We start from the raw sequence: 115,343 nt of genomic DNA, 5'->3' as shown, positions 1-115,343 counted from the left end.
TTTTTCCATTTAAACTGGCTGTTGTTACTTGTGCATGAGCAGCGGTAACAAACAACATTACAATACTAAATAAAAATAGTAAACGTGATTTCATTTTCTGTTGTTTTTGTTTGGTACAAAGCAACAACAGTGATGTTAAACTAATGTTAATTAAAAATTAATTATGCCATCAAAATTAACACAGAATAAATGTTTTGTAAATATTTGGCAAACAAAATCTTAACACCCGACCGGGCGACTTAAAATGTGGCTATATGAAGAGCTAAAGCTACTTTTGAAAGATGAAGATTTCATGAAGATTGAATTTCTCTAAAAGTATCAAAGCCATATCTCGGTTTTAATAGCTTTGTGCGTTGCACTTAAACAAAAAAAGCCGAAACTAACATGTTTCGGCTTTAAATGTAGGTCACTTGCTCACTATTAAATCGCATTAGTCATTTTTATTTCTAATCCTAATTCAGTGAGATTTTATAATTCTAAAAATATGATTTTTATTTAATTTGATAAATGATTGAAAATAGATATTTGTCTTAATATTTGATAATCTAAAGTCAGACGTTGACTCCCTTACTTATATAACCCCTAAGTTCTTAGACCACAATATTAACCTATAGTAGCAGCAATATCAATACTAAAACTATATTTAAGTTCTTATTCCTTCACAAATTATAAGACTAATTTTATAAGTTATAAATCAATAAGGCATACATCAATCATAACGAAATATTACTTGTCTAAAGTTCGAAATTATTTTTTTTAATACTATTAAACTAAATTTATGGTAGGCTTAACTGTTTTTATTATGGTTACTGGTTGGGAACCATTGCTAGGTGTTACTAAAATGGTATAGCGGATTCGGATTCCATCAAGATCGCTAGCATTGTAGTAGGTTGTTCCCATAGTATAATCCTGACGATGCTGAACCTTAAACTGGATCGAAGTTTTGGTTCCGGTGCTCGTATTGCTGCCATATGCATAAATTTCATCTCCGATGATTTCTTTTCCATAATTTTCTGGCAAGCCATATGCTGGATCAGTTCTATCCAAAAATCGCTCTATCGTCGTTTTTTCGGAAGGAGGGCCATTGCTTTCATATCTTTGTTTGTATGGAACAAGCACATCGATCCTGGTAACTCTGACTGTTGTCCCATCACTTGTAACCTCTGGATTTGTTGGTAGCTGATACCCGATGAGTAATCCATGATGTAACGCTATACTATAATCATAGATATACTTTGGATTTGTACTAGAAGATCCAGATTCATTAGTTATTATCCTTTGATTTGATACAAATAATTCTGGGGCTAATGAAATATCTACTACACCTAAGACTTTGTTATAGCTAGGGACGTATCCTGGCGTATTGGCATTTGCAGATCCTGGCATAGCCAAGGTTGTACTTACGATACCACTATTATTAGTTATCGATCCCGTTAAATTGGTCTCCACTTTCAATTTTAGATCTACGACCTGTGGACTAGTAGCACTGCCGCCTAATATTGCACTGAAAAACCCTTTTACCGCACCTGACAACCCTCCTTTCACGCCATCTTCTATAGCTTTTGTTAAATCCGTTCCAAATAATTTTGATTTAGGTAATTTTAGCTTACCTATAGCTTTAAAACCAGCAACATGTATAGCCGTGTTTCCTAAATTTCCCAATAGGCTACCCAAATTGAAACCTCCGGGAGTTGCTGTACCTACAGTACCATTCAAGGTTCCGTTAGAAACTCCATTTAGGACAATTTGTGATAAATTTGTTGAAGATACATTCCAAACGAAATTTAAATTCTCATGATTCGAATTCACAATAGTTGGATCGTACGCTACTTCATATTGACACGCATACCAAGCGCCAGTTGATAAGATTTGATAATTTTGGATCTTAGTTACTGATTTTTGAACATTTTCAGGATCAATAATTTCTTTAGAAAAATTCATTATTGAAGATGGAAATTCTCCAGAGATCCCTAATCCATCACTGAAATAAGAGGATGCGTAAGGGCTTCCCGGAGGTAGATAAAGGTAAAAACGTATTATTCCTCTATACTTATTATAAAGTGCGAAAAAATTAGGTGAGGTCAATTGTGTCGGACTAAAAGTATTGTACACCAGATTCCAACCGTCGGCTTTTTTAAAATCGAAAGCGATCTCATCTGGAAATAACTGATTACTTCCAGATGCCCATGGCACCAGAATAGGGCTTGAGCCGGAAGGAGTTGGCATATAATCGGCAGTTTCCCAGTCAAAGACATGAGTTGGGATAACTGCCATTTTATTTGGTATTTTCAGGTCGGCAGATGCTAAGATGGGGCTAACTTCTTTTTTACAACCGAAAATAAAGGTTGCAACTCCTAAAACAACAACCATTGCAATTTTGAGCGTTTTGATTTTTAAATTTTTCATATCTCAATAATAATGGTGGCATATTAAATCACTGTAAACACATAATTAATAATACATTAATTAAGATTTAAACTTACTTTTAAATAAATATATAAAACAAAAAAGCCAGATATCGCTATCTGGCTCTTCTGAAATTGAATTACTAATTTTTAGTATACATTAGTTTGAGGTGTGAAATTGGCCCAGCCTGCAGTCCAGTCTGAAGTTCCAAATGCACCACGGTGACTCACCACATCAAAACCAGTTAAACCTGTAAAACTTGCACCAGCTAAAAGTATCGATCCAGTATTCAATGTGAATTTTGGTGTAGCACCTAAATCAAAAATACTACCATCAATACCTAAATCTTCCCATTTGGCGTAAGTCTCGTTTCCAAATGAAGTTGTTTTGAACCAAACATCAATGGTTTGAGCACCAACATTACCTGTTGATTTAGTTTCAACTCCGATTGGATTAGGGAACGTTGTAGTTCCGCCAGTTCCATAGCCATTTGCACCCCAACCGTCTACACCAGCAAGAACATTGTTTTTCAATACCAATTCGCCAGCTGCTGCATTAGCCAAAGTTGTCGAGCCATCAATAAATAATCCATTAGGATAGGCCGTGAAAACCGAATTATAAATTTTAATTTTATTATTTCTTCTCAAATGCATTGCATTTTGAAATTGAGTTGAAATTGTTTTAGTTCTGTCTTTCTTTGGACCGATGATGGTTACGTTCGAAAACTGTGGAGAAGTAAAAGGTGCTACGCTAGAACCAGTTCCATCATTATCCACTTCAAAACCATTAGATCCTGATTGATCGGCAGAATTTGCATCACGGATACCCACAGCGAACTGTACAGTACCGCGGAAACCAAAATCTACATCAAAATCATCATCAAGACCACGATATGCAATTAAGTGCTTTACATTAACAGTTCCACCGAACCACTCAAAAGCATCATCTAAACCATACGAACACTGCACATAATCAATCACCGTTCCAGAGCCAACAGAACCCATTGTTAAAGAGTTTACCTCTTGGTTTGGATTAATTGGTGTACCCGCATAATCAATTCTAACATATTTTAAAATACCAGAATTATCTGCATCATTAGTACCACCATGCCAGCCTTCATAAGCACCTTCAAGTTCGGCTTCTCCTCCAGATTGATTGTTAGTTGCTTTTCCACATAATACAACGCCACCCCAATCACCTGGTTCGCGTAAACCCGCAGCACGCTCAGATGTAAAAATAATCGGCTGAGTAGCGGTACCTTCAGCAATTAATTTGTTACCTCTTTGTACCACTAAAGTACCTTTAGTTTCCCTATCACCAATAATCACGGTACCAGCCTCAATCGTTAAGGTAACCCCCTCTACAGCAGCTAAGGCAGCTTTGTTTTTAGGGTCTCTTCCTACTCTTACAAAACCGTTAAGTCTGTAAATGTTATCCTTGGTCCATTTTGTGTTAGTTGTAATACTGCCGGCGGCCACTTCAACTATTGGTTTCGTAAATCCTGTAGCTGGATTAGGTGTAGTTCCACCCCCTGTGCCTGAATTGTATCCGGCTTCATTATATTCAATAACAGTTGTTTTTTTACATGAACTAAAAATTAATGTTCCTGCCAAAACAAATGCCATTGTTTTAAGTGCGTTAGTACCAAATTTTGGCTTGTAAAGCTTTTTCATATTCATTTTTTTGTTTTTATGTCTTTTTAAATATTTGTTAAAATAGTTTGTATGAAAGTGTTAATCCGAATTGACGACCACTTTTGTACTGTGCCGTAACCTGATCCACTAATTGATCAAAATTTCCATCTTGATTTCCGTCCTGCATCAAAGTAAAGTTTTGATTCAGCAAATCATTAAAGTTTGCTTTTAATGAAAGTTTGTTAGTGAAATTTTTAGTTACTACTAAATCAATCACATTTCTAGGCATCTCATAGATATCCCTAATCAAATCCGTACCTACAAATGCAATGCGTTTACCGGCTACATTATAAAGAAGGTTAACCTGAAATTTAGACTTGATATTATTGTAGAATAAAGCCGCATTAAGAATATATGGAGACTGACCCTGCATTGGACGGTTATTGGATTGTCCGATTGCACTTGCATCATCGAACATTACTTTACTATTAATGTACGAGGCATTTAATAGTAATGTGATATCATTCAGAAATTTGCTTTCACTTAAACCTGCTAATGATTTGCGCATTTCTAGCTCTACCCCAACATTTCTTACTTTTTGAGCATTATTAAAATTAAAAGACTGCGCATTAGAACCAGGTATTGCAGTCATTTCAATTGCATCCTTAAACTTTTTATAAAACCCCGAAATGCTGATTAACTCGCCTGAAGATGGATAGAATTCATATTTTAAATCATAATTATCAATTTTCGCAGTTTTTAAGTTAGGGTTACCAGCAACATTAAAATTTTGATCAAAATCATAAAAGGAGAAAGGAGCAATCTCTCTGAATTCAGGTCTGTTTAATGTTTTACCATAGGCCAGTCTAAATAATGATTTTTCATTTAAATTAAACTGTAAATTGGCCGAAGGCAATACTCTGGTAATATCGTTATTTACATTAACAGGACCATCAGCATCAAAACTATTTAGCTTTTGGATATTATTTTCAACCCTTGCACCCGCTACAATGGTTAGCTTATCTTTGTATGGCAAAATAAAATTGGCATACCCAGCGAAAAGTTTATTAGAAGCATCATAGTTATCGTAAGGATTGGATTTTTCATCCAGTCTTATTCCTGTAGTCGTATTTATATTTTTCCAATCGAAAAGTTCCTCTATAGTTCCTTTCAATAAAGACTGATCAAAATTTAAAGAGTTTGCCCTTACATAACCTATATTCCTGGAAGAAAATGTTCTTTGTTTATCCTCATAATAACCTCCAACCTTTACCGATGGCTTAAAACCTTCAGATTTTGGAGCAAGCGCCTGTTCTACATTAAATGCACCTGTTTTAATGTCTTCATTCATTTTAGAATAAAATCTTCCTAAAAATTCAGGTTGAGCACCACCCGTTGGTACGAAAATATTAAATGTACCATCTCCGTTAGCCAATGTTCTGTAACGTGAATAATCTGGCTGATCTCTAAAAGATTTACTATAACCAGCTACCCAATCAAATTTTGTATGTTCATCATTAAATTTATGTGTTCCGGATAATTGTCCGGAGTAAATTCCACGGTATAAAACATTAGATGCAAAATTTGCATACTCTTGTTGTTTTTCAGCGCCCATTCTACTTACATATTGAGATGTACTCAATTGATTATATAAGTTTTTAAACTCGAATGTATTGTTGTTATCTAATTTAAATGCCCAGTTATGAACCACACCTAAACGTACATTATAAGTATATTGATCATCATTATATCTGTAGTTTTCTTCAGCAATTTTTGAAACTGGATCATAAACCTCATAATTACCTCTAAAAACCGCATTATTTGTTTTACTATTGCTGTAAGTTATCGCGGTAATATTACCCAGTAGTTTGTTATTGATATTGAATCGTTTACTTCCATAAATATTCAGTTTCTGATCTAGATTAGCCGTATTTACATCTGGCACCCAATTGTTCCTAAGGGCATGACCGGCTGCATTTAATTTACTGGAATTAACACTGTTTAGGTTTGAAGGAAAATTTACAGGCAGATCATTATCTCCTGTATTGAAGCCCGTAAAATATAAACTTCCCGTATTGGTTCTCTTAAAATCCTTAAAAGTTGCATTCTGACGGTAACTTGTACCATAATCAATGGTTAATCGGTCATCATCAGGAATACTCTTGAGGAAAACTTTTACAACACCTCCCGCAAAATCAGCTGGAATATCTGCAGAAGGGCTTTTATAAACCAATACACGATCGATTTGATTACTTGGAATTAAATCAAAAGAGAAGGATCTGACGTCTGTTTCCAAACTCGGTGCAGTTACGTTATTTAGTTGCACATTATTATATCGCTCAGCTAACCCTCGAATATTAATGAAACGATTATCAACAATGGTAATACCAGGAACACGTTTTACAACTTGTGCGGCATCAGTATCTCCAGATCTTTGAATGGTTTGTGACGATACACCATTTGCTATAGACTGAGATTTTTTTAATTCTGCTAATAACGATACTTCAGTACCCGTTTTTCTGGCGCCTGTAATCACAACATCATTAAGTGTTGATTGATCGTCCTCCATTACTACATCAACTGTCGTTGTTTTTCCAGGAGTAACTTTTACATTTGGAATGATTTGTTTCTTAAAAGAAATAAATGAAAAACTTATTCTGTATATACCAGGTTTTACAGTATTTAAAGTATAATTTCCTTCTGCATCACTGGTTGTACCGATCGATGTCCCTTCTATTAAAACTGATAACCCAACTAAGGTTTGACCCGTAGTTTTATCCGTTATTTTTCCAGAAATTTTTCCTGTCTGCGCATACGAGAGTATGCTGATCGTTAAAGCGAACACAGTAAGTGCCGCTCTTTTAAAAGAGTTTAGTAAGTCCAATTTGCCTTTATTTGATAAGGGCAAAGCTATTACCACAGTGTTAACTACAGGTTAGGTGTTAATTAACATTCCTTTACCTTAAGGTTAATTAGAAGTTAACGATTTTAAGTTACTACTAATAACGAATCCCTGTTTTCTTGCATATAAAGTGTAATAGCCAGATCGGACCTATTAACAAAAACTTAACATCATCCAAAAAAGATGGTTTCTTGCCTTCAATTTTATGCCCGATAAACTGCCCAATCCAGGCTGCAATAAAAATGGTGGAGTAAATAACATAAGCAGTCCCACTTCCTAAACCTACTGCCTGTTCTATCTTTACAATAATATAGCTCATTAAACCAATTACCCAGATCATCATAAAAAACAACACCGGTGAAAGGGTAAAATAATAATATAAACTGAAAGCCAACAGAAAAGAAGCCCAGTTGAAAAAGCCATTATAACTACCTAGAAAACCAATGTAAGGAAAAGGAATTTGCCAAACCAGGCCAAGTAAACTAAACACAATTAAAGGAACACAAATCCAGTGCACCAGTTTATTGGTTGGATTTTGATGGCTTTCGGCATATTTGTCAAAAAGGACATCAACAGGGCGCTTGGGTTCTATGTTTACAGTTGACTTACTCATGTTGTAAAATTATAAAAAAATGGCGGGGTAACGTAAGTTTTAACCACAGATTTGCACGGATAGACACAGATGTGATCAGCAACCTTTCATATAATGAATCGGTAAACAGAGAATGTTAAAAATCAATTGCCACGGAGTCGCGGAAGACGCAGAAACTATTCCTATTCCTTGCATGCTGTGTTTCCGTGGCAAACTAATAAGTGGTAATAAAATCAACTCTAAAAAAGCTACCAAAAAAATCAAATTGCTTTACACAATCTGTGGAATCCCTCAATCCGTATAATCATCCGCTTTAGCGTATCTGTATAATCAACCACTTTAGTGTGATAATACTTAGGCGCGTCGCCGAGAGGTTAAGCGCAAAAAAAAAGCGATGAACATTGCCATCGCTTTATATAATCTATGTAATCCTTTAATCTATGTAATCAACCACTTTAGTGTAAAATCTGCTCAATCATTTTAGTTATTTCGCAAACGCCACCGAACGTGTTTCACGAATTACGGTAACCTTAATCTGACCAGGATAAGTCATCTCTGTTTGAATACGGGTCGAAATATCTGCAGCCAATAATTCTGCCTGTGCATCTGTAATTCTTTCGCTTTCTACAATTACACGCAGTTCTCTACCAGCCTGGATAGCAAAAGTTTTCTCTACACCCGGGTAAGATAGTGCCAGTTCTTCCAAATCTTTTAAACGCTTAATGTAGCTCTCTACTACCTCTCTACGTGCACCCGGACGGGCACCTGAAATGGCATCACAAGCTTGAATAATCGGCGAAATCATCGAAGTCATCTCGATTTCATCGTGGTGGGCACCAATGGCATTACAAATTTCAGGATGCTCCTTATATTTTTCAGCCAATTGCATTCCTAAAATCGCGTGAGGCAATTCAGGATTATCATCAGGTACCTTACCAATATCATGTAACAAACCAGCACGTTTAGCCATTTTTGCGTTTAAACCCAATTCTGCCGCCATTGTTGCACAGAAATTAGCCACTTCACGAGAGTGATGTAACAGGTTCTGACCATAAGAAGAACGGTAACGCATGCGTCCAACCATACGAATCAGTTCAGGGTGTAAACCATGAATCCCTAAATCAATTACCGTACGCTCACCGATCTCTACAATCTCATCTTCAATTTGCTTTTTGGTTTTCGCTACAATCTCTTCAATACGGGCTGGGTGAATACGACCATCTGTAACCAAACGATGTAAAGCCAAACGGGCAATTTCCCTTCTTACCGGGTCAAAACCAGATAAAATAATCGCTTCCGGTGTATCATCAACAATAATCTCGATACCGGTAGCAGCCTCTAAAGCACGGATATTTCTACCCTCTCTACCAATTACACGACCTTTAATTTCATCACTTTCTATATGGAAAATAGAAACCGAATTTTCAATCGCCGCTTCAGTAGCCGTACGTTGAATGGTTTGAATCACCACCTTTTTAGCCTCTTTACTGGCTGTTAATTTCGCTTCATCAACAATATCCTTAATCTGGATCATGGCTTGTGTACGTGCCACTTCCTTTAAATTATCTACTAATTGATTTTTTGCTTCTTCGGCAGATAGACCCGCAATGGTTTCCAACTGCGTTAAATGCTGATTTTTTAATACTTCAACTTCCTCTTGTTTCTTAAGGGCTAATTCAGTTTGTTTTTCAAGATTTGCTTTCTGCTTATCCAGTTCCTGCTCTTTTTTGTTGAAGTTTTCCATACGCTGATTAACAGATTGTTCTTTCTGTTTCATCGTATTTTCGCGTTGGTTAATGGTATTATTTTTAGCATTTACCTCCTGCTCATGCTCTGCTTTCAATTGCAAAAATTTCTCTTTTGCTTCTAAAAGTTTATTCTTTTTTAAGATTTCTGCATTATTCTCTGCATCTTTTAAAATCTTTTTAACCTTGTTTTGAGCGGCAACTTCCTGCCCTTTAAGCAAGTTGCGTAGTAAGAACCTTCCTACCGCTATACCGATACCTAAGCCTGCTATTAAGGCAAATATGTATCCTAGAATTTCCGTTATCTCCATTTTGTTTTTTAAGTAAAAAAAAACCGCAACTAATTTTTAAAGTCTCATTATTTTAAACCTCAACTAAGCATAATTGGGATTTAAGCCATTTTCAGGTGCCGAAGCAGATGAAATACGCCCTCTTAACCCCATAGATATTGAAGTGTTAAGTTTTATAAATTTTGAAACTCAAAAACTAGCCGCGGCTATGTCTTTATGCTAATTATAGAAATTCGTCATCCTGATCCGATAGCCATCGGATTTATTTCAAGATCTTGTTATAAAGGCGCTGAAACGAGTTCAGCGTGACGAATCGCCAAAGAACGATCCTTTATTTTTTGAAAAAATCATTGAGTAAAACATCCAATTCTTCAACTTTATCAGCAACAGCAGTATCCTGGCTTTGTACCTTGTTTTCTGTCCTTAGTACGGCCGTTGCATAATGCAGTACAGCCATAGAAAGTAGATCCTGCTTATCTCTAACCGCATAATTATCCTGATAATCCTTTATGCGCTCATTGATCATTTTAGCTGCCCGTCTCACAATTTCTTCCTCTTCAGTATTTACCTTTAATGGATAGATACGGTCGGAAATGGTTATTTTAATCGAGATTTCTCCCATTTGTTAGCTTAGTTTCTGATTTCTACGCATCATTTATTTTTTAAGCAATGCGATACTTTTATCAATCTCCCGCACAAAATCGTTAATTTTTTGTTTAATGTCAAGTGATTTTTCACTTGTACCTTCTATACTTTTAGCCAGTTTAGTTACTCTTAATTTTTCTTCAAGATCTGTACGCTGTGCTTTCGAAGTATCAACGGCAACTTTTAACGATTGATTTTCAAGCTTTAATAAATCATTTTCTTCTTGCAAAGCATGACATAACTCTATTAAACGAGCTGTTTTTTGTAATACCTTATCTAATTGATCTGCAACAGAAGCCATGAATTTATTTCTAAAAATACGAATTTATATTTTATTTCCTAATTTCTGCACCTGCTTGCTGCGTTAAATTCGCAATGAGCTTCTGCATAGTACTTTCTATTTGCTTATCCGTTAAGGTTTGCTCTTCATCCTGTAAGGTAAAATTTAAAGCATATGACTTCTTACCTTCTGGCAATTTATCGCCAACATACACATCAAAAACCCCCACTTCCTTAATCAGCTTTTTATCCGTTTTAAAAGCAATGCCTTTTAATGTATCAAATGTTACAGACTGATCAATTAACAGTGATAAGTCTCTGCGCACCTGCGGATATTTCGAAAGCTCCTTATTTACGATTTTATTTTTCCTTACAATATCTAAAATTGCAGCCCAGTCAAAATCAGCATAAAAAACCTCTGCATGAACATCTGCCACCTTACGATCTGGTTTACTTGCCGCACCAAAACTCACAATCACTTTATCTCCACGGAAATATTTAATTCCATAAGCAAAGTGTTCATCATTTAAAGTATCGGTTTGATAGCTGGAAATCCCTAAACGCGATATAATCGCATCTACAGCGGCCTTCAAATTGTAAAATGAAACTGATTTAGCATTTTGATTCCATTGCTCGCCTTGTTTTGCACCAGAAATTAACATAAATAACCTCGGGCGCTCCACATACTTTTGATTTGTTGTTGATTGTTTTTCATCTGTAATCAAGCTATCAGAAGCGGCGGTCTTATTATTTTTCTGTTCGCTTCTGATGGTTTCATTAATCAAATGATACGTTTTACCAAACTCATAAAACTTAACATCGCCACTTTTCCGGTTCTGATTGTAGGCAACACTTTCCAAAGCCGGCATTAACATATGCTGACGCATCACATTTAAATCACTACTTAAAGGATTTAAAATAAATACGGCTTCATCCAGATTTTTAGAATAGGCAGATTTAGTTAATGAATTACACATAATTTCCGCATAACCATTAGCGGTTAACAAATCTGCAATTACATTTTGTGTATTTTCTTTCTCAGGCTTAACACTGTATGAGAGTGATGCATTTACCTTTGATGGAATTTCAATATTGTTATACCCATAAATACGCAATACCTCTTCAGTAATGTCACATTCGCGAGTCACATCCACTTTGAATGAAGGAACCCTTAAAGCCAAAGTATCATCAGAAGTACTGGTAGCTGTAATGCCTAAAGCCGTAAGAATATGCTTAATTTCTGCCGAAGGAATATTTGCGCCAATTAATTTATTGATATTGGTATAGCTTACTTCAAATTCAAACGGACGAATGTGATTTGGATAAATATCAGAAACGGATGACGATATTTCGCCTCCCGCTATTTCTTTTATTAAAATGGCTGCATATTTCAATGCAGTAACCGTAATTTCAGGATCAGTACCTCTTTCAAAACGGAAAGAAGCATCAGTTTTTAAACCATGTCGCTTTGCGGTTTTACGTACGGAAACCGAATTGAAATAGGCACTTTCTAAGAAGATATTTTTAGTGTTGGCATCAACACCCGAAGTTTTCCCGCCAAACACACCGGCAATACACATAGGCGCTTCAGCATTGCAAATCATCAAATCATCTGCACTCAACTTCCTGGTTACATCATCAAGTGTTATAAATTCGGTTCCCTCGGCTACTTTCTTTACAACTACCTTGCCACCAGCAATTTTATCCGCATCGAAAGCATGTAAAGGCTGACCTAAACCATGTAAAACATAGTTGGTAATATCAACCACATTATTAATCGGACGAAGGCCAATTACTTTCAGTTTATCTTTTAACCAATCAGGAGATTCTGTAACCGTAACGCCAGATAGGGTTACACTACTATAACGCGGACAAGCATCCAAATCTTCTACTTCAACGGGAATAACTAAATTTTCGTTATCGGTTTTAAAGGTAGATAGGTCTGGCATTTCATACTCACTTCTAAAATAAGCGGCCAGATCTCTGGCTACACCTAAATGAGAAGCTGCATCAGCACGGTTTGGTGTTAAACCAATCTCGAAAACAAAATCATCATCCATCTTAAAATGATCTTTAGCACGGATTCCGATTTCAGTATCTTCAGCCAGGATCATAATACCATCGTGAGATTTGCCTAAACCAATTTCATCTTCGGCGCAGATCATTCCTTGCGAAACCTCTCCCCTGATTTTTGATTCCTTGATTTTAAAAGGTTCACCTTCCAAAGGATACACGGTAGTGCCAACAGTCGCCACAACTACTTTTTGTCCGGCGCCAACATTTGGTGCTCCACAAACTATCTGAAGATTTTCTTTCCCACCTACGTTCACAGTAGTTACACGTAAACGATCAGCGTTAGGATGTTGTACACAGGTTAAAACCTCACCAATAACCAACCCCTCTAATCCACCTATTACAGGCTGAATTTTATCTACACTTTCTACCTCCAGGCCTATATCAGTCAGGATTAAGGAAAGCGCTTGTGGTGTCTGATCTATTTGAACGAATTGTTTTAACCAGTTATATGATATTTTCATTTTTCGAGTATCAAGTATTAAGTATCAGGAATCAAAACAACTCTTGATACGTTAATTTCATAAAACGCAAAGATATTATTAAAAGCTTAAAGCAGAAAACTAAACCAGAAATCTTAATACAATAAGTACTAAATTCTAATCAAGCTGTTGGCAACTCAACAACCGTGGTTTCCGTCATCCCGACTGAAGCGCAGTCCCGAAGTTTCGGGAGAGAGATCCTTGAACCAAGCAAACTCTGCACTCGTCATCTCGACTGAAGCGCAGCGAAACAGAGAGATCATTGAACCAAGCAAACTGTGCCTTCGTCATCCCGACTGAAGCGCAGCGAAACAGAGAGATCCTAGAACCAAGCAAACTGTGCCTTCGTCATCTCGACTGAAGCGCAGCGAAACAGAGAGATCATTGAACCAAGCAAACCTTGTACTCGTCATCTCGACTGAAGCGCAGCGAAACAGAGAGATCCTTGAACCAAGCAAACTGTGCCTTCGTCATCCCGACTGAAGCGCAGTCCCGAAGTTTCGGGAGAGAGATCCTTGAACCAAACAAACCACCAACTTTAAAAGATTCCTCCACTGCGGTCGGACGATCATGGAATAAGATTAGTAACAAACAAACCCTAGTTCCTAATATTCAAATTAGATAAAATTACCGCACAGGCGCCCACACCGATAACCACCATAATCACTGAGATAATAATGAGTTTTAATCCTGATTTTACAGATTCATTTTTTGCTGACTTGATAATCACCTGAACAACACCAGCAATAAACAGAATAACAACGCTAATCCAATAGATGATGATAAGTCCCATTTTAAGAGTTTGCTAACATTAATGCACAGGCACCCCCACCAATCACAACCAAAATAATGGAGGCAATCAGCATTTGAACACCTAGTTTTACAGGCTGATTGTTTGATGATTTTACAATAATGGTAATGATCCCAGCAATGAACAAACCTACAATGGCAAGTCCATAAAGAAAAAACAAAACTACAATCATATTAATTTATATTTAATTTTTCCCTGATGGCATCAATCTTATGGTCACGATAAAAAATATTCATCGTTTCGAAAGGCACCATCTTATATTGATCACTCACAATATGAACACAGGATTTCTTCACCGCCCGGACATCAAAATCAAGAGGATCCATAAAGTTCATAATAATGATGCGAAACAGATTATCATAACTCAAATTATCTGATTTTACCCGGGGCAAACAACACATCAGTTCACCAAAAGTATCTTCAGCACAATCTACAGAAACACCCGTGCTAAATAAATTAAGCATATGTTCTTTCAATTTCTCATCATGCTCAAAAACAATGGTATTTTTAGAATTGTTCAGCAAATCTTCGGGATTAATCAAATGCGTCATTGGAATCACCTCATCACCTATTTTTAAAGCATAAGCCATACAAAGCGCATCCGGATTACAAGGCACCGGAATTAAATCCTGCGGAGTAAACGTTGGGTATTGCTCATAAATTTTGCGCCTCACCTCAGTTAAGGTAATTCTTCCTTGCTGGTCATTGTAATCATCATTCCTACCGGCAACCTGCGTAGGCTGAAAAGTTACCCCACGAACACAACGTTGCTTCAAAGCATAATCCAGGATATCACCAATTTCATGATCATTTAAACCATTTTGTAAAGTCACCACTAATGTAGTAGACACATTGAATTGATTCAGGTGCTCAATTGCTTTCTTTCTAACTTCAGTTAAATCCTCGCCCCTCATTTTAGTTAATACCTCCGGACTAAAACTATCGAATTGGAGATAAATTTCGAAATCAGGCATATAAGAAGCCAGTTTCTCTACGAAATTAATGTCTTTTGCAATCCTGATACCATTGGTGTTCACCATCAAATGTTTGATCGGTTTGGTTTTAGCCAGATCAAGTATTTTGAAAAATTCAGGATGAACGGTAGGCTCACCGCCAGAAAGTTGAACCACATCAGGCTCACCCTCATTCGCCACCACCACATCCATCATGCGCTCAATTTCAGTTAACGTCCTGTGCCTTCCATAATTGGGCGATGACATGGCATAACAAGTAGGGCAAGCTAAATTACAGCGATCCGTCACTTCAATAACAGTCAGGCAAGAATGCTGTTCATGATCGGTACAAAGGCCACAATCATACGGGCAACCGTAATGCACTTTAGTATTAAACTTCAGCGGCATTTCTGATTGCTTATTGTAATTGCGGATTTGCTTATAATACTCCACATCATCCGCAATCATCACTTTACTATCGCCATGCGTTCTGCAGTTTTTCAACATAAAAACCTTGGCATCCTGAAAAACAATTTTTGCATCGCAAAGCTGGAGGCATTCCGGACAAAGACTCTTGGTATAATCGTAATAAATATAATCTCTCGTATTGGCCATATCCCTTTAAGTGAAAATAGTTTTTGTAATCCTGATGATGAATTTATAATAATACGCAAAAATTAATATTGCCGACCAATGAATGCTGCTTAAATTTAAAAATAAAGGTTGATAAGGCTTAATAAATTCAATTAAAAATCGAAACAGAAAATACAGCACCATAAATAATTTAAAGCGATCACCATTAATCAGGTTTTTATTTTTAAGAGCCCTGAAAAGGAAAAAGAGCAGGATCAAATAAAGCATTTCGTACAGCATAATCGGATGCCTCATGATGCCATCACCCAAATCCATTCCTGTAAATAAAGCAGTTGGAACCCCATAAGTGGGCTCATCTATACCCATAGAGAAACAACCAATGCGACCAATAAATAAAGCAACCAAAATTGGAACAACATATATATCGCCTGATGCAATGTTTACGCCAATCATCTTCTTAATGATCTCTACGCCGAATAAGCCACCCAATAAGCCGCCCACAATGGTTTTACTTTGATAAATAAACGAAAAACTCAAATGATTTAAAACCGCCGGAGTTTCCAAAACCGCAACCACACGAGAGCCAATAAGCGCACCAAGCATAGCCCCAAGCATAATCCATAACCGATTCTCATCTGAAATTGGATCTGTAATCCCTTTTTTTAAAAAGTAATAAACCCGAACACCTATGATAAAAGCCAGGGTTTCAAAAATGTAATGGTAATGATATTGGTTACCAAACAGCTCAAATTGAAACGGAAACGGGCTGCTAGATGTAGATATCATAGCTACTAAAACCAAAGCCGCGCAAAAACAGGTAGATGATCAGAAAAATATCGTTTGTCTTTACTATCACTTAATACGGCAAACTTTTGGACTTTAAAACCTTTATTTACAAAAATATAGTCAATTTTATCTTTAAGGTCACTATTAAAATTAAAATCATTAAAGGTACCAGTAGGGCCATAAGCAGGTTCCTGACTGATTTCTTTAGCATCGCTTAAGAATGATTTAATAGTACTGATGGCTTCAGTCTCCGGCGTAACATTTAAGTCGCCCGTAAAAACCACAGGTAAGGTGGGTGCAATTTGCTGTATTTTTTGTTTGATCAGTTTAGCCGATTCAATTCTGGCTTTAACACCTCTATGATCATAGTGCGCATTAAAAACTAAAAATTCCTTTTTATTTAATCGATCATATAACCTTACCCAGCTACATACCCTGTTAAGCGCGGCATCCCAACCTTTTGAAGGCACATCAGGTGTTTCAGAAAGCCAGAAAGTTCCGCCATCCTTTTTTACAAAACGATCTTTATCAAAATATACTGCAGAGAATTCACCTTTACGCTTACCATCTTCACGCCCTACCCCCACTACATCAAAATTCGTTTTCTTTAATAACGCATCAAACTGTTCAGGCAGCGCCTCTTGCACACACAGTATATCAGCATCATGAAATTTTACTAAGGCTTTCACATCCTGCTCACGGTTTGGCCATGCATTTATCCCATCATCCGGATTATTGTATCGGATGTTGTAGGATATGATATTAACAGGCATTCCATTTTGCTGTGCAAAGGCCATTGTGGAGAGCAATACTAAAGAGAACAAGATTTTAAAAGTTTTCATGACATTTTTAATTTGCCAATATTACTCATTTAGTGTTAAATGAATTTTAAGTATTAAAGTTGTTATATTCCGCTATCAAAAAAACCTTCTTCATCAGCACTTAAAACTAGATCAGATCTTCGTCCTTATAACTATAATAACTACTCCTCGCAAATATAATATGATCAACAACATAAAGCCCCAACAATATCCCTGAAGCCACTAAATCTCTGGTCAGTTTATTATCGCTTTCACTGGGCTTCAAATTTCCGGAAGGGTGATTATGCGCTAAAACAATATTTGCGGCATTACGTTCAAGCGCTACTTTAAAAATAATTTTTGGATCGGCAACTGTTCCGGCCTGCCCGCCTTTACTAATGAGATGCCTTCCAATAATATGGTTAGAACGGTTAAGCAACAGTATCCAGAATTCTTCATGATTGAGATCCGCAAAAGTGTTGTACAAATAACGGTGCACATCACTTGAAGCAGTGACCTGTACAATTTGTTCTTCTTGCACTTCCTTTCTGCGGAGGCCAAGTTCTAAAGCAGCAATAATGGTGATGGCTTTAGCTTCGCCAATCCCCTTAAACCTGGAAAGATCCTGAATAGATGCCTGCCCTATTTTGGTTAAGTTATTTTCATAGAAGGATAAAATCCTTTTACTTAAGTCTACGGCGGTTTCATTTTTGCTTCCTGAACCAATCAGGATGGCAATTAATTCGGCATCAGTTAAATGCCTGCGCCCATGATGCAATAGTTTTTCTCTCGGGCGATCTTCCTCTGCCCAAAGTTTAATACCCAGTTTCTGATCGTAATTCTCCATTTTTTTCGACAAAAAAAAGGCATCCCAACGTTTGGTTGGGATGCCTGATACTAATATCGTAAAAAAAGTGGATTATGCTAAACCGTTAACGAATTTCGTTAATTTTGATTTATTGTTAGCCGCTTTGTTTTTGTGAATAATGTTCTTTTTTGCTAAACGATCTAACATAGAGATTACTTTAGGCAATAAATCTGATGCAGATTTTTTATCTTCTGCAGCACGTAACCTTTTAATAAAAGTACGTGTAGTTTTTGCCTGATATCTGTTACGTAAACGTTTTGTTGCGTTTGCTCTAATTCTCTTTAATGAAGATTTATGATTTGCCATTTCTATTTAGCCTTTATTTTTCTTAATCGTTTCCTTTAATTCGGGTTGCAAATATAGAGTTTATCTTTTTAAAACGCAAAAGAATTTTAAATTTTTATCCGCTAAAATCTGATCTCAATTCCGAACTGCGAAAATACGATAAATTTATTCATTCACAACACTTTAACGATAGAGAATAAAATTTAATTTGAATACATAAAACATAGGTAAAAATACTATTTTTGAGGAAAACACATTCTGAGTGAAAAAACGAATAGCCATCTTTGCATCCGGTTCTGGCTCTAATGCCCAAAAGCTAATGGAGCATTTTAAACGCAGTAACGACATTGAAATTTCATTGGTGCTCACCAATAACGCTGACGCTTATGTATTGCAAAGAGCTGATAATTTTGAAATCCCAAGCCATATCTTCGATAAAAACGAGTTTTATAAAACAGACGAAGTAATTGATCTGCTGAAAAACCTTGATATCGATTTTGTTGTACTCGCTGGTTTCCTTTGGCTAATTCCTAAAAACTTAATTGCCGCCTACCCGGGAAGAATAGTCAACATTCACCCCGCTATTTTACCAAAATTTGGTGGCAAAGGCATGTATGGAGACTACGTACACAATGCGGTAATTGCAGCTGGCGAAACTGAAGGAGGTATTACCATCCATTATGTTGATGAACATTATGATGAAGGTGAGTACATTTACCAGGCAAAGTATAAAATTGATCGGGGAGATAACTTAGAAATGGTTAAATTTAAAGGCCAGCAATTAGAACACCAGCATTATCCTAGAATTGTGGAAGGATTAGTTAAGAAGATAAAAAAATAGATCTCTAGTGATGATAATGCACAGACACCAATAGCAGTATTTCCGTATTGATTGAGGAAAGGAACCATGCTTACCTCCTTTATGTTGTTTCAGAATAAGATAAAGGTATGCTTCCGGCAGGCAAATTCTACCCCATTTAATGTACCAATGCCCGCTTCTCTTAAACATAAAAATAATATCATCAGTTTTTAGGCTCAAATGACCACACCCTGTAATATGTCCCATGCGATCTGCTTCCTGCTATCCGGCCTGGCAAATGGCTTTAACATTGCAAACATCTTTTACAAGCAACCTAAAACACCATCAGACAAAATGATTAAATCAGACCTTACCTGATCATCACCTTTTTACCACTCTTTGCAGAAGCCTTAGCTGCTTCTAAAATTTTAACCACAATTAAATTGTTCTCCAAAGAAGATAAATCATTTTCAGGTATGATTTCTTTTCTCAATACCGCAGCCAGGTAGCCCAAACTAGAGGCATAAGCCGGTGTAAGTGCTTTTGCTTTATAAATCTTATAATCGGAATTGCCGTTTTCTTTTAAACGCAACTGCTGTTCATTAACAGCCTGTAGGTAACCTGTTTTCCCGAATACTTCCATATCTTTAATACTAAAAGGCCAGTTCCACGAAGCTTCAATGATGCCAGTCGCATCCGCGTACTCCAGCAAAATCGTGGCATCATCATCCACTTTCGGGTAAACGTCCGGTTTAATTTGATGCGTAATAGCCGACACGGCTATTGGCGCCTTGCCATTCATCAGCCAGGTCATTAAATTAGCACCATAACAGCCAAAATCGGTCAGTGCCCCAGCCCCGTTTTTAGCCGGATCAGTCAGCCAGCTTAAAAATTCTTTGCTCACCCCAATTTCCTTTGGTCCCTGGTGCCCGTCGTGTACAATCATCTTCCGCACCTCACCTATTAAATTTTGCGCCTTTATATTCAGGTAAGCTTCCTGATTACTCGGATACCAGGTGGTCTCATAATTCGTAAGCAAATGGATATGATGCTTTTTCGCCAGCTGAACCATTTTCTCTGCATCTTTAACCGTTGTGGCCAGGGGTTTTTCTACCATGACAGCAATCCCCAGGGGCGCAGCCGCCTCCACCACAGCCAAATGATCGCTGATGGCATTATAAGCCAGCACAGCATCTGGTTTACGTTTTTGCAATAAAGCAGGCAGGTTAGGATAAAATAAGCTATCCGCCAGTTGATAACGCTGCTTAAAACGCTGTATTAAATCCGGATTACTTTCTGCAATGCCGATGATGTTCACCTCACCCTTCTGGTAGCTATTCATAATCAGGTAAATGTGATCATGATTCAGTCCCGCCACAGCAACATTCAATTTTACCTGCTGCGCCATTGATCCAAAACAAATCGTAAATGTGGCAAATAGTGCAAATGCTGATTTCCAAAAGGACTTATGGCTCATTGTTAAACGTTTTAGGGGGTTTAATTAAGGTACACCAAGGTAAAAATTAATTCAAAAGAACCTTCACGCGCATAAGAATATTACAAATTTAGCAACACGTAGCAAAGAGACGGGGAAAACCGTATACATATAGGCCATAAAATTAGCTGCATCCGCGAATTGCGTGGCATAAAACAGGAAGCACACGCGACCGAACTCAGGATTAGCCAACAGGCCATTAGCAAACTAGAGCAATGAAATTCAAGATAGCACCTAGAGAAAATAGCAAAAGTTTTGGGATTAACAGCATTAAATAAATGGCAAAGTAATTTCTTGTAAATACAGTTCTCTATACATGGTAGACTTTCTGGCTTTGCCTTTTAGCAGTTGATCAGAGGATTCAGCTGGTTCTTCAAAAACATCTTCACTTTCTAAACCATCTTTTTCAGCAACCGCTGGTAAATTTGAAGGATAAATAAGATAAGCAGGGATCAACGAATTATCATTGATGTATAGCTCTTTGTATACTTTATTTAACCTGGTATATCCAGACAACTGCCGGGCATCCTCCATACTCGGGTTGCCGTATGCATATCTGGGCTTATATTTTGTATCTACTACAGCTTTAAAGCCGTTAGCATTAATAATAAAATCTAGTTCTTGTTGATGGTACTTTTGATGATAAACTACAGCATTATCATCTTTAAACTTCGCTCTTAATTTCTTAAATACATAAAGTTCAAATAATTTGCTCATATCTATCCAAAATGGTGGATGCATACAAGTAGCTTGTTTAGCATTTCTCGCAATATTATAATCGTGTAATGCAAGTATCTGATTACCAAACTGTATGGCTAAATTGTACTGTTTATAAAAAGGGTTATTCTCTTGATATTTCAATTTACTAAATGCTCGTGTGCCTACTTGCTGAAAACCAGCTTGACAAAAATCCCATAGTTCTTCTAAATTTAGTCTAATACTTCCTTTTGTGTCAAAATAATCAAAATGATGAGGCAATATACTTAACACATACTTCAAAAATTGATTAGCTTCGGTATCGAAACCAAATTCTTGATACTGGCAAATGGTTTGGATTAACCTATTTTTAAGGACATTCTCTTTAATCTGTCTCCCAACCAAAATTTTACCCTTAACCCTGCCAGAAAGATTTTCTGTTTTGGGATAATAAGATTTCTTTAGCCCTTTTTTTAATAACAACTTGACGGTTACCAAAAACTGTGCAATTAAAAATGGTGTTAGTTCTGGGGAAAGCTCATTTTCTATTTCAATCCACGGATCATCAAACTTAACCAATACCAAGCCTTCCAAATGATCAAAATTTTCTGGCTCTTTTAATGCTTCTAAAAGCATTTTAATATAGTTTAGTTGATGATTTTCATTATTGAGCTTCGGTTGGATATAAACAGGTAGTTTAAGTTTTGAAAATCTATCTAAGCCGATGTAGTAGGACGATGTAATCGAACATTGATGCTCTTCGTTTTCTTTACTCAGTTTTAAGGAAACGCAAGCGTATTGTTTTTCTATATCGAAAAAAATAGCATCCATTTTATCTTCCAATGCATAATAGCTTTCCCAATTGGATAATTGGGAAAGCGTATTGATGTGGTTGCGATTATAGTACTCGAAATGTTCAGAAATCTTAAGCATTAGTTTTCGATTAAGCTAGATTCCTGATTACTTCTCTCGCTGCTTCTTTTAAAATTCCATCCTTGATATATTCTTCTAAAATAGGTTTTATTTCATATTTTAACCTCACCCCCATATCTCCACCTTCTTCAGATTTATCTATAAAATACGAATGCCCAAGCTGCACTTCACTTTTGTTAAAATCTGATGTAATATGATCATCAAACAGCGAAGCGACCTTGTTAAACAAGATACTATCAAATTTAATATCCGGCTCTTTACTTAAATCTTTAGGCAGTACATCCACGAAGGCAAACCTTCGTCTAATAGCGTAGTCTATATGACCTACAGAACGATCAGCAGTATTCATAGTTCCGATGATATACAAATTTTTGGGCAGCCTTAATTCGTTTGTGCCACTATCATCATCAACATGTTCTTTCAAAGTGTACATACTTCGAACGGTAGTATGCTTTGCTTTATCCTTATCAAATCGATATTCCAACGCAAATATTAATTCTCCAAGAACTGCGGACAAGTTAGCTCTATTTATTTCGTCTAAAATTAAAACATAGTTTGAATTAGGATTATCAAGGGCTTTTTGGGCAAAAATTGATAGCACCTTATTTTCTACAATAAATTCAATTTGATTCTGATTATTGCTCTTAGAAACAATACCTCTCACAAAATCTTCATACGTGTATGATGGATGAAACTGCACAATTTCAAACTCCCCTTTTGAAACAACTTCGTCTTTTTGTAGTTCAATATCACCTTTCATATCGTAGGTGCTGAATAAGAAATTCATAAATTCCACATTGCTAATTTCAGAACCTAATTTTTTCTTTTTTTCTAAAAAAATCTCTTGAAGTTTTTTGTTTTTATCAACAAAATTTAACCCAGTATGATCGAAGCCCAATAATTTTAATGCATTATTTATACATGTTTCGTTAGAGATAGGAAAATATAATTCTGGATAATAGCTATTGAGTATTTTTAACATCAATCCCTTTCCTAAGTATTTGCTTACCTCTAAGAGATTTTGATTATTTGCAACATTAAAAAGTTGCTCTGCTAATTTTTCCATTGCTACCTCATCGTCCTCAATATCCTTAACAAAACCGCTTTTAACGTAAGATTGACTTTCCTTTTTCCAGTAAATTAAAAATTTACCTGCAAAACCAGCATATTGGCCATAACCATAGAGAACATACTCAAGCCACCAACAAAAACTATCATTAGTGCCCATACCAAAAGCATATTCTTCAAGCGTAATTTTATTAAGATTCTCTTTTTTAAACTTCTCCTGAAATGCTTCGAGCAATCCATTCAGTTCTTCCCTTTTAGACAAAACAGTTTCCAAAGAAGAATCAAAATGCTTGATATAGTCTTCTATAACCTGTTTAGGGCTTCCAAGGTTTTTAGGAGCTATCAAACTTTCTGCAATCTCACCAGCCAATTTTGTTTTACCAGTTCCGGGAGGCCCCTGCAATACGATTTGTTTTTTATATTTTAAAAGCGCTACTATTTCTTGATTCATTTTAGTGTTTATAATCTTTGAAAAACTATCTATCGCATTTTTTGCATAATCACCATGGGCTATATGAAATTGTTTGCCCTGCCCCCCATAACTACCGAAATTAACTTTAGGATAATCTTCTTGAAGAAAAATATTTCCCAATTTTAGGCATTTCACATCGTCAAATTCATTTGAAAGATTTACAGATACTTCAGAAAGATCTGCCAAACCAACAACATCTGCTAAAGCGATGATGGTACTGCCTTTAGTAATAATCAAAATATCGTTTGTCTTTGTAGAAAGTACATAGTTTTCAACTTCAAAACCAACAAATGCAATTTTAAACTTTTTAAAGTGTTGAAATACATCTACCCCTCCCCAATTTGTCCCAACTCTATATACTTTTTTATCTTTCATAATTTATATCGGTTACATTTAGAATAGAACTCAACCTCTCCTAATCTTTAAATTGCATTAGAAAAACATCACTAATTTCAAACTCATTTCTCACGTCATCCTCAAAAAAAGTAAACTTAACATCCACTTTTATTGGGTTATCGAATTTATTGGACTTAAAAGTAGAAATGCCTCCAGAAACAGGAATGTCGTCAAACCAGTTGATGTTTTCAATAGATCTTAAAAGCGGGTTTATAAAATAAATATTATAATTATCGACCTTATTATAACTACAGTAAATGAGTGTAGCATTATGTTGTATGGACAATTTTTCTTTTTCGTTTTTTATGGCTTCTAAATCTGTTTTTAAAAGATCAAAATCTGCTACTTGATTTTTATCAGCTGGAGCAATTTCAAAAATTAGCTCATAATTTTCATCCTTTGAAAAGAAAATTGACGCAGATTTTATTCTAAATTTTTTCATAACAATTTAATTTATTCAGTTTTTCCATTATAACTTACCTCTTCTTCCGCAACCATTCCCAATTCTCATTCTACTATTTCATAAGCATCTTCTACCGTAACCTGCCCATTCATTAACATAGGCAATAACCAATCTCTTAAAGCTGTAAGTTCTTGGTTTTGCTTAAGATTTGAATTTTTATTCTAACACTTCGTCAATTATCTGACGAATTTTTTTGTTGTTCAATTGTGTTTTGAATTCCACCTTATAGCCATCTATCGTTAATTGATTGAAGAACTCTCTCGCACAATCTATTTTTGCTTTCTCAATACCTCTTAATGTAGATTCGTTTTCGACATCTTTAGTTTCGACAATAACATTCAATATCTTCTCTCCATTATCTTTTTTGATGACATACATAAAGTCTGGACTATATGACTGCCCAGTTATGGTAGGTACCGAAATACTACTTCTTGGTATTTTACCGTAAACAATAATTTCATTAATACCATCTACTAAAATATTATCTTTTTCCAAGGGCGAATCATAAGCGTAAACATCATATAAATACTTTTCAACAGGTTCACCTTCTATAAATTTTGTACCGATTAAACCTTGAGTAATCTCCGCTTTGGGGGAACCATCTTTATACGTTAATGCCGTAGCTTTACTTCCTAAGTTGGCTTTTGAATAACTAAATCTTCCTGATAATTTTTCTATTTTCCAATCTGTAAATAGCTTCACGAAATTGGTTATACTTTGCTCATTAATTCGTTCTGTGTTGATTTTATTTGTTTTAGAATATTCTGATACAACCTCATGAATCAGTTGTATGGATAAATTGGTTTGTCTGTTAATACGTTTCAAAAACTCACCATAAGCTACTGGGCGATTAATTTTAAATTGCACACCTGTATCTTCTCTTAAAATGGCATTTGTACCTTTTGTGTCTAATTCCGATCGACTACTTTGAATGTAGGTATCAGCAAAAACACCTTGTTTAAATAAAGCTAGAAGCTCTATAAATAAATAGTTTTCATGCTCTACTTTCTCGTAATGTAAAATATACTTGCCGTTAATGGCTTCCCAAAGGGTTTTCATCTCATCAAAAACGCCTTTACGAATCTTTATTTTGCGTTCTTGTTTTTTGTTACGATCTTCTACTTTGCCAGATTGTAAACCAACAGTGAATGCAGGATACTCTGCAAAGAACTGCTCTGCATTTTGCGCAACGATATTTTTATCCATATCAATATAGTCGCTCATCAATAACTTTTTGAACAAATCATTCTTAGTAATGCTTAGTTCTTTGGCAACAATTTCTAGTTTTTCGTCAGAAAGCACAAAACCTTTTGGCAAGTCTGCATTAATCTCATTCACCAGTTTATCTGCAAAATCAGCTTCGGTAAAATCGATAATGTAATTAAGTTTGAATGCTTCATTGGAGATACGATTACCAAATTCATCTACTGGCAAACGCAAACCTCTGCCTACTTCTTGTAGTTTGCTATTGTCACTACCACTACTTCTTAGTTTGGTAATAGTAAATACATTGGGGTTATCCCAACCTTCTTTCAACGTCCATTTTGAGAAAAGAAAACGACGGGTATTCATAACGCCATTGACATCTTTTATACTTAATAGTTTCTTTTTCTCATATAATATTTCTTGTACCTCTTCTGCAATAGCATCATCTGCACTGCTATTGTCCTGCGAAAAGTAACCTGCATGGGTAGCTTCTACATCTACTTTAGATGCTAATAAATAGGCTTTATAGTCTGCTTCTTGCTTACTAAGTATTGGCAATATGCGATCTATCTTCTCTAATAGTAAACGTTCAAACATTTCTTTAAGATAAGGTTGCTTATCTTGCTTATCATTAACACGGTAAGAATAGATGTCGTCTATGAAAAATAGTGCTAATGTTTTGATTTTATTGTTACGGCTAAAGTTAGTACGCTCAGTTTCGAAATGTCTTTCTAGTGCCAACTGCAACATCGATTCTTGATATGAAGATGAATATATATCTGTATTGAACTCTTCACCCTGTGATTTTATTTGTCCATTAGATAATTCTATGGTATTGCTTGTAATAGCATCTATAAGCACACCTTCTAGCTCAGGTGCAATCATACCCAAGCTATCGCCTTTATGCAATTCAAAGATTTTGTTAGTTTCGTCTTTTTGTATCAACGTAAATTTAGCCGAAGTTTTGCTTACTATATTGGTTATTTTTACCTTGTCTTGCTTTTTGGTTAAGGGCTCAAAGTGCTCTTTAGCAATTCCTTTTATCAGGTTTTGGTTGAACGATTCAAACGCACTTAGGTCATATAACAAGTTAGTAAAGTCTTTCTTCTTGATTTTGCTTTTACCCTTACCTATTTCTATCTCTGGAAAAGTGGCTCCAAAACGAATAACTGTCTGCGGTTGTACTTCGTTTTCGATAAATTGATAGGCTTTTTGTGTTCTATTAAAACGATGTGGTTCGTCAATAATAACGAATGGCTTGGTTGCTTTAATACCTTCTATAGGTTTATAAAAACCTTCTACCCCATAATCATACATATCTGTGAGTAACTTAGATGTACCACCTAATAATGACATATTGGTAAGCAACACGTATATTTTATTAGTGCTTTGGCTACTTCCTGCGATGAACTCACGCACCACACTAGGAAAATAGTTCTTCCCTTTCTTTTTCTTAGTCGCCTCCAATACTAATACATCTAATTCGGCATTGTATCCGCATTGATCTTTGAAATGGCGCTTAGTATAGGCATCCTGCATAAACTGTTTAGCTCCTGCCTTGATAGCAAGTGTAGGCACAACAACAATAAATTTGTTGATGCCATAGCGCTTGTGCAATTCATACATTGCGGTTGTGTACACATAGGTTTTACCTGTGCCCGTCTCCATTTTTACATCTAAGTTCAGATATTTACCTACCTCGTTGTTGGCACTGTAATCAATAGAAACCCCATTTTCTTTCTGCACTTTAGCTATTTGTGCCATCAATTCATGGCGATCTAATTCCAAAATCGGGTTTTGATAATATAAGACGTTGGCTTTTATCAGCTTTTCGTGAAATACATTGGCTATGGCATTGTATCCTTTTTCTTGATGGGGCAACCCATTTTTAAGTATCAATTCCATGGTTTAGTATCTCACAATGTAGTTTATCTTTAGATTTTTTTCGCTATCGTTGAGGATACGAAGATTCTTATCTATCATTTCGCTAATGCTCCAATCGGGAAAACTATATCCAAATATCACAACATTTTCAGGATTAAACGCACCATTGGTATCATAATACGAAAGCAATGCTTTCATACTCTCAAGTGTAAAACTAGGGTCTATTAAATAAATGTGTTTTTGGAAATAATAAGCTGTGTACCCTGCTAAATCTATTATTTGGGCAGTTACAGTCAAACCATACCCATCTGCGTTCAACCATGTAGCCAATATAGCAGATTTACCAAAATCGTCTAGTATGGTTTTGTCGGCCAATAAGCCTGCCTTGTCAAAAGTTTCTAATCTGTCGAGCGTATTTTTATTGGGCTCTACTAAGGTGTAATGTTTAAAGCCTAAATCTTTTGGCATTACCTCTCTCTCAAACAAATCTTCTGTCTTGCCTTTCTTCTTTTCAATTTGTTTGGCCTTTATCGTAATAGCAGCACGCTTGATCCTCTCTATTCCAATATAATCTAAAGTTGTAGGTAAATTGTTATCTTTCAAGAACTCGTATGCAATCTTTTGAGAAGCATCATCTTCACGCAATACTTCAGGTAACTGAACTGCTATGAACTTGCGGTTACCACCATCTTCTTGATTCAATTGCATAATGGCATGGGCTGTCGTTGCAGAACCTGAGAAGAAGTCAATAATTAAGTCATTAAAATCTGTCGCAATTGAAATGATTCTTTTTATTAGGTCTACCGGCTTAGTAAAGTCAAATACTTTTTTGCCATCAAATAATGATCTTAAATCTCTAGCTGCTTTTTTGTTTCCATCCAAATCATCCCATAAAGGTGAAGGCCGTTTTGTTCTTCCTTCTAAATAATATTTGATATAAGGCCACCAAATATCTGTCCCATCCTTTTTTGCTTTTTTCCATATGATAAAATTTTCCTCAACTAACCTTTCGTAACGCTTCTTCTCAATCCTCCAGCAACTTTCATAACCACCTGGGCCAGCTGGAAACAATTCTTTTCCATCAGGATCGGTAATTGCATAATACATATTAGGTCTATCTTCTCTCCTGTCATTGCTTCCCGTTTTCCTCATCTGATCATAAGCATACTTACCTCTGTCATCCTCATTTTCAAATCTTTTAAGATCGTGTTCTGTTAGTTCAATGCCATTCAACTCCAAATTCGGATTTCTTGAGTACACTAATAAATAATCAAAAGAACTTCCCAAACCACCACTATCCTGTCCAGTCGTCTGACCTGTTGTACGCGCAATGCAACCTAAAAAATTTTCTTCTCCAAAAACATCGTCGCATAATAATTTCAGATTGGCTTGTTCATTATCATCAATCGAGATAAAAATAACACCATTATCTGTCAATATATCTCTTGCTAATAGCAAACGACTATACATAAATAGCAACCATGCCGAATGAGATGCTGATCCACGATTAGTGAGTTCTAATATTCTGCTGGCTTCCTCTTCGGTAACATTCAACTTTTCTTGTAAACTATCTAGGGTGTAATTGAAGTTATCTTGATATACAAAACCATCAGAGCCCGTATTATAAGGCGGATCAATATAGATGCATTTGATGCTGTTTTGATAGGACTTTAGTAAGTGTTTTAACCCATCCAGATTATCACCTGAGATGTAAATATTCTCACTATTGAAGTTTTCTGGTAAGTTATTGTGTACCTCTTCGGGTTTTATTATTGTAGTAGTATCGGTACTTGCTAAAAGTTTAGCGTAGCTTTTGCCAAGGAACTTAAGCTCATACCCTTCATGGACTATATTTGCTTGGTCTTTGACCTCTCCTAGAAAACGAGCAATATCAAACGAACCATCGACATTGAAACAAGTGGGAAAATGCTCTTTAAGAAGAGCCATTTGCCTGCTATTGAAGTTAATACCCTCATTTTGATTTAGTATATCCTGTATCATTACTTAGTAGAATTCAAAAGTTCTTTAATATCAATATTTAGTAATTCTGCAATTTGAAGCATAGTTTCAACTGGCGGCTGTACCTCATTTGTACACCATCGAGAAATGGTAGTTTCATTTTTGTTTAATTCAACTGCTAACCATTTATTGGTTTTACCTTGTTCAGCCAAAACAGCTTTCAGCCTATTTATTGCTTTATTACTCATATTAATCTGCATTATATGTCAATAAATCTACATCTTATAATTTGTAGATTAAAACTCTATTTTATTTATTAATGAAACTCAGTAATTTAAAAAACCAATACGTTCCTGTCATCTAATTTTTTGCATTTAACTTCCTATAAAAAACATAATAGCCAAAAGTGGAGGAATAATAATCAAGAAATAGTAGACAAAAAACGTGAAGGCATTATAATTAACCCAAATCTTCCAAACATCTATTTTAGTCAATTTGTGATAACTAGCTTTAGTCGCTTTAAAACGTTCAATGTCGATGTGTTGATGGTTATCGTATTTTTCTAAAATACGTTGGTACTTTGCAGCAGCTTCTTTCGTATATGTTTCTTTTTCTTGTAAAGTAGCATTTGGATTCAAAGTTTTGAAAATACGCAGTTCATTGTATAATTCTGAAAGCTCTAGCCCACAAGCATGAAACTCTTTAGCTTTCACATTAAAATCTTTTGCATTTTCAATTTGTCCGAAAACTAAAGCGAGAATGGATAAGCAAGTAATTGAATAAGCGATTACGTTCTCATTACCCAATTGTGTATTATAAACGTTGTAAACAGAAAGTAACCCTACCGCAATTAGATATACTGAAATTAGGCTATTACATAAACCTGACAACTTGGAAAGCCTTACTAACCTACTGTGCGCATGAAATCGGGAGCCCTTTGTTGACCAAATTTTGTAACTAAGTTCTTCTAGAAATGTTTTATTCAGATAATCAAGGTAATTATTCATTTAGATATGTATTGATTTTAAGTTTGTAGTCATTCTTTTTCGAATAAATGGTTTTTATTCAAAGGCTCTGAAGTTTTAAATACCAAAGTTCATTTTCTATAAACTTATTTTTCATTGAAATCGAATGAAGCTTAAATGAATGAATTATATCTAAAAATTTTTATCACTCAAATTGAAAATAGACAGCAAAAAATAGAAGTTTGCATATTCCTGAAAGGAATCTGAGAATTATGAGATATCATTACTGCGTTAATTTATTATTGAGATGTACCAAATGTTGTAATAATTATTCAGGATTCCAATTTATTATCACCAGATAAATAAAGCACAACAACCGTCCGGCTGCTGCGCTTTTAAAATTACATCCCGATTAAGTAGTATGGCACGACAAGGAACACCAATAACATCCATTAATCCGATTTAAAAAAGGATATTTTCTCTTGGCCTCATCAACTGCCGGCGTGCAAGAACTAAATGTTCCTAACTCATCATAATTTTGTTTAGGATAATAATCGCAATCGTCCTTGTGAACCTCATAATCTCCATTAGATTGCTGGTTCAAATTTAATCGGTAACTGGCCATAAGATTTGTTTTTAAATTTAATTGTACCAAACCTATTTAATGCGATACACAATTTTATACGGTTAACCGTAAACATAAAAAGAATGGCTTAAATGTATGATTCAGACCACCAACTCAACCCTCCTCCACCACCCAGCTTAACTTATCCACCTGCTCCACTACCTCCTTTTCCACTTGAGGTTGCCCTACAAAATCGACCATTACACCATCCTTTACATGCAAGGCGTGAATAATTTTACCCGCATAATAACGCCGGTCGCCAGAGCGGGTGGCACCAGAAAAGAAGGAAATGCCCATGGCGAAGATTAAAGCCTTATCACCCTGATGATTCAGGCTTAAGGATAAGACTGTTTTCGGAAAGTGGCTATTGCTTAAAGGTATCACCAAGTCATTCACTTCAATAATGTCGTAACCGCCCTGAACATCCAGATCGAAATGAAAGCCCATGACCTGCAATCGCGCTTCAGTAGCCTTAGGATGCGGTTTCAGGAGCGATTTTATTTCGCCCTTAGGCAGAATAAGTTGTACTAATCCATCAGGTTCAATGCGCAGATCAGATTCGTTCAGCCATAAAGTTCCGAGGGCTTTGCTGCTGTTAAATTCGAAACCCTTAAGCAAAGTGATGTCACCATCAATCAATTTTTTATCACCTGCCTGTTCGGCTGGGATGGTTTTAAAGATTTCGATAAAACGTTTGTTCAGGCGATTGAGGAGATCGCCATAAGCATAAAGCCTGACTAGCGGGGCAAATGCTTTTCGGATATAAGCCGCATTTCTGCTGGCCAATCCAAAATCGCGACTGCTTTTTTTGCTCGCTTCAGTTTGCTTTTTGTGGGCAGCTTTTTGTCTGACAACATCTGTATTTCCAAGTTTGTAAAAAACAAGATCGCCCAGTTGCCCATTAATTTTGATAATTCCATTCTGGCTAGCCATAATTTTAGTATATTAGGTTAAACAAAAGGGATGATCACCCAATTTAATCAATCTCTGATTAAAAATCCAAAAAATATTATTCCAAACCCCACCTTTACGCCACATTTACCCCACGTTTTAGCCACCTTCCGGCCAGGTTTGCTTCTACCCTGCTGTGCACTTACTGGCCTGCTGCTTTGGAATTGATTTAGTAAAATTAAGGCTTAGATGAAGATCGGCTATGTCCGAAATTTGAATCGCTTTAGATTAGCGAGTTAAGGATAGCTAAATAAAAGGTAAAGAGAAACATAGCTTAGGGTTATTTTGATGTATAGCTGTGTCGGTATTAGGGTAAGGAAATGGTATAGGAGGCAAAATACAAAACGCCCGGATAGATTAGCCACTCATGCCTTAAAGTTTCTGCCTGCACGGGGTCCGATAGCTATCTGATGACGATCGTATTATATAGCAAGCACCTTAAACCCCTATCCGCCTATCGGCACCTTTCCCCTGAAAGGGAAAGGGCGAGAGAAAATAAATCTCACTACAATACCATCGTCATCTCGACCGCAGCGGAGAGATCTTTGTACCATAATAATATTCAAACCCCTGTCAGCCTATCAGAACCTTTCCACTGAAAGGGAAAGAGCTAAAAGAAAAATTAATGCATTATGCAATATGCTCACTGCTCACCGGCCTGGGAAATGATGGAAGGAGAAAACGTTTAAAGCTTCAACCACAAACTTTCACTCCCCCACAATCCAAGGCAGCGCACCCTTTCCGACCTTTCGTCGGAACTTGTGCTGCCGCTATAAAAGCTTTAACGAATTTATCCGACATCAGTTCCAAGCCTTGATTTTTGGTTACCTTTTTATCAAGAAAAAGGTAAGAGCCCCTCGGTGGCGGCGAACCGAGGCAAGACCCAGCGAAAGGCAATTTCTAATTAGTAAGTAAACATAAACATCTGCTCCATGCTATCTCCACCCTGCCCACCGGCCTGGGAAATGATGGAAGGAGAAAACGTTTAAAGCTTCGGCCACAAACTTTCATAACCAACAACCCAAGGCAGCGCACCCTTTCCGACCTTTCGTCGGAACTTGTGCTGCCGCTATAAAAGCTTGAACGAATTTATCCGACATCAGATCCAAGCCTTGATATTATTCATAAGTTATTTATGTTTTTATAGGTATTCATGAGCTCGCAGAAAAGCTCGGTTTTGTTACTTTTTTGATCAAGCAAAAAAGTAAGAGCCCCTCGGTGGCGGCGAAGTTGTACCGATTTCACATCGGTACCGAAGCAAGACTGAGCCATGTGCAAAAATCTCTCCGCTACGGTCGAGATGACGGCCTAGTGTGCCCCTCAAAGTTCCAAAAACATATCTCTTCGGATGCTTGTCTCTGCTCCATGCAATCTGCATCATGCTATACGGCCTCGGAAATGATGGAAGGAGAAAACGTTTAAAGCTTCCTCCACAAACTTTCATACCCAACAACCCAAGGCAGCGCACCCTTTCCGACCTTTCGTCGGAACTTGTGCTGCCGCTATAAAAGCTTTAACGAATTTATCCGACATCAGGTCCAAGCCTTGATATTATTCATAAGTTATTTATGTTTTTATAGGTATTCATGAGCTCGCAGAAAAGCTCGGTTTTGTTACTTTTTTGATCAAGCAAAAAAGTAAGAGCCCCTCGGTGGCGGCGAAGTTGTACCGATTTCACATCGGTACCGAAGCAAGTCTGAGCGAAGGGCAAACCTATTTTATTTCACAATAATAGCGAAAGCATTAAGATTCCCGCCTGCGCAGAATCCGATAGCTATCCGATCACGATCGTATTACATAGCAAGCGCCTTAAACCCCTATCCGCCTATCGGCACCTTTCCCCTGAAAGGGAAAGGGCGAGAGAAAATTAAATCTCACGACAATACCATCGTCATCTCGACCGCAGTGGAGAGATCTTTGTACCATAATAATATTCAAACCCCTGTCCGCCTATCGGCACCTTTCCCCTGAAAGGGAAAGGGCGAGAGAAAATAAATCTCACTACAATACCATCGTCATCTCGACCGCAGCGGAGAGATCTTTGCACTTTGTTACACTTTAATCTAAATATAAAGCATTCTGAACAACGCTATTAGTAGTAAGGGGGTCTCAGCGAGACGCCAATAACAGTTGTTATATTAAAATCAGGCATTTAGCAACAAGTTTCGCAGATTTTGCTGTTTCACTATGCAATAATCTAAAGGACGAACCATTCGCATATTTTTCCCTCTCCAACATAACAAAAAAACCATCCTCTTTTACTACCTTTGCGGCTCAAAATTTACAGTAGAATGAGTCAGTCCATTAAAATTAAAAACGCTTTAATTTCAGTATATTATAAGGATGGTTTAGAACCATTGGTAAAATTATTGGCCGCTCAGGGCGTTCAGTTATTCTCTACCGGCGGAACAGAGCAATTTATTAAAGATTTAAATTTACCCGTTACAGCAGTTGAAGATTTAACAGGATACCCATCAATTTTAGGTGGACGTGTTAAAACCTTGCATCCAAAAGTTTTTGGTGGAATTTTAAACCGCAGAGCGTTAGCGGGCGATCAGGAACAAATTGCAGCATACGAAATCCCTGAAATTGACCTGGTAATTGTTGACCTTTACCCATTCGAAGAAACTGTAAAAGCGGGCGGAACACCCGAAGAAATTATTGAAAAAATTGACATCGGCGGTATTTCACTCATCCGTGCAGCTGCGAAAAACTTCAATGACGTAGTGATTATCGCTTCCAAAAACGATTACCCAACTTTACAAGCACAACTCGAAGAACAAAATGGTGAAACCACTTTAGCCCAACGTAAATCTTTCGCTAAAACCGCTTTCCATACCTCATCTCACTACGATACTGCCATCTTCAACTATTTTAATCAAGAAGAGCCTCTTGATGTTTTTAAACAAAGCGTAATTGAAGCTAAAACTTTGCGTTATGGCGAAAACCCACATCAAGGTGCCGTATTTTATGGGAACCTTGACGCCATGTTTACCAAATTAAATGGAAAAGAACTCTCCTATAATAACCTGGTAGATGTTGATGCAGCTGTAGCCTTAATTGATGAATTCGAAGATCCAACTTTCGCCATCTTGAAACATACCAATGCTTGCGGTATTGCCTCTCGCCCAACGGTAAAACAAGCTTGGCTGGATGCATTGGCTTGCGATCCGGTTTCTGCTTTTGGTGGTGTTTTAATTACCAATGTGGAAGTAGATTTAGCTACCGCAGAAGAAATTAACAACTTATTTTTCGAAGTATTAATTGCACCTGCTTACCAGCCAGAAGCGGTAGAATTGTTTAGCAAAAAGAAAAACCGCGTTATTTTAAAACGTAACGAAGTTGAATTGAGTAAAAAACAATTCAAAACATTATTAAACGGCGTAATTGAACAAGATAAAGATTTAATTATCGAAGGTCCGGAACAAATGACAACTGTTACCGACAAAGCACCAACAGCACAAGAATTAAAAGACTTATATTTCGCCAATAAAATTGTAAAGCATACCAAATCCAACACCATTGTTTTGGTGAAAGATGACGTATTAATTGCAAGCGGTGTTGGTCAAACCTCACGCGTAGATGCTTTAAGACAAGCGATTGATAAAGCTGCTTCATTCGGATTCAGCGTGAAGGGCTGTGCAATGGCATCTGATGCCTTCTTCCCTTTCCCTGATTGTGTAGAGATTGCTGCTGAGGCCGGAATTACTGCTGTTTTACAACCAGGTGGCTCTATAAAAGATGCAGATTCTGTAGCAAAAGCAAATGAAAAAGGCATTGCAATGGTAACTACAGGCGTTAGACACTTTAAACACTAGTTTAAGCAGAAAAGCGAAAAGACAAAAGCCTAAAGCACATTATCCACAGCTTTAAGCTTTGAGCTTTAATCTTTCAGCTTGTTGCTAAAGAAAATAAAACTTAAAACAATAAAAAAGCTATTTTTACATTAGGAATAGTATAGATTTGATAAATTAAGAAATTAAAACTCATACATGGGATTATTCAATTGGTTTACGCAGGAAGTTGCCATCGATTTAGGTACTGCGAATACCCTAATTATACATAATGATAAAGTTGTTGTAGATGAACCATCTATAGTTGCTTTTGATCGCACAACAAACAAAGTCATTGCTATCGGCCGTCAGGCGATGCAAATGGAGGGAAAAACCCACGATAACATCAAGACAGTACGCCCCTTAAAAGACGGTGTTATTGCTGATTTCAACGCTGCTGAAGCCATGATTAAAGGCATGATTCGCATGTTGAATGGTGGTAAAGGCTGGATGTTTCCTTCCTTAAGGATGGTAATCTGTATCCCATCAGGAATCACTGAAGTAGAAAAACGTGCAGTACGTGATTCTGCTGAGATTGCCGGAGCAAAAGAAGTTTATCTTATTCACGAACCCATGGCTGCTGCCGTAGGGATTGGAATCGACGTAGAAGAACCAATGGGCAACATGATCATCGATATCGGTGGTGGTACTACTGAAATTGCGGTGATTGCCTTATCAGGTATCGTTTGTGATCAGTCTATCCGTGTGGCAGGAGATAACTTCGATTCAGATATCGTAAATTATATCCGCCGCCAGCATAACATCATGATTGGTGACCGTACCGCAGAAAAAATTAAAATTGAAGTGGGTGCAGCATTACCAGAGTTACAGGATGCGCCAGCTGATTTCGCTGTTCAAGGTCGTGATTTAATGACGGGTGTTCCAAAACAAATCACTGTTTCTTATACTGAAATTGCACATTGTTTAGATAAATCGATCTCTAAAATTGAAGAAGCCATTTTAAAAGCATTAGAGATTACACCTCCAGAGCTTTCTGCAGATATTTACCAAACGGGTATTTATTTAACAGGTGGCGGTGCGTTATTGAGAGGCTTAGATAAACGAGTTGCAGCAAAAACAAAATTACCAGTACACGTTGCCGAAGATCCACTTCGTGCAGTAGTTCGTGGTACAGGTATTGCGTTGAAAAACATTGGCGGATATAAATTCTTAATGCAATAAGCGCAGTTACGAATGTAGATTTTAGATTGACGATTGATGAATAGCGAGACGTTAAAAATTAGAACCAAAGCATATTCTATATCAATAGGAAAATTAATAATTTCTTTACCGTACAACGTTTTAAATAAAAATTATTCAAATCAACTGGTTCGATGCTCAAGTTCTGTAGGTGCCAATTATAGGGCAGCATGCAGAGCTAAATCAACTGCTGATTTTTTGAATAAATTAAAAATTGTAGAAGAAGAATTAGATGAATCGATGTTTTTTCTTGAGTTGTTGGAAGAATTTAACCCTGATTTAAAAGCAGAGATACTTAAAAACTGGAAAGAAGGAAATGAATTACTTTCAATTATAGTTTCTTCCATTATTACTATCAGAAAAAACGAACAAAATCGTAAAACATCTTAAATCTGAATTGGAAACTATGCCGGCAATCTTAAATCGTAAATCTAAACCCGTAAATTAGCATGCGTAACCTTTGGATTTTTGTCAGCAGATACAACGCATTTTTTTTGTTTATTATTTTTTCCCTTATCGGGATTTACCTCACCGTAAAAAATAATGCCTATCAAAGGAGTGTAACCCTGAATTCTTCAAATGAAGTTATTGGAACGGCTTACGAAAGACTAAATATTTTTAAAAGATATTTAAACCTGGGCATGGTTAACGATAGTTTAGCCGCTGAAAATGCTAAACTTAAGAGTCAGCTACTGGCTTTAAACACCATTGATACGGCTAAAGACGTTAAAGTAATTGATACCTTAACCGATCAGCAATATACCTATCTGGCAGCCAAAGTGGTTAAAAATTCAGTTACCCTGCGTAATAACATCATGACCATCAATAAAGGGAGTTTAGATGGAATTCGAAACGGGATGGCCGTAATTGCCCCTCAACGGGGTGTAGTAGGATTAATCAGAGATGTTTCCGAGCACCTGGCAACCATTCAGTCTCTTTTACATAAAGACACCCGGATCAGTGTAAGTTTAAAGAAAAATCATGCGCTCGGCTCTTTGGTTTGGGGCGATGGCAATTTCGACATCAGAAAAGCATTTATTAAAGAAGTACCCAATCACATTAAAATGTATGTGGGCGATTCAGTCGTAACATCAGGATACGGCTCCTTCCCTGCCGGCATTTTTGTAGGAAAAATTATTAAACCTAACGTAGCCACCAATGATAATTTCTTATCAGGAGAATTAAATCTGGTGACTGATTTTAGTACTTTACAATACGTTTACGTGATCAAAGACAAAAAGGCTGAAGAACAAAAAGCTCTAGAAAGTTTAGTGAAACCGAATGAATAGCAGAATCATAATCGTAAATATTATCAGGTGGTGTATCCTGCTTTTTGTTCAGATTTTTCTGCTCAAGAATATGGGTTTTTACGACCTTTCCACGCCATTTATTTATATCCTATTCCTCCTGCTTTTACCATTTGGTATACCAAACATTTTGCTGTATTTACTGGCTTTTGGAACAGGTTTAACACTCGATGCTTTTTATGATACCATGGGGGTACATGCTACAGCCTGTGTTGTACTAGCCTTTGTCAGGATTTCTTTTATTTCCATAAGTTTAAACCGAGACGCAATTGACGACCCGGAACCATCGTTAAGTTACATGGGTTTCCAGTGGTTTTCACTTTATGCTTTTCTTTGTGTGATTGCGCACCATTTGGTGCTGTTCTTTTTAGAAACATTTAGGTTATCAGAAATTGGTTATACCTTAATGAGATGCGGCTTAAGTTGTATCTTTACACTGCTTATTATTTTATTGGTAGAGTTTATATTCTATAAAAGAACGTCGCGCTAATGGATCAATTATTTAACCGAAAATATATCATTCAAGGATTATTTATTGTAATCGCCCTGATTCTATTGGGGAAATTATTTTATATCCAGGTGGTGAGCGATAAATACTTCCTTTCTGCAGAAAGCAACGTTTTACGGAAAATTTATAAATATCCCGCACGTGGTGCTATTTTAGATCGAAACATGAAAGTGATCGTTCAAAATGAGCCCGTATACGATTTGATGGTAACCCCAAGCGAGGTTAAACCCTTTGATACCCTCGCACTCGCACAGGCACTGGAAATTTCTGTAGCAGACGTACGTAAGAAATTAAAAAAAGCCAAAGCACAATCTGCTTATCAGGCTACTTTTTTTGACCGTCAGATTTCAGTACAATCCTATGCCCGTCTTCAGGAAATTATGTATAGGTTCCCTGGTTTTAGAACGCAGGACAGAACCATAAGGCATTACCCAGATAGTATTGCCGGACAACTTTTTGGATACGTTAAAGAGGTAAGTCCAGATGACATTGAAAAATCGGAAGGCTATTATAAACCAGGTGATTTTATTGGCAAAAGTGGACTAGAGCGCTCATATGAAGATTTCTTACGTGGAGAAAAGGGTGTGATCAATATGCTCTACGATGCCAAAAATATTGCACAAGGAAGTTATTCTGCTGGTAAATATGATATAAATGCCGTTTCTGGTGATCGCTTAATCTCTTCTCTGGATATTAGAATTCAACGGCTTGGTGAAGAACTCATGAAAAATAAAGTGGGTGCTATTGTCGCGATAGAGCCTTCAACAGGTGAAATTCTTGCTTTTGTAAGCAGCCCGGGTTATGATCCGAATCAACTTGTTGGAAAAGACTGGGGTAAAAACTACATGGGTTTATTGGCTAATCCTTATCGGCCACAAATTGTGCGCCCGATTGCAGGGCAATATTCACCCGGATCATCATTTAAACCTGTAGACGCTTTAGTGGCCTTGCAAGATGGCGCTATTGATCCAAATACAACTTTTACTTGCCCAGGTTATTACCAGGCCGGAAATCATAAAGTAAAATGCGAACACATTGACGGCACCATTAATATGCAGCGTGGAATTGCGAGAAGTTGCAATACCTATTTCTGTCACGTTTTTCAGAATATCATCACCAAAAATGGAATGAAAAATCAACGTCAGACCTATGCGCACTGGCATGATCAGATTGCAAAATGGGGTTTCGGACAAAAATTAGGCATAGACATGCCCTTCGAAAAAAAGGGAATCTTTTATCAGGCAGATCATTACGATAAAATTTACGGCAAACGCTGGGGATATACTACAGTGATCTCTCAGGCCATTGGCCAGGGAGAAATCACCTCTACACCACTCCAAATGGCTAATGTAATGGCGGCAATAGCGAACCGCGGTTATTATCTAAAACCCCATTTAATTAAAGGTATCGGCGATAAAAAGGTTGTCAAAAAAGAATACCTTGAAAAGAACTATGTAGGCATAGATGAAAAATACTTTCAGCCAGTGATAGAAGGTATGAGAGATGCAGTTAATAGTCCGTGGGGGACAGCAAAGGAATCAAGAATACCAAATATTCTGATGTGCGGTAAAACAGGTACTGTACAAAATCCACATGGTAAAAATCACTCTGTATTTATAGGCTTTGCACCAATGGATAACCCTAAAATTGCCATAGCTGTGATTGTAGAAAATGGTGGTTTTGGTGGATCTTATGCAGCACCAATATCCAGTTTTATTGTAGAAAAATATTTAACAGATTCCATTAAACCAAAGGCAAATGGCTATACGGTTAAAGCATTTGCAGAAACCAATCTATTGCCAGCCATCATTGATAAAACTAAAAAACCAAAGCCTGTAAAAACAGATAGTATTTCAGTTAAAAAGCTAGATTCCATAAAAAAATTAAAAGATAGCCTTAAATTGAGGTCTGCCACAATAAAAACTGTTTCTACCAAACCAAAAGAATTAAAGACAGTATTAACCGATAAACCTGTAATCCAGAAATAATATGCAGCAACAACAGGGAAATCGTTTCTTTTTCAATGTAGACTGGATTACTGTTTTAATTTATATTGCCCTTTGTGCAGTTGGTTTTATTAATATTTTTGCATCCGTACCTCCTGAAAAGTCGGCTATATTCAATTTTAATACCCTATATGGAAAGCAGTTAATCTACGTGCTAACGGGTTTGGTGCTGGGCCTTTCGATATTACTTTTTGATGGAAGAGTATTTAATGTATTTTCTCCTTTTATTTATGGAGGCACATTACTGCTTTTAATGGCAGTTTTAGTCATTGGAAATAAAGTGGCCGGGAATCAGGCATGGATTGCCATCGGCTCCTTTAAGCTACAACCAGCAGAATTTGCCAAGTTTGGCACGGCATTGCTTCTGGCCAGGTATGTAGGTAGTTTTAACCCGAAGTTTAGAGATTTTAAATCCATTGCCATAGCCGCACTAATTGTTGGGGCACCATTGGTATTAATTATGTTGCAGCCAGATACAGGATCTGCATTGGTTTTTTTAGCCTTTATGTTTCCCCTATATCGTGAAGGTTTATCAGGTTATTTCCTATTGATCTTTCTGGGGATGATTGTACTGTTTATTGCAGATTTCCTCGTACCCACATACATTCTCATTCTCATAATTACCGCAGTTGCCGGACTATTCATTTACAATAATCGCAGGAAACAGAAAATAATTTTCTCTACTGTTTTGGTTACCGTATTGGCTATTGGCTATTTATTTCTGATTAAAGTGGCTTATGAAAAGGTATTGGCCCCGCACCAAAGAAGTCGGATTGAGCTGATGCTTGGCCTTAAAACCGATAACAGAGGCGCTGGTTATAATGTGATTCAATCGCAAATTGCCATTGGCTCCGGACAGGTAACAGGACGTGGTTTCTTAGAAGGTACGCAAACCAAATATGGGTATGTACCCGAGCAAAGTACCGATTTTATCTTCTCTACTATAGGTGAAGAATGGGGATTTCTAGGCTGTTCAGTTGTTATTGCACTATATATTTTTCTGTTATTAAGATTAATCAATCTCGCTGAAAGGCAAAGATCTACCTTTTCACGGGTTTACGGTTACAGTGTGGCCTGTATACTTTTCTTCCACGTTTTTATTAATATCGGCATGACGATTGGCATCATTCCCGTGATCGGAATTCCATTGCCCCTGATTAGTTACGGTGGCTCCTCACTATGGAGTTTCACCATATTGTTATTTATCTTCCTAAAACTGGATTCAAATAGAATGGGGTTTTTCTAAGCAATCAAACAAAAATAGAGTACACCTCTAACCTTTTCTAACTTACTAACCACTCTATCTAACCCTCTAAACTCATAACCCACACTTACCCATCTAATCCCATAACCTTCTAAACTACTTACCACCTCACCAACTAACCCATCTAACCAACTACTTACTAAACCTTCTGTTCAATAATTCATAAAACTGGTCGACAGTCGCCTGTTTACTGGCCCAATCATACTTCATCGCATAATTGCTTTGCAAAAAGTTATTGGCTGTTTCAAAGCTATTCATTTTGTTAACGATATCGATTGCTTCTGAATAAGCCAGGTTATATCCTTTGAATAAATCTTTAATAAAAAGCATTTTTTCATTGAGGTTAATGGCCTGTTTCAAATCAGCGATAGGTGCCTTAACCGGTTCATCACCCTGCGCATTGGTTTTGGCTAGCAAATCGTTTAAGCTTTGAACTGGTTTAGCAGTTGTAATGGGTTGTTCTGCAGGTTTAACCGGAATTGCTTCTGGCGTAAAAATTGGTTTATCATATACTTGCGGAGAAATAATAGGCTCATCCATTTCCACATCTTTAAGCGAAGGTATCGGTTCAGATTTCGCTACAATTGGCGTTTCAATTACAGGCTCTTCCGCAAAAACAATAGGCTCAATGGTTTCAGGAACTTCCGGTTCAACCTCCTCTTCATGTTCAATTAAAAAAGGCTCCGGACCAATTTCATCTTCTTCATTCAGTACAGCCTCATCCTGGGTAGTTAAAGGCGCCTCTTCTTTTTCATGTATTTTTTTCTTCTGTGCCAGAATCTCTTCTTCAGCCTTACTTAAAGGCCTGTCGAAAATCTCTTCAACAGATTTGGCTTCATAATCAAATTGATCATCAGCACTATGATTTCCTAAAACAAATTCAAAACTGTGGTCATCCTGGTCTGGCTTAAAAAAATCTTTTTCAAGTATCTTCTCTGCGGTATCATTTTTTATCGCCTCATCATCTGATAGCTCTTGCTTCACATCTATCCGCTCTTCCTTTTCCTCCGCAGTAATCACTTCTTCAAGCTCTTGAGGGTCAAATGCCTGATCATCTTCTAAATAACTTTGAGGTGTCTCTGGTAAAATGATGGTATTTTGTTCTTCCAATAAAGGCTGATTGATAACAGGATTTGGCTTTTCATTGATCACATTCAGTTTCTGAACAATCCGAACATGATCTGCAAGAAAATCTGCATTAGCTAAAAACAATTCCAATTCCAGGTGATTTAACTGTTGTGGATTCTGAGCGAGAAACTCATACTGCTCATTTAATTCTGTTAAGATACTACCGACTTTTTTGAAGATATTTTGCTGATTCATCATAAACTTAAACGGATTTTGTGCTGATTTATGTTGGTAACTATGTACCCAAAAATAACACATAATTATGATATTTGTTCGGTTTTAAATTAATAGAGAACACATCAGGGCATAATAAATCGGACATGTTATTTAGTGAACAAAATTTTAGAAGGAGAGGCGAGTTTTCGGGCAGTATTGAAGTGGTATGCGGCTCCATGTTTTCTGGTAAAACGGAAGAACTGATCCGAAGATTGAAGAGGGCCCAGATTGCTAAATTGAATGTCGAGATTTTTAAGCCACGAACCGATACCCGCTACCATGAAACGGCCGTGGTTTCACATGATTTAAATTCCATCAACTCTACCCCTGTAGACAGTGCTTCGGCCATCTTATTATTAGGCACCAACACCCAGGTAGTTGGCATTGATGAAGCACAATTCTTTGATAATGAACTTCCGGATGTTTGCAATAAACTTGCGCTGAGAGGCATACGGGTAATTGTTGCCGGCCTGGATATGGATTTCACAGGCAAACCCTTTGGTCCAATGCCCGCACTAATGGCCATTGCAGAACATGTAACCAAGGTAAATGCCGTTTGTGTGTGTTGCGGTAATCCCGCCCTTTTCAGTTATAGGACAGTGGCAAATGATTCGACCGTTTTACTGGGTGAAAAAGAAAGTTATGAGCCACGTTGCCGTGCTTGCTATCACCTGGATAAAGGATAGAAATTTCTTATCTTAGTCTGTAGAAATAAGAACTTCAACTTCCATCATGGATAATACCATACACCTGAATCATTTACGCAGTGAATTGAAAAAATTTGTTTCTTTCAGTGATGCAGAATGGGAAATTTTTAAGCAATATCTCGAATTCAGGCATTACGATAAAAAAGATTTTTTTGCTGTTCCTGGCGAGGTATGCGATCATATGGGTTTTATTCTGTGTGGCGCCATGAGGTATTTTCATGTTCGTGAGGGCATAGAAATTACCGGATATTTTAGTTTTGAGAATGAGTTGGTGAGTGCTTATAAAAGTTTTTTAACCCGCAAGCCCAATACCAATTATATCCAGGCGATAGAAAAAACCACCTTGATTCTGATTTCAAAAAAGAACTTTGAACTCATGGAAAATAATCCGGCCATTGCCTTTAAAATTGAACAGTTTGGCCGCCGGATCGCAGAATATTATATTTGCTGTTATGAGGATAGAGTAGCCAGCTTTATTATTCAAAGTCCCGAAGAACGTTATTTGGATATGCAGAAGAATGCAGGAGAAATATTCTTGCGCATCCCTCAACATTATGTAGCTAATTTTTTAGGAATTACTCCCGTATCCCTTTCGAGAATTAGAAAGAGAACCTTAAAGGTGCATGCCTAGTCTCCGTATTAAATCAAAACCTTATCTTTTGTTAACGTTTTAAACCTCATCCCGCAGCTATTTTTGTTGATATTAAAACACAAAAATATGTATGTAATATTAGGAGCCGGCGGACCAAGTGCCAATGCACTTACAGCAGAATTATTAATCCATCAAAAAAACATTCGCCTGGTGAGCAGGAAACCAATTTCGGTTTCTAATCCAAACATCAGCTGGGTGCAGGCAGATTTATTAAATGAAGCGCAGGTATGCGAAGCGGTAAAAGATGCAACTGTGGTTTACCTTTGCGCAGGAATTATTTATGATGCTAAAATCTGGCAACAACAATGGCCGATGATTATTAATAATGTAATTACTGCCGTGAAAAGTGTCGACGCTCGCCTGATTTTTCTGGATAATATTTACATGTATGGACTGGTAAACGGTCCGATAACAGAGCAAACACCGTATCATCCTTGCAGCGTTAAAGGCGAAATTCGCGCCAGCGTAGCCACCAAATTAATGGATGAAATGGCTGCAGGAAATATCCGGGCCAGCATTGCAAGGGCAGCTGATTTTTATGGAGCAAGTTCGATGAATAGTTTTATTGATATGATGGTGCTTGATAAATATTCAAAAAACCAAAGCGCCCAGTGGGTAGGCAACCCGAAAAAGCTACACAACTTTTCATACATACCCGATGTAGGCAAGGGCTTGTATATTTTGGGGCAGGATCCAAAATCAGACCATCAAATCTGGCACCTGCCTACAGCCAAACCCATTACAGGTAATGAGTTTATGCAGTTAGCTGCACAAATCTACCAGGTTGAACCGAAGCATACGAACATTAATAAACTGATGCTCCGTTTAGTCGGGCTTTTCAAAAAAGTAGTAGCCGGTACAGTAGAAATGTATTATCAATATGATCATGACTATCAGTTTGATTCCTCAAAATTTGAACAATACTTTAATTTTGAGCCTACCAGTTATGCTGATGGCATTAAAAACATTTCAGAAACGATGTACAAAAAACAAAATAATTAACCATTAGCCTGCCAGTTAAATGTAGAAGGATTATCTTTGTTTATGTTGACAAATCAGAAATTTGTACCAAACAAAAACATCTCCATTTTGGGTTGTGGCTGGTTTGGTCTTGCACTCGCCAAAGAACTTATTAAATCTGGTTATCAGGTTAAAGGCTCAACTACAACTCCTGAGAAACTCTCCTTACTTGCTGAAGAAGGCATCCAGCCATTTCTGGTGAATTTCAGTGCAGATCAGATGGTTACAGATCTGGAGTTTTTTGACGCAGATGTTCTGTTTATTTGTATTCCACCGAAGCGAAATTCTCCTGAGTTAAATGATTATGCACAGAAGATAGCCTCCATTTTAAGTGTAGCAAAAAATAAGGTTTCAAATATTATTTTAATCAGTTCTACCAGTGTTTACGGCGATGGAAATCAAATTGTAAACGAAATGAGTGAAACCAAGCCTGATACAGATTCAGGTAAAGTGGTTTTAGCTGCTGAAGAATTGTTGAAAAAGGAAATGCCTGATCACTTCACCATTATCCGCTTTGCGGGGTTAATTGGGCCAGACCGAAATCCTGGAAGGTTCTTTGCCGGCAAAACAAATATCCCGAATGGTTTAGCGCCGGTTAACCTGATTCACCAAACAGATGCAGTAGGAATAGCAATGGCCATCATAGAAAAACAGGCTTTTGGCAGAATTTATAATGCTTGTTCTCCTGATCACCCCAGCAGAAAAGAATTTTATACCACTGCCGCTAAAAATACAGGTTTGGTAGTTCCTGAGTTTATTTCAGAGAAAAAGGACTGGAAAGTGGTGGAAAGTGTAAATGTTCCAAAATACCTGAATTATGAATTTCAAGTTGAAATAGCTTAAGCCCGTTCACCCCACGCTGTCATGCTGAGGCACGAAGCATCTCCAACCTAAAAGCACCAAACCAGACATCCCTAACTCCATTATCTGCACTTTTATATTGCATTTAATAAGTTCCTGAATCAAGTTCAGGATGACGAACGCCACACAGTTCACGATGACTTAAAGCCTATAACACAATCCTTACCCCAACAAACCCAGCAATTCTTTTTTACTCAAACCTTTAAAAAATCCACTATCAGTTTGGATAAGGTTTTTTACCAGATCTTTTTTAGAAGCCTGCAGTTTCATGATCTTTTCTTCTATCGTATCCGGACAAATCAATCGCACCGCCATTACATTTTTATGCTGTCCAATTCGGTAGGCCCGATCGATCGCCTGATTCTCCACCGCTGGATTCCACCATGGATCAACAAGATAAACATAATCAGCAGATGTCAAGTTTAAACCCGTCCCACCCGCCTTCAAACTGATTAAGAAAACAGGAATCTCTTCACTTTCCTGAAAAGATTTGACCACCTCTTCCCTATTTCGGGTCTGGCCTGTCAGGTATGCGTATTTAATATTTTTTCTTTCCAATTCCTTTTTGATCAGATCGAGCATGGTAACGAACTGTGAAAATACCAGGATCTTATGCTTTTGCGATTTGCCTTCAATCTGCTCCATCAATACCTCAATTTTTGATGAAGCCTGGAGATATGATTTTCCATCGGCCAACAACGCCGCAGAGTTACAAATCTGTCGTAGCATCGTGATGCTTTTCAACACATGCATGGCACTTTTAGGCAATTCATCTTCAGTTTTACCTAAAATATAATCCTGAATTTCCTTTTTATTCGCTTCGTAAACCTCCCGCTGTTCGGTACCCATTTCACAATAAAGTACAATCTCCGTTTTATCCGGAAGTTCTTTAGCCACCTGCTCTTTCGTACGCCGCATTAGGAATGGCCTGATTTTCTTTTGCAACTCTTCTGCCCGCTTTTTATCTTTAAACTGATCTATTGGTGTAGAATATAAATCGGCAAATTGTTGCTTACTGCCAAATAAACCAGGGCAAGCAAAAGACAATTGCCCGTAAAGGTCGAAGGTGTTATTTTCAATTGGCGTACCCGTCATCACCACTTTGTTCCGCGATTTTAGCAACCTAACGGCCTTGTATCGTTGAGATTCCGGATTCTTAATGTTTTGAGATTCATCCAGAAAAATATAATTGAACCGATAATCCTTCAGAAAGCGAATATCAGAAAGTAGCGTACCATAAGAAGTGATTACGATTTCAAACTGATCAAAATCATCAGTAGTTTTGATTCGCTCATTGCCATAAATGGTTTTTACGGTAATAGATGGCGCAAACTTCTCTACCTCGGCTTTCCAGTTAAAAATCAATGATGCAGGAACCACCACCAGGTTAGTATTATGGCTTACTTTTTCACGTTGTAATAAAATGAAAGCCAGAATCTGGATGGTTTTACCCAGTCCCATATCATCTGCCAAACAGGCACCAAAATTAAAATCATCCAGAAAGTTTAGCCAGTTTAATCCATCTTTCTGATAAGGGCGCAAAGTAGCATTCAGGCTTTCCGGAACCTGAACCTCCTGTATGGAATCTGTACCTTCAAACTTTTGCTGGTAGCGTTTCAACTCATTTTTCACTTCTCCATCCAGGAGCGCATCTTCGTAAAGATCGTTTAACGTGGCAAACTTAATTTTAGGCGTTAGAATGGCTTCATCGGTTACTTCTCCCGCATCAAAATAATCAGTAAATTTCTGAATCCATTCGTGTGGTAAAATGCCTTGCGTTCCGTCATCAAGTGTAACGAATTTACTTTTGTTCCGGATCGATTTATGTAAATGCTTTAACGCTACCTGCTGTTTACCAAACTTTACTTTCACTTTGGTTTCAAACCAATCGGTACCACTTAACACTTCGATATTAATCTGTGCTTTATGCGGATTGAGTTTGTTATTTTTAAGTTGATTGAAACCTAATATATGAATCCCCTTATTGCGCCATACTTCGAAGGCCTCCAAGAACCAGCCTTCCTCTAAAAAACGTTTTCGGTGTAAATAGAAAGAATTATTGGTTTCCTGATCATAGAAATAGGGATGTTGCTTTAAAATACTGGCAATAAATTGCAGTTCGGCTTGCTCTTCACGGTGGAGGGTAAAAACATTACCAAGTTTATCCTGTGCCTGAATTTGCCGCTTGGAAAGCACCGGAATCTCCAGGTTGCCATAACGCATGACGGGTGTAAGTAATATATAATCTTCCGATTCAGATAAATAAATTAACTGTTCGTTTTCAAGATCGAAACCCTTTTCTTCCAGTTGATCTGCCGTAGCAGGTTTAAGATAGGTATAGTCAACCTGAATACTGCCTTCTAACTGAATTAAAATGAGCTTTTGAAACTCCGGATATTTTGTTTTATGTAAAATTAAACGGTTGCTTTGCTTTTGAAAAAAGCCTATCACACGCAAAAAATCAGGTTTGGTGATTAAATAAAGCTGGTCTTTAAGTTTAACGAAATATTGATGAACCAAAACCACCTGATCCAGTTCATAAGATTTACCCTCAATGGTTAACCGGCCTGTAATTTCATAAAAATCGTTTAGCTGATTAACTGAAAGTCGTAAATCAAGATCAAGTAACTGCACCTTTACAGGGCTAATAGTTGAAGCCTGAATATTGGTTTGCTTTTGGTCCTGCAGATAAAAAGGAATGTTCTGCGGATTTTTAACGATGGCCTTAAGGGCTTCAATTTCTTCGCCGGTTTGATCGTTATTGTAATTGGCCTGGAAGGTAGAAATGCCACTATAAAACTTCAGTTCATCGCTATCATCTGTTCTAAACAATAAGCTATTTAAATTTACTCTTAGCAAGGGATTTTTAACCTTTCCGGCCTTTGTTTGATCTGCCTTATATAATTCGATGGATAGGTTGCCATAATACCGATGCTGGCCCAATACCAAAATGATTTTACTCAAATCATGTACAGGTTTTAATCTACCTGTACTTTTTTGCTGAGGCAATAAAATATCTGACATTTGCTGACTTGCCTCTTTATTAAATGGCTGTAAAGCCCCCATTTTAGGCTTAATTTGTAACATTCCATCCCGATAGCTTAATACAAAAACAGCATCCAGATTTTTCTCCTTTTCCAGTCCGTAATCTAGTGCAATGGCGTGTAGTTTTTGCCGACGTAAGCGTTCATCAAAAAAGATAGCAAGATCTTCCCGGTTTAGAATATTGTACAATACCTGTGCCTGATGCACACATAATTTATTTTTTGGTGCAGCACAGCGGCAGGATAATTTTACCGCATTTTCTGTTTGCTGCACTTGAACGATTGGAAAAAAGAAATCTGATTCCTGGTGACTAAAAGCAGCGAAATCAATTTCTATTTGTTCTGGATAGAGATTAAAAAAGCCTTTGGCATAGGTATGAACTTCCTGACTAAGGTGCTTTAAAATGAAAATGCCATTTAAATCCTTCAGGTTGAAATCATGCAATACGTAATCATATGGATTAGAGAATACTGATGATGTTCCTGCCTTATCTTCGCTCATTTAAACAATTGTAAAATGTAAAAATAGCATAAACCTTGCAGGTTTTGAACACCCTGGAGATTTCAAGACCATTAACTTTTAAAGTTTTAAAGCGAATTTCTCAGATTGAGATAAAATGGAACGGCAACTTTTTCTGTTTTTCCGTTCAGCACAAATTCCGCAGCCTGCGTACCTAAAAAACTAAAATCGGTCGATATCGTGGTAATTCCATCTAAAATAATCCTCTTTAATGGGGTTTCATTATAAGAAATTACACCTACATCTTTTCCTATTTCAAGCTTTAGAATAATCAGCCGCTCAATTAAAGTAACTAAATCGTCCTCCATTAAGTTGATATAAACTTCACCAGGTTGAATTTCCTCTTCCTTAATATTATGAATTACCTTATGCGCAAATGCATATTGCTGGCAAAACCTGTAAAAACCACTTAAAATTTCTTGTGGGAAATAACTGTTCCTAGGGAAAATAATTTTGAGTGTGGTGTAATTAGAAAGTCGGCTAAGGGCTTGCTCTAAAGCCGCATAAATGTCTTGTGCAAAATTCTCATAAGCCGCAGCGTAATCTCCTGTTACTCCGGGTAAGAGCTTATCTAAAATAATTAGCTTCTCTTTTGGTATCGTGTTAATGACTTCATGTGCATTTTCTCCTCCTTCTAAAAAATGAGGAATAATGACAAAGTGCGTATAATCATCCTTTTTACTGATGATCATTTTCTTGAAGAAAACATAATCATTGTTATAGATGTAAAAATCAATTGCCGCATGCTCTCCGATAGCCTTGGTAAAGGAGTCGTAAATGATTTTTTTGTGGGTACTGAGTTTATTAAAAAGTAGACAAACCTTCAGTTTTCGGGTAAAATCGGTATTAATGATAAAATATCCTTTGCCTGGAACAGAGTCTACTACACCAAGTTTACGGAGATTGCGATAACCCTTTTCTGCAGTATCTCTTGACATTTCAAGACTGAAACTGAGTTCATTGATGGAAGGAAGCAAACTTCCTTTTTTCAACTTACCCATATCAATTCCATTCAAAATAGCATTGGTTAGCTGCTTATACTTTGGTGTTGATGAGTACTCATCAATTTGAATATAATGGAGGATATCTTCTGGTTTCAAACGATTCTTTGCTAGGGTTTCGAATATATGAAAAAATATGCTGCCTGATCAGATTTTGTATTATAACGTTCGCTGAATGGCAGAATAATACTTTAGGTTAATCATATCGGTTGGTGCAGGATTATCATTCCAAACGTTATTAATGGCCAATGCAGTTCCAATTGCAGTGGCCTGAGATACAGAAGAAGCATAAACTTCAATATCAGGCACGGCGCTAGCCAAGAGATGCATGTAAATGGCATTTTTTCCGAACCCCCCATCAACAAAAATTCTCCTTACGCCAGGATTTAGAATTAGCTTAAGCGAATAAACCTGTTGTTTAATTAAATCTATAATTAATTGATGATAAGCTTCTTCAGCTGTTTGGAAGATATTTAAATCACGTGCTGGGAAAGCTGAAGTTAATGAAAATGCCGTTTGTGCCTGTTGATTTTCGGGCACTTTATTAACGAGCTTTAAAACCAATCCGGGATTAAACTTTAAATGTTTAAACAGATATGCTGCACGATCAAAATGCAATGCAATTCGCTTAAGCTGCACTTCATGTTCATTCCCTGCAAAAATTCGGGAAGCCTTTACCGCCTTACCTTTAAAATGCATGTAGCACAAACAATCCTTCTTTAATTCATCTGCCTGAAGTGGCTCCTGATTAAAAGGATTAAGGCTAATACACCATGTTCCGGTAGAAATAAGTATAAATGGACTATTAAAATTAGCCAGATAAGGGATTAATGCGGCAGAACTATCATGCAAGCCCACACCAACACTTACTTCTTTGCCTTGGAATGTGGTTTTTATAGCGGTATCTGCAGGTGTAAATGCACCAAATTTTTGATCTATTTCTTCCGTTTTAACCCATTGGTGGTATTCATCTTTGTTGAAATCCCAGAGCTGGGTATGGCAGCCAATACTCGTAATATCAGCAACGGCTTTTCCAGTAAGCAGGTAGCTGAGGTATTGCGGTAAATGCAAGGCATACTTGATGCGATTAAACAATTCAGGCCTTTCACATTTTAAGCGATAGAGCTGCATACCAGAATTTAAACTTCCCAAAACAGGTGAAGCGGTTTCCAGAGAAATTTTCTCTTCTCCTCCATATTTCACATAAAATGCTTTTTTAAGCGCTTCAGGATATTCCTTTAAATAATTATAAAGTGGTGTTAAGGGCTCACCCTTTTCATCAAGATAAACAAAACTGGCACCATAGGTTGAAAAATTGATGGCTTTAATATCGAACTCTTTTAACTGCATCACTTGGTTCAAAGAATCGTATACGGAAGATTTTAAGCTTTCCAGGTTTTCGCAAGCTTCGCCATCTTCATCTACCGTTTCTACAAAACGTGCCGATCTTTCATAAACAATACTGTAATTCTCATCAATTAAAAATAGTTTTTTATTCGTTTTTCCAACATCAAATATGGCTACAACGGGTTTGAGCATTTTTATTTCCTCTTTCTATTATAAACCTGTAGCTACAGTATTTCCACGGTGGTTAACTAGGTTACTTCTCACGGCTAAATCGCGGTATAAGCCAATTGGTGCTAATGCTGCACCAGCTCTTAATCTCGCTTCAGCAACCAATGGTCTTAAATCACTACGGAAAGTATTTTGCAGAATTTCTTGCGCTTTTGCTACGTCATTATTATCCTGAGCAGCCTTTAGTGCATTTCTATCTACTAATAAAGCCTGTGCGTAAGCAATCATAATGGCTTCTACAGATTGCAGTAAATCTTCTAAAGGATCTTTCACATTGTGCGATGCATCAATCATCCAGCCTAAATCTTTTGCATGGTTCATGCCTTTAGCATCCATTCCTTCAACCAGTTCGTTAAAAATTAAGAACAATTGATAAGGCTTGATGCTTCCAGCAGTTAAGTCGTCATCACCATATTTAGAATCGTTGAAATGGAAGCCTCCCAGCTTTCCTTCCATCAAAAGTAGGGCTACAATCTGCTCGATATTGGCATTTGGTAAATGATGACCTAAATCTACCAGCGTGTAAGCTTTTTTACCCAATTTACTGGCATATAATAATGATTGACCCCAATCACCAACGGTTGTAGAATAGAAATTAGGCTCGAAGGCTTTATATTCTACGAAGATTTTCCAGTCTTCCGGTAAGGCTGCATATATTTCCTGTAAACTCTCCAGGGTATTTTCAAAGGCCTGGCGGAAGTTTAACTGACCGGGAAAACACGATCCATCAGCCAACCAAACGGTTAAAGCATCAGACCCTAAGGCCACCCCATGTTTAATTACTTCGATATTATGTTCTATGGCTTGCTTCCGAATGGCTTTATTTACATTTTGAAGTGAACCGAACTTATAGCTATGTGCCGAACCAGCCTGATCTTGAAAAGTATTGGAATTCATTGCATCGAACTTTAAGCCATAGCTGGAAGCCAAATTTTTTAAGCTTTCTGCATTTTGAGGGATATCCCATGGAATGTGTAACGATATGGCACCACTGGCTCCATTTAGGGCATGTAATAAACCTACATCTTCAATTTTTTCTTCGATAGTTCTTGGTTCACCACCTGTAATGGCGAAACGGCCGAAACGTGTTCCGCCGGTACCTAAGGCCCAACTTGGAATGGCAATCTGAAAATCTACCAACTTCTGGATAATGCTTTCCAAATCAACATGCGACCAGTCTGCTTTTAAAAAGTCAATCTTGCGCTGATGTGAAGTAGAAAGGGAATCGTTATGTTTTTCGATCTGGTTCTGTTCGATATTCATGGTTATACTTGGTTATTTAGGCTAATTATTGTGGCGATCAATCGCCTTTTTTTACCATTCTCCTTGTAAATAAGAATGATTTAAAGGATAATTTTAGCGGATTAAGTCATTTTCGGTCTGTGGAAACCACAGACCATGAAAACAACCTACTAAAACTAAATTTATTTATTTTTCAAAATTTTATAATCGATATAGAACCGATCATAAAATTAAATGCTTCACTATATTTTATCTTACAAAGGCCATGGCCACACCACCATCTACATTTAATACGTTACCTGTAGATTTTTGCAATAACCCACCTACAAAGGCAAAACATGCATTGGCGATATCATCAGGTAAAATAATCTGGTTTAGCAAAGTGCGTTTGGCATAATACGCTGGCAATTCTGCAACGGTAACACCATAGGCTTTTGCTCTACCTTCCGCCCATCCACCAGCCCAAATGTTGCTGTCGCTGATGACTGCATCCGGATTAACCACATTTACACGGATATTATCTGCACCCAATTCGGCAGCATTTAGTCTGCTTAAATGAAGTTGAGCAGCTTTTGCACTTCCGTAACCAGCATTATTTGGTCCGCTTACCAATGCATTCTTACTTACAATATTAATGATATCACCACCAACATCTTGCTTTTGCATCATCTTTGTTGCAGCCTTAGTAATAAAGAACTGGCCCTTCACTAAAACATCGTACAATAAATCCCAATCTTTTTCAGAGTGATCACCAATGGACTTAGAAATGGATAAGCCCGCATTATTGACCACGATATCAATCCCGCCAAAAGCCAGTGCCGCAGCATCAAAAGCGCCATCTATATCTTCCTGACTGGTCACATTTAAAAGTGCTGTACTGTAAGCATCTTTACCAAACTGTTTGGCAAATTCAGCTCCGGCCTCTTCCAAACGTTCTGCATTCATATCATTCAAAATCACTACGCCACCTTCTGCCACAAATTTCTTAGCAATGGCTTTACCGATACCGCCGGCACTCCCCGTGATTAAGGCAATTTTGCCAGTAAGTGGTTTTGGCTTTGGCATACGTTGCAATTTCGCTTCTTCCAGTAACCAATATTCAATATTAAAAGCTTCCTGGTGAGGTAAAGAAGTATAGGATGAAATGGCTTCAGCCCCTTTCATCACGTTAATGGCATTGATGTAAAACTCTGCCGCAACCCTTGCCGTTTGTTTATCCTTTGAGAAGGTAAACATACCCACTCCCGGATATAAAATCACCACCGGATTGGTATCACGAATAGCCGGACTGTTTGGATGCTTACAAGTTTCGTAATACTCCGTATACATTTCACGGTAAGCCTCAAACACAGGTAACAGTTTTTCTTTTATTGCCTTTACATCGGATAGATCAGCATCAATGGCCAAATCTAAAACCAACGGACTAATCTTCGTCCTTAAAAAGTGATCCGGGCAGCTGGTACCCATTGGTGCCAAACGCGAAAGATCATTGGAGTTTGTAAATTCTAAAACGCGAACATCATCGGTAAAATGACCGATCATGTGTTGTTTAGAAGAACATAAACCACGAAGTACAGGTGCTAAAGCAGCTGCTTGTTTTTTGCGGTTAACATCAGTAGCACTCTCTATTTTTTGTCCGCCGAAAACCGGGCCTTTTTTACCATAGTTCTGAGCAAGATAATCTGAACAGATTTCGATTACATCTAAAGTATTCAGGTAACTTTCGTAAGCCGTATCCCCCCAGGTAAATAAACCATGAGAACCCAACATGATTCCACGAATCCCTGGATTCTCATCCAAACATTGCTTCAATTGTAAGCCCAATTCAAAACCAGGTTTTTTCCATTCTACCCAACCAATTGTTCCACCAAACAATTCTTCTGTAATCTTTTTACCATCGGCAGCTGCAGCAATGGCAATAGCAGCATCCGGATGTAAGTGATCGATGTGTGCAAATGGCAGAAAACCATGTAAAGGCGTATCAATTGATGGTGCTTTAGAACTCAAATCAAAAATACAGTGATTAAAAAGCTCAACCATTTCATCTTCGTGTTCTACGCCACGGTAAATGTTTTTTAAACTGCGCAGGCGATCTACATAAAGAGCAGCTAAACCACTTTTCTTCAATGTTCCTAAATCACCACCTGATCCTTTAACCCACATTACTTCGGTTTCATTACCGGTAAGCGGATCTTTTTCCATTAACTTGCATGAGGTATTACCGCCACCATAATTGGTCAGACGCAAATCAGCGCCCAACAAATTAGAGCGATAAATGAGCAATGCAACTTCATCTCCAGCCAGTTTTGCGGCTTCTTCTTCATCCCATAAGTAGCTTACGTACTTATAATTTGTTTCTTTAACAGACATGTATATTAATGATTACTTTTTTTATTTATTATTTAATTGAATTCCCATAACCCACAATCAGCACCGAAATAATGATGGTTAATATGCCTGCTATGATGGTAGTTAATGTTTTCCGTGATACACCCTTCCATTCTTTCAAAATCAAACCCCACACGTTGGCAATCAGGATGATAAATGCCATGTGTAAGATCCATGAACTCGCACCATTACCCATCTTGCTTTCTCCCATTCCGTAGAAAAAGAACTGTAGAAACCATGTGGTTCCGGCAAGTGCAGAAAAGATGTAATTTTTTAATAAGGGAGTCGATTTTTTAGTGTAATCTCCGAAGGTTTTATTGCGTACATTCAAAATCATGCACCAAATAAAATTAGTGGTTAAGCCTCCCCAAAGCACTACCACGTAGGTTACATTATTTTGAAAAAGGAAGTTACCGGTTTCTGACGGATGGGCAGCTTTCCAGATCTGGTTAGCTGCATCGGCCATCGGTTTCCCTGCTTCTAAACCAAAATTAAAGCAAGCACTCAATACGCCTGAAACGATTCCGACAAATAAGCCCAGACCAAATTTAAATTCTGTTTTAACTTCGAGGCCATGTGGATCAGTAATATCTGAATTAATTTCTTTTTCTTTCATCACCCCTGCCTTACCGCAGATGATAATGCCAATTACACAGACAAAAAGCCCGAGCATAACCATTCTGCCCCAATCGGTTTGCACAAACATGGTGAAGGTATCTTTTCCTTCCTGCGGAAAAACATCAAAATAAATAGACGGTAAAATTGACCCGATGACCATTGATAGCCCCAGAATAATACTGCTACCCAATGATACGCCGAGATAGCGAACACCTAAGCCATAAGTTAAGCCACCTATACCCCAAAGCACACCAAAAAAATAGGTTAAGGTTAAAATATGGCCATTGGTAGTGGCTATAATTTCACCAAAATTTGGAATAGTTAAATACGCAGCTAGAGGTGGTACAATGAGCCAGGAAAAGATTCCACCAACAATCCAGTAGCTCTCCCAGGCCCAGCCTTTAACTTTCTTGAATGGGATATAAAAACTTCCAGATGCGAAACCACCGAAGAAATGAAAAATGACGCCTAAAATTGCCTGCATGCTCTATATTGGATATTTGGTTGGTCCAAAATAGAAATTAAGGCATATTTAACTGTCATGCACTGTTATGTCGGTTTACTTGTATTGACGATCACTCGAGTTAGAAGACGATAAAATCATGAAGTGATTTAACGCTCATGAAAAAAGAGCATTAGCGTAATCTCCTCATTTCCGCAGTGGAGAAATCTTTGAAGCTAAACAATGGAATCCGCGGGCAGTAATAAAAAAAGCCGGCGAATTTGCCGGCCATAAAATAACTTGATCTAAAGCTTCATTAAAGCAAATGTGATTTCAAATCGGCTGGCGAATAATTAATTGATTTTAAGGTCTTGTCATCTCCTTTTCTGAAAACCAGAAACAATCCGTCAACCTCTTTATAATATGATTCCGTTTGATCTTTGTCGAAATAATGTTTAATAGTCAATTCCGCTTCTTTTACTGTTTTGCAGGCCTTGCTCATATTAGAGCGATGCACTTCATCAAACAGCGTTTTAAATTTACCACCTAAACCAAATTCATGTATAGCACCGGCCAAAACATATTGCAAGTCACAAAGTGCATCGGCTACTTCAACTAAATCGTCGTTTTCTACAGCCTCCTGTAATTCTTTTAACTCTTCTGCCAGAAGCGCAATTCTTAAGTTTGCCCTTTGTTTTGATGGAATAGTAGGCGTTTCCAAAATAGGGTGTTTAAAAGTAGTATGAAATTCTGCAACCTGATTAAGTGAATTTGTTTCCTGCATGTGGTTTGGTTTAATTTTATGGCACCAAAAGTAAAAAAACAGCAAGACTTATCTAAACATAATTTAAACATTGGCAGTAAAGCAGCAATGATCTCACGGGTTATCTCTCTTTATAAAACGAGTAGCATCCAAACGTTACATGCAAAATGACCTGATTGACCCAAAGGCGCCGATAGCTTTTTAAATCCGGCTTTTTCATACATACCAATAGCAGTAGATAATTCAGGAAAAGACTCCAGGTAAATTTCATTATAACCAAATTGCTGTGCAGAGGAGATACTTTTCTGCATCAGCATTTTGCCAACCCCTTTACCCCTCGCCGCAGCAGCTGTATATAATTTTACCAGTTCTACACAACCTTCTGGCAAACCTGTTGTTGGAAAAATTCCGCAGCCCCCAATAATGTTACCATTTTCTTCTGCAATCCAGTAAGCCGATTGCGGCACTTCAAAAACTTTAGATAGATAATCCGTTGTCGGATCTGTATAAACAGTTCCAGGTTTATCAATCTTAAACTCTCTTAATACTGTCCTGATTAATGAAGCAAGCTCCTGATTATCCTTTTCTTCTATTGCTCTATAAATAATGGCCATGATTTTTTTCTCAAAGTTAAGAGTTGACAATGATGCACTGAAGAAATTTGAAACAAAACTGCAGTTCAATTCATTTAATAAAGAAAAGATATTACTATGGAAAACGATAAAATAACAGACGAAAACAAAAACGAGCATCCAAAACCGACAGATGAGGTTCAGAAAGAGATTGAAACCGTAGTGCCATCTGCTCACAAAGCAGAGGTTACACCAGGTAAACCTGAGAAATATGATGAAGTTAAAGATAATCAGTCAACCGATGAATCAGAATCTGAAGAGGGTAAAAAAGTAACTGAAGGCGGAGATACTGACCAAAGTGAAGAAAAACCATCTGCTACAAATGAATCAGAAACTAATCAGGAAGCCGATATTGAAGAGGACACAGATAATGAAGGTGAAGAAGGTTCGAATAATGAACATAACGGAATTGAAACGGTAACCCCATAAAGTATCATGCTAATTTTTGTTAAAGCTTTCTTACTGCTGAAATAGTTTTACTAATTTACCGTTATGATTAACATGAAAAATACACTATTGTTATGCCTCTTTACCCTAACTATATTTGGTTGCGGAATAAATAGGCAAGCACAGCAAATTAAAGCGCTGGAAGATTGCACTTATAAAATTACAGGGGTAAAACAAGTATCAATTGCTGGTGCAGATATTAAGCAATTAATGCAACAACAAACTTTCAGTTTAACCAGTTTACCTGGCGTAGCACTTGGTTTGCTAAGAAAAGATATTCCACTTCGGGCAAACCTGAATCTGGAAATCACTAACCCCTCTAGTAATTTAGCTGCCATCAACCAGTTTGAATACAAAATTCTGGTCAATAATACGGATCTAGCTCAAGGCATCGTAAATCAGAATGTAAGTATTGCTCAAGGACAAACAGTTACCGTTCCGGTACAATTGGTGAGCAATATTTATGGCCTGGTATCCAATGGAAATGTTTTTAATGACATCATTAAAGCAGCACAAAAAGGTTCTTCTTCAAAAGACGAAAAGCTTGGCCTATTAACAATTAAAATTAAGCCCACCTTTATGCTGGGAAATACTCCGGTAAAGTATCCTGGATACATTACCATCAATAAAGACATCAGTAGCAAAATTCTGTTATAAAACAAAAAACCCTCGCCGTATCAATCAGCGAGGGTTTTTTGTTTAAAATTTCTTTCCGGGCTTAAGTAACATGCCTTGAAAACTGTGTTGATCAAGGCTTTTAGCTACCTGCTTGAGTTCCGCAGAAGACAATTTTTCAGGCATTACAGTTGACGAAGCTTTCAAACTTGCTGTTTTCGCTGAAGTCGTTACAAAACTTCCTGTTCTGGCATATAATAGCGCATAGCTTAGCAATGTCTCCGATTCGTCGCCCCAGGTTTTAGTTAAATCTTCATAGGCCTCTTTATCAACCGTTAATCCGCTGTAATATCCACCTACGCCAGCCTGGTTTTTAGTTTCAAATTCAGGAACATACATATCTAGTTTATCTATTCTTATCGGGAAAAATCCTACAGGTTTGCCATAGGTGGTCTCGCCAATCAGTTTTACGTCCATTACAGGTTTTAAACTATTTATAGCCAGCTCACTTGCTGATGCTGTAGATCCACTTACGATGAAATATATTCTTGATAAGGTTAAAGATCCAGATTTTGCAAAAAGTTCAATATTATCTGTTGATCCTGAAGTGTAATCTAAATCGGCATAAGTGGCATACTTCCCATTTACGCCTGTTGTAAACGGCTGGAGTTTGTCATCACCATCCAATAATGGCTGGTGCGCAAGGATAGATGCTTTTCTTTGTGCTGTTGTGATATTCTGTAAATAGTTGTTATAATAAGTAGTATACATAACCTTACCATTCTGCGCAATTGGCGCAGCAAGGTTAATCAGATCAGTTGCAGTAGAAACATAGCCACCACCATTATACCTTAAATCTACCACCAGTTCTGTTACACCCTGTGATGCGAAATTGGAAAAAACAGTTTTTAATGCAGCTGAAACATTATTGGTAAAGCTATTAAAAACAAGGTAACCAACTTTCTTGGTACCAACCGTATAGGTGTTAGTATAAAATATAGGGTTAACGGTATAGCTAGATGAATTTATAGTTACCGATTTAGTTACATTATCTAAACCTACAAAAGTAAGCGAAATAGATGCATTGCTGCCAAAAATAGCATCATTCAAAAAGTTTATAGTAGAACTGCTATAAGTTAAATTGGTTCTACCATTAATACTGGTAATTTTGCAACCTCTTGTTAAACCTTGAATACTGGCTGGTGAATTTGGATAAACATATTTTACCCTTAAATCCGAAGTGGTTTGATAATTAACGGAGAAGCCATAATCATTTGATGTTCCGTTTACATCAGCTTTCAGAGCAGACACCTTAGCTGTCGTAGCAATATAATCGAAAAAAGAATATTTTGGATCGCTGGAGCCATTTACATATTCATAAGGTTTTCCGGTAGATGGATCTGATGAATATTGGGTAAGGGCATAAAGTTCAGCTTCGTTAGAACTAAAACTACGTGGTTTGAAAGCATCATAAGTAGGCAATGAAGTATTCCAGTAATAAAGTTCTTTCGTATAAAGAAAAATGGAATCTTTAGTTAATTCATCTCTGCTGGCAGCTACGGGCGTAACAGGTTGTTCGGGTGTAGCGCTCTCTTTCTTACAAGCCATTAATAGGCTTGTAGCCATTAATATAATAGCTGTGAAGTAACTGTATTTGTGATATTTCATATTTGCTTTTATAGTGGATTTTTTAGATATACGAGGGTTGCCATTGAAAAGATGCTGCGCCATAAAATTAAATCATTTCATGAACTAAATTTATTCTTAATTATTGTAATAACTCATTCGTGTATCGATAATAAATTACAATTAATCGATTAAATTACTTTTGACTGAGAATTGATAGGTATGGTAATGGTTCTAAAAATAAAATGGAATTGGTCAATAAAATAGGCCAAAAACCTTTGAAGTAGAAAAATTGAATGATTTCAGTATAGACTAAAAACAATAAAGCCTTTCATTTCTGAAAGGCTTTTGGAAGTGGTGCCACCTGGATTCGAACCAGGGACACAAGGATTTTCAGTCCTTTGCTCTACCGACTGAGCTATGGCACCATCCGTTTGGGATTGCAAAGGTAGTATTATTTTTTAAAGATCCAATTCTTCTTTATTTTTTTGTTATTTTTTTTCAGATACGTTAACATCAATAACATGCTTTAAAAAAATATTTTCCAAACCCTCTATTTCATCCATAACCTCGACAATACTTTTAAAACTAAACATGAAATAAGTCTAAACAAATTTTTATTATCCGGCGAAAAACAAAAGGGTTAAAACCAAAAAAGCCTCTCATTTCTGAAAGGCTTTTGGAAGTGGTGCCACCTGGATTCGAACCAGGGACACAAGGATTTTCAGTCCTTTGCTCTACCGACTGAGCTATGGCACCATCCGTTTGGGATTGCAAATGTAGCGTTCTTTTTTCAAAAGCAAAATTTTTTTTAAATTATTTAATCGCAGAACTGATTATCAATCATTTAAATTTTAATTAGATGATTAAACTAATCAAAATCTACCTTAGAATGAGTACAAACAAATAATTTTGCGCTTTTTTTTATGCATGCATAGCAATTTATTTAGATTATTATCCTAATTTAGCATAAACAATCTAATATTGCATGTTGGCTCAGATCATTTTTCTAGTAATAACACTGGCAGCAATTGTGCTGTTTACCATTAACTTGCGTAAGATTATTCGCAATATCCGGCTTGGAAAATCTGCAGACCGGAATGACCAACCTCAAAAGCGGTTAATGACCATGCTTAGGGTGGCATTTGGTCAATCTAAAATGGTAGTGAGACCAATTCCTGCTTTCCTTCACTTTTTTGTTTACATCGGGTTCGTAATTATTAATATTGAAGTGGTTGAAATTATGATCGACGGGGTTTTCGGTACGCACCGGATCTTTCATGGTCTGGGTGGTCTTTATGATTTCCTGATTGCATCATTTGAAATATTGGCCTTTACCGTATGGGTGGCCTGTGTGATTTTCCTCATTCGCAGAAATGTGATGAAATTAAAGCGCTTCAGCGGTGTAGAAATGACCTCCTGGCCAAAATCAGATGCCAACTACATTTTAATTACCGAAATATTATTGATGTCTGCTTTTTTAATGATGAATGCCGCAGACCTTAAATTACAACTTTTAGGTTCTTCACATTACACTACAGCTGGCGCATTTCCAATCAGTCAGTACCTGGTTAACCTTTTACCTTCTTCAGAAAACGCTTTGGTAGCCATAGAACGTGGCTGTTGGTGGTTTCACATCATTGGAATCCTGGCATTTTTAAATTATTTACCCTACTCAAAACACTTCCATATCCTTTTCGCTTTTCCAAACACCTATTTTTCCAATCTGGAGCCGAAAGGAGAATTTACCAATATGGCATCAGTAACCAATGAGGTTAAAGCCATGCTTGATCCTTCTTTCGTTCCGGCGGAAGCCGAAGCTGGAAAATTTGGAGCCAAAGATGCAACAGACCTTTCCTGGGTAAATTTGATGAATGCCTATACCTGTACGGAATGCGGAAGATGCACCTCTGTTTGCCCGGCGAATATTACAGGGAAGTTATTGTCTCCAAGAAAGATTATGATGGATACGCGGGATAGAATTACAGAAATTGGGAAAAATATAGATCAAAAAGGCGCAGAACATCAGGATGAAAAATCTTTATTGGATGATTATATTACCAGAGAAGAAATCTGGGCCTGTACCAGTTGTAATGCCTGCGTTGAGGCTTGTCCTGTGAATATAGATCCGCTTCAAATTATTATGGAGTTGCGTAGATTTGCTGTAATGGAAGAATCTCAGGCACCTGCCAGTATCAATGCCATGTTAGGAAATATTGAGAATAATCAGGCACCGTGGAAATATTCACCAGCTGATCGTTTTAACTGGGCGCAGGAAGATTAGTCTTTAGTCTGGAGTGGTGAGACAAAAGTCTTCAAATAAATAATTTAACACATGAGTAGTGGTTTCAAGTTTTGATCATTAAGACTAAATACCTGCTACAAATACTTGATACTTAAAAGATGGAATTTAAAGTACCTACAATGGCCGAGCTAATGGCTGCAGGTGAAGAGCCGGAAATATTATTTTGGGTAGGATGTGCCGGAAGTTACGATGAACGGGCACAAAAAATAACCCGCGACATATGCAAAATCCTGCATCATGTAGGTATTAAATATGCCGTTTTAGGAACTGAAGAAAGCTGCACGGGCGATCCTGCCAAACGTGCGGGTAATGAATTTCTTTTCCAAATGCAAGCCATGACTAACATTGAGGTCTTGAATGCATATAACATCAAGAAAATTGTTACTGGCTGTCCACACTGTTTCAACACGATTAAAAACGAATATCCGGGCCTGGGTGGAAGCTATGACGTTATTCATCATACCCAATTGATTCAGGATTTGATCAACGAAGGTAAACTAAAGGCAGAAGGCGGAGAGAGTTTTAAAGGTAAAAAAATTACCTTCCATGACCCTTGTTACTTAGGCAGAGGAAATGGTGTTTACGAAGCACCAAGAAAAGCACTGGAGGTACTTGATGCACAATTAGTAGAAATGAAGCGCTGCAAAAGCAATGGCCTGTGCTGTGGTGCTGGTGGTGCCCAAATGTTTAAAGAACCAGAAAAAGGTAAAAAAGACATTAACGTTGAGCGTATAGAAGAGGCTCTGGAAACAAACCCACAATTTATTGCCGCAGGTTGTCCGTTTTGCATGACGATGTTAAGTGATGGAATAAAACTTAAAGATAAAGAGCAGGAAATTAAAGTATTGGATATTGCCGAAATTACTGCAAGGGCAAATGGCCTTTAGCATTTATAATTAAACCTTATAGATTTTACAATCTATAAGGTTTATAAACCACAAATTTTGGTCAGGTTCTCTCTGATAGCATTTAAATCTTCTGCCTCTATATTTTTAAGGGGAATAATTACCTGGGTAGCCATAGAATCTACGTCTCCTCCCCTGTCATTATAGGTTTGAACAATAACATCATCACCTTTGGTTCTTAAATAAAGTCTGCCGACAGCAGTAGACCCTTCATATTCCATATCTTTAAATTTTGCTAACTTAAATGCGAAATATTCAGTTTTACCGTTATTAAAATATCTTTTGTAACGACAAAAGCCATTGTTAGTAATATTGAGTTCGTAGCGTTTAATTTGTTTAGCTTCCTGGCTGATATCATAGTGTTCAGTGAAGGATTTCTGCAAATAACCAACATACTGCTCTATGGATTCTGGATCTGAAAAAGCGAATAATAACGTTGCTACAGCTGAAATAAAGCTTAATTTCAAGCACAGTGTAAACTTTTTCATAAGGGGATGATTTAGGGTAAACTAAATTAATTAAAATTATAAATTTGTATATGAGTTTTTCTCCACAATCAAGAGTCTGGATCTATCAAAGCGATCGTAAATTTACCGCAGTAGAAGAAACAGCGATATTAAATAAGTTAGCCACATTTACCAACCAATGGAAAGCGCATGGAAATGAACTATTGACAAAAGCAGAAATTCGCTATAACTATTTTATTATTTTAACCGTAGATGAAAGTCAGGCTGGTGTTACCGGCTGCTCTATTGATAGTTCTGTAAGGTTGATAAAGGAAATTGAACAGGAATATCATGTAGACCTGTTTAACCGTTTTAACATTGCCTATAAAGTGGGCACCGAAGTGAAGGTTCAGGGTAAAGAAGATTTTGAGACGCTTGTAAATATTAAACAAATTACACAAGATACAATTGTTTTTAATAACATGGTGCAAACATTAGCTGATTTGGAAGCTAAGTGGGAAGTTCCTTTTAAAGATAGCTGGCATTCTACTGTATTTTCACACTTATTATAATGCAATAGGATTTTTTGCCGTGCGGCTTTAATCTCAGCGTTTGTTATTTTTAGTTAAGCCTAAAACAATTAGATCAAAAAAGCATTATATTGCTATAATCAAATTCTGTTTATGAAGCGCTGGCTCAAAATCTCCTTAAAAATACTTTCTACAATTATTATTCTGGTTATCTTAACCTGGCTTGCTGGTGCCTTTTATATTAGTCGTAACAAAAAAGAAATATTATCATCCATATTGGCTCAGCTCAACAAAAACTTAAATGGGCAAATCACGGCAGGTAGTATGGAGCCTACGCTTTTAAAAAGCTTTCCCGGCGTGTCTGTATCATTAAACGATGTTTTATTAAGAGATAGCTTATGGGCACAACATAAGCACGATTTGCTTAAAGCCAAAGACATTAATGTTTCACTAAATATACTATCTCTGATAGTTGGCAATGTAAATATCAATCGAATTGCCATTAATGATGCTGCCGTGTACATTTATACAGATTCTACCGGATACAGCAATACCAGCATATTTAAAAGCAAACCCAAAACGGAAGAGAAAAAATCAGCGCCTAAATCTTCTGCACTTGAGGTAAAGAAAATTGATTTTAACCGTGTAAGTTTAATCCTCGACAATAAAAAACGCTTTAAGCTATTTAATTTTAATATTGACCAAATTCAGGGTAGAATGCAGTATCCTGATAGTGGCTGGACAGGTAAGATAAAACTTAAAACGCAGGTTAATAATTTCGCCTTTAACACCAGAAAAGGTAGTTTTTTAAAAGGTAAGTCACTTGAAGGAACTTTATCAGCCCATTACAGTATTGAACTAGATGCGGTAATTCTGGATGCAGAAGTCTTAAACATTGGCGGACATCCCTTTAAAATAGGTGCAAAAATAGATCTTGGTAAATCTGCTTTCGCCATTAGCATCGCTGTAGATCAAATATTATTCAGGAATGTAGCCTTGTTGCTTTCTCCAAATATTTCATCCAAGCTTTTAAAATTCGGGATAGAGAAACCGATTGATATTCGAGGAAATATTATCGATGATGGTTCAGGGAAGTATGGAGATCCATTAATACGTGTGGGCATTAAAGTTCGTGATAATGTCCTATCCATTCCGGCAGGAAAATTAACAGCTGCCAACTTTGATGGTTCCTTTACAAACCAGGATACAGTGGGAGGAATTATTGGTGATGAAAATTCTGCAATAAAATTTCATAAACTAACCGCCAAGTATTTTAACGCACCCATCAAGATCGATACATTTACAGTAAATAACCTTGCCAGGCCTATTGCTACCGGACTGGTGACTTCTCAGTTTCCACTTACCAATCTAAACAATTCATTAAGTACACAAGACTTTGAATTTAAAGCCGGAACTGCAGATTTAAGACTTTACTGCCAGGCAGATATAGATAATTTTCGATTCACGAAACCAGTTATATCAGGGGGAATCAAAATTGCCAATGCCGATATCATGTACCTTCCACGTAAGCTTCATCTGGTAAAGAGTGCGCTTAATATTGTTTTTAATCAGAATGATCTTTCTATTCAGGATGGGCATTTTCAACTCGGCAAAAGTGAACTTAATGTGAGTTGCAGTATTGCTAATTTTGCAAACTTATATTATTATGATCCCGAAAAGATTTTAGTTAATCTTAAAATGCATAGTCCTCAACTTTATTTAAACGAGTTTATGCCATTCTTAGGACCTAGAAGCACTAAAAAGAAAACGACATCAAATCAGTCTATGAAAACTGCCTCAAAACAGTTAAGCAATGTGCTGGAGGTATCCAAAATGAATATTAACCTTACTGTGGGTAAGGCAATCTATGATAAATTTCTGGCAAAAAATCTTGCAGCAGATATTTCCCTTCGTGGCAACGGTATATTCTTTAATAAAATAATCGTGGAGCATGCTGGTGGAACACTATCACTCAATGGAAGCATTGTTCAACAAACTGGTTCAAATCTCTTTAGTATTAACTCTAAAGTGAGTCATGTAAGTGTGAAGGATTTCTTTTACTCTTTCGATAACTTCGGGCAGAATACCATTACGAATAAAAACCTAAAAGGCTATTTATCCTCTTTGGTTGACATATCGGGCAGAATATCGCATACTGGTAAAATCATTCCACGATCTATAAACGGAAAAGTAATTTTTAATCTCAATAATGCAGCCCTGGTGAATTTTGAACCGATGGTGAACGTAGGTAAATTCGCATTTGCCAATAGAAATCTTTCTAATGTTGAAATCAAAAAACTAGATGGCACACTTAATATCAAAGGAGATAAGATAGCAATTAGTCCAATGCAGATCAACTCCAGTGCATTGAATTTTAATGTTAAAGGTATTTATGCCTTAGGTGCAGGAACCAATGTTGAAATGGACATTCCACTAAGAAATCCTAAAGGTGATGAAAATTTAACCCGCCAGGAAAAACGTGAAGCCAGGATGAAAGGAATTGTACTTCACCTGAAAGCCATTGATGACGAAAAAGGTGGAATAAAAATCCGATGGAATAAGGATCATGATTAGGTAGTCGGGAGTCTTGAGTCCTAAGTCTTGAGTTCGGAGTTTTAGTCATTGATACATATTGAAGTGGCAAAACTAAAGACTTTAGACTGGGGACTTTGGACTAAATACTAAAAATCCAACGGGCCTAACCTGTTCATATTTCTTAAAATCAAATATTGGCGATGTCGGATGTATGGTGTTGCATTTTTTGGTGTCCATCTTCTTGGATTGGGGAAACATGCGGCAATCAGCGCGGCTTGTTTTTTAGTTAGTTTTACACAAGATTTGCCATAATATTCTTGCGCAGCTGCTTCAGCACCATAAATCCCATCTCCCATTTCAATTACATTAAGGTACACTTCCAAAATCCGCTCTTTGCTCCAGAAGATTTCAATAAGCAATGTAAAATAAGCTTCAAAACCCTTTCTAATCCACGATCTTCCAGGCCATAGAAAAACGTTTTTCGCGGTTTGCTGTGAAATTGTGCTTCCACCTTTAACTTTTTTGCCCTTTGCATTACTGGCGAAAGCTTTTTCAATTGCTTTCATATCAAATCCAATATGTTGTAGAAATAGCTGATCTTCTGCTGATACTGCTGCCCGTTTCATATTGTTAGACATATCCTTAAAATCAACCCATTTCTTTTCTGTTTTAAATGATTTTCCATCAGCTTTCCGTTCAATATTGCGAAGCGCCATTAATAGTGTTAAAGGCGGGTTAATAAAACGATAAGCGATTACCCAAATAATAGAAACAAATAGAAAATAAAGAAAAACCTTACTAACGATATTAATAATCTTCTTCGATAACGGATTTTTTGAGTTTGATTTCGAGGGTCTTCTTTTGGACATGGCATAAAGGTAGGAGAAATTAATGTGGTTTATATCACACAACAGATGTAACACCTGTAACGTTTTTTGTATTTTGCCTAAAATCATTGATATGAAAAACCTAGCCTATCTAACCTTATTTATAATAATAGCCGGATGCTCAGCCAGTCGCAACCACATACCTGCAAAAAGCGAATGGACTTCACTCTTCAATGGGAAGGATATTAAAGATTGGAATGTAAAAATCCATCATCATGATTACAATGAAAATTATGGTAACACTTTTAGGGTTGAGGATGGGATGATACGGGTAAGTTATGATCAATATGGAGATTTTAATGACCAGTTTGGCCACCTGTACTATAAAACACCCTTTTCCAGTTACCATTTAAAATTGAAATACCGCTTTGTTGGTCAATTACAAAAGGGAGCACCGAGTTATACCTTAAGAAACAGTGGCTTAATGTTTCACAGCCAGGATCCTAAAACGATGCCTAAAGAGCAAGACTGGCCAATATCCATTGAAATGCAATTTCTAGGTGGTTTAAGCGATGGCAGGCCCCGTCCTACTGGCAATATGTGTTCTCCAGGAACTGAAATTTTTTATCAGGGAAAGTTATATCCTGAACATTGCCTGGATTCAAAATCAAAAACATATGATGGCGATCAATGGGTTTCAGCAGAATTAATTGTATTGGGCGATTCTTTGGTTAAGCATATCATTAATGGAGATACCGTTTTACAATACAGCCACCCACAAATTGGCGGCGGCGTAACTAATGGATTTGATCCTAAATTAAAAATTGATGGAAAGGCACTTAAAAACGGGTTTATTGCTTTGCAAAGTGAGGGCCAGCCTGTTGATTTTAAAGATATCTTTATTAAAAAACTTTAAATTTTGAGATAAACATTTTATAACTGATTACGTTAATAAGATATGAAAGTAGCATTAATAACAGGAGGAAGTAAAGGGATTGGATTTGGAATTGCCGAATCACTCTTAAAAAGTGGCTATAAAGTGGCCATTACCAGCAGAACAATAGACAGTGCAAACCAGGCTGCATCACAGCTAGTTGCTCATGGAGATGTTTTAGCAATCGAGGCTGATGTGAAAAATTTTCAGTCGCAGCAGGGAGCTGTTAATTTAGTGGTTGAAAAATGGGGCCAGCTAGATATTTTAATAGCCAATGCTGGTGTGGGTGCTTTCGCTCCTATAGACGAAATCGATATTGAACAATGGAACGACATCATTGATACCAATTTAACTGGTGTATTCTATAGCATTAAGGCCAGCGTTGATGAAATTAAGAAAAACCAAGGTTATATTTTTACCATTTCAAGTTTAGCCGGAACTAACTTCTTTGCAGGAGGTTCAGCTTACAATGCCAGTAAATTTGGCTTAACAGGCTTTACACAATCAGTAATGCTTGACCTTAGAAAATACGGGGTGAAGGTAAGTACCATTATGCCAGGTTCTGTAGCCACTCATTTTAACGATCACAGTCCAGATGCTGAAAGCGATGCCTGGAAAATTCAACCAGAAGACATGGGCAAATTGATCGTAGATTTATTAGCGATGCCAGCAAGAACATTGCCGAGTAAAATTGAAATCAGACCAACAACGCCTAAAGGGTAAATAGTGGTTAGGTGGTTAGGTGGTTAGGTGGTTAGGTGGTTAGGTGCAACCAAATAATAGTTTTATAGTTTTTTAATATTCTAATATAAAAAAAATGCCTTTTGATTTGCATCAAAAGGCATTTTTATAATTTCTATAAAGAAAATGCTTATTCAGCAATTACTTCAAAAGGAACCTGAACTTTAACTTCTTTATGTAAGTTTAAGTTAGCAACATACTCGCCAACAAATTTTGGTTCAGTTTCGAAAGTAATACGACGACGGTCTACATCAAAACCTTGAGATTTTAATGCTTCAGCAATCTGGATCGTATTAACCGCTCCGAAGATTTTTCCGCTTTCGCCAGCTTTAGCACCGATAGAAAGTTTAACAGATGTTAAACGCTCAGCGATACCTTCAGCATCTTTCTTAATTTTATCTTGTTTAAATGCAGCTTGCTTTAAGTTCTCAGCTAAAACTTTTTTAGCAGAAACGGTAGCCAATGCTCCAAATCCTTGAGGGATTAAATAGTTACGACCATAACCTGGTTTTACTGTAACTACATCATCTTTCTCACCAAGGCCTTTAATATCTTGTTTTAAAATAATTTCCATATCTCTGAGCCTCCTATTTTAATTGATCTGCAACGAAAGGTAACAAACCGATGTGACGGGCACGTTTAACTGCCTGAGCCACTTTACGTTGGAATTTTAACGAAGTACCAGTTAAACGGCGTGGTAATAATTTACCTTGATCGTTAATAAATTTCAACAAGAAGTTTGCATCCTTGTAATCGATGTATTTAATTCCGTTTTTCTTGAAACGGCAATATTTTTTACGGTTATCCTCTACTTTAGGGGCTGTTACGTATTGAATTTGTTCTCTTGCCATTACGCTGCAACCTCCTTAGTTTTTTTGTTAAAAGCACCACTACGCTTTTTCTCATTGTAAGCAACAGCGTGTTTGTCTAAACGGATTGTTAAGAAACGTAACACACGCTCATCGCGTTTTAATTGAAGCTCTAATTTTGCGATCAAATCACCTGAAGCTTTGTATTCAGTTAAGTTGAAGAATCCGTTTGATTTTTTCTCAATTGGATACGCTAATTTTCTCAAACCCCAATTATCCTCTTGGATAATTTCGGCACCGTTATCAGTAAGAACTGCTTTAAATTTAGCTAATGCCTCTTTTGCAGCCTCTTCAGATAACAATGGGGTTAGAACGATAACAGTTTCGTACTGATTCATTGTTATAAATTATGTTTTTAATTTTTTAATCCCGAGATATATTACGGGGATGCAAAAGTAACAATATATTTCTTAAAATCAAAGCTTTAATTAAAAAGACTAAAGTAGAAAAAGGAAAGCTAAAGCAGAAAGCTAAAAGCCAAAAGCCAAAAGCCAAAAGGATAAAGCAGAAAGTTAAAAGGCTAAAGAGCAAAGAATGTAAGGCATATTAAAAATCCTAAATAATAATACCAGGCATAAATACCTAACACACCTTACTTGGTAACAAAACATCAATTTCAATATAAATAAAAAAAGAGATCACCAAACGGCAATCTCTTTATCAATTAGCAATATTTAACCTTAATATAATTCTATCGTTTTAGAGAACTGTTTACCTTTTACATTAATTACAAAGGTAAGTGACTCAGAATCTGTTTTGCTGATATTAAACTTCCGTTGTAATACAGATTTGTTTTTAAAAACCTCTGTATAAACATTGTCGTTATATTCGTTCATCACCTGAACTTCAATAGGATTACCTTCTTCGTTCTCCACTTTAAGAATGATAAAGTCTCCATCTTTTTTAATTAATGGATGAAACAAGTCAGAAAATACCGGCTCAGAAACCGTTGCCTTACCATTATATATTCCAACTTTATAATTAGCTAATTTAGTATCTGATTCTATTTTAACAATATATTTCCCATCAGGTAATGCATTTAAGTCATAAAGTTTGCTGGTAGCTGTTTTTGCCTGAATATTTTCCTGAAACAGGATTTCATTATTGTTTCCAATAATAGAAAGGGTAACATTTTCATTCCCTTCAAAAGAAAAGCGAAGTGATTTTTCCTTATCATCTTTAACCTTTAAAGTGAAATCACCATCTTTTGCATAAACACCATTAGCGGTTAAAAACAACACTGCAATTAACCCGATTTGTAAGAACTTTTTCATAATTAAATAGCTTTAAGCGTTAACAATTAATTTATACTGCTAAATTACTACGCTTTTAAAAGCAGAAAAGAAACCATATTTTCCAATATCTATGCAAAATTAACCTCAACCATAAATTTTTATCACAGAAAGATCAATACAGCACATTTTATTGTTATTTTTGTTTATAATAAATCATGAAAACTTTAAAACCAAGCTTTGAAGTTGTAGAACCTTCCTTCGGGAGTTCTTTTTATTATTCTAAATACGTGGAAAACGAGAATAATAAGGCCCACTTATGGCATTATCATCCGGAAATAGAAATGGTTTTTGTAAATGGTGGAGCGGGTAAAAGGCAAATCGGGAGCCATGTTTCTTATTATACAGAAGGCGACCTTATATTAATAGGAAGCAATTTACCTCATTGTGGATTTACAGATACCCACACCGGAAACAAAAACGAAACCGTAATCCAAATGAAACCAGATTTTCTGGGCAGTGGTTTTATGACCCTGCAAGAAGCCAAATGGATTGGTGAATTGTTTGATAAGGCTAAAGGTGGTATTGCCTTTGGCGAGCAAACCAAAAAAGAAGTAGGTAAACTCATAGAGGATATGGAGCTCCAACAACCCTTTAATAAACTACTAACATTGCTTGGTGTACTAAAAGCACTGGAAGCAACTAAAGATTTTAAAATTCTGAATGCTTCAGGCTTTTCTATAGAAACACAAATTCAGGATAATGACCGGATAAACATGATTTTTAATTATGTAAAAGATCATTTTCAGGAACAAATTAGCCTGGAAGATGTTGCTGAAATGTCGGCCATGACGGTTCCTTCTTTTTGCCGGTATTTTAAAAAAATCACCAAAAAAACTTTTACCCGTTTCGTAAATGAATACAGGGTGGTTCATGCTTCCAAACTTTTATCTGAAAAACATATGGGCATTACAGCCATTTCTTATGAAAGTGGATTTAACAATTTCAGTCACTTTAACAAAATCTTTCATGAGTTTACGGGAAAAAGCGCATCTGAGTATCGGAATGAATTGAAATCAATTATTAAGTAGTATAGTGTGAAGTATTGAGTATTAAAACTCATTTTCTGAGTTTGGTGTTTACAACCAAACTAAACTTCTTTAATTCAATAGCTTTCCACTAACTAAGACCTTACTTTTCAACATTTAAATTTTTCAACCCAACAACATCCAAAAATTTCCTATTTTCGTGCCGATGGAAAATTTTATTGTTTCTGCCCGTAAATATCGTCCGGCCACGTTTGAAACCGTTGTTGGGCAACAGCATATTACAGGTACTTTAAAAAACGCCATTAAAAATAATCAACTTGCTCAGGCATTTTTATTCTGCGGTCCGCGTGGTGTAGGAAAAACCACCTGTGCCCGGATTCTTGCAAAAACCATTAACTGTACGAATCCTACAGCGGAGATGGAAGCCTGCGGACAATGTGATAACTGCTTATCTTTTCAAAACGGACATTCTTTTAATGTTCATGAGTTAGATGCAGCATCTAATAATTCTGTTGATGATATCCGTAGTTTAATTGAACAGGTCCGGATTCCACCACAAGCTGGCAGATATAAAATTTACATTATTGATGAGGTTCACATGTTATCGCAAAGTGCATTTAATGCCTTTTTGAAAACATTGGAAGAACCACCTTCTTATGCCATTTTTATTTTGGCTACCACAGAGAAGCATAAAATTCTGCCAACCATCCTGTCCCGTTGTCAGATTTTCGATTTCAATCGCATTCAGGTAGAAGATATTTCTAACCATCTGGCTACTATAGCGCAGCGAGAAAATATTGCATTTGAATCCGATGGACTGCACATCATTGCTCAAAAAGCAGATGGAGGGCTGCGTGATGCACTTTCAATGTTTGATCAGATTGCAAGTTATGCAAATAAAAACATCACTTACAAAGCAGTAATTGATAATCTTAATATCCTAGATTACGACTATTTCTTTAAGCTTACCTCCTATTTAACAAATGCTGAAGTAAGCCAAACCTTACTCCTGTTTGATGAAATTTTAAATAATGGTTTCGATGGCAATAACTTCATTAATGGTTTAGCTACCCATTTCCGAAATTTACTGGTGGGTAAAGATGCTGCAACTATCAAATTGTTAGAAGTTAGTGAAAATATTAAACAAAAATATTTAGACCAATGCAGGCAGACGGAATTATCATTTCTATTGACAGCCTTAAATTTGGCTAACACTTGCGACCTAAATTATAAAAACTCTAAAAACCAGCGTTTACAGGTAGAATTGGCACTCATCAAAATGTGTCATGTCCGATCGGTCGTCAATTTAGCCCAACAGCCTTTAAGCCCTAATAATACAGCAACTGACCAAGATCAGGATAAAAAAAAAACTGATGTCGTAGCTGAAAAAGCTGAAAGTGAAAAGATTAAAGCTGAAAGCGAAATCCTGCCACCAAAAGTTGCCCCCCCCTCTTTGCCACCTGTAGAAGAGAAACCAAAAACCATTTCCCCTTCTTCAGCAACATCGATCAGCATTAACATTCCTAAAAAAAATGTAGGTACTTTAATCCCCTCATTAAATGACCTGGAGCGACTTGCTAACGGAGAGGAAGATAATGGGCCTAAAAAAGCTACCGGTGAGGCCCGCGAACCTTTCACTTATGATCGATTACTGGAAGTATGGAATCAGTACATTCAAATTTTAAAAAGTACAGATAAGATCAACCTCTTTACCATCCTGAATAATTTTGCTCCAAAACTCCTTAGTCCGGTATTGATTGAGATTTCAGTGGAAAGCAAAACACAGGAACAATTTGTGGTTCAGGAATCGGTCGAACTGATGAACTTCCTCAGAAATCAGTTGCAAAATTTTGCCGTCGATATTACCTTTAAACAGGTGGAACGGAAAATTGAAAACAGATTGTACGGCAATCGTGAAAAGTACGATTATCTGGTAAACAAAAATCCCAAACTAGACGAATTGCGCAAGAGGTTTAATTTAGATATTAATCCGTAGAACATGAATGCCGACCAAAAAGCAAATCTAAAAAACGTCTCGATAGCTGCTTTATCCTTCACATTTCTTTTTGGAATTATTGAAACATTTATTGTTGGCATTGCCTATGCTGTAATTGCCGCTCCTATTGCAGGTCTCGTTTTTGGCTTATTGATGTATTTATTTGTGAATTCGAAGAAAGTGAAGGAACAAACTGCACTTACAAAAAACGATCAGGATGGAATTATTTATTCTGGTGCTGCCAACCATTTCAAAAATGCAGAAGCAGTAGGTGGAAAATTATATTTGCTTAGTGATAGAGTAGAATTCAAATCTCATGGATTCAACATTCAGAACCATTCCTTTAGCATTTACCTAAATGAAATTAAAGAATTAGGCCTTTATAAAACCATGGGCATTGTTCCAAATGGCCTAAAGATTATTTTAAGCAATGGTGAAGTTGAAAAATTCGTGGTAAACAGTAGGGCTACCTGGAAAACAGAAATTGAAAAATTAGTAAAGGTATAGTAAGCAAAAAGCAGAATTATACACTTCAATGTAAACCCTGCTTTTAGCAATTATATTTTTTAGAAAACAACTGTAGTCTGACTATTTTTCTGGTGCATCATTAATCGGATAACCCTCTTCATCCAAATCATCACGGTCGTCTTCAGGTGTACGTGCTAAAATTTCATCTTCAGTATTCAATTTTACACTTTCACCATTGTCTACATGCATACCTAATTCATCCAAATTATCTTCAGCAATGTCTTCATTACTAGCATATTCATCACCTACATATGGATTGGCTTCGTCATAAGTAGAATCATCATCTTTGGCACCTGCAGCAACGGTTTCATATCCCATCGGGTGATCATAATCCTCATCATCACCTTTTACATCTAATTCATAACTTTGCTTATTTTCATCAAAAGATAAATTCTCTTTATTGATTTCCGGATTTTCTGTAGTGCTATGTATTTTATCTTGTGATCCTTTATTTTCGTTAATTGACATGATAATATCTCCTATTTTAGTTATAGTGATAACAAATGGTTTGGCAGATGGTTTTTGAGAGGTTATGTATTTTAAAAGGATCTATTAACTATTACAACTAATTATCATGTTTTCTAATTCCAAAATATGCTTTACATTAGTATACCCATCCTTATAAATCAAGCTTAAGCAAATGATTGATATAAACTCATAATTTACGCCATCATGAATGAAAAATATCAAAACAAATACAGAATTTCTTCTGCCCGTTTACAAAGTTGGGATTACGGCTGGGTAGGTGAATATTTTATAACCATTTGCACAAAAGATAGTCTACATCATTTTGGCAAAATTGTAAACGGAGAGATGATATTATCAAATATTGGTGTGATTGCAAATTTGATGTGGTACGAAATCAGAAATCACCAAAAAAATGTAGAATTAGGTGAATTTATTGTGATGCCTAACCATGTTCATGGAATTTTAATTTTAAATAATATAAATCCTTTGCCTGCAGTACAGACAGGGCACGCCCTGTCTCTAGCTCCCGGACAACAACGTTTTCAAAATCAGGGAAAAAACACAGTGTCATCCATAATTGGCTCTTACAAATCTGCGGTGACTAAACATTGTAATCGATTAGGCTTTGACTTTGGATGGCAGACCCGCTTCTAAGACCACATCATTCGTGATGAAAGGTCTTTTCAAAATATTTCAAACTACATTATTAACAATCCCATGAACTGGGAAAAAGATAAATTCATTAAAAATGAATAACCCTTTTAATATAACTTGAGATTTAAACAAAAAAATCCCCAATCGAAATTAATTCAATTGGGGATTTAAATTTATTTATGAAGCCTTACAATCCAGCCAAAGCCGTATTCAAAGTCTCACTTGGACGCATTGCTTTACCAGTCAATTCATCATTTGGATGATAATAACCGCCAATGTTTTGCGGCTTACCTTGAGCACCAATTAACTCTTGATTAATTTTTGATTCGTTTTCTGTTAATGCTTTTGCCAAAGGCGCAAACCTGGCTTGCAATTCAGCATCTTTAGTTTGAGCGGCTAATGCCTCTGCCCAATATAAAGCTAAATAAAAGTGTGAACCACGGTTATCTATAGTTCCCAATTTTCTGCCAGGAGATTTATCTGTCGCAAGGAACTTCGCATTTGCTTCATCCAATGCATCAGCTAAAACCTGAGCTTTAGCATTATTTTGAGTTTGTGATAAATGCTCTAAAGAAGCCTGAAGCGCTAAAAATTCACCTAATGAATCCCAACGTAAATAACCTTCTTCAATGAATTGCTCAATGTGTTTAGGAGCAGAACCACCGGCGCCTGTTTCAAATAAACCACCCCCATTCATTAATGGAACTATTGATAACATTTTTGCAGAAGTACCCAACTCTAAAATTGGAAATAAATCCGTCAGGTAATCACGCAATACATTGCCTGTCACTGAAATGGTATCTTCACCTTTACGAATACGTTCTAATGTAAATTTAGTAGCTTCAATTGGAGAAAGAATACGAATGTCAAGACCAGTAGTATCATGATCTTTTAAATAAGTATTTACTTTAGCAATGATTTCTCTATCATGTGCCCTGTTTTCATCTAACCAGAAAACTGCTGGTGTTTCAGATAAACGAGCTCTGTTTACGGCTAATTTAACCCAATCCTGAATGGGCGCATCTTTTGTTTGGCACATTCGGAAGATATCACCCTGTTCAACCTTTTGATCGAAGAAAACTTTACCATCGGCATCAGTTACCTGTATGGTTCCATTTGCTGTAGCTTGAAAGGTTTTATCGTGTGAACCATATTCTTCAGCTTTTTGAGCCATTAAGCCAACATTAGGCACAGAGCCTATTTTTGTTACATCAAATGCACCATGTGCTTTACAATCATCAATGGTTGCGGTGTACACACCAGCATAACAACGATCTGGAATTAAGGCAATAGTATCCTGAGATTTACCTTCCTTGTTCCACATCTGGCCAGAAGTACGAATCATTGCCGGCATCGAAGCATCAACAATTACATCACTAGGTACATGCAGATTGGTAATGCCTTTATCTGAATTTACCATTGCCAAAGCCGGACCATTTTCAATCGCTGCTGCAATGGCTGCCTCTACTTCTGCTTGCTCCGGAAGACCGGCGATTTTTGCAAAAACATCACCTAAACCATTGCGTGTATCTACATTAATTTCTTTGAAAAGAGCTGCATATTTAGTAAAAACATCAGCAAAGTAAACTTCTACAATCGCACCGAACATGATTGGGTCAGAAACCTTCATCATGGTTGCTTTTAAGTGTGCAGACAATAATACACCTGCCGCTTTGGCTTCTTCAATTTCTTTAGCAACAAAAGATTTCAAAGCGGATAGACTTAGTGATGAGCTATCAATCACCTCACCCGCTTTTAATGGCGATAAACCTTTCAATTCAGTAATGGAACCATCTTCTGCTACAAACTCGATCTTAAATTGGCTGGCATCCTGAACAGTTACCGATTTTTCTGATCCATAAAAGTCGCCTTCTGCCATGCTAACTACCTTTGTTTTTGAATCTGCAGACCATTTACCCATTGAATGCGGGTTTTGTTTTGCATAATTTTTAACTGCTTTTGGTGCCCTGCGATCAGAATTACCTTCACGTAAAACAGGATTTACTGCAGAACCCAGTACTTTTGCATATTTTGCTTTAATTGCTTTTTCTTCTTCTGATTGCGCATTATCCGGATAATTAGGAATAGCAAAACCCTGAGCTTGTAACTCGGTGATGGTACCTACCAATTGAGGGATAGATGCTGATATATTTGGTAATTTAATGATGTTTGCTTCTGGAGTGGTAGCCAATGCACCAAGCTCAGCCAAAGCATCGCCAATTTTCTGATCGTCTTTTAAATACTCCGGAAAGTTTGCCAAAATTCTTCCCGCTAAAGAAATATCTCTGGTTTCTACATCAATACCCGCTGATGCGGTAAAGGCTTGTACAATAGGTAAAAGTGAATAAGTTGCCAGCATAGGCGCCTCATCGGTTTTGGTGTAGATAATTTTTGATGTATTTGACATGTTAATATTGATTTTGCTTTATAAAGGTTAACTATTTAATCGGCTAAAATGATAAACCGACCTTTTCTTAAAATCGCCTAAAGATAAAATAATCGAATGAATTAAGGAACATCCTAATGTTATTTGTGTTTTCCAAAAGCTTAAGTTTTAGGATAAATTTTTCAATAAAAATCTGAATTATCTAATTTTTTGACCCTAAAATATGACAACAACATTTGCTTCGTTTTTATAAATGGATCAGGATTTGTTATAAAAAAAGACAATTATATGAGCAGCTAAACACGGAAGTAATATCTACCTGATTTAGTGCGCTACAACGCATAGCTCTTATTTAAACCTATATCCTTATTTTTATGAGTGAACAAAATTTAGAACAGCTTTTAATGCAGGGACACTATGATCAGGCACTGCAATTACTTCAATCAGGCGAGAAACTATCAAAAGATCTTCCCGAACACCAAAAATCTCAAATTTTAGAGCGATTGTTCAGTAATGATCAATATGAACTACTCAATCAATTGGTAGACAGCAAATGGATTGAAACAGATGTTTATGAATTTGATAGTTTTGATAAAAGTGTATTTGGCAAGATCATTTGGAACCTTAAAAACGACGATAAAGCCATTAGCTTTTTTCAGGATTTCATCTCTAAATTCGAAAATATTAATGATGAGGTAGAAGCAAAAACGCTTTTAAGCTATTTTTTGGAAAAAGGAGCAAGTGTAGAAAAAATTAAAATACTCATAGATGCGGGATGTGATATAAACTTCACCAATAATGCTGAAGAAAATTTCATCCATCAGGTCATCAGAACTAACCTGATGAAACCGCAGCTTTCTACCTCTTACCTGGAGCTTTTGATTAATGAGGGCTTAGATGTAAATGCTACTAACATTGTAAAAAAAACACCATTAATTGCCACAATAGAATATAACAAACCAGAATACCTGGACATCCTGTTGCAAAATGGTGCAAATCCTAATGACCAGGATCAGGATGGAAATTCTGCGTTCTATTATGCTGTTGCACATAAGCAAGACTTAAATATTTATCTCAAACTGAGAGATTTCGGCAGTCCTGATTTTGACACCGTTAATAAGAATGGCGTCTCCACACTTTTTGAATATTTGAGAATGATGTACGTTAGTGATAGAAACCTTGAACTTTTACGTAACCTTATCAGTGATGGTGCAGATATTTATCAGGCCAGTATTTATTATAGCAAAGAGAAAACACCTGTAGATCTGATCGCTGAAAAACAACCAGAGGTGCTTCACGCTATTTTAGCTTCTGGCAACCTGGATGTGAACAGGCAGGATGATCATGGCAATACCCTTTTGCATAAAGTTTGCGCATTTAACGTAAATTTTGAAGCAGAGAAGGCAAAAGAGACTTATAAAAAAGTAAAATTATTATTGGAAAACGGAGCAGATGCTGGTATCAGTAATGATGAAGATAAAACGCCTTTAATGCTTGCGTCTGACGATAACCTCAAAATAAAAACAGTAGAAATATTAATGAAAAATTCTTAATCTGATTCAAGAGAAATATGTCGATGTCATTTATAATTGCCTGCGAAAGTGGCAAAAGAAAAATAGCCGAGCTTTTATTGGCAAATGGAGAAGTTGAGGTAGGTTACACAGATGAAAAAGGTAGAACGGCATTGCATTATGCTGCTCACCGGGGTTATTTAGATCTTGTTCAGCTTTTAATTGGCGCTGGTGCTGATCTAAACTATGAAGACCATGCCGGAGAAACCCCACTTTATTTCGCCTGTTTGCAGAAACAAAAGCAAACAGCCCTTTATTTACTTTCTCAAGAAGCGAAAGCAGAAATTAAAGATTTAAAAGGAAATAGTTTGCTTCACCTAACTGCTCAAAGCGGACAAATCGAGGTTTTAGAAAAGTTGCTGGAAAAAGGCCTGGAGGTAGATATTGAAAATAATGAGGCAGAAACACCGCTTCTGGTAGCAGCCAGCTGGAGAAATAAAGAAATTGTAAAACTTTTGCTTGATAATGGTGCAAATATAAACACCACTAATAAAAGTGGCAATTCACCACTATTATTTGCTGTTGCATCTAAAAATATTCCTGTAACAGAACTCCTTTTAGAAAATGGTGCAAACATCAACCATGTTAACCATCATGGAGAAAGTGCTTTGCTTCAGGCCTGTTATGATAGTAATAGAATGCTGATTAAGCTGTTGATGGATAAAGGTGCTGACGTTTTTGTATCCTCAAAAAATGGGCAATCACCAATATGGTATGCTTGTTCAAACAACCAAAAAGAAATTGTTGCCCTATTTTTAGAGAACGGTGTCGATGTAAATTATGCAAAGCCATTATCTGGTGACGAAGAATCGATGTATTCTTACCTGGACTGGGTAGAAACCGCTACCAATTTATCTTCATCCAGTTCCTTCTCTTTAGATACCGATTATGGTTATGGCGGGGAGAGTCTGCTTCATGTAGCTGCAAAAAGCGGTAATATCAGTATGGTAAAATTATTGCTTGAAAAAGGTGCTAATATTAATATCCAGGATGAAAGTGGTAATACTGCCTTACATTATGCTGCAGCAAATGGAAAAAAAGATATCGTAAAAGTCTTATTAGAACATCAGGCAGACGGCACCATCGTTAATGCCAAAGAGCAAAAGGCGATAGATTACGCCAATATCAAAGGGTTTAATGAAATCACTGCTTTACTGCTTCAGTTTAATCCATCTGCCCAGGCCAGTTTTAGCAAACCCACAGCACCAACGTTTGAAGAAAAACCAAAGCCAGATCTGGCCAGTAAAAAACAAGCTTTAATGGATTTAAAGGAATTACTTGATATGGGCATTCTCTCACAAGCTGAATTTGATGTAGAAAAGGGAAAGATTCTGAGCAGTTAAATTTTAAATGAAAGCATGGTGAGTTACTCGTTTTAGTGATTTAAATAAGATTCTTTTAGGAAACATCTCTGCATTTAAAATGTTATCCATTTGAACATCTTCTTATTCACGAAAAAAGAAAACATGAAAAAATATTATTTTTACGCTTCAATGCTTTCAATAGCTTTCCTGGCGAGTTGCCAGTCAAACTCAAAATCGGGTCCACAAGGATCAGATACCACTGTTGTTACCAGTAACGATTCCATTACTTTACCGGCGCCTGATACTACAGCTTCGAAAAATAAATTCAGCAAAGTAATCGGCTGGCCAGAAAATAAAACACCAGTGGCACCTGAAGGTTTCGTAGTAACAAGATTTGCAAATAATATCAAGAGCCCCAGGAACATGATTGTTGCACCAAATGGTGATGTTTTGGTTGTACTTTCTAACTCCGAACGCAGTACAAAAGAGAAAGTAGCCAATGTTGTTACCGGAAAGGCAAAATCAGAGGTTGCTGGTCAAAGTGCCAATACCATACTTCTTTACAGGGATGCAGATAAAGATGGAAAACCTGAATTAACCACTACATTTTTGACAGGCTTAAACCAGCCTTATGGCATGTTGATTATTGGCAATTCATTCTATGTAGCGAATACGGATGGAGTATGGCAGTATCCTTACAAAAGTGGAGATACAAAAATCACCAGCACCGGAAAAAAAATTATGAGTTTGCCTGCAGGAGGTTATAATAACCACTGGACCAGAAACCTTATCGCTAATGGTGATAAGAGCAAAATCTATGTAACTGTTGGCTCTGGAAGTAATGTTGGTGAAAACGGAATGGAAAATGAAATCCGTAGAGCTAATATTTTAGAAGTAAATCCTGACGGAACAGGTGAAAAAATTTATGCGTCTGGTTTACGTAATCCGGTAGGTATTGATTGGGCACCGGGTACAAACATGCTATGGACAGCAGTGAATGAGCGTGATGGTTTGGGTGATGATTTAGTGCCTGATTATATTACCAGTGTAAAAGAAGGCACTTTTTATGGTTGGCCTTATTCTTATTATGGGCAGAATGAAGATCCTAGATTAAAAGGTAAAAACCCCGATCTGGTTAAAAAAGCAATAGCACCTGATGTTCCTGTAGGATCACATACAGCATCGTTAGGATTAGCTTTTTATAAAGGAAATAAATATCCTGCTAAATATCAGGGTGGTGCTTTCGTTGGTCAGCATGGCTCATGGAACCGTTCTGCTATATCAGGTTACAAAGTTATTTTTGTACCCTTTAAGGATGGAAAGCCAACCGGCAAACCTGAAGATTTTCTTACTGGATTTATTGCAGACACCGATAAGGCAGAAGTGTATGGAAGGCCTGTTGGTGTAACGCTTGCTGCAGATGGTGCCTTATTAGTAGCAGATGATGTAAGCGGTGTAGTTTGGCGGATAGCCTCAAAATAATTAATTACAACACTTAAGGGAGCAAATGGCTATGCAGTCATTTGCTCCCTTATTTTTAAAAATCAAGATATTGAAAATAATCTTTACTAGTCTTTCCCTCTTTCTTTCCATCACAGCCTTTGCCCAGATCAATGAAACTGATTCTGTTAAAAAATTAAAGGAGGTAGTTGTTCGTGGCTATTATAATAACCAACCACTATTAAGATCTGTTTCATCTGTTAACCTGATTGATACAAATCTCATTCGCAATCAAGCTAACACTTCATTCATCAGTACGTTCAATACCGTTCCTGGCTTAAGAATGGAAGAGCGATCACCAGGAAGTTATCGATTATCCCTTCGGGGAAGCTTGCTCCGTTCACCTTTTGGAATCAGGAATATCAAAATCTATATTGATGATTTTCCGCTTACAGATGCGGGTGGAAACACTTATTTGAATGCACTCGATCCACAATCGATTAACAGTATTGAAGTTTACAAAGGCCCGGAGGCCAGTATTTTTGGTGCTAATACTGGCGGAACTATATTAATTACGCCATTATCTGCAGATCAAAATAGGATTTCAGCATCAATTACCGCAGGTTCATATGGTCTTTTTCATCAAACAGCAAGCATTCAGCAAAAGTTTAAAAACTATAGTTTTAATTTGATGGAAGGTTATCAAAAGAGCGATGGATTTCGTGAAAACAGTGCAATGGAGAGAAAGTATATTCAAACTAATCACCAGTGGAACTATAACAATAAAGGCAATTTAAAACTTTATGCTTTTTACAGTGACTTAAATTATGAAACGCCAGGAGGTTTAACTTTAGCACAATTCGAAGTTAATCCAAAATCTGCACGTCCTGCTACAGCAACCGTCCCAGGAGCAATAACACAACAGGCGGCCATTTATAACAAAACGGTATTTGCAGGTATTGCTAATGATTACCAAATCAGCAAAAATTTTAAACACGTTGTAGCCTTATTTGGGAGTTATACCGATTTTAAAAATCCATTTATTACCAATTATGAGAAACGATATGAGCGAACGCTTGGATTAAGAACTTTTGTTGATTTTCAGCAACAGAAAGATAAGTTGAAATTTAATGCACAGCTTGGATTGGAGAGCGGTGCAACTAAGACACAGATTAAAAATTTTAATAATAATGCCGGATCGCCTACTTCCATGCAGGCATTTGATCATTTGAAAGCCAACCAAGATTTTGCTTTCTTACGTGTTAATTTAGACATTGATAATAAGCTCTTAATAGAATTAGCTTCTAGTTTAAATTTCTATAAATATCACTATAAAAGCTTTTTTCCAACAATTATAGCTACAAAAGAGAGAAAGTTTGATGTTGAAATAATGCCTAAGTTGGTAGCCTCATATCTGATTACTAAAGAACTTTCTATCAGAGGAAGCATAAGTAAAGGTTATTCTCCGCCCACTATTGCTGAGGTAAGGGCATCTGATAACACTATTAATAATAATCTACAGGCAGAATCAGGATGGAATTATGAGGGTGGCGTTAGGTATAATCTACCAAACAATCGGCTTTATCTGGCAGCGAATGTATTTCAATTCAATTTAAATGATGCTATTGTCAGGCGTTTGAATGCAAATGATGCAGAATTTTTCATTAATGCAGGTGGAACAACACAGCGGGGTCTTGAACTTGAAACCTCATTCTGGCCAATCAGAAATAGCCATTCCTTTTTAAATGGAATTGAGATCAGAAGTAGCTATACTTTTAATCACTTTAGATTTAAAGAATTTACAACAGGCAACATCAATTTTGATGGTAATAAACTTACTGGAGTTCCTTCTAATGTTGCAGTGTCTAGCTTGGATTTTCAGTTTAGCAAGGGTTTGTATTTTTTTGCACAGCACAATTATACTTCGTCTATCCCACTTAATGATGGTAATACAGCATTTGCAAAAAAATATCATCTCGTTGAACTTAAAACGGGCATGCGTAATATTCACCTTAAAAAAATTAATCTAGAGGTTTTTGGCGGAATAAATAATTTACTTAACCAAACCTATAGTTTAGGTAATGACTTAAATGCCATTGCAGGTAGATATTATAATGCTGCTCCAGGCCGAAATTTTTACTTTGGAACTTCGGTTAAGTTATAAAAAAGGCATCAGGTTATTGAAATTAGCCTGCTCAATGACCTGATGCCACGTATTTTTAATTTGATAAGTCGATTTCTTTAATGGCAACTTCACTTACCACAATATCTGTCGTAAATTTTTTAGATCCATCTTTCGCAATATAAGATCCTGATAATAATTTACCTTCAATGGTTAACCTTGTCCCTTTTTTAATCTGAGCGGAGGCAAGGTCAGCCTTATCATTCCAAAACGTAAGCATAAACCAGTTCGTTCTTTTAACCTCCTCACCTGACGCATTTTTATAATACTCATTTACAGCTAGATTTACTCTCGCTAATCTTTGATTTCCTGAAATGTTTCTCACTTCAGCATCTGCTCCTGCACAACCGCTTAATACTACTTTGTTAATTGCACTTTCCATAATCGTTTAAAATTTAAGTTTCTTAATCATTAATGAACGATAGCTTTCCTCACTATCGACAGAACAAAGGTGCAAACAGAAAAAAATTTTATTCGGGTGTTAAACAGTTATAGTCGTTTATAAACGTTTATAAATGGATCTTTACTGGAGCAAAGCAAGCGATTAATCAGATCAGCAGTTGCTGCCAATCCATTAAAAATACTGTTGAATACTTTACCAGGAATAATAAATGCCTGCTAATACGGTTACAGGTCTGAGCGTATACTGATTATTAGTATAACTTGCATCATTCAATACTGTATATTCATAGATCTTCTCGTTAAAGAGATTGCTTCCTTTTAAATTGATCTCCAAAGCTTTGGTTGCCTTATACTTAAAATTTAAAGAAGGAAAAATAGAAGTAACTTTAGTATTAGCATTTATTTTGTTAAAATAATGATCAACCATTACATCCATATTAAATTTGCTGGTAACGACCAAGCCAAGTTTGAAGAGCTGACTCAATTGCGTTACGTTCTTCTGAATAATTTTTCCAGAAACATACAGGTTACTAATTCTATAGGCAAATTGATAATTAAAATTTAAACGATCATTTAAAGAGAAATTTGTTTTTTGAATAAAATTATATGAGTCGTTTAAACTTGTAATTTGCTGGTTAGATTGCAAAGAGTTTAAGGTATTTGAAGAATAAGATGCTGAAAATGAAATCAGCGTTTTTAAAAAGTCAAAGCCCTTACTGGTATTAACATTTACCGACCAATTTTTACTGGTATTTTCAAAAGCAATAAAATTATTTACAGTTAAATAATCGATGTATCCACGAACAGCTGTTTGATTTTGTATAGATGGATTTACGCTTCCGGAAAGATTTAGAAAGAAAGCTTTTACAGGATCTCTAAAAGTAACACCTAAAGTAGCATTGGTTAGCTGTCTGGAAAAATAATTTGGATTACCTAATTGCAAACTTCGGTAAGTACTAAAAATATAACCAGTATTTAAATTTTCAACGTCTCCTAACTGATTAGAACGATTATAATTGAAATAGGTGGATAGATAGGGATTAAACTTATAGCGAAAATCTAAAGACGGATTGAAAAACAACAGCGTTTCTTGATTGGAGCGATTAGTTTTTAAAAAATTTAAGCTTACTGGCAATTGGATTACGATACTCAAATCATTCTTGCTATAGGTAAGCTGCGGATTGCCATAGATGGTATAATTAGAAAATTTAATGTCATTATTTAAAATGGCATCGATGGGGAGTTTGTTAAAATTGTAAATTTGCGAAACTAAATCTTGTGACTTAAGTTTAAGCCCCAATCTGGCATTGAATGAAAAATCTGAAACTGATTTGCCTAATGAAAAATTAAGATGACTAAAGATGGTTCGCATATTAATTTGCTGAGCGGCATTATTCTGTAGGTCCTGAGAGAAAGTTAATTTTTGTGGGAGCCAACTCAGGTAGTTAAAAAAATTTATCTTAAGGCTGTTCTTCTCTATTCTTTTAATTAGGTTAAAATCGTTTTTAACATAAAAATTTGGAATATGGAGGTTTTGAACATTTGGATCACTGCCTGTATTTTCTACATCTGTAGATGCAAAATCGAATTTCGCATCTAATTGATTATTGAAATAATAGGCATCTACATTCTTATTTACATTAAAATTTCCCTCTATAGAAGTGCGCTTTTCAACTGCAAGAATATTTTCAGTAAATGTTAAGGGTACACTATCCACCAAATAAAGTAATGTATTGTTGTTTGATTGATTTGTACGGTAATCCTGAACTACATTCAGATTAACTTTAAGCAGATAATCCTTTTTTAATTTCACCAGTTGATTAGTACTGCCAACAAATGTGCGGTTAAACAAAAATTTCTCTAAGCCAAGCACCGGATAATTTAACGGTGTTGATACCAGATCATTATTATCTATATTATTTTCCCTTCCATTGATGAGATCTTCTAAAGTATGTGGGTGTAAGTCTGCCAGTAAATCTATCCCAGCATTATTAGCCTTCAAAACCGATAAATTTTGATTGCTGGGCGAAATTTTGATTCCGACATTGCTGCTGCTATAAAGCAAGGGTTTTGCACCTAAAAACTCTTCCAGGCTTCCAATCCATTTTGCTTTTGAACCTGATTTAAGCTTCAGATTTATTGCAGCCCTATCAGAGAATACCTCATTTTTTAAGGCTTTTATAGGCTGATGATTTTCTAAAACTTCTACTGATGATACATCCTTAGCACCCAGGTTATTGGTAGCGAGATTGTATTTTCCATCCAAAAGATTCAAACCTTCAATATAAAATTTAGTGATTGGTTTACCATTATAAAGGATGGTGCCGTTAGGCTGCACATCAATACCTGGAAGTTTTTTAAGTACATCGCCAATAGTTCGGTCCTGAAGAGATTTAAAAGCATCTACATTATAACTAATGGTATCACTTCTAACTGAGATTTTTGGAGGCTTAATCAACACTTCCTTTAAATCTAAAGCCGACTGCTTTAAAACAACATTCAAAGTTTGGTTTTGTACTTTGTTAACAGGCAAGAATTGGCTTTCATAACCCAACAAGGAAATTTTTAAAAAAAAACTTTCCGAAGCATGATCATAATTTAAATTATAATCACCGTTAGACTTTGAAATGGTATAGCTTATAATATCCTTTTTATCTGAACTATATAAAGTCAGATTCGCTCCCTGTATTCCCGCCCCATTATCCTTACTGATAACTTTACCTGAAATCACATTTTGAGCATGCGCTACAATATTGATGAAAAATAGAGAAAGACAATGTAATGCGATACCTAAAATTATATTTTTAGTCATTAAGGGATTAACTCAATTGGATTATATGGCTTTTTTGTTGTTGAATTACCGCTTTTCATTGAAATTGATGCAGGTGTATGATTTTGTATAAATGCAAGTGGTTCAGTGCTATACTGCTCAAATATCTTAAAAAAATCTTTTTTGGATAAATTAATATTTCCCTGAGCATTAGCAGGCTTATTTATAGCGTTTCCATTAATCTTCTTGATCCCCACACAAGTGAAATTATATTGATTTTTGGAATCTTCAATTTGCATAATAAGCCCTGGCAAACCGTTAAATTTATATGGTCCAAAGCTGGTGGGAATATCGCTTGCAAACCAGGCTATATAATTGCGACCACCAAATGTACAGGTAGCCTTTTGTACCTCATAACCCAACATGTTTTTTGTCTCACTTAAAATTTTCCATACCTGAATACCTTTGGGCTCCTCATACTGATAGGTGTCAGATAGCAGTTTTTCAACCATGGTAATTTTATTATCTGGATAATTGGTATAAATGGTATACAGAAAACCTTTTTTTCCGTATTTGTTCCTGTTGGCCAACATCTCTAATGGTGACATTCCATTTTTAGTATCATTTTGAATTAATGAATCTACTCTAAATGTATTGTAACTATAGAATTTAGAAGTTTTTTTACCAATTTCGAGAATCATAAAATCTTCTTTATTCACTGTTGGCTTTAGACTATCTGGTACATAAGTAAGTTTATATTGACAATTTATTATTTCCTGATCTATGGCTTGAGATTTTCCCAAAAATGGGGTGAATAAAAAAAGGATGAGAAGGTATAATTTCATTTCTGTATAAATTTATAAAAATAAAAGGCACTTAAATTTCGTTTAAATTTAAGTGCCTCAATTTAACTTTTTTTTATTTATCCGCAATCAGCAGCGTCTAAATACAAAGCAATGTTAATCAAATCCATTGTAGAGCATGATGGACAAGTTACATCATAAACTGTTCCGCAAGAAGTGGTAACTTCTACAGCTTTTTTTTGAACAGCTTTAACTGATTTTTTTGAATTGTTTGTTGCAGCCGTAGATGCAAATGATACGCCTAATAAAAGGCACATTCCGATAAGAGCTTTTTTCATAATTTATTTTGTTATTTAGAGTTACATAAATATAATCATACAAAAGCATATTAAGCTTACGTAACTGTAATATTACTATATCATTAATTGAAATATTTATACCGTATTAAAGTATGCTTAATTACATCATATTTCAGTAGTATACTACATATTGTTGTATCAGTATTATATGTTTTTCCATAATCATTTTAATCCGAAGGGTTATAATTTTCCTAAACCACTATAATATTTCTACATTTAGTGGTGAGATCTCAAATTAACACGCAAAAAAGTATTCGCAGAGGCAGATTAGTATTTCATTTAAATACTGAGTTATTTATAAGTAAGATTTTCGAAAACGTTACCTGGTTAATTCTTTTAGTCTTACCTGTTCTACCATTAATGAATAAAAGCAATAAGACTACATTTGCTACGCTTTCTTTTATCATCCCTTTCCTAACTTTTATGCTCTTCAGCCTTTATTTCATGAATCGTTTGACTAAGATCTGTGGAGTAAATCCAACTTTTAACAAATTTAAAATGATAGAAATTTTAAAACAGAAGTATCCAATGTTTAAAATTGATGATTCAGGGCAAAAAATCATAAGGTGTAAAAAGAAAGCAGGACTTTTTAGCTGGGGCAAGGAAATCACCGTTATTTTTGAAGAACATCGAATGTACATCAACTCTACAACACTTGGCCGTGATCATATAAAATCTCCTTTTCATTCCATCTTTAATACCATCGCCATGCTACAAATTAACAGAGATTTTCAGCAAAATAAATCATAACATAAGACTACAGTTACTACTAAATAAATTTCACAGATATGATTGTTTAATCATATGATTTTGTACACGAATAAAATTTCATTAGTTTTAAGAATCATCCCATAATATAAATCTGATTATATATATGGAACGCTTGTGTTTAGATTGTGGTGAGGCGGTTAAAGGCCGAACTGATAAAAAATTTTGTGATGATAGTTGTCGTAATAATTACAATAACCGTTTAAAAAGTGAAAACAGTATCGTATTCAATAGGATTAATTCAATTCTTAAAAAAAACCGTACACTTCTATCTAAATTTAACCCTGATGGAAAAGTTAAGATATCAAAGAAGAAAATGCTAAATGCAGGCTTTAATTTTGATTATTACACCCATACTTACCATACTCAAAATGGCAAATCTTATATCTTTTGTTATGAATTTGGTTATCTGGCATTAAATGATGATGATTTTCTACTCGTGAAAAGAGAAGAAAAGTAATTGTCAAATGTGTGCTTTTGAAACTTAGCAATTATCGGGTATTATTAACTTCATTTGTTTGGTAGTTTTGTAGGTAAGAAATGAGGCTATGAAAACACAAGAGGAAATTTACTACTATAGAATTGCAGATGCAATTAGATATATCCAGTTAAACTTTAAAAATCAACCGAGTTTAGAAGAACTTGCTGAAAAGGCAAATTTAAGTCCATATCATTTTCAGCGGCTATTTAGCGAATGGGCGGGTACCAGTCCAAAGAGATTTTTGCAATACGTTAGCATCGGCTATGCAAAAAAATGTCTTAAAGAAAATCAGGCATCGTTATTTGAAACAGCATTAGAAACAGGTTTATCCGGAACCAGCAGACTACATGATTTGTTTGTGAATATTGAAGGAATGACTCCGGGCGAATATAAAAACGGAGGTGCAAATTTAAATATTAATTACAGCTTTGCTGAAACACCTTTTGGAAATATCATTGTGGCCGCAACACCAAAAGGCATTTGTCATCTGGGTTTTATAGAAGATGAGCAAATCGCGCTAGAAAAATTGATTTCTAAATTTCCAGCAGCAAATTTTCATCATCAGTTAGATTCGATTCAACAAAATGCACTTCTTATTTTTCAAAATGACTGGTCCAAATTAATGGAAATCAAATTACATTTAAAGGGCACAGATTTTCAATTAAAGGTATGGGAAACCTTATTAAAAATTCCAGTCGGTAAATTATCCACTTATGGAAGCATTGCCAACAAACTTGAAAATCCAAAAGCATGCCGGGCAGTGGGCACAGCCATTGGTGATAATCCTGTTGCATTTTTAATTCCTTGCCACCGGGTAATCCAGGCCAGTGGTGCTTTAGGTGGCTACCATTGGGGTACTGAACGTAAAATGGCAATTATTGGCTGGGAGGCTGCAAAAGCAGACATTAATAAAAATTTAAATGGATAATAATGGATTTGTTTAGTGCAATAAAAGATATTGATCAAAATTTTCTACCTTATGATGGAACAGTATTGTATTTCGGTCAATTATTTTCCAACGAAAAGGCAAATGCCTATTATAAGGCACTTCTGAATACCATTGAGTGGAAGAATGATGAAGCTTTTATCATGGGCAAACACATCATCACCAAAAGAAAGGTGGCCTGGTATGGCGATCAGGAATATGCTTATACCTATTCCAATTCGACCAAATATGCACTTCCCTGGACAATGGAATTAAAAGAACTCAAGCAAATTGCAGAGGAAAACACCAAATCAACATACAATTCCTGCCTGTTAAACCTTTACCATAATGGCGATGAAGGCATGGCTTACCATAGTGATGATGAAAAAGCGCTAAGCAAAAATACCAGCATTGCCTCAATGAGTTTTGGTGCTGAAAGAAAGTTTTTATTCAAACATAAGACATCAAAAGAAACCATTGGTCTATTTTTAGAAAACGGAAGTTTGCTGGAGATGAAAGATGCCACCCAAACGCATTGGTTACACCGTTTACCTCCAACAAAAAAAATCAGCACGCCAAGAATAAACCTTACTTTTCGATCAATGGTTGCCGGATAATGATGCTATTTCTTAAATTCGCTAATGTCTACAATGCGGTCATCATCTGGATTTTGCTTTAGAAAAGATGCTCCTTTTGCATTTGTAGCCCAACGATAACCTTTTCTAATTTCATTGGCTACATTGCCAGATTGCATCACACTGGCAGGAAGTTTTAGTGTAGCCGTTTCTCCTGTACGGTAGTTCACCTGATAAAGCGAGCTACCTGTTAAAAAAACTAAAGTTTGCTTATCTGATGAATTGAATAAAAAATCACCTTGTATGCGTTCATTTTCAGTTTGCCTTTTGATTGGATAAATCTTCCCGTTTACCAAAGCAATGGCAAAATCATTATTTACAATGATATTGCTTAAACTCATTTCTTCTATTCCTTTGGTATATTTCCGATCACTTTTTCCTTCTGATGCTTTATATAAACTGGTTACACTTACTTTTCCATCCTTTAATGCAACTACATAAAAAGGAGAAACTAAACCAGAACCATCTTCTACCTGAACTAGCGCTGCCGTTTTTTGCGTGTTAATAAACCTGGCTTGTTTAAACTGATTTGCCACCGGCTTTGGATTATCCTGAATCGCAACAGTGGTATCTTTAAACTGAACATTAAAGCTTTCCTTACCTTCAGGTGTAGCAGGTTCGACATTAACAATATTCAATGTTTCATTTTTAACCTTCGGAAATTCATTAAAATCCTCATTTTGATAAGCTTTTGAAACATAAGTATTTTCTAATTTACCTTGTTTACAGGCAAATAAGCTGATGGAAAGTAAAATGGCGAATGCTGTAGTTTTCATAGATTTTGATTGTCGGTTTTTTTTGCTAATTTATTATCTTTATTTATTACCTCCGATTAAAATTTCAGTTTTACCTCATTTAACTTCAAATGAATTATTGGATTAATTATTGTTGATCATTCTGAAATCGCAAAAACCTATGAAAAATCTATTTATCCTTGGCATTACTATCTGTCTTTTTAGTGCCTGTTTAGAAAAAAATGATCCTAAAAAACTGGCAAATACCAAATGGGAATTAACAGAATTGCCAGGGCTCACATTACCTGCCGCAGCAAAGGCAACACTTAATTTTGGAGATAGCTTAAAAGTTAGCGGTAAATCTTTTTGTAATTCTTATGGAGGCAAAGTTGAAATAATAGATCGTAAGATTAAATTACAAGATCTAATCAGTACCCGGATGTTTTGCCAGGAAACGGATGCTGCCGAACGGGCATATGTACAAGCCATTAACCAGGTAAATGAAGCAAAAATAACAGAAGGAAAACTCACCCTATTGAATGACGAAAAAGTGCTGCTTGTTTTTAAAAAGGCTTATTAAATAACAAAAACCGATACAAAACGTTGGGGATAAAGTATTTTGAGTATTTTCGGGGCTTTTAAGAATGAAACATGCTGTTAAAACTAAAGGATAAATTAAGCTTCTTCTTCTCTACTGCGAGAAATGCATTTGTCTTATTTCAACAAAACGACCCCTTACGATTAGCTGGTGCAACAGCATTCTTTACCAATTTTGCACTCCCTCCAATATTGATTATTCTGATTCGCTTATTTGGTATGTTTACCGATAGGCGGATTTTATTCACCAATATCTTTCAACGTCTGGCTAATATTCTGGATGAAGACAGTATTAAACAGATTAAATTAACCCTTCGCAATATCAGGGGAATTGATCAGGCCTGGTATATTACATTATTCAGTTTTGTCTTTTTTCTATTTGTTGCCACTACTCTATTCAATGTTATTAAAAACTCGCTAGAGCAAATCTGGAATATTGGTAACAAGGATAAAAAGGGGATTATCAACACCCTTAAATCAAGAGCCATATCAGTAACCATCATCTTATTTGCCGGAATCCTTTTCTTTATAGGTTTACTTGCCGATAGTGTACAAGCAATTATCGGTGCCTATTTAAAAAGCAGTTCACCTTCATTTAGTTTGATACTAACCTCCATACTCAACCAAATTATTTTTGTCATTATTGTAACAACCTGGTTTACGATGCTGTTCAGATACTTAACCAACGGCAGACCTACGTGGAAAGCAGCCATTTCAGGAGGTCTGCTCACAGGCTGTCTTTTTACCGTTGGTAAATACATTTTAAGAATTTTACTACCATTAAGCAATATCAGCAACATTTATGGATCAGCCGGATCTATCATTGTGATTATGCTTTTTGTGTTTTATTCTTCTCTGATATTTTACTTTGGAGCATCATTTATTAAAGCATTAAGCGTAGGAAGAGAAACACCAATTATCCCTAAAAATGGTTCTTATGCATACGAGCTTACAGAAGTTGATCTCTAAAATAAACATCATAAAAAAAGGGCAGATCAAATGTCTGCCCTCTCTTATACTGATCGTTTAATATCAAATTAAAAAATTCTATATCCCAAACCAACGGTAAACAAATTCAGCTTTGTACCAGGGTAACCATCTTTATTTAATTTAGACAAGCCCAATTCGTAACGTGCATCGATGCTTAATTTCTTAATATCGAGTGCTGCACCAAATTGCCATGCAAATGCCTGATTTTTAAAGTTTCCATTAAAAACATTTCCGGTAGCCTGACCAAAACTTTGTTTCTCATCTATAATAAATGAAACCATTGGTCCTGTATTTAATCTAACACCAACACCCAAAGCACCAATCTTAGTTCCAACCAATAATGGAACATCCAAACTGGTAAAGCTCACTTTATTTACCTGGCCTGTTGCATCACTAACTAAGTTTGTTTTCTTACCTGAGATGTAAAGCTCTGGTTGAAAATGAACGCCTGCTCCACCAATCCTTGCCCACAAACCGCCGTAAAAACCAGCACGATTATCACTACTGAAAGTATTATCGCTATCAAACTTTGAAAAATTTGCTCCGGCTTTTAAACCTAGCTGGAAAGTTGGTAATACCTGTGCGCTTGCAAAAAAGCATACCAATAAACAGGCAATAGTTAATGATAAAGATTTCATATAAAATAGGGTTAAAGTTAATTAGCTAGTTGCATTGTTGATTGCTTCTTGTTCTTTCAAAGCATCAACATTGTTCTTATCGCCAAAATTCTGTGTTTTCCCTGCAAAGTAATCTAAAATTCCTGATATAGTATCTAAGTTATCTGCTAAATTTTGATGAATATCTGGTAAATCTTTTTCTAACCTGCCGTCGCCTAGTTCGATATTATCTACTTCAATTTTACCAATCTTTTGGATAAGTGCAGTTTGTGAGTTTTGTAAATCCTCTAACTCACGCACAATTTTTTCCATTAATTCGAATTTCTGTAAGGTATTCATAGGTTCTCTATTTTAATTTATACTAATATCCTTATAAACCCCCTTACACTCAATTTGTTTTTATTTACCTCATCTTCCCTTAAAATTCGGAATCATCACTTATAACTAATAATTTAGTTTAAATATTTATAGTGATGAAAAATATATTCTACTCGCTGCTGCTTATGGTATTTTCTCAACAATGCTATGCACAATCCTCAACCGCTGATCAGCAGAAATTATTAGACTTATATCAAAATCAGAAATATGCAGAAGCCGCCCAATATTTAAAAAACAGCTATACAGATCAAACCAATGATCAAAAAGCATTAAACCAAATTGCTTATTGCTTTTTAATGGCAGGGAACAATGTAGAAGCAGAAAAATATTATAGCAAGGCCTACCAGCTTCAACCGCAAAATTTGTCTGTTTTATTTAGTCTGGGGAATATCAGCACCCGGCGGGGAAATCAACAGCTGGCAAAAAAGTATTATGGTGAGATTGTTAAAATCGACAGTAATAATTTTAATGTTTATAAGCTTTTGGCTAATTTATATCCTTCGGTAAAAGATTCTCTGAGATTCGTTTACTTGCTGAAGGCCAATCAACTTAATCCCAATGAAGCAGATGTTGCTATTGATCTGGCAGAGGTACATGGCGTTAGCCAGGAATATGAAAAAGCTTATCATGTGCTGGATGTCGCCATTAAGGCAGACAGTGAAAATCTGGTATTGCAACGGGCAAAACTTCCCTTAGCCAATCAGTTAAAAAAGTATCAGGAAGTAATCACTACTGGAGAAATATTATTGAAGGATGGAGACGATGCAGCAGTAATAAGAGATGTAGCAAAGGCCTATTATTACACTAAAAAATATGATCAGGCTATTAAGTATTTTTCCAGAATCGAAAAACTTTTAATGCAAAACGAGAACACGCTATATTTTACCAGCTTAAGTTATCGATACCTCAAAAACTACAAAATGGCCGCGATTTATGCCAACAAAACAATTGAGGAGGCTATTTCACCAAATACAGCAAGTTATTATGCATTGTTAGGCCTGAGTTATGAAGAGAATAATCAATTTAAATTAGCCCATGCAGCCTATAAAAAAGGGTTACAGTTTAAGGCTACACCTACCCTTTACTATCGTCTCGCTATACTTTATGATACCAAACTGAAACAACCTAAACCTGCTTTAAATTATTATAAACTTTATCTTGGCAGTAAACCCAATGCAGAAGATGATGAGGCAGAAATTAAGTTTACCAAAGATAGAATAGCACAATTGCTTTTGACCGATTAAACTAAATCTTCAAAAACTGGTTTTACGTTATCCCAGAAATCATCTAAAGCAATCATTCTTGGCTTAAAAAATGAAATGAGTTCTGGCCAGTGTTGCTGGTTGAAAATACTTACTCCGGATAAAGTAGTTGATATCTGACTGATGGTTTTCCCGTATTCATCGGTAAAATCTCTTGTCCAGTCCCACTCCTCTTCTAAAGTATTGGTGAGCATTAATTTAAACTCTTCAAACTGATCAAAAATGAGGTGGCGAATATCTTGATCTGAATGAGACAACTGAATAGCAATACTGGCTTTTTTATTGTCAACATCCATTTTGAAAAAGATATTTTTTACTCCGGTTTTATAGTTGATCCAATGAACAGTGCTGCCACTTGCCGAAGGAACGGGTTTCATATATTGCCCAAAACTAATCCAAAACTGTTGCCTTAGCCTGGCCGCTTCATCTTTACTGTACATCCCAATTGATTAATTAAATGGCAAATTATTTATTCATTAATCTGGCTACATATTTACCAATAATATCAAACTCTAAATTAACGGTATCACCTACCTGTACTTCCTTTAAATTGGTATGCTCAAAAGTATATGGAATGATAAATACAGAAAATTCATTAGCAGTAGAATTTACTACCGTTAAACTAATCCCGTTTACACAGGCTGATCCTTTTTCTACCGTTACATTGCCTGCCGTTGCATCATATTTGAAACGGTATTCCCAACTTCCGTCTAATTCTTCACGTTTAATACAAACGGCTGTCTGATCAACATGGCCTTGAACAATATGACCATCTAAACGTGCGTTCATTTGCATACACCTTTCTAGGTTTATCCGGCTACCCACCTTTAAATGACCTAAACTGGTTTTACTCAATGTTTCGTCAATAGCAGTTACCGTGTGCGCCCCATCCTGAAGCGACACCACTGTAAGGCAGACACCATTATGTGCCACACTCTGATCTATTTTAAGTTCTTGACTAATGGCTGATGAGATGGTAAAATGAATATTGGTATGATCATTTTTAATGGCGGTAACTTCGCCGAGTGTTTCTATAATTCCGGTAAACATGTATAATAAGTGTTGAGATTTCGGCTAAATCTTCTTCTAAAATCATTCAGAAAAAAGTCTGTCAGGAATCTGTATTAATATTTTAATCTATTTTTTCTCCAGTTAGATGATTGTTGAGGCACCTGCCCGGCCGCCTCCTTAAATACATCCTTCTTAAAGAACTTTGCAGCAACAATTGCAGCAATCATGGCTTCATCTTCATTTACCCCATTTAACTCTTCCGGTTTAAAATATTTAGAAACGAAATGGGTATCAAAATTACCACTCTTAAATGCTTCATGTTGCATGACAAATTTACCAAAAGCTAAGGTAGTTTCTATCCCCGTAATCTCATATTCTGCTATTGCCCTCACCATTCTGGCTATTGCTTCCTCTCGATCCTTTCCATAAGTAATCAGCTTGGCAATCATCGGGTCATAATAAATCGGAATTTCCATGCCCTGTTCAAAACCATCATCCACCCGCACACCATTTCCTTTTGGCGTTTTATAAGTTTGAAGGGTTCCAATATCCGGAAGAAAATTATGGTTTGGATCTTCCGCATAAACGCGAAGTTCTATCGCATGACCATTTATTTTTAAATCATCCTGATTAAAACTTAAGGGCTTTCCTTCAGCAATTTTAATTTGCTCCTTTACCAAATCCACACCAGTGATGAATTCTGTAACAGGGTGTTCAACCTGTAAGCGTGTATTCATTTCCAGAAAGAAAAAATCATGATTTTCATCCAGAATAAACTCGACTGTTCCAGCTCCTGTGTAATTTACGGATCGCGCTACATCAACCGCACACTTACCCATTTTCGCCCTGATTTCAGAAGTAAGTACAGATGAAGGTGCCTCTTCAACCACCTTTTGATGACGGCGTTGTACCGAACATTCTCGTTCAAACAGATGAACAATATTACCATAATGATCTCCCAGAACCTGGATTTCGATATGTCGAGGTGAAGTAACGTAGCGTTCTATAAACACTGCTCCATCGCCAAAGGCGGAAGTGGCTTCACTTACTGCAAGGTCCATTTGTTCTTCAAAATCATCCACCCTTTCCACAATCCGCATGCCTTTTCCACCTCCCCCGGCTGCCGCTTTAATCAGGATAGGAAAGCCTACTTCTATGGCTCTCTCTTTTGCCTCATTCACATTGGTAATGGCCTCTTCCGTTCCGGGAACCATAGGAATTTGATACTTCAATGCTGCTGCTTTAGCTGATAGTTTGTTCCCCATAATCTCCATTGCTTCAGGAGATGGTCCAATTAAGATTAGCCCAGCATCTGCAACCTTTTTTGCAAAAGCTGCATTTTCAGATAAGAAACCGTAGCCGGGATGAATCGCATCAGCGCCAGTTATTTTGCATGCATCAATAATTTTTTCACCAACCAAATAACTCTGATTTGATGGCGCCGGGCCAATACATATCGCCTCATCGGCATAGCGTACATGCAGCGCATTTCTATCCGCTTCAGAAAATACAGCAACAGTTTTGATCCCCATTTCTTTTGCAGAACGCATAATGCGCAAGGCAATTTCCCCACGGTTAGCAATGAGGATTTTTGAAATAGGCATTTGAAGTTTAAAATTTTCAGGCATTTGGCTATTCAATTTAAATAATGCAGGGTTAGCAATGCAGACTTCGGACTTCTAATTGTAAACTCCGACTTCACTACAAATGTAATATTATTTCAATCGCACGATCTATCATCGCCGGACTAAGATCTAAATGGGTTACCAATCTTACCGTACTTGCGCTGGTAGTACCGCAATACAATCCTTTTTCTCTTAACTGCTGTACAATTTTTTCTGCTGTGCCGGCTGCCACTTCAAAAATAACAATATTGGTTTCAACAGGTAATACGGAAAGTACATATTTGGTACTTAATAGTGCAGCTGCTAAGGCATGTGCATGCTGATGATCTTCCTTTAACCTTTCTACGTGATGATCAAGTGCATATATTCCTGCCGCAGCTAAAAAACCTGCCTGACGCATTCCTCCGCCAAAGGCCTTTCTGATTTTACGGGCTTTCCTGATCATATCTTTACTGCCTAAAAGTACTGATCCAACTGGTGCGCCCAACCCTTTAGATAAACATACCGAGATACCATCGAAATACTTTCCATATTCATGTGCCTTATCGCCAGTGGCAATTAAAGCATTAAAAATCCTGGCGCCATCCAGATGCAATTTCAATCCTTTGATATTGCAAAGGTGATGAATGGGGGCAATCTGGTTCAGATGATAACATTTTCCTCCACCTTTGTTTACTGTATTTTCCAATACAACCAAACTGGAATTTGGATAATGGATATTGTCTTCATTAATTTCAGGCTCTATTAGTTCGGGAGTTAAAATCCCTCTATCGCCATACAATAACCTTACAGAAGCACTTGAATGGTAGGCAATCCCACCGATTTCATAACGGTAAACATGTGCGGTTTGGTCGCAAATAACCTCATCCATAGGCTGGGTAAAACATTTAATGGCAATTTGATTGGTCATGGTGCCCGATGGACAAAATAAACCCGCCTCCATATTAAATGTATGACAGAGTTTTTCTTCCAGTGCTGCAACCGTTTCATCCTCACCAAAAACATCATCGCCCACACGGGCAGTCATCATGGCTTCCAGCATACCTGGAGTAGGCTTGGTTACCGTATCACTTCGAAAATCTAAAAAGTTGTTATTCATTTGCACTTAAATTGTAAAATATTCCTGACCAATTAAAAAAAAGACCAATGCCTTTTCGAGTATAATAATAAGATTTTGAGGCGATTAAAGCCCCTATATAGTGTATTTTTTACACACTTAAATATCAACAACAACAAATTGTTAAAAAATTATTAAAAAAAAAGATACAAAACATAAGAGTTTTTATACTTTTATCGTGCTAAAACCAAAAATAAATAAAATGATAGTAATTGCAGACGGTGGATCGACCAAAACAAACTGGTGTCTGATTAACGAGGCCGGCAGAAAAATTTACTTTAACACCGAGGGTTACAATCCATATTTTTCAAAAGGAGAATACATTGTAAAATCTTTAAATGAAACTCTTCCAGACCACTTGGAAAGAGAAAAACTAACTGCTGTTTATTATTATGGGGCCGGTTGTTCTACTCCGGGTAACGTAAAAATAGTAGCTGATGCTATGAAACAGATTTTCACTAATGCCGAAATCTTTGTTGGTCATGATCTTCTGGCTTCTTGCAGAGCACTTCTAGGTGATGAGCCTGGATTTGCAGCTATCTTAGGAACAGGTACCAATTCTTGTTTATATGACGGGAAAGATATTACACTGAATATTGATTCTCTAGGTTACTTCCTGGGTGATGAAGGTAGTGGTTCGTATATAGGTAAACGCATCTTAAGCGATTACATGAAAGGCTATATGCCAAAAGGCTTACGTGAAGCTTTTTACGATAACTATGCTTTAACAAATGAAGATATTTTTGATAATATCTATAATAAGCCATTGCCAAACCGTTTTTGTGCCAGCTTCAGTAAATTTTTATATGATTTCAAAGATAACTATGAAGATTATGCCTTCAGCACAATAGATTATGCCTTTACTTCATTTTTTGAAGCCTTGGTTATCCACTACCCTAACTATAAAGACCATAAATTAAACTGCGTGGGTTCTGTAGGTTACAGCTTTCGCGATATTTTAAGTATTGTTGCTGATCGTTACGAAATGGGTGTTGGAAAAATTATCCGCTCACCTATAGATGATTTAGTTCACTATCACTTAGAAACAGCTAAGAAGGGATAGTTTGAAGTGCTGAGTTGGGAGTCTGGAGTCAGTCAAGAATCCTAAAAACAAAAAAGTCCCGGTTTGAAAATTTCAAACCGGGACTTTTCATTTATACAAAGAGGCCATTCAACCCTATTGTATTGCTCCTATTAAAAGGAAATTTCTTTACCAAATAATTTGGCGTATTTGCGTTTATCAAAGCGATAAAGTGTTGCAGCCCGATATGAAACACCTTTTTGTTTTTCGTCAAGCTCTTTCAACACACCAAAGCTTACAATCTTTTTTCTAAAGTTTCGCTTATCCAGTTTTTTACCCAAGATCAGTTCATATACATGTTGTAACTGTGTAAGTGTAAATTTTTCAGGCAATAGTTCAAAGGCAATTGGCTGGTGTTTAATTCTACGCTTAATTTTCTCTAACCCTTTGTCATAAATCTTCTGGTGGTCGAAAGCCAGTTTTGGAAGATCAGTAATGGGCATCCAGTTGGCACGTTTGGCGTAGGTACTAATTGGACGAGGTTCTTTATCTCCACCTAAACGAATAAGTGCATAATAGGCCAGGGTAATTACTCTACCTTGCGGGTGTCTGTTGGGATCGCCAAAAGCATAATATTGCTCCATGTAAATTCCACGCAAGCCGGTAAGCTCGTATAAAATCCGGGCGGCAGATTGATCTAGGCTTTCATCAGCACCTACAATGTTGCCGGGCAATGCCCACCAATCTTTAAAAGGCTCTTCATTTCTTTCGATAAGCAGGATTTTTACTTCCTTACCATCAAACCCAAACAAAACGCAATCTATCGAGAATACTGAATCTAAATGAGGTAAAATTTCTTCCAAGGTAAAATTTAATTATATTAAACAGATAAAGGTATGACTTTCAATATTAAGTAAAAAAAATAAAAAAAATTACTTAGTGTAAAAATTACACACTATATTCGTAACATAGATGGAGCCAAATATTAAAAATATAGCCGTACTTACTTCTGGTGGTGATGCCCCAGGCATGAATGCGGCAATTAGAGCTGTTGTACGTACCGGAATCTATCATGGCATCAACATGTTTGGTGTAATGCAAGGATACCAGGGTTTAATTACAGACAACATAAAACCAATGGACGCCCGATCTGTAAGCAATATTTTACACTTGGGGGGAACAATTCTAAAAACAGCACGCTGTTTAGAATTCAAAACAGATGAAGGTCAACAAATTGCCTATCAAAATTTGAAGAAAAATAACATTGATGCCCTGGTTGTAATCGGTGGAGATGGAACCTTTACCGGGGCAAAACGATTTTCTGAAACTTTTGGAGTGAAGGTGATCGGCATCCCAGGAACAATTGATAACGATTTGGTGGGTTCTGATTTCACTTTGGGCTATGATACTGCAATTAATACAGTTATAGAAGCTATAGATAAAATCAGAGATACTGCAGATGCACATGATCGGTTGTTTTTTATAGAGGTGATGGGTAGAGACTCTGGATGTATTGCATTGAGAAGTTCAATTGCAAGTGGTGCTGAAGCTGTTTTATTACCCGAAAGAGCAACCAGTGTTGAAGAGTTGATTAAGAAACTGGCTTTGGGTGCAGCAACTAAAAAATCATCAAGCATTGTAATCGTTGCCGAAGGACATAAACAAGGTGGTGCTTATGATATTGCTAAAAAAGTAAAAGAAACATTTGATCATTATGATACGAAGGTAACCATCTTAGGACACCTTCAACGGGGGGGCAGCCCAAGTAGTTTTGACCGTATATTAGGAAGCAGACTTGGCTTTGCCGCTGTAAACGCACTTATTGCCGGAGAAACTGAACAAATGGTAGGATTACATGGTAATGCGATTAAGCTAACCAGCATTTCTGAAGCTTTAACAGCACATAGCTTTAAGCTTGAACCAGATTTAATGGAAATGACTGAAGTTTTATCTATATAACATGATTGCAGTAGTTTACAGTGGATCGAGAACTGCATTTTGGAAATTAACCCAAAATGGCAAAGTGGTTGCACACTGCAATACGACTGGAATTAACCCAACATTCGTTGATGCCAAAATGATACTGCAGATCCTGAACAAAAAAGTTGTTCTGGTAAACCATGCTGAAAATATTAAGAAGATATATTTTTTTGCAGCGGGCGCTTCATCTGCCGACAGGAAAGATGAATTGGCTAAAACTTTATCTTCATTTTTTAGATACAGTAAAGTTTTTGTTGAAAATGATTTGTTTGGCGCAGCTAAAGCGGCCTGCTATGATCAGCCCGGAATAGTTGGTATGTTAGGAAGTGGTTCAAATTGCGCATACTTTGATGGCAAAAAACCCGTTAACAATTGTTTTGGATTAGGTTATATCCTGGGAGATGAAGGATCTTCTAATTATTTTGGTAAAATGCTTTTAAAAAGCTTTTTAAGTGAAGCACTACCTGAGGATCTCGAATCAAAGTTTATCAGAAATTTTAATTTGGACCGTCCACAAATTTTAGAAAGAATATATAATAAGCCACAGGCCAATATATTTTTAACTTCTTTCTTTGATTTTTTTACGCAAAACATAAAACACGAATATATCCTCAAATTGGTTGACGAGGGCTTTGAAAAATATTTTCAAACTTATATATTACCCATGGTTGCCAAGCATCATGAACAAGACATACACTTTGTTGGAAAGGTAGCCGCTGAATTAGAAGATCAGTTACAGCTGGTTGCAGAAAGACATCAACTTAAAATTAAAACCATTATTAAAGAACCAATACTAAATTTATTAAAACATTACACTAATTAACAAAAACAATGAGCAAAATTGGAATAAACGGCTTTGGCCGTATTGGCAGACTGGTTTTCAGAGCCGCATTAAAAAGAGGATTAGAAATTGTAGCTATTAACGACTTAATTGAGCCGGATTACATGGCTTACATGTTAAAATATGATACTACACATGGTAAATTTGATGGTACAATTGAAGTTGTAGATGGTAACTTAGTCGTTAATGGTAAAACTATTCGTGTAACGGCAGAAAGAAACCCGGCAGATTTGAAATGGGATGCAGTAGGTGTTGAAGTGGTAATCGAATCAACTGGTTTATTCTTAACCCGTGCTGATGCTGAAAAGCACATTGCAGCAGGTGCTAAGAAAGTTGTTTTCTCTGCTCCGGCTAAAGATAGCGACATCCCTACTTATGTAATGGGTGTTAATCATGATAAATTAACGGCAGATCAAACTATCGTTTCTAACGCATCTTGTACAACAAACTGTTTAGCGCCTATTGCTAAAGTTTTAAATGATAATTTCGGAATCGTAGAAGGCTTAATGAGTACTATCCACGCAGTTACAGCTACTCAAAAAACTGTTGATGGTCCTTCTGCTAAAGACTGGAGAGGCGGCCGTGGTGGTTTTTCTAACATCATTCCTTCATCAACTGGTGCTGCTAAAGCAGTAGGTATGGTATTACCTGAATTGAAAGGTAAGTTAACTGGTATGTCATTCCGTGTTCCGGTTGCAGACGTTTCTGTAGTAGATTTAACTGTTCGCTTAGAAAAAGCAGCAACTTACGAAGAAATTAAAGCGGCAATGAAAGCTGCATCTGAAGGTGAATTAAAAGGCGTTTTGGCTTACACTGAAGATGAAGTTGTATCTTCTGACTTCATTGGTGATGACCATGCTTCAATTTTTGATGCAAAAGCAGGTATTTCATTGAATGATAACTTTGTAAAAGTGGTTTCATGGTATGATAACGAGTGGGGATATTCATCTGCCCTTGCTAAATTTGTTGAATATTACGCAAGTTTATAGTACAAAATAGCCCTTAGGCTAAATAAAGTATATTTAAAGCGACATTACCCTGGGTAATTGTCGCTTTTTCATTACAAATATAATTTTCACTAATAAAATAGATTTCAAATTTGCGAGTGTAAAACATTAACATTAAAAAAATAGTATCCAAAAGAATATTATTATCAAAAAAACCTTGTAAATAACACAAGACACTTATCATATCTTAAAAATTAACTAAAATCGAGATTTATTTAACTTAAAAAGTTAAAATTTAATACTATTTAACAATTACTTAACATATTTAGGTCTTATATTTGAAACGTAGTTGTTTTAAAGGCGATTTACCTCTGAAAAGTAGGCCACAATTAAAAAATGACAAAAAAAATATATAAAAATTTCATAGTGTATTTTTTACACTATCATTTTTTTTACTATATTTGTAGAGTAATAAACGGAACGATGTTTATTACCATTAAAAAAGACAAATCATTCTCCTGCTAAAATTATTTTAAATGGAGGATTAAAGACAAAGCCTGGCTCATAACAGGTTTATATTTGGTTAGAAAAAAAGGAGACACTCGGATGAGGTCTCCTTTTTCTTTTTATACAAAATTGGAATTTGGATTCTGAATATGGAGCATCAATGATCAAACATAACCCGCAAAGGTCTACATTCAAAAAACTATATTAAGTTTTAAATAACAGATCAATTAATTTCAGTGTAAATGAATAAATCTAAATAAAAGGAATCGCCTTCTTTAGAATTTATGAAGACTTATCTGCCGATTGGCAATTTGATGCAACCACGTAAAAATTTTAAATTTAGCCTCATCATATAATGCAATTGAGGTAAATACATCAATAAAAATTTTCTCTAAAATAAGTTCAGCAGTATGCTCATCTGTTACCTTTCTACGCACAATTCCGTAAATGGCCGCAGCATATTGTTTATATAAAGATTTAAAAGCTTCAGAATCGCCAGCTCTTAAGTTATTAAGAAAAATTTCCTGATCAGAAAGCCGGATATTCAGGCTATAGCTGGTTTCTTGTTGATTGACTACATTGAATAAAACTTGCATTTGCTGATCAGTTTAAATAGCTAACACTACATTGAATTATTTGTTCGGATTATACCCAAACTATCAAACAACTCAGCGGAATACACTTAAAAGCTATAAAATAATACAGATTACACCAATAATTCCAACAGCTAAAATTTCTAAAGTCAAGTGGTTTTGTTTGAGAACCAAAATATTGATACATGTTTTGTACATTTGGTTCATTAATGAAAATTTTGATCTACTTTCTGAGTTTCGCCATTCTGCTATTATCTTGCATCACTTGTGAAGATCAATTGGCCCTAGATCACAATCAGCAAATAAGTAATAAAATCTCAACAATTTCAAAAACGGAAAGCATACCCGATAATGATCACTGTTCGCCATTATGTACTTGTAATTGCTGCGGACAACCCATTGTAAACATCAGTTACGATTTATCGGTTATTAAGCCTAAATTATTTTCTTCAAATAAAACGAATTCTGGTTACAAAAGCAGAAATGTAACTGACTATACCCAAAACATCTGGCAGCCGCCAAAATTGAATATCACCCTTATTGGTTAGCCGATAACCAAATTGACCTATATGTAATAGGTCTGATTATTCAATTTATCATATAACAGATGCAAAAAATAACATTATTGCTATGCACATTTTTGTGTGTTGCCAGTGCTTATGCACAAAACAGTCTTAAAATATCAGTCAAGAATAAAACAGATAAAACCATCATCAGTGATGCAACGGTGCTAATTAAAGGCACCAACCTTCTTGCTAAAACCAGTGCAAATGGTACAGCAAGTTTCGATAATATCCCGGATGGTAACCAAATCATGATCATCAGAAATGTGGGTTTCAAAGAACAACGCCTACCCCTTACCTTCCCTTTAAACGAGGTTAAAACTTATGAAGTTTTTCTGGAACCTGCAGAAGATGAATTGGAAGAGGTAATTGTTTCCTCTACCAGAACTAGCAGAAGTATCCAAAATACGCCTACCAGAGTAGAAACCATCGAGTTGGAGGAAATTGACGAGAAAAGTAATATGCGACCTGCAAACGTTTCCATGATTTTGCATGAAAGCACCGGAATTGCCGTTCAGCAAACTTCAGCAACCAGTGCCAATGCCAGCATCCGGATTCAGGGGCTTGATGGCCGCTATACGCAACTTTTAAAAGATGGCTATGCCAGCTTCGGGAATTTCGCCAGCGGGCTAAGTATCCTGGAGATTCCACCGCTTGACCTGGCGCAGGTAGAAATCATTAAAGGCCCGTCCTCTACACTTTACGGTGCCGGAGCCATTGCAGGGGTAGTCAATTTCATTTCCAGAACACCAAAAGAAAAGGCTGATTTTAATTTCATCCTCAATCAATCAAATGTAGGCCAGACCAATATTGGCGCATTTAGCATGCAACGGAAAGGAAAAATAGGTTATAGTTTATTGGCACTAACCAATTTCCAAAAGGCCTATGATGTGGATAAAGATGACTTTACAGAACTCCCAAAAACAGATGACTTCACTCTTCATCCCAAATTATTCTATTATCCAAATGAAAAAACAACGTTAATTTTAGGTAATGCATTTACGAAAAGTAACCGTACGGGTGGAGATATTTTTGTAATTAATAACGGTGCCGATGCCAATCACGGATACTTTGAAAGCAATAAAAGTATAAGGAATACCTCTACACTGGATTTTGGCTACAAAGTAAATGCAACAGATTTATTAAAAATTAAAACCAGCTTTAATTACTTTAAAAGAGATATAGCCATTCCAGATTATACCTTTAACGGGATCAATTATAATGCCTATACCGATATCAGCTACTTAAAAAACATTAAAAATCAGAGCTTAATTTTTGGGCTAAACATCGTATATGATAAGTTTGCGGAGCAAGATCAGCTTCCGCAGCTGGCCAAAAATTTCACCACCAGAACGGCCGGTCTTTACGCACAGCAAACCTGGGATTTAAATGATCGATTTAAGTTGGAAAGTGGTATAAGATTAGATCTGGTAAACTATTTCAATGCACTTTACCGTAAAAATGAAGCCTTCGTTTTACCAAGGATTTCAGCTTTGTACAAAATCAACGATCATTGGAGTTCAAGAATTGGTGGCGGCTTGGGTTACAAAACGCCAACACTCTTTACCGAGCAAACCGAAACTTTTCAATACCAGAACCTTCTTCCGCTCAACAATGTTAAAGCAGAAAAAAGTTACGGTGGCACGGCAGATATCAATTATAAAACTTCCCTTGGTGCCGATTGGTTAATCAGCTTTAACCAAATGTTTTTCTATACCAAAATTAATAATTCTACTATTTTGCTTCAGGATAACTCAGGTTCATTTCATTTTGAAAACACCAAACAACCTGTACAAAGCAGGGGTTTTGAAACCAATGCAAAATTTATTTTTAAAGAATACTTTAATCTTTTTGCAGGTTATACCTTTACTGATGCAAAAGCAGATTACCTTCCTGTCGTTCAAAACATCAGGCTTTTGCCAAAAAACAAATTGAATCTGGCTCTGCTTTATGAAAAGGAACGTAATTTTAAGTTAGGGCTGGAAGGTTATTTTACCGATCGCCAATACCTCTACAACAATCAACTTACCAGTTCTTTTTGGGAATTTGGCTTTATGGCTGAAAAGGTTTTCGGAAAAATTTCTGTATTTATTAATGCAGAGAATTTCACTGATACCAGACAAAGCAGGTATAAAAGTGTAGTTAATGGATCACACCTTAACCCAAATTTCGACGATATCTGGACGCATACCGAAGGCAGAACCTTTAATGGTGGGATTAAATTGAAGCTTTAAAAAAGATAATCAACTAATTTATAAAATAACAGTTGCCAAAGAAAACAATTTTCATATCTTTGCATCCGCTCTGGAAGCTTCCACTCCAGAGTTTAAGAAAGCCTTCCAGCAATGGGAGGCTTTTCTTATTTAAGCTTATTTACTTTTAAATATGGTTACAGCTAATGGAGGCAGCGTAATATTGATCGAATATTCCTGCCCATTATACCCCTCTTTATTTGGAATAATTTCTCCTTTATTGTTGATCCCACTTCCATAAAATAAAATATCATCAGTATTAAAAATCTCTTTCCATTTGTTTTTAAATGGTACACCAATGCGATAATGTTCGCGAACTACAGGTGTTAAGTTAATGGCAATAACCAAAGTATCTTTTGCCTTTGGCCCTTTTCTCATAAAAACATATACCGATTCATTGGTATTATCAGCATCAAGCCATTCAAACCCTTCGTAACTAAAATTGAAATGATAAAGTGCAGGTTCTTTCCTGTATAAAAAATTTAATGCCTTAACTGTTTCCTGCATACCTTTATGGCCGGCATATTGAAGCAGGTGCCAGTTTAATGATTGTGTAAAGTTCCACTCGCTGGTATCGGCAAACTCATTACCCATAAACAAAAGTTTAGCACCTGGATGGGTAAACATATAACCATAAAGCGCTCTCAGGTTTGCAAATTTTTGCCAGTCATCACCAGGCATTTTGTAGAGCATAGGTGATTTTCCGTGTACGACCTCATCATGTGAAAAGGGTAGCATAAAGTTTTCTGTAAAAGCATAGGTCATGCTAAAACTAAGCTGATGATGATAATGTTTCCTTTCCAGGGTATTCACTTTGAAATATTTGAGCGTATCATTCATCCAGCCCATCATCCATTTCATTCCGAAGCCAAGACCGCCAGTATGAACAGGATGTGTTACACCTGGATAAGTACTGCTTTCTTCAGCAATGGTTTGAACACCTTCAAAATTTCCGTAGATGGCCACATTAAGGTCCTGAAGAAATTGAATGGCACCCAGATTTTCACTACCACCGTATTCATTAGTCGCTGCATCACCATCCTCTCTTGAAAAGTTAAAGTAAAGCATAGAAGCCACAGCATCCACACGCAAACCATCAGCGTGGTATTGATCCATCCAAAAAACAGCATTGCTGATTAAAAATGAACGAACTTCATTGCGGTCGTAATTAAATATATACGATTTCCAATCGGGATGAAATCCCTTTTTCATGTCAGCATGTTCGTAAAGGTGCGTTCCATCAAACTCATATAGCCCGTGCCTGTCACCCGGAAAGTGAGAGGGAACCCAATCTAAAATCACTGCAATATCTGCTTTGTGAAAGGCATCAATTAAGTACATTAAATCTTGTGGCCCGCCATAACGAGAGCTTGCACCAAAATAACCTGTGATTTGGTATCCCCAGCTCGGAAAATAAGGAAATTCCATTACTGGCATGAATTCTACATGGGTAAAACCCATTTCTTTAACATAGGACACTAACCGACTAGCTACTTCCCTGGCATTGAGTACACGTTCAGGATTTCCAGGATCACGTTCCCATGAACCCAGATGTACCTCATATACGGAAATCGGCTGATCAAGGGCATTGATCTTTGCTCTTTTAGAAAGCCACTTTTTATCTTTCCATTCATAATCCGTATCCCATACCACACTAGCCGTTTGTGGAGGATGCTCCCATTTCCTGGCATAGGGATCACCCTTTAAATGTTCCGATTCATCAAAACCTTTAATAAAATATTTATAAACTGCACCTTTAGAAACTCCAGGGATAAATCCTTCCCAAATCCCAGATTTATCCAGTCTTTTATAAAGTGGATAAGTAGCATTGTCCCAATCATTAAAATCGCCAACTACACTCACCTTTAGGGCATTTGGTGCCCATACCGAAAAATATGTTCCTTCCGTTTTTTCTACATTGATTAGATGAGAACCCATTTTTTCATATAGCCTGAAATGCTTCCCAACGGAAAAAAGATCAATATCATAATCTGTAAAAAGGCTATATATCCAAACTGATTTGCTGGTATCTATGGGCATTACGGCTATATTTTTTTTGGATTGTTTTTTTGCTGGCATAGTAAATTGACTAGATATATTTAGCCCCAAACTCTAAACAGCGTTTGGGGCTAAAAGATTTACAGACTTAAAATCTGTATTTCTGTGAAGTTTTTAAGGCATTTGAAATGCAGCACATTTTTATCATCTACCTGATAATCGCTTACCTCTTTATTATCAACAATGATTTTTTTCACCTGAAACTTTAGCCCCATTAACTGGCACGCATAAAATTCATAATTTGGGGTGTAAAGTCCTTCTATCCTTTGGTTAACCCTTAGTACTTTGGCATCTGCCTTTACGGTAAATTTTTTCTCCAGGTAGATATCCTGTTCAAAGGCAAAGGTATCTCCATGATCTTCATACATGTATGAATTAACCTCATAATCGCTGCTATAAATATTTAAAGAAACTTCGGTAATGGCCTTTTCATCTACATACTGCATCACCGGATATTCTGGTATCACAGCACCTGCTCTTACAAAAATAGGCATGCTGTCAATTTTCGCTTCTACTGTATATTCATTTCCGCCCTCTAAAACTTCATTTGTCCAGAAGTTGTACCATGTTCCTTTTGGAAGATAAACCTTTCTTGATATTGCACCTTGTTCTAAAACAGGACAAATTAATAATTTATCGCCATAGCAAAATTCATCCTGACGGAAACTGTTGCTAATGTTCTCCTGCTCCAACATTACCAATGGCCTTAAAATTGGAAAACCATAGCGGTGATGTTCCCAGAAAACGGAATACAGATAAGGCATCAGACGATATCTAAGCTCAATAAATTTCCGGTTAATATCTTCAAAAAACTCACCAAAACTCCAGGGTTCCCGCTCGGCTGTATCACCTGCAGAGTGCGCTCGCATAAATGGCGAAAAAGTACCTAGCTGAATCCAGCGGGTAAACAATTCCCCATCAGGTTCACCACTAAAGCCACCTATATCCGTTCCACAAAAAGGCACACCGGAAACAGACAAGCGCTGGCACTGAATGTTTCCAATTTTGAGGTGTTCCCAGGTTGCAATGTTATCCCCTGTCCACACGCTAGCATAACGCTGCATACCTGAATAACCTGCTCTGGTTATGGTAAACGGACGTTTATTCCGCATGAGTTTTTTAAGCCCTTCATAAGTAGAGCGCACCATTTGCATCCCGTAAACATTATGGGCTTTGCGGTGCGATCCACGATAGCCATCATAGTTATGGCGAACATCATTAGGGAAAGTTCCGGAGCCAAAAACAGCTGGTTCATTCATGTCATTCCAGAAACCGGCAACGCCCATATCCACCAGTTCCTCATACAATTTACCCCACCATTTTCTCACTTTTGGGTTGGTAAAATCGGGAAACTGGCAACGGCCTGGCCATACATGGCCTTCCATAAAGTAATCATCACTCCTTCTACAGAAGTATTTATTATCCTTTCCTTCTTTAAATACCCAATAATCATCATCCACCTTAATTCCCGGATCAATCATTACTACGGTTTTGAAACCATCATTTGAAAGTTCCTTAATCATTCTGCGTGGATCAGGAAAGTATTTTTTATTCCAGGTAAAACAGCGATAGCCATCCATGTAATCAATGTCCAGGTAAATGGCGTCACAAGGAATTTTTCGATCTCTGAACTGCTTAGCAATTTCTTTAACCTTTGTTTCAGGATAATAACTCCATCGACACTGTTGATAACCTAACGTCCATTTTGGTGGCATTGGGTGTGTTCCTGTTAAGCTGGCATAACGTTTAACCACGTCCATAATGTGTGGCCCGTGAATATAATAATATTGCAATTCGCCACCGTCTGCCCAGAAACTAGTTTTATTTACATCTTCGCTACCAAAATCGAAATACGATTTAAATGTATTGTCGAAGAAAATGCCATATGCAACTTCATTATGCAGCCCAATATAAAAAGGAATAGTTCTGTACAGTGGATCCTGGTTCCAGCCGAAAGAATAGGCATCAGTATTCCAGTTTTCAAAACGACGGCCACGAAGATTAAAATTTCCTGATTTATCTCCTAGTCCGAAAAAGTTTTCTTCAGGGTGGCATTTTTTTGTTGCATAAATATAATAACCACCAAAATCAGTATTTTCTTCCCAATGCATGGAGTTTGCCTCATCAACCATTACCAAATTGGTAATGTTATCAGAAAAGGAAATATGAAAATTTTCTTTTTCAATTTTACAGGTAACAGAATGGGTAGATATGGTATAATGAGTTTCGTGCTCCTGCATTTTAAATACAGATACCTTTTGATCTACTTCGGGTACGGCATAAGAAAAATCATCCAGAAAAACACCGTGTGGTGCCAAACGAACCCGAATAATCTCATCACTCACTACACGTATCTCAACCCTTGCATCGCCATCAGAGAAATAAAATCGATTCCCTTCCTTTTTTACTTTTTTTACGGCACCAAGATATTGCTTAACAATTGGTTTAACCGATATATCAACAGGATTATTTAAATGCTGTATTTCCTGCTCCTTATCTAACAGTTCATTTACCTCATTTAGCTTATCGTTTT

Annotated in this window: 100 protein-coding genes and 2 tRNA genes (2 of these 102 only partly in view); 42 read left to right on the top strand and 60 right to left on the bottom strand. The window is 36.5% G+C overall.

The window, feature by feature from the left end; translation table 11 throughout:
• The 16 genes from AN34_RS05785 to rpsT all read right to left on the bottom strand — a co-directional run.
• Window positions 1–94, bottom strand: the beginning of a protein-coding gene (locus AN34_RS05785) for a TonB-dependent receptor (RefSeq protein ID WP_029283219.1). Its footprint begins 3,158 nt before the window's first position; only the first 94 of its 3,252 coding nucleotides appear in the window; it begins with the start codon at window positions 92–94; its stop codon lies off the left edge, out of view.
• A gap of 671 nt (window positions 95–765) precedes the next feature.
• Window positions 766–2,406 carry a hypothetical protein gene (locus AN34_RS05780; protein ID WP_029283217.1) on the bottom strand — a complete coding sequence of 547 codons (1,641 nt, stop codon included), beginning with the start codon at window positions 2,404–2,406 and terminating at the stop codon, window positions 766–768.
• 149 nt (window positions 2,407–2,555) lie between these two features.
• Window positions 2,556–4,079 (bottom strand): Ig-like domain repeat protein, encoded by a 1,524-nt coding sequence (locus AN34_RS05775; RefSeq protein ID WP_157263210.1) that lies wholly within the window; start codon window positions 4,077–4,079, stop codon window positions 2,556–2,558.
• Window positions 4,080–4,116: 37 nt separating this feature from the next.
• Window positions 4,117–6,924 (bottom strand): TonB-dependent receptor, encoded by a 2,808-nt coding sequence (locus AN34_RS05770; RefSeq protein ID WP_051666258.1) that lies wholly within the window; start codon window positions 6,922–6,924, stop codon window positions 4,117–4,119.
• A gap of 115 nt (window positions 6,925–7,039) precedes the next feature.
• Window positions 7,040–7,555, bottom strand: a complete 516-nt coding sequence (locus AN34_RS05765; RefSeq protein WP_029283211.1) for a DUF962 domain-containing protein — start codon at window positions 7,553–7,555, stop codon at window positions 7,040–7,042.
• Between the two features lie 463 nt (window positions 7,556–8,018).
• Window positions 8,019–9,590 carry a ribonuclease Y gene (gene rny, locus AN34_RS05760; protein ID WP_029283209.1) on the bottom strand — a complete coding sequence of 524 codons (1,572 nt, stop codon included), beginning with the start codon at window positions 9,588–9,590 and terminating at the stop codon, window positions 8,019–8,021.
• Between the two features lie 310 nt (window positions 9,591–9,900).
• Complete coding sequence (locus AN34_RS05755; protein WP_029283207.1) at window positions 9,901–10,191, bottom strand: cell division protein ZapA; 291 nt, start codon at window positions 10,189–10,191, stop codon at window positions 9,901–9,903.
• A 33-nt stretch (window positions 10,192–10,224) separates the two neighbouring features.
• Complete coding sequence (locus AN34_RS05750; protein WP_029283205.1) at window positions 10,225–10,515, bottom strand: hypothetical protein; 291 nt, start codon at window positions 10,513–10,515, stop codon at window positions 10,225–10,227.
• A gap of 31 nt (window positions 10,516–10,546) precedes the next feature.
• Window positions 10,547–13,030 (bottom strand): phenylalanine--tRNA ligase subunit beta, encoded by a 2,484-nt coding sequence (gene pheT / locus AN34_RS05745; protein ID WP_029283203.1) that lies wholly within the window; start codon window positions 13,028–13,030, stop codon window positions 10,547–10,549.
• Between the two features lie 616 nt (window positions 13,031–13,646).
• Complete coding sequence (locus AN34_RS05740) at window positions 13,647–13,841, bottom strand: hypothetical protein (RefSeq protein ID WP_029283201.1); 195 nt, start codon at window positions 13,839–13,841, stop codon at window positions 13,647–13,649.
• 1 nt (window position 13,842) lies between these two features.
• Window positions 13,843–14,031, bottom strand: a complete 189-nt coding sequence (locus tag AN34_RS05735; RefSeq protein ID WP_029283199.1) for a hypothetical protein — start codon at window positions 14,029–14,031, stop codon at window positions 13,843–13,845.
• A 1-nt stretch (window position 14,032) separates the two neighbouring features.
• Window positions 14,033–15,427, bottom strand: a complete 1,395-nt coding sequence (locus AN34_RS05730) for a radical SAM protein (protein WP_029283197.1) — start codon at window positions 15,425–15,427, stop codon at window positions 14,033–14,035.
• A 6-nt stretch (window positions 15,428–15,433) separates the two neighbouring features.
• Window positions 15,434–16,192, bottom strand: coding sequence for a prolipoprotein diacylglyceryl transferase (locus AN34_RS05725; RefSeq protein WP_029283195.1), 759 nt, complete (start codon window positions 16,190–16,192; stop codon window positions 15,434–15,436).
• A 5-nt stretch (window positions 16,193–16,197) separates the two neighbouring features.
• The gene (locus AN34_RS05720; protein WP_029283192.1) at window positions 16,198–17,034 is read right to left on the bottom strand and encodes an endonuclease/exonuclease/phosphatase family protein; all 837 of its coding nucleotides are present in this window, start codon (window positions 17,032–17,034) and stop codon (window positions 16,198–16,200) included.
• A gap of 106 nt (window positions 17,035–17,140) precedes the next feature.
• Window positions 17,141–17,839: a DNA repair protein RadC gene (gene radC, locus AN34_RS05715; RefSeq protein ID WP_029283190.1), complete on the bottom strand. Its 699-nt coding sequence runs from the start codon at window positions 17,837–17,839 to the stop codon at window positions 17,141–17,143.
• Between the two features lie 72 nt (window positions 17,840–17,911).
• A complete protein-coding gene (rpsT, locus tag AN34_RS05710; RefSeq protein ID WP_010603296.1) occupies window positions 17,912–18,166 on the bottom strand; it encodes a 30S ribosomal protein S20 in 255 nt (84 codons plus the stop codon).
• Window positions 18,167–18,407: 241 nt separating this feature from the next.
• Between rpsT and AN34_RS05705 the strand changes: the two genes are divergently transcribed.
• Window positions 18,408–18,986 (top strand): phosphoribosylglycinamide formyltransferase, encoded by a 579-nt coding sequence (locus tag AN34_RS05705; RefSeq protein WP_029283188.1) that lies wholly within the window; start codon window positions 18,408–18,410, stop codon window positions 18,984–18,986.
• 328 nt (window positions 18,987–19,314) lie between these two features.
• Here the strand turns inward: AN34_RS05705 and AN34_RS05695 are convergent, their stop codons facing one another.
• Window positions 19,315–20,421: a Gfo/Idh/MocA family protein gene (locus AN34_RS05695; protein WP_029283184.1), complete on the bottom strand. Its 1,107-nt coding sequence runs from the start codon at window positions 20,419–20,421 to the stop codon at window positions 19,315–19,317.
• Window positions 20,422–20,580: 159 nt separating this feature from the next.
• On the opposite strand from AN34_RS05695, the gene AN34_RS21990 reads away from it, so the two are divergent.
• A complete protein-coding gene (locus AN34_RS21990) occupies window positions 20,581–20,658 on the top strand; it encodes a hypothetical protein (RefSeq protein WP_255353646.1) in 78 nt (25 codons plus the stop codon).
• Window positions 20,659–20,709: 51 nt separating this feature from the next.
• Here the strand turns inward: AN34_RS21990 and AN34_RS05690 are convergent, their stop codons facing one another.
• The 8 genes from AN34_RS05690 to AN34_RS05655 all read right to left on the bottom strand — a co-directional run bounded on the left by AN34_RS05690 (window position 20,710) and on the right by AN34_RS05655 (window position 32,039).
• Window positions 20,710–21,966, bottom strand: coding sequence for a hypothetical protein (locus AN34_RS05690; protein WP_197285485.1), 1,257 nt, complete (start codon window positions 21,964–21,966; stop codon window positions 20,710–20,712).
• A 112-nt stretch (window positions 21,967–22,078) separates the two neighbouring features.
• Window positions 22,079–23,983, bottom strand: a complete 1,905-nt coding sequence (locus tag AN34_RS05685) for an McrB family protein (protein ID WP_051666255.1) — start codon at window positions 23,981–23,983, stop codon at window positions 22,079–22,081.
• A gap of 40 nt (window positions 23,984–24,023) precedes the next feature.
• Complete coding sequence (locus AN34_RS05680) at window positions 24,024–24,446, bottom strand: hypothetical protein (RefSeq protein ID WP_029283178.1); 423 nt, start codon at window positions 24,444–24,446, stop codon at window positions 24,024–24,026.
• A 177-nt stretch (window positions 24,447–24,623) separates the two neighbouring features.
• Window positions 24,624–27,578 (bottom strand): type III restriction-modification system endonuclease, encoded by a 2,955-nt coding sequence (locus AN34_RS05675; protein ID WP_029283176.1) that lies wholly within the window; start codon window positions 27,576–27,578, stop codon window positions 24,624–24,626.
• Window positions 27,579–27,581: 3 nt separating this feature from the next.
• Window positions 27,582–29,504 carry a site-specific DNA-methyltransferase gene (locus tag AN34_RS05670; RefSeq protein ID WP_197285484.1) on the bottom strand — a complete coding sequence of 641 codons (1,923 nt, stop codon included), beginning with the start codon at window positions 29,502–29,504 and terminating at the stop codon, window positions 27,582–27,584.
• A 53-nt stretch (window positions 29,505–29,557) separates the two neighbouring features.
• Window positions 29,558–29,764 carry a helix-turn-helix transcriptional regulator gene (locus AN34_RS05665; RefSeq protein ID WP_029283172.1) on the bottom strand — a complete coding sequence of 69 codons (207 nt, stop codon included), beginning with the start codon at window positions 29,762–29,764 and terminating at the stop codon, window positions 29,558–29,560.
• A 126-nt stretch (window positions 29,765–29,890) separates the two neighbouring features.
• The gene (locus AN34_RS05660) at window positions 29,891–30,523 is read right to left on the bottom strand and encodes an SLATT domain-containing protein (RefSeq protein ID WP_029283170.1); all 633 of its coding nucleotides are present in this window, start codon (window positions 30,521–30,523) and stop codon (window positions 29,891–29,893) included.
• A gap of 697 nt (window positions 30,524–31,220) precedes the next feature.
• Window positions 31,221–32,039, bottom strand: coding sequence for a hypothetical protein (locus tag AN34_RS05655; protein ID WP_029283166.1), 819 nt, complete (start codon window positions 32,037–32,039; stop codon window positions 31,221–31,223).
• 2,309 nt (window positions 32,040–34,348) lie between these two features.
• Here AN34_RS05655 and purH point away from each other — a divergent pair.
• From purH to rodA, 7 genes are all read left to right on the top strand, one after another.
• A complete protein-coding gene (gene purH, locus AN34_RS05645) occupies window positions 34,349–35,875 on the top strand; it encodes a bifunctional phosphoribosylaminoimidazolecarboxamide formyltransferase/IMP cyclohydrolase (RefSeq protein ID WP_029283162.1) in 1,527 nt (508 codons plus the stop codon).
• 174 nt (window positions 35,876–36,049) lie between these two features.
• A complete protein-coding gene (locus tag AN34_RS05640; RefSeq protein WP_010601761.1) occupies window positions 36,050–37,072 on the top strand; it encodes a rod shape-determining protein in 1,023 nt (340 codons plus the stop codon).
• 36 nt (window positions 37,073–37,108) lie between these two features.
• Window positions 37,109–37,480 (top strand): four helix bundle protein, encoded by a 372-nt coding sequence (locus AN34_RS05635; protein ID WP_029283160.1) that lies wholly within the window; start codon window positions 37,109–37,111, stop codon window positions 37,478–37,480.
• Between the two features lie 59 nt (window positions 37,481–37,539).
• Window positions 37,540–38,379 (top strand): rod shape-determining protein MreC, encoded by an 840-nt coding sequence (gene mreC, locus AN34_RS05630; protein WP_029283158.1) that lies wholly within the window; start codon window positions 37,540–37,542, stop codon window positions 38,377–38,379.
• On the top strand, window positions 38,372–38,887 hold the full coding sequence (locus AN34_RS05625; protein WP_029283157.1) for a hypothetical protein: 516 nt from the start codon (window positions 38,372–38,374) through the stop codon (window positions 38,885–38,887). The genes mreC and AN34_RS05625 overlap by 8 nt, the downstream gene beginning before the upstream one ends.
• The gene (gene mrdA, locus AN34_RS05620) at window positions 38,887–40,893 is read left to right on the top strand and encodes a penicillin-binding protein 2 (RefSeq protein ID WP_029283155.1); all 2,007 of its coding nucleotides are present in this window, start codon (window positions 38,887–38,889) and stop codon (window positions 40,891–40,893) included. The genes AN34_RS05625 and mrdA overlap by 1 nt, the downstream gene beginning before the upstream one ends.
• Window position 40,894: 1 nt before the next feature.
• Window positions 40,895–42,157 (top strand): rod shape-determining protein RodA, encoded by a 1,263-nt coding sequence (gene rodA / locus AN34_RS05615; protein ID WP_029283152.1) that lies wholly within the window; start codon window positions 40,895–40,897, stop codon window positions 42,155–42,157.
• 150 nt (window positions 42,158–42,307) lie between these two features.
• On the opposite strand, the gene AN34_RS05610 is transcribed toward rodA, so the two are convergent.
• Window positions 42,308–43,501 carry a hypothetical protein gene (locus AN34_RS05610; RefSeq protein ID WP_157263208.1) on the bottom strand — a complete coding sequence of 398 codons (1,194 nt, stop codon included), beginning with the start codon at window positions 43,499–43,501 and terminating at the stop codon, window positions 42,308–42,310.
• Window positions 43,502–43,623: 122 nt separating this feature from the next.
• Between AN34_RS05610 and AN34_RS05605 the strand changes: the two genes are divergently transcribed.
• From AN34_RS05605 to AN34_RS05590, 4 genes are all read left to right on the top strand, one after another.
• Window positions 43,624–44,205, top strand: coding sequence for a thymidine kinase (locus AN34_RS05605; RefSeq protein WP_029283148.1), 582 nt, complete (start codon window positions 43,624–43,626; stop codon window positions 44,203–44,205).
• A 46-nt stretch (window positions 44,206–44,251) separates the two neighbouring features.
• Window positions 44,252–44,857, top strand: a complete 606-nt coding sequence (locus tag AN34_RS05600) for a Crp/Fnr family transcriptional regulator (RefSeq protein ID WP_029283147.1) — start codon at window positions 44,252–44,254, stop codon at window positions 44,855–44,857.
• Window positions 44,858–44,944: 87 nt separating this feature from the next.
• Complete coding sequence (locus AN34_RS05595; RefSeq protein ID WP_029283145.1) at window positions 44,945–45,880, top strand: NAD-dependent epimerase/dehydratase family protein; 936 nt, start codon at window positions 44,945–44,947, stop codon at window positions 45,878–45,880.
• A gap of 42 nt (window positions 45,881–45,922) precedes the next feature.
• Entirely contained in the window at window positions 45,923–46,741 is an 819-nt protein-coding gene (locus AN34_RS05590; protein WP_029283143.1) for an SDR family oxidoreductase, read from the top strand.
• 180 nt (window positions 46,742–46,921) lie between these two features.
• Here AN34_RS05590 and AN34_RS05585 read toward each other — a convergent pair whose 3' ends face one another.
• The 8 genes from AN34_RS05585 to AN34_RS05550 all read right to left on the bottom strand — a co-directional run bounded on the left by AN34_RS05585 (window position 46,922) and on the right by AN34_RS05550 (window position 58,966).
• Window positions 46,922–50,305, bottom strand: a complete 3,384-nt coding sequence (locus AN34_RS05585; RefSeq protein WP_029283141.1) for a DEAD/DEAH box helicase — start codon at window positions 50,303–50,305, stop codon at window positions 46,922–46,924.
• 86 nt (window positions 50,306–50,391) lie between these two features.
• Window positions 50,392–51,423: a GntR family transcriptional regulator gene (locus tag AN34_RS05580; protein ID WP_029283139.1), complete on the bottom strand. Its 1,032-nt coding sequence runs from the start codon at window positions 51,421–51,423 to the stop codon at window positions 50,392–50,394.
• Between the two features lie 60 nt (window positions 51,424–51,483).
• Complete coding sequence (locus tag AN34_RS05575) at window positions 51,484–52,863, bottom strand: FGGY-family carbohydrate kinase (RefSeq protein WP_029283137.1); 1,380 nt, start codon at window positions 52,861–52,863, stop codon at window positions 51,484–51,486.
• 18 nt (window positions 52,864–52,881) lie between these two features.
• Window positions 52,882–54,162, bottom strand: a complete 1,281-nt coding sequence (locus AN34_RS05570) for a TIM barrel protein (RefSeq protein ID WP_029283134.1) — start codon at window positions 54,160–54,162, stop codon at window positions 52,882–52,884.
• A 228-nt stretch (window positions 54,163–54,390) separates the two neighbouring features.
• Window positions 54,391–56,511 carry a bifunctional rhamnulose-1-phosphate aldolase/short-chain dehydrogenase gene (locus AN34_RS05565; protein ID WP_029283132.1) on the bottom strand — a complete coding sequence of 707 codons (2,121 nt, stop codon included), beginning with the start codon at window positions 56,509–56,511 and terminating at the stop codon, window positions 54,391–54,393.
• Between the two features lie 28 nt (window positions 56,512–56,539).
• Window positions 56,540–57,631 carry an L-rhamnose/proton symporter RhaT gene (gene rhaT / locus AN34_RS05560; protein WP_029283130.1) on the bottom strand — a complete coding sequence of 364 codons (1,092 nt, stop codon included), beginning with the start codon at window positions 57,629–57,631 and terminating at the stop codon, window positions 56,540–56,542.
• Window positions 57,632–57,905: 274 nt separating this feature from the next.
• On the bottom strand, window positions 57,906–58,373 hold the full coding sequence (locus tag AN34_RS05555) for a nucleoside triphosphate pyrophosphohydrolase family protein (protein ID WP_029283128.1): 468 nt from the start codon (window positions 58,371–58,373) through the stop codon (window positions 57,906–57,908).
• A 110-nt stretch (window positions 58,374–58,483) separates the two neighbouring features.
• Window positions 58,484–58,966: a GNAT family N-acetyltransferase gene (locus AN34_RS05550; RefSeq protein ID WP_029283126.1), complete on the bottom strand. Its 483-nt coding sequence runs from the start codon at window positions 58,964–58,966 to the stop codon at window positions 58,484–58,486.
• A 96-nt stretch (window positions 58,967–59,062) separates the two neighbouring features.
• Here AN34_RS05550 and AN34_RS05545 point away from each other — a divergent pair, with 96 nt between their 5' ends.
• Together AN34_RS05545 and AN34_RS05540 are read left to right on the top strand one after the other, a co-directional pair.
• A complete protein-coding gene (locus tag AN34_RS05545; RefSeq protein ID WP_029283123.1) occupies window positions 59,063–59,413 on the top strand; it encodes a hypothetical protein in 351 nt (116 codons plus the stop codon).
• Window positions 59,414–59,485: 72 nt separating this feature from the next.
• A complete protein-coding gene (locus AN34_RS05540; RefSeq protein ID WP_029283121.1) occupies window positions 59,486–60,088 on the top strand; it encodes a hypothetical protein in 603 nt (200 codons plus the stop codon).
• A gap of 42 nt (window positions 60,089–60,130) precedes the next feature.
• Here the strand turns inward: AN34_RS05540 and AN34_RS05535 are convergent, their stop codons facing one another.
• From AN34_RS05535 to AN34_RS05525, 3 genes are all read right to left on the bottom strand, one after another.
• Window positions 60,131–61,714 carry a S41 family peptidase gene (locus AN34_RS05535; RefSeq protein ID WP_197285483.1) on the bottom strand — a complete coding sequence of 528 codons (1,584 nt, stop codon included), beginning with the start codon at window positions 61,712–61,714 and terminating at the stop codon, window positions 60,131–60,133.
• 313 nt (window positions 61,715–62,027) lie between these two features.
• Window positions 62,028–62,100: transfer RNA gene (locus AN34_RS05530), tRNA-Phe, on the bottom strand.
• A 258-nt stretch (window positions 62,101–62,358) separates the two neighbouring features.
• Window positions 62,359–62,431, bottom strand: a tRNA-Phe gene (locus AN34_RS05525).
• 229 nt (window positions 62,432–62,660) lie between these two features.
• Here AN34_RS05525 and AN34_RS05520 point away from each other — a divergent pair.
• Window positions 62,661–63,956 carry a (Fe-S)-binding protein gene (locus tag AN34_RS05520; protein ID WP_029283117.1) on the top strand — a complete coding sequence of 432 codons (1,296 nt, stop codon included), beginning with the start codon at window positions 62,661–62,663 and terminating at the stop codon, window positions 63,954–63,956.
• Window positions 63,957–64,075: 119 nt separating this feature from the next.
• Entirely contained in the window at window positions 64,076–64,864 is a 789-nt protein-coding gene (locus AN34_RS05515; protein ID WP_029283115.1) for a (Fe-S)-binding protein, read from the top strand.
• 41 nt (window positions 64,865–64,905) lie between these two features.
• Here the strand turns inward: AN34_RS05515 and AN34_RS05510 are convergent, their stop codons facing one another.
• Window positions 64,906–65,370, bottom strand: a complete 465-nt coding sequence (locus AN34_RS05510; protein WP_029283113.1) for a hypothetical protein — start codon at window positions 65,368–65,370, stop codon at window positions 64,906–64,908.
• Between the two features lie 50 nt (window positions 65,371–65,420).
• Between AN34_RS05510 and AN34_RS05505 the strand changes: the two genes are divergently transcribed.
• Both AN34_RS05505 and AN34_RS05500 read left to right on the top strand, forming a co-directional pair.
• Window positions 65,421–65,900, top strand: coding sequence for a hypothetical protein (locus AN34_RS05505; protein ID WP_029283111.1), 480 nt, complete (start codon window positions 65,421–65,423; stop codon window positions 65,898–65,900).
• Window positions 65,901–66,011: 111 nt separating this feature from the next.
• Entirely contained in the window at window positions 66,012–68,432 is a 2,421-nt protein-coding gene (locus tag AN34_RS05500) for an AsmA-like C-terminal region-containing protein (protein WP_029283109.1), read from the top strand.
• 107 nt (window positions 68,433–68,539) lie between these two features.
• Here AN34_RS05500 and mtgA read toward each other — a convergent pair whose 3' ends face one another.
• Window positions 68,540–69,262 (bottom strand): monofunctional biosynthetic peptidoglycan transglycosylase, encoded by a 723-nt coding sequence (mtgA, locus tag AN34_RS05495; protein ID WP_029283107.1) that lies wholly within the window; start codon window positions 69,260–69,262, stop codon window positions 68,540–68,542.
• A 91-nt stretch (window positions 69,263–69,353) separates the two neighbouring features.
• Here mtgA and AN34_RS05490 point away from each other — a divergent pair, with 91 nt between their 5' ends.
• Both AN34_RS05490 and AN34_RS05485 read left to right on the top strand, forming a co-directional pair.
• On the top strand, window positions 69,354–70,136 hold the full coding sequence (locus AN34_RS05490; RefSeq protein WP_029283105.1) for a DUF1080 domain-containing protein: 783 nt from the start codon (window positions 69,354–69,356) through the stop codon (window positions 70,134–70,136).
• Window positions 70,137–70,178: 42 nt separating this feature from the next.
• A complete protein-coding gene (locus AN34_RS05485) occupies window positions 70,179–70,877 on the top strand; it encodes an SDR family oxidoreductase (RefSeq protein WP_029283103.1) in 699 nt (232 codons plus the stop codon).
• Window positions 70,878–71,025: 148 nt separating this feature from the next.
• Here the strand turns inward: AN34_RS05485 and rplI are convergent, their stop codons facing one another.
• The 4 genes from rplI to AN34_RS05465 all read right to left on the bottom strand — a co-directional run bounded on the left by rplI (window position 71,026) and on the right by AN34_RS05465 (window position 73,038).
• Window positions 71,026–71,469 (bottom strand): 50S ribosomal protein L9, encoded by a 444-nt coding sequence (gene rplI, locus AN34_RS05480; RefSeq protein WP_029283100.1) that lies wholly within the window; start codon window positions 71,467–71,469, stop codon window positions 71,026–71,028.
• Between the two features lie 13 nt (window positions 71,470–71,482).
• A complete protein-coding gene (rpsR, locus tag AN34_RS05475; protein ID WP_010599582.1) occupies window positions 71,483–71,746 on the bottom strand; it encodes a 30S ribosomal protein S18 in 264 nt (87 codons plus the stop codon).
• The gene (rpsF, locus tag AN34_RS05470) at window positions 71,746–72,102 is read right to left on the bottom strand and encodes a 30S ribosomal protein S6 (RefSeq protein WP_029283098.1); all 357 of its coding nucleotides are present in this window, start codon (window positions 72,100–72,102) and stop codon (window positions 71,746–71,748) included. Before rpsF ends, rpsR begins: the two co-directional genes overlap by 1 nt.
• A gap of 342 nt (window positions 72,103–72,444) precedes the next feature.
• Window positions 72,445–73,038 (bottom strand): hypothetical protein, encoded by a 594-nt coding sequence (locus AN34_RS05465; RefSeq protein WP_029283096.1) that lies wholly within the window; start codon window positions 73,036–73,038, stop codon window positions 72,445–72,447.
• A gap of 176 nt (window positions 73,039–73,214) precedes the next feature.
• Here AN34_RS05465 and AN34_RS05460 point away from each other — a divergent pair, with 176 nt between their 5' ends.
• The 3 genes from AN34_RS05460 to AN34_RS05450 all read left to right on the top strand — a co-directional run bounded on the left by AN34_RS05460 (window position 73,215) and on the right by AN34_RS05450 (window position 76,548).
• Entirely contained in the window at window positions 73,215–74,087 is an 873-nt protein-coding gene (locus AN34_RS05460) for an AraC family transcriptional regulator (RefSeq protein WP_029283094.1), read from the top strand.
• A gap of 163 nt (window positions 74,088–74,250) precedes the next feature.
• Entirely contained in the window at window positions 74,251–76,041 is a 1,791-nt protein-coding gene (locus tag AN34_RS05455; protein ID WP_029283092.1) for a DNA polymerase III subunit gamma/tau, read from the top strand.
• Window positions 76,042–76,044: 3 nt separating this feature from the next.
• A complete protein-coding gene (locus AN34_RS05450) occupies window positions 76,045–76,548 on the top strand; it encodes a hypothetical protein (protein WP_036676575.1) in 504 nt (167 codons plus the stop codon).
• A gap of 81 nt (window positions 76,549–76,629) precedes the next feature.
• Here AN34_RS05450 and AN34_RS05445 read toward each other — a convergent pair whose 3' ends face one another.
• On the bottom strand, window positions 76,630–77,037 hold the full coding sequence (locus AN34_RS05445; RefSeq protein ID WP_029283088.1) for a hypothetical protein: 408 nt from the start codon (window positions 77,035–77,037) through the stop codon (window positions 76,630–76,632).
• A gap of 204 nt (window positions 77,038–77,241) precedes the next feature.
• Between AN34_RS05445 and AN34_RS05440 the strand changes: the two genes are divergently transcribed.
• Complete coding sequence (locus AN34_RS05440) at window positions 77,242–77,691, top strand: transposase (RefSeq protein WP_197285482.1); 450 nt, start codon at window positions 77,242–77,244, stop codon at window positions 77,689–77,691.
• 187 nt (window positions 77,692–77,878) lie between these two features.
• Here AN34_RS05440 and AN34_RS05435 read toward each other — a convergent pair whose 3' ends face one another.
• Window positions 77,879–80,098: an NADP-dependent isocitrate dehydrogenase gene (locus AN34_RS05435; RefSeq protein ID WP_029283086.1), complete on the bottom strand. Its 2,220-nt coding sequence runs from the start codon at window positions 80,096–80,098 to the stop codon at window positions 77,879–77,881.
• Window positions 80,099–80,451: 353 nt separating this feature from the next.
• Between AN34_RS05435 and AN34_RS05430 the strand changes: the two genes are divergently transcribed.
• From AN34_RS05430 to AN34_RS05415, 4 genes are all read left to right on the top strand, one after another.
• A complete protein-coding gene (locus AN34_RS05430; protein WP_029283084.1) occupies window positions 80,452–81,630 on the top strand; it encodes an ankyrin repeat domain-containing protein in 1,179 nt (392 codons plus the stop codon).
• A 23-nt stretch (window positions 81,631–81,653) separates the two neighbouring features.
• Complete coding sequence (locus AN34_RS05425; RefSeq protein WP_231625487.1) at window positions 81,654–82,991, top strand: ankyrin repeat domain-containing protein; 1,338 nt, start codon at window positions 81,654–81,656, stop codon at window positions 82,989–82,991.
• A 123-nt stretch (window positions 82,992–83,114) separates the two neighbouring features.
• On the top strand, window positions 83,115–84,434 hold the full coding sequence (locus AN34_RS05420) for a sorbosone dehydrogenase family protein (RefSeq protein ID WP_029283080.1): 1,320 nt from the start codon (window positions 83,115–83,117) through the stop codon (window positions 84,432–84,434).
• Between the two features lie 70 nt (window positions 84,435–84,504).
• A complete protein-coding gene (locus AN34_RS05415; protein ID WP_029283078.1) occupies window positions 84,505–86,556 on the top strand; it encodes a TonB-dependent receptor in 2,052 nt (683 codons plus the stop codon).
• 55 nt (window positions 86,557–86,611) lie between these two features.
• Here AN34_RS05415 and AN34_RS05410 read toward each other — a convergent pair whose 3' ends face one another.
• The 4 genes from AN34_RS05410 to AN34_RS05395 form a co-directional block, all read right to left on the bottom strand.
• Window positions 86,612–86,956, bottom strand: coding sequence for a single-stranded DNA-binding protein (locus AN34_RS05410; protein ID WP_029283076.1), 345 nt, complete (start codon window positions 86,954–86,956; stop codon window positions 86,612–86,614).
• 213 nt (window positions 86,957–87,169) lie between these two features.
• Window positions 87,170–89,788, bottom strand: a complete 2,619-nt coding sequence (locus AN34_RS05405) for a carboxypeptidase-like regulatory domain-containing protein (RefSeq protein WP_029283074.1) — start codon at window positions 89,786–89,788, stop codon at window positions 87,170–87,172.
• Window positions 89,788–90,591 (bottom strand): GLPGLI family protein, encoded by an 804-nt coding sequence (locus AN34_RS05400; protein ID WP_029283072.1) that lies wholly within the window; start codon window positions 90,589–90,591, stop codon window positions 89,788–89,790. Before AN34_RS05400 ends, AN34_RS05405 begins: the two co-directional genes overlap by 1 nt.
• A 77-nt stretch (window positions 90,592–90,668) precedes the next feature.
• Window positions 90,669–90,887, bottom strand: coding sequence for a hypothetical protein (locus AN34_RS05395; RefSeq protein WP_029283070.1), 219 nt, complete (start codon window positions 90,885–90,887; stop codon window positions 90,669–90,671).
• A 519-nt stretch (window positions 90,888–91,406) separates the two neighbouring features.
• Between AN34_RS05395 and AN34_RS21555 the strand changes: the two genes are divergently transcribed.
• From AN34_RS21555 to AN34_RS05375, 4 genes are all read left to right on the top strand, one after another.
• Complete coding sequence (locus AN34_RS21555; protein ID WP_157263203.1) at window positions 91,407–91,658, top strand: hypothetical protein; 252 nt, start codon at window positions 91,407–91,409, stop codon at window positions 91,656–91,658.
• 124 nt (window positions 91,659–91,782) lie between these two features.
• A complete protein-coding gene (locus AN34_RS05385) occupies window positions 91,783–92,136 on the top strand; it encodes a hypothetical protein (RefSeq protein WP_029283066.1) in 354 nt (117 codons plus the stop codon).
• Window positions 92,137–92,224: 88 nt separating this feature from the next.
• Window positions 92,225–93,085 (top strand): methylated-DNA--[protein]-cysteine S-methyltransferase, encoded by an 861-nt coding sequence (locus tag AN34_RS05380; protein ID WP_029283064.1) that lies wholly within the window; start codon window positions 92,225–92,227, stop codon window positions 93,083–93,085.
• 2 nt (window positions 93,086–93,087) lie between these two features.
• The gene (locus tag AN34_RS05375) at window positions 93,088–93,699 is read left to right on the top strand and encodes an alpha-ketoglutarate-dependent dioxygenase AlkB (RefSeq protein WP_029283062.1); all 612 of its coding nucleotides are present in this window, start codon (window positions 93,088–93,090) and stop codon (window positions 93,697–93,699) included.
• Window positions 93,700–93,704: 5 nt separating this feature from the next.
• On the opposite strand, the gene AN34_RS05370 is transcribed toward AN34_RS05375, so the two are convergent.
• A complete protein-coding gene (locus AN34_RS05370; RefSeq protein ID WP_029283060.1) occupies window positions 93,705–94,493 on the bottom strand; it encodes a hypothetical protein in 789 nt (262 codons plus the stop codon).
• 139 nt (window positions 94,494–94,632) lie between these two features.
• On the opposite strand from AN34_RS05370, the gene AN34_RS05365 reads away from it, so the two are divergent.
• Together AN34_RS05365 and AN34_RS05360 are read left to right on the top strand one after the other, a co-directional pair.
• A complete protein-coding gene (locus AN34_RS05365; protein WP_029283058.1) occupies window positions 94,633–95,031 on the top strand; it encodes an META domain-containing protein in 399 nt (132 codons plus the stop codon).
• A gap of 71 nt (window positions 95,032–95,102) precedes the next feature.
• Window positions 95,103–96,017, top strand: a complete 915-nt coding sequence (locus tag AN34_RS05360; protein WP_029283056.1) for a YihY/virulence factor BrkB family protein — start codon at window positions 95,103–95,105, stop codon at window positions 96,015–96,017.
• 68 nt (window positions 96,018–96,085) lie between these two features.
• Here AN34_RS05360 and AN34_RS05355 read toward each other — a convergent pair whose 3' ends face one another.
• Window positions 96,086–96,676, bottom strand: coding sequence for a porin family protein (locus tag AN34_RS05355; RefSeq protein ID WP_029283055.1), 591 nt, complete (start codon window positions 96,674–96,676; stop codon window positions 96,086–96,088).
• A 21-nt stretch (window positions 96,677–96,697) separates the two neighbouring features.
• Window positions 96,698–96,994: a hypothetical protein gene (locus AN34_RS05350; protein WP_029283053.1), complete on the bottom strand. Its 297-nt coding sequence runs from the start codon at window positions 96,992–96,994 to the stop codon at window positions 96,698–96,700.
• A gap of 134 nt (window positions 96,995–97,128) precedes the next feature.
• On the opposite strand from AN34_RS05350, the gene AN34_RS05345 reads away from it, so the two are divergent.
• A complete protein-coding gene (locus tag AN34_RS05345) occupies window positions 97,129–98,277 on the top strand; it encodes a tetratricopeptide repeat protein (protein WP_029283051.1) in 1,149 nt (382 codons plus the stop codon).
• Here AN34_RS05345 and AN34_RS05340 read toward each other — a convergent pair.
• The 4 genes from AN34_RS05340 to AN34_RS05325 form a co-directional block, all read right to left on the bottom strand.
• A complete protein-coding gene (locus tag AN34_RS05340) occupies window positions 98,274–98,735 on the bottom strand; it encodes a DUF4268 domain-containing protein (protein ID WP_029283048.1) in 462 nt (153 codons plus the stop codon). The genes AN34_RS05345 and AN34_RS05340 overlap by 4 nt on opposite strands.
• 25 nt (window positions 98,736–98,760) lie before the next feature.
• Window positions 98,761–99,345 carry a riboflavin synthase gene (locus AN34_RS05335; RefSeq protein WP_029283046.1) on the bottom strand — a complete coding sequence of 195 codons (585 nt, stop codon included), beginning with the start codon at window positions 99,343–99,345 and terminating at the stop codon, window positions 98,761–98,763.
• Between the two features lie 74 nt (window positions 99,346–99,419).
• Window positions 99,420–100,934, bottom strand: a complete 1,515-nt coding sequence (accC, locus tag AN34_RS05330) for an acetyl-CoA carboxylase biotin carboxylase subunit (RefSeq protein ID WP_231625486.1) — start codon at window positions 100,932–100,934, stop codon at window positions 99,420–99,422.
• Between the two features lie 73 nt (window positions 100,935–101,007).
• The gene (locus tag AN34_RS05325) at window positions 101,008–102,030 is read right to left on the bottom strand and encodes a low specificity L-threonine aldolase (RefSeq protein WP_029283042.1); all 1,023 of its coding nucleotides are present in this window, start codon (window positions 102,028–102,030) and stop codon (window positions 101,008–101,010) included.
• 220 nt (window positions 102,031–102,250) lie between these two features.
• Between AN34_RS05325 and AN34_RS05320 the strand changes: the two genes are divergently transcribed.
• Entirely contained in the window at window positions 102,251–103,111 is an 861-nt protein-coding gene (locus AN34_RS05320) for an N-acetylglucosamine kinase (protein WP_029283040.1), read from the top strand.
• Between the two features lie 131 nt (window positions 103,112–103,242).
• Here the strand turns inward: AN34_RS05320 and AN34_RS05315 are convergent, their stop codons facing one another.
• Window positions 103,243–103,932 (bottom strand): NUDIX domain-containing protein, encoded by a 690-nt coding sequence (locus AN34_RS05315; protein ID WP_051666253.1) that lies wholly within the window; start codon window positions 103,930–103,932, stop codon window positions 103,243–103,245.
• Between the two features lie 109 nt (window positions 103,933–104,041).
• On the opposite strand from AN34_RS05315, the gene pfkA reads away from it, so the two are divergent.
• Genes pfkA through gap form a run of 3 tightly spaced genes read left to right on the top strand, consistent with a single transcriptional unit; the run spans window position 104,042 to window position 106,879 of the window.
• Entirely contained in the window at window positions 104,042–105,028 is a 987-nt protein-coding gene (pfkA, locus tag AN34_RS05310; RefSeq protein WP_029283036.1) for a 6-phosphofructokinase, read from the top strand.
• A gap of 1 nt (window position 105,029) precedes the next feature.
• Window positions 105,030–105,872 carry a hypothetical protein gene (locus tag AN34_RS05305; RefSeq protein ID WP_029283034.1) on the top strand — a complete coding sequence of 281 codons (843 nt, stop codon included), beginning with the start codon at window positions 105,030–105,032 and terminating at the stop codon, window positions 105,870–105,872.
• A gap of 8 nt (window positions 105,873–105,880) precedes the next feature.
• Entirely contained in the window at window positions 105,881–106,879 is a 999-nt protein-coding gene (gap, locus tag AN34_RS05300; protein WP_029283032.1) for a type I glyceraldehyde-3-phosphate dehydrogenase, read from the top strand.
• A 740-nt stretch (window positions 106,880–107,619) separates the two neighbouring features.
• Here the strand turns inward: gap and AN34_RS05295 are convergent.
• Complete coding sequence (locus AN34_RS05295; protein WP_029283030.1) at window positions 107,620–107,940, bottom strand: RNA polymerase sigma factor; 321 nt, start codon at window positions 107,938–107,940, stop codon at window positions 107,620–107,622.
• 182 nt (window positions 107,941–108,122) lie between these two features.
• Between AN34_RS05295 and AN34_RS05290 the strand changes: the two genes are divergently transcribed.
• Together AN34_RS05290 and AN34_RS05285 are read left to right on the top strand one after the other, a co-directional pair.
• The gene (locus AN34_RS05290; RefSeq protein ID WP_036676572.1) at window positions 108,123–108,485 is read left to right on the top strand and encodes a DUF6660 family protein; all 363 of its coding nucleotides are present in this window, start codon (window positions 108,123–108,125) and stop codon (window positions 108,483–108,485) included.
• A 59-nt stretch (window positions 108,486–108,544) separates the two neighbouring features.
• Window positions 108,545–110,734 (top strand): TonB-dependent receptor domain-containing protein, encoded by a 2,190-nt coding sequence (locus tag AN34_RS05285; protein WP_029283028.1) that lies wholly within the window; start codon window positions 108,545–108,547, stop codon window positions 110,732–110,734.
• Between the two features lie 135 nt (window positions 110,735–110,869).
• Here AN34_RS05285 and glgB read toward each other — a convergent pair whose 3' ends face one another.
• Both glgB and AN34_RS05275 read right to left on the bottom strand, forming a co-directional pair.
• On the bottom strand, window positions 110,870–112,831 hold the full coding sequence (glgB, locus tag AN34_RS05280) for a 1,4-alpha-glucan branching protein GlgB (RefSeq protein WP_051666251.1): 1,962 nt from the start codon (window positions 112,829–112,831) through the stop codon (window positions 110,870–110,872).
• 59 nt (window positions 112,832–112,890) lie between these two features.
• A protein-coding gene (locus AN34_RS05275; protein WP_029283024.1) for a glycoside hydrolase family 31 protein crosses the window boundary here: on the bottom strand, window positions 112,891–115,343 show its 3' portion. The gene runs 10 nt beyond the window's last position; 2,453 of the gene's 2,463 nt are visible here — the last part of the coding sequence; its start codon lies off the right edge, out of view; its stop codon occupies window positions 112,891–112,893.

This window comes from Pedobacter sp. R20-19, from assembly GCF_000708265.2.
In the GTDB taxonomy this organism is placed as follows: domain Bacteria; phylum Bacteroidota; class Bacteroidia; order Sphingobacteriales; family Sphingobacteriaceae; genus Pedobacter.
The sequence above is the reverse complement of the archived record's forward strand: the minus strand, read 5'-3'. Positions and strand labels throughout refer to the sequence as shown.

Coding starts and splice junctions, on each gene's coding strand:
- rpsF (WP_029283098.1), bottom strand. CDS start 72,102: ATGAATCAGTACGAAACTGTTATCGTTCTAACCCCATTGTTATCTGAA.
- AN34_RS05720 (WP_029283192.1), bottom strand. CDS start 17,034: ATGAAAACTTTTAAAATCTTGTTCTCTTTAGTATTGCTCTCCACAATG.
- AN34_RS05400 (WP_029283072.1), bottom strand. CDS start 90,591: ATGAAATTATACCTTCTCATCCTTTTTTTATTCACCCCATTTTTGGGA.
- AN34_RS05455 (WP_029283092.1), top strand. CDS start 74,251: ATGGAAAATTTTATTGTTTCTGCCCGTAAATATCGTCCGGCCACGTTT.
- AN34_RS05565 (WP_029283132.1), bottom strand. CDS start 56,511: ATGTCTGTTAAAGAAACAAATTATAAGTACGTAAGCTACTTATGGGAT.
- rny (WP_029283209.1), bottom strand. CDS start 9,590: ATGGAGATAACGGAAATTCTAGGATACATATTTGCCTTAATAGCAGGC.
- AN34_RS05485 (WP_029283103.1), top strand. CDS start 70,179: ATGAAAGTAGCATTAATAACAGGAGGAAGTAAAGGGATTGGATTTGGA.
- AN34_RS05465 (WP_029283096.1), bottom strand. CDS start 73,038: ATGAAAAAGTTCTTACAAATCGGGTTAATTGCAGTGTTGTTTTTAACC.
- AN34_RS05420 (WP_029283080.1), top strand. CDS start 83,115: ATGAAAAAATATTATTTTTACGCTTCAATGCTTTCAATAGCTTTCCTG.
- AN34_RS21555 (WP_157263203.1), top strand. CDS start 91,407: ATGATAGAAATTTTAAAACAGAAGTATCCAATGTTTAAAATTGATGAT.
- AN34_RS05355 (WP_029283055.1), bottom strand. CDS start 96,676: ATGAAATCTTTATCATTAACTATTGCCTGTTTATTGGTATGCTTTTTT.
- AN34_RS05430 (WP_029283084.1), top strand. CDS start 80,452: ATGAGTGAACAAAATTTAGAACAGCTTTTAATGCAGGGACACTATGAT.
- mrdA (WP_029283155.1), top strand. CDS start 38,887: ATGGATCAATTATTTAACCGAAAATATATCATTCAAGGATTATTTATT.
- pfkA (WP_029283036.1), top strand. CDS start 104,042: ATGGAGCCAAATATTAAAAATATAGCCGTACTTACTTCTGGTGGTGAT.
- AN34_RS05740 (WP_029283201.1), bottom strand. CDS start 13,841: ATGGGACTTATCATCATCTATTGGATTAGCGTTGTTATTCTGTTTATT.
- AN34_RS05320 (WP_029283040.1), top strand. CDS start 102,251: ATGATAGTAATTGCAGACGGTGGATCGACCAAAACAAACTGGTGTCTG.
- AN34_RS05285 (WP_029283028.1), top strand. CDS start 108,545: ATGCAAAAAATAACATTATTGCTATGCACATTTTTGTGTGTTGCCAGT.
- rpsT (WP_010603296.1), bottom strand. CDS start 18,166: ATGGCAAATCATAAATCTTCATTAAAGAGAATTAGAGCAAACGCAACA.
- AN34_RS05370 (WP_029283060.1), bottom strand. CDS start 94,493: ATGAAAACTACAGCATTCGCCATTTTACTTTCCATCAGCTTATTTGCC.
- rpsR (WP_010599582.1), bottom strand. CDS start 71,746: ATGGCAAGAGAACAAATTCAATACGTAACAGCCCCTAAAGTAGAGGAT.
- AN34_RS05600 (WP_029283147.1), top strand. CDS start 44,252: ATGGATAATACCATACACCTGAATCATTTACGCAGTGAATTGAAAAAA.
- AN34_RS05590 (WP_029283143.1), top strand. CDS start 45,923: ATGTTGACAAATCAGAAATTTGTACCAAACAAAAACATCTCCATTTTG.
- AN34_RS05755 (WP_029283207.1), bottom strand. CDS start 10,191: ATGGGAGAAATCTCGATTAAAATAACCATTTCCGACCGTATCTATCCA.
- AN34_RS05405 (WP_029283074.1), bottom strand. CDS start 89,788: ATGACTAAAAATATAATTTTAGGTATCGCATTACATTGTCTTTCTCTA.
- AN34_RS05735 (WP_029283199.1), bottom strand. CDS start 14,031: ATGATTGTAGTTTTGTTTTTTCTTTATGGACTTGCCATTGTAGGTTTG.
- mreC (WP_029283158.1), top strand. CDS start 37,540: ATGCGTAACCTTTGGATTTTTGTCAGCAGATACAACGCATTTTTTTTG.
- AN34_RS05660 (WP_029283170.1), bottom strand. CDS start 30,523: ATGAATAATTACCTTGATTATCTGAATAAAACATTTCTAGAAGAACTT.
- AN34_RS05610 (WP_157263208.1), bottom strand. CDS start 43,501: ATGATGAATCAGCAAAATATCTTCAAAAAAGTCGGTAGTATCTTAACA.
- AN34_RS05765 (WP_029283211.1), bottom strand. CDS start 7,555: ATGAGTAAGTCAACTGTAAACATAGAACCCAAGCGCCCTGTTGATGTC.
- AN34_RS05445 (WP_029283088.1), bottom strand. CDS start 77,037: ATGTCAATTAACGAAAATAAAGGATCACAAGATAAAATACATAGCACT.
- mtgA (WP_029283107.1), bottom strand. CDS start 69,262: ATGTCCAAAAGAAGACCCTCGAAATCAAACTCAAAAAATCCGTTATCG.
- AN34_RS05365 (WP_029283058.1), top strand. CDS start 94,633: ATGAAAAATCTATTTATCCTTGGCATTACTATCTGTCTTTTTAGTGCC.
- AN34_RS05540 (WP_029283121.1), top strand. CDS start 59,486: ATGAAAAATACACTATTGTTATGCCTCTTTACCCTAACTATATTTGGT.
- AN34_RS05375 (WP_029283062.1), top strand. CDS start 93,088: ATGGATTTGTTTAGTGCAATAAAAGATATTGATCAAAATTTTCTACCT.
- AN34_RS05555 (WP_029283128.1), bottom strand. CDS start 58,373: ATGCAGGAAACAAATTCACTTAATCAGGTTGCAGAATTTCATACTACT.
- purH (WP_029283162.1), top strand. CDS start 34,349: ATGAGTCAGTCCATTAAAATTAAAAACGCTTTAATTTCAGTATATTAT.
- AN34_RS05340 (WP_029283048.1), bottom strand. CDS start 98,735: ATGTACAGTAAAGATGAAGCGGCCAGGCTAAGGCAACAGTTTTGGATT.
- accC (WP_231625486.1), bottom strand. CDS start 100,934: ATGCCTGAAAATTTTAAACTTCAAATGCCTATTTCAAAAATCCTCATT.
- AN34_RS05635 (WP_029283160.1), top strand. CDS start 37,109: ATGAATAGCGAGACGTTAAAAATTAGAACCAAAGCATATTCTATATCA.
- AN34_RS05425 (WP_231625487.1), top strand. CDS start 81,654: ATGTCATTTATAATTGCCTGCGAAAGTGGCAAAAGAAAAATAGCCGAG.
- AN34_RS05360 (WP_029283056.1), top strand. CDS start 95,103: ATGCTGTTAAAACTAAAGGATAAATTAAGCTTCTTCTTCTCTACTGCG.
- AN34_RS05490 (WP_029283105.1), top strand. CDS start 69,354: ATGAAAAACCTAGCCTATCTAACCTTATTTATAATAATAGCCGGATGC.
- AN34_RS05750 (WP_029283205.1), bottom strand. CDS start 10,515: ATGGCTTCTGTTGCAGATCAATTAGATAAGGTATTACAAAAAACAGCT.
- AN34_RS05780 (WP_029283217.1), bottom strand. CDS start 2,406: ATGAAAAATTTAAAAATCAAAACGCTCAAAATTGCAATGGTTGTTGTT.
- AN34_RS05665 (WP_029283172.1), bottom strand. CDS start 29,764: ATGAGTAATAAAGCAATAAATAGGCTGAAAGCTGTTTTGGCTGAACAA.
- AN34_RS05435 (WP_029283086.1), bottom strand. CDS start 80,098: ATGTCAAATACATCAAAAATTATCTACACCAAAACCGATGAGGCGCCT.
- AN34_RS05685 (WP_051666255.1), bottom strand. CDS start 23,983: ATGAAAGATAAAAAAGTATATAGAGTTGGGACAAATTGGGGAGGGGTA.
- AN34_RS05680 (WP_029283178.1), bottom strand. CDS start 24,446: ATGAAAAAATTTAGAATAAAATCTGCGTCAATTTTCTTTTCAAAGGAT.
- glgB (WP_051666251.1), bottom strand. CDS start 112,831: ATGCCAGCAAAAAAACAATCCAAAAAAAATATAGCCGTAATGCCCATA.
- AN34_RS05335 (WP_029283046.1), bottom strand. CDS start 99,345: ATGTTTACCGGAATTATAGAAACACTCGGCGAAGTTACCGCCATTAAA.
- AN34_RS05675 (WP_029283176.1), bottom strand. CDS start 27,578: ATGGAATTGATACTTAAAAATGGGTTGCCCCATCAAGAAAAAGGATAC.
- radC (WP_029283190.1), bottom strand. CDS start 17,839: ATGGAGAATTACGATCAGAAACTGGGTATTAAACTTTGGGCAGAGGAA.
- pheT (WP_029283203.1), bottom strand. CDS start 13,030: ATGAAAATATCATATAACTGGTTAAAACAATTCGTTCAAATAGATCAG.
- AN34_RS05515 (WP_029283115.1), top strand. CDS start 64,076: ATGGAATTTAAAGTACCTACAATGGCCGAGCTAATGGCTGCAGGTGAA.
- AN34_RS05695 (WP_029283184.1), bottom strand. CDS start 20,421: ATGAGCCATAAGTCCTTTTGGAAATCAGCATTTGCACTATTTGCCACA.
- AN34_RS05460 (WP_029283094.1), top strand. CDS start 73,215: ATGAAAACTTTAAAACCAAGCTTTGAAGTTGTAGAACCTTCCTTCGGG.
- AN34_RS05670 (WP_197285484.1), bottom strand. CDS start 29,504: ATGGCTCTTCTTAAAGAGCATTTTCCCACTTGTTTCAATGTCGATGGT.
- rodA (WP_029283152.1), top strand. CDS start 40,895: ATGCAGCAACAACAGGGAAATCGTTTCTTTTTCAATGTAGACTGGATT.
- AN34_RS05295 (WP_029283030.1), bottom strand. CDS start 107,940: ATGCAAGTTTTATTCAATGTAGTCAATCAACAAGAAACCAGCTATAGC.
- AN34_RS05585 (WP_029283141.1), bottom strand. CDS start 50,305: ATGAGCGAAGATAAGGCAGGAACATCATCAGTATTCTCTAATCCATAT.
- AN34_RS05325 (WP_029283042.1), bottom strand. CDS start 102,030: ATGAATAACAACTTTTTAGATTTTCGAAGTGATACGGTAACCAAGCCT.
- AN34_RS05510 (WP_029283113.1), bottom strand. CDS start 65,370: ATGAAAAAGTTTACACTGTGCTTGAAATTAAGCTTTATTTCAGCTGTA.
- gap (WP_029283032.1), top strand. CDS start 105,881: ATGAGCAAAATTGGAATAAACGGCTTTGGCCGTATTGGCAGACTGGTT.
- AN34_RS05640 (WP_010601761.1), top strand. CDS start 36,050: ATGGGATTATTCAATTGGTTTACGCAGGAAGTTGCCATCGATTTAGGT.
- AN34_RS05345 (WP_029283051.1), top strand. CDS start 97,129: ATGAAAAATATATTCTACTCGCTGCTGCTTATGGTATTTTCTCAACAA.
- AN34_RS05500 (WP_029283109.1), top strand. CDS start 66,012: ATGAAGCGCTGGCTCAAAATCTCCTTAAAAATACTTTCTACAATTATT.
- AN34_RS05305 (WP_029283034.1), top strand. CDS start 105,030: ATGATTGCAGTAGTTTACAGTGGATCGAGAACTGCATTTTGGAAATTA.
- AN34_RS05625 (WP_029283157.1), top strand. CDS start 38,372: ATGAATAGCAGAATCATAATCGTAAATATTATCAGGTGGTGTATCCTG.
- AN34_RS05655 (WP_029283166.1), bottom strand. CDS start 32,039: ATGGCTAGCCAGAATGGAATTATCAAAATTAATGGGCAACTGGGCGAT.
- AN34_RS05535 (WP_197285483.1), bottom strand. CDS start 61,714: ATGAAATATCACAAATACAGTTACTTCACAGCTATTATATTAATGGCT.
- AN34_RS05595 (WP_029283145.1), top strand. CDS start 44,945: ATGTATGTAATATTAGGAGCCGGCGGACCAAGTGCCAATGCACTTACA.
- AN34_RS05775 (WP_157263210.1), bottom strand. CDS start 4,079: ATGAAAAAGCTTTACAAGCCAAAATTTGGTACTAACGCACTTAAAACA.
- AN34_RS05550 (WP_029283126.1), bottom strand. CDS start 58,966: ATGGCCATTATTTATAGAGCAATAGAAGAAAAGGATAATCAGGAGCTT.
- AN34_RS05545 (WP_029283123.1), top strand. CDS start 59,063: ATGGAAAACGATAAAATAACAGACGAAAACAAAAACGAGCATCCAAAA.
- AN34_RS05350 (WP_029283053.1), bottom strand. CDS start 96,994: ATGAATACCTTACAGAAATTCGAATTAATGGAAAAAATTGTGCGTGAG.
- rplI (WP_029283100.1), bottom strand. CDS start 71,469: ATGGAAATTATTTTAAAACAAGATATTAAAGGCCTTGGTGAGAAAGAT.
- AN34_RS05380 (WP_029283064.1), top strand. CDS start 92,225: ATGAAAACACAAGAGGAAATTTACTACTATAGAATTGCAGATGCAATT.
- AN34_RS05410 (WP_029283076.1), bottom strand. CDS start 86,956: ATGGAAAGTGCAATTAACAAAGTAGTATTAAGCGGTTGTGCAGGAGCA.
- AN34_RS05570 (WP_029283134.1), bottom strand. CDS start 54,162: ATGAATATCGAACAGAACCAGATCGAAAAACATAACGATTCCCTTTCT.
- AN34_RS05290 (WP_036676572.1), top strand. CDS start 108,123: ATGTTTTGTACATTTGGTTCATTAATGAAAATTTTGATCTACTTTCTG.
- AN34_RS05385 (WP_029283066.1), top strand. CDS start 91,783: ATGGAACGCTTGTGTTTAGATTGTGGTGAGGCGGTTAAAGGCCGAACT.
- AN34_RS05395 (WP_029283070.1), bottom strand. CDS start 90,887: ATGAAAAAAGCTCTTATCGGAATGTGCCTTTTATTAGGCGTATCATTT.
- AN34_RS05690 (WP_197285485.1), bottom strand. CDS start 21,966: ATGGATGCTATTTTTTTCGATATAGAAAAACAATACGCTTGCGTTTCC.
- rhaT (WP_029283130.1), bottom strand. CDS start 57,631: ATGCAGGCAATTTTAGGCGTCATTTTTCATTTCTTCGGTGGTTTCGCA.
- AN34_RS05520 (WP_029283117.1), top strand. CDS start 62,661: ATGTTGGCTCAGATCATTTTTCTAGTAATAACACTGGCAGCAATTGTG.
- AN34_RS05730 (WP_029283197.1), bottom strand. CDS start 15,427: ATGGCCAATACGAGAGATTATATTTATTACGATTATACCAAGAGTCTT.
- AN34_RS05505 (WP_029283111.1), top strand. CDS start 65,421: ATGAGTTTTTCTCCACAATCAAGAGTCTGGATCTATCAAAGCGATCGT.
- AN34_RS05605 (WP_029283148.1), top strand. CDS start 43,624: ATGTTATTTAGTGAACAAAATTTTAGAAGGAGAGGCGAGTTTTCGGGC.
- AN34_RS05575 (WP_029283137.1), bottom strand. CDS start 52,863: ATGCTCAAACCCGTTGTAGCCATATTTGATGTTGGAAAAACGAATAAA.
- AN34_RS05450 (WP_036676575.1), top strand. CDS start 76,045: ATGAATGCCGACCAAAAAGCAAATCTAAAAAACGTCTCGATAGCTGCT.
- AN34_RS05725 (WP_029283195.1), bottom strand. CDS start 16,192: ATGATATCTACATCTAGCAGCCCGTTTCCGTTTCAATTTGAGCTGTTT.
- AN34_RS05440 (WP_197285482.1), top strand. CDS start 77,242: ATGAATGAAAAATATCAAAACAAATACAGAATTTCTTCTGCCCGTTTA.